Raw genomic sequence first — 115343 nt, 5'->3', positions numbered from 1 at the left:
GCTGCAAGTGCTCGGCCGTGAGGGAAGAAAAGCGGCGGGCCTGCACAATACGCTCGGCCGAGCGCGCCCCTACGCCCGGAATCCGCAGAATCAGGGCCCGGTCGGCCACGTTCACGTCAATCGGAAACAGGTGGCGGTTGCGCAGGGCCCAGGCCAGCTTGGGGTCAATTTCGAGGTCGAGGTACGGGTGCGCGGGGTCGAGTATCTCATCGGCCTCAAAGCCGTAGAAGCGCATCAGCCAGTCGGTTTGGTACAGGCGGTGCTCGCGCACCAGCGGCGGCTGAGTTACCTGCGGCAGACGGGCATCATCCGTCACCGGAACATAGCCCGAATAATATACTCGCTTCAGGCCGTAGCCCTGGTAAAGCGAATCGGAAAGCTTGATGATTTGCAGGTCGTTCTCGCTGCTGGCGCCCACAATAAGCTGGGTGCTTTGGCCGGCGGTGGCAAACTGCGGCACTTTCTTGAAAAGCGCCTTCTCTTCTTTATTCTGAATAATGCCATCCCGAATCTGCCCCATTGGGGTCAGAATCTCCTGGTAGTTCTTCTCCGGCGCCAGGGTGGTCAGGGCCAGCTCCGAGGGCAGCTCGATGTTTACGCTCAGGCGGTCGGCATAGAGGCCGGCTTCCTGAATCAGCTCGGGCGAGGCGCCCGGAATGGTTTTGACGTGGATGTAGCCGTTGAAATTGTGCTCGGTGCGCAGCTTTTTTACAATGCGCACCAGCCGCTCCATGGTGTAGTCGGGTGAGGAGAAAATACCACTGCTTAAAAACAGGCCCTCGATGTAGTTGCGCCGGTAAAAATTGATGGTCAAATCCACCACTTCCTCCACCGTGAAGGCGGCGCGCTTCACGTCGTTCGAGCGGCGCGACACGCAGTACGCGCAGTCGAAAATGCAGTGGTTGGTAAGCAGGATTTTCAGCAGGCTCACGCAGCGGCCATCCTCTGTAAAGCTGTGGCAGATGCCCATACCTTCGGCAGTGCCCAGGCCTTTCTGCTCATTTTTGCGCTTGCCGCCGCTGCTGCTGCACGACACATCGTACTTGGCGGCGTCGGCTAAGATACTTAGCTTTTCCTGAATGCGCTCGTTCATCGTGGCGGCGTGGTTTAGCGAGGGTAAAAGTAGCGCCAGCCACTGATACAGGCAAGCTTTTGATAAGCTAATTTTTTTAGAAAAAGTTTCGATTCAGGCTGATACTACCCGAACCCTACCGAGCAGCTCCGTGCGGGCTATTCCCCACCAAGCGTAAAGACGTCGGCACCGGGTAGGGCAGCAGCTGCACACGCCACCGCTTACGGGCGTAACTTGCGCGTAGTGCCCCTGTGCCCCATGTCCTGCCTTTCAACCCGTCGTTTTTATGTGCTTCTCAGCTGGCTCGTGCTGGCCGGGCTGGCGCGTGCCCATGGGCAGGGCTTTACGCCGCGCATGGCCGTGCCGCCCGACTCGCTGCACGCCTCCGACAAAGCGGCTTCACTGCCCGCCGACTCGCTCGGCCGGCGCTTCGATGAGGAAAGGCTGCGCCTGAGCCTGGAGCGCTACACCCGGCGCAAAACCATTATGGGGCGCGGGCTGGCCGCTTTTTTTCGACTTACCCGCCCCCGGGAAGAAGACCACGGCCTCGACGCGGTGCTGCTAAACCGGCAATTCGACCAGCACAACTTCAAGATTGTGCGCCACGTCATCATTACCCCACTCGATGCCTTTGGCTACAGCCTGAACGACTCGCTGCGGCAGCCGCGCACGTTTTTGGAGAAGTCGGGCAACGCCCTGCACATCCGCACGGCCCGCTCGCGCATCCGGCAGGTGCTGCTGTTCAGGCCCGGCCAGCCGCTGCTGCCCCAGGCCCTGGCCGAAAGTGAGCGCCTGCTGCGCCAGACCGACGAAATTCTGGATGCCCGCGTGCTGGTAAACGAAAAAACTGCCACCCGCGACAGCGTAGACATTATGGTCTATACCACCGATGTATTCAGCTTTACGGGCGGCTACGAGCTGCGTGGCGGGCCTGGGCAGGCCATTGTGATGGCCGGCGACCAGAATTTTCTGGGTCTGGGCCACCAGCTCAGCAATCGCTACCAGTACGGCCGCGACCTGCCCCAAACCTGGGGCTACGAGGCCAACTACCAGGTACCATTCCGCAACTTCGTGTACGCCGAAGGACACTATTATAATGAGTTTGAGTCGCACTCGGGCGGGGTGTCGGTGCGGCGCGACTTTTACTCGCCGAGTACCCGCTGGGCCGGCGCGCTCAATCTCGACGCTTTCAACCTGCACATCGTGCTGCCCCGCGATGCGCCCCCCCTGCCGGGGCAGCTGCCCGACTACCGGGTGCGCTCTTATACCAGCCAGAATCTGTGGGTGGGCCGGGCCTTTCGCCTGCGCTCCTACGACCTGGGCTATGAAAACCCCGGCCGGCTCATTCTGGCGGGCAGCCTGCTCCACGAAAACCACACAACCAACCCGACCGCCACGCCCGAGACTCCGGCGGGCAGCCCCGACGACCGCACCCGCACCCTGGTGCTGGGCTCGGTAGGCTACTCGGTACGCCGCTATTATAAGGACAAGTATCTCTTTGGCTTTGGCCGCACCGAAGATGTGCCGGCCGGCACGCTGCTCAGCTTTACCACCGGCTACGAGATGAACCCCGTAGGCCCGCGCCGCTACTTCGATGCCCGCATTGCGGCGGCCGGCTACTCGGTGCGCCAGGGCTACCTCTACGGCAGCCTCGATTTCGGCACGTTTCAGCGCATCAACGATGGTGGCTGGGAACAGGGCCTGCTCAGTGGCCAGTTTATGTACTTTACGCGCCGCTACCGGGTTGGCAACTACCAAAGCCGGCACTTGCTCAATACCCGCGTTACGGCGGGCTTCAACCGCTACCCGGCCGAGGTACTACTGAGCGGTATCAGCAGCAACCCCGATGGGGTACGGGGCTTTCGGCCCGATGGCCAGATTCTGGCTACCAGCCGCCTGCTGGCCAACTACGAGGGCACGGTTTATACCCCGCTCTCGCTGCTGGGCTTTCGCATGGCGGTGCTGGCTTTTGCCGACATGGCCCTGGTTAATGAGCGCATCGGCGGCGGCTCCCCGTTCGGCGGAGGCAGCCCGCCTTATACCGGCTTTGGCCTGGGCCTGCGCTTTCGCAATGAGCTGACGGTACTGCGCACCTTCCAGTTTTTGCTGGGCTACTATCCACGGGGGCAGCTCACTGCTAATGGCTTACGGATTTTTGAATCAAACCGCGACGCGTATCAGTTTTCGGATTTCAGCTTTGGTCAGCCCAGCGTGGTGCAGTACAGCGCCCAGTAGTGTGGGCCCGGCTACTGAAACGTAATCGGGATGGTGCATGCTACGCGCACCGGGTGGCCGTCCTGCTGGCCGGGCTGCCAGGCCGGCATCAGCCACACCAGGCGCAGGGCTTCCTCATTGAGGCCGTGCCCGGGCCCGCTCACGGTTGAGGCATCGGTGATGCGGCCCTCGGCACTCACTACGAAGCGGATGTAGACTTTTCCGCCAATACTCTGCCGCAGTGCCTCCGACGGATAGCGCAGGTTTTTAGCGAGATACGCCCGAAACGCCGCATCGCCCCCGCTAAACTGGGGTCGCACCTGCGGGTTCACATAAATAGAGTCCGGATTAAAGGCCGGGACGCTGACGGCTGGCACCACTTTCCTGTCGGCACTCACGCTGCTACCTGCCGGTGAGGGCGTAGTCAGGCTCCGCAGGGCGGGAGCCTGGGCCGCAGCCCAGCCCGCCGGAAATACAACTGCTATTGCCAAATAGTACAAAAATCGGGTAATCATTATTGCCAAATAGTTAAGGATTGAGTAAAAAATAATTTCTGAGTACAAATTTACAGCATAGTTCAGCAGGTTGTATGTTATCAATTTGGTCAAAGCAGTTGATGCCTTAATATAATAAATATATTATATTAAAATAATAAACTACTCCGAAACGGGTAAAACTGTTGTATCAACGCTTATCGGTGAGCCGGTGGCCGGCAGGTTGTAATCCGGTTTGGTACCCGCCACGGGGCAGTAGCGCCGGGCACTGGGTTTTTACGCGCAACTTTGTTTTTTATTTCCCTTCCTCCCATGCGTCTCGGTGATTTTAACGACCTCGAAATAGCCCGCGAAGTCAGCATCGGCTTCTACCTGACCAGCGATGATGGCGACCTGCTGCTGCCCGAGAAGTACCGGCCGGTGGGCGCGCACGTCGGCGATGTTATCCGCGTGTTTGTGTACCGCGACTCCGAAGACCGCCTCATTGCCACTACCCTGGAGCCGCTGGCAGTGGTCGATAGCTTTGCCGCGCTTACCGTGCGCGATGTGAGCGCGGCCGGCGCGTTCCTTGATTGGGGCCTCGAAAAAGATTTGCTGCTGCCCCACGCCAACCAGCGCCAGGCCGTGCGCGTGGGCGACCGCGTGCTCGTGTACGTGTACCTCGACGAAGCTACCGACCGCCTCGTGGCCTCGGCAAAATGGCAGCAGTTTCTGAGCCCTGAGCCGTTTGAGGGCGAAGAGAATTCGGCCGTGCAGATACTCATCGCCGAACAAACCCCGCTGGGCTACTCGGTTATCGTAAACGGCACGCACGCTGGTTTACTCTATCAAAATGAGGTATTCAGGCCGCTGCGCGTGGGGGAACTGCTGCCGGGCCACTTGCGGCAGATTCGTCCCGATGGCAAGCTCGACGTGCGCCTCGGCCAGCCCGGCTACGACGAGGTGGGTACTGCCGCCGCCACGGTACTGGCGGCCGTCAGAGCCCGCTCCGACGGCCGCCTGCCGCTCGGCGACAAAAGCCTGGCCGATGATGTGTACCGCCGCCTGGGCATGAGTAAAAAGGTATTCAAGAAGGCGCTGGGCTCACTTTATAAGCAAGGTCTGGTAGAGCTTGGCCCGGAGGAAACCCGCTTAGCATCTGTCGATTAGCTTAGGCGCTTGCAGCACTTAGCTCGCAGGGCCGGCAGACTGCCCGGCTGAGCAACAAGCAAAATTTTTAGCTAAAGAATTTGCTTTTTCAAAAAAGCGTCGTTCCTTTGCCCCCGCAAACCGACTATACCTCATGTCTTTCTTCGCAACCGTTTCGCAAAGCTGGTGGCACTCAACCTTCCCAAGAGGCTGAGCATTAGGCATATATAGTTGGTTGAACCCCCAGAGATTCTCCAAGCCCGCTGCTCACCGCAGCGGGCTTTTTTGTTGTTTCAGTATTTCTACCCGTCCCTTCGCCATGTTGGCCGCTACCGCAACTTCTACCTCCACCATCGTTCACAGCCGGCACCGCCGTCTGCTGGCCGATACCCTCACGCCGGTGAGCCTGTATCTGCGGCTGCGCGACCAGTTTGTGGGCACGTTATTGCTTGAAAGCTCTGATTATCATGGAAATAACAACAGCTTTTCGTACCTCTGCTTTAGCCCGGTGGCGCGCTTTGAGCTGGATAAAAACCAGCTGACCACCCAGCGCCCCGGCCAGCCGGCCAGCACTGCCACGCTGCCCGACCCCCGCCTGGCGCTAACCAAGCTGCGCGAGTTCCGGAGTAGCTTCCGGCCAGCCGAGCCGTCGGGCCTGCCGTTTATTACCAATGGGCTGTTTGGGCACATGGCCTATGAGGCGGTGCAGTATTTTGAGGACGTGGCGCTGCGCGACAAGCCCGCCGCCAGCACGGTGCCGGCTATCGTGTACCAGGCATTTCGCTACGTTATCGCCATCAACCACTTCAAGGACGAGCTGTATTTATTTGAGCATCAATACCTCACTGAAGGCGAGGAGCCGACTGCCGATACGCTCGACCACATCGAGACGCTCATCCAGAACCGCAATTTCGCGACTCACGGCTTCCACCTCACGGGCCAGGAAAGCTCCAATGCGACCGATGCCGAGTACCTGGAGCTGATACGCCTGGGCCAGCACCACTGCCAGCGCGGCGACGTATTTCAGATTGTGCTCTCGCGGCGCTTTCAGCAAGGATTTCAGGGCGATGAGTTTAATGTGTACCGGGCCTTGCGCTCGCTCAATCCCTCGCCCTACCTGTTTTATTTCGACTATGGCAGCTATAAGCTATTCGGCTCCTCGCCCGAGTCGCAGATAGTTATCACTAAAGGGCAGGCTGTGCTTTACCCTATCGCCGGTACTTTTCGCCGCACCGGCGACGACGCGGCTGATGCCCACCTGGCCCAGCAGCTGCTCGACGACCCCAAGGAAACTGCCGAGCACGTGATGCTCGTGGACCTGGCCCGCAACGACCTCAGCCGCCGCTGCGACGTGGTAGCCGTGGAGCGCTTCAAGGAAATTCAGTACTATTCGCACGTTATTCACCTGGTTTCTAAGGTAGTAGGTCAGCTCGGGGCCGATACCGAGCCGCTCGATGTAGTGGGCGAAACCTTTCCGGCCGGCACGCTTTCGGGCGCGCCCAAGTACCGCGCCATCCAGCTCATTGATGAATATGAGAGCACGCAGCGCGGCTTTTATGGCGGCTGCATTGGCGCGCTCGACTTCGGCGGCGACTTCAACCACGCCATCATGATTCGCACGTTCCTCAGCAAAGACAATACGCTGTACTACCAGGCCGGCGCGGGCGTAGTAGCCAAGTCGGTGCCCGAAAGCGAGCTGCAGGAAGTTCACAACAAGCTGGGCGCCCTGCGCGCGGCCTTGCGGCAGGCCGAAAAGGTGTAATTCAAACCGAAAAGAACGTCATGCGGAGCTTGCCGAAGCATCTCGCATGGGGTAGTAATAAAACCGTTCAACGATACGAGCGAGATGCTTCGGCAAGCTCAGCATAACGTTCTAAAAGATAATAGCTTACGGCAATGCCCATTCTTGTTCTCGACAACTACGACTCCTTTACCTACAACCTCGTGTACATGCTGCGCGAGCTGGGTCAGGAAGTGGACGTGTTTCGCAATGATAAAATCAGCCTCGATGAGGTCGATAAGTACTCGCACATCCTGCTCTCGCCGGGCCCTGGCATTCCGAGCGAAGCCGGTATTATGCCCGAGCTGATAAAGCGCTACGCGCCGACCAAGCACATTCTGGGGGTGTGCCTGGGCCACCAGGCCATTGGCGAAGCTTTTGGCGGCCAGCTCACTAACCTGGGCGAAGTGCACCACGGCGTGGCCCACACGCTGCACCAAACGCCGGCTGCGGCGGCCAACCGGCTTTTTAACGACGTGCCCGACAACGTACGCGTGGGCCGCTACCATTCCTGGACTATCGCGCCCGAGGCCATGCCGGCCGAGCTGCGCATCACGGCGCTCGACGAAAACGGCCAGGTGCTGGCCCTCGCTCATCGCGACTATGACGTGCTGGGCGTGCAATTTCACCCCGAGTCGGTGCTGACGGAGCATGGCAAAACCATGCTGGCCAACTGGATAAATGGCTAATATGAAAATGTGCTGATGTGAAAATGTGAAAATTATTTTCGCTAACGCCACGCATTTTCCGCAGCCGGTCATTCGCCTTACGTTTCCACATTTTACATATCTCCCACATTTATAGACTTGTGAAAGACACCCTCAACCACCTCTTTGCCTATCGCACGCTGCCCCAGGAAGAGGCGCACCGCGTGGTACTAGGCATAGCGCAAGGGCTATATAACCCCGCGCAGATTGCCGCCTTCCTCACCGTGTACCTCATGCGCAGCGTGACGGTGGAGGAGCTGGCCGGCTTTCGCAACGCGCTGCTGGAGCTGTGCCGCCCCGTCGACTTGGGCGGCATCGACGCGATGGATGTGTGCGGCACCGGCGGCGATGGCCGCAACACCTTCAATATCTCTACTTTATCGGCGTTTGTGGTGGCCGGCGCAGGCCAGCCGGTGGCCAAGCACGGCAACCACGGCGTGTCAAGTATCAGCGGCAGCAGCACGGTGCTGGAGCACATGGGCGTAAAGTTTACGGCCGATAACGATGCGCTCCGGCGCCAGCTCGACGAGGCCAATATCTGCTTTTTGCACGCGCCGCTGTTTCACCCGGCCTTGAAAAACGTGGCGTCGCTGCGCAAAGAGCTGGGCGTTAAGACCTTTTTTAATATGTTGGGGCCGCTCGTGAACCCGGCCCGGCCGCGCTTGCAGCTGGTGGGCGTGTTCAGCCTGGAGCTGGCGCGGCTCTACGCTTACCTGCATCAGCAGGAAGCGGGGCGCGAATTTCTCATCGTACACAGTCTCGATGGGTATGATGAGGTGTCGCTGACGGGGCCCGTGAAGCTCATCAGCCGGCAGGGTGAGGAGCTGCTTTCGCCCGCCGACCTGGGTTTGCCCGCCACTACGCCCGCGGCGCTGTTTGGTGGCGATACAGTGGCCGAGGCAGCGCATATTTTTCAGCGCGTACTCCGCAACGAAGCACCGGCCGCCCACCGCAACGCCGTGCTTGCCAACGCCGCGCTGGCCCTGCGCACGGCCGGCCGCGCCGCCAATGCCGCCGAGGGCCTGGCACTGGCCGCCGAGTCGCTGGACAGTGGCCGGGCCCGGCAGGCTTTTGAGAAGTTGTTGGCACTTAGCTAATTACTGGATAATTCGAAAAATACGCATGACTATCCTCGATAAAATAGTTGCCGAAAAGCGCCAGGAAGTAGCCCAGCGGGAAGCAGAAGCTCCGACCGCGCAGCTGGAACAGCTGCCGCTGTTCACGCGTCCGGTCCTGTCGGCGCGGGCAGCACTTACCGCGGCGGGCTCTACTGGCATCATTGCCGAGTTTAAGCGCCGCTCGCCCTCCAAGGGCGTGATTAATGACACGGCCGAGGCAGGTGCTACCACGGCCGGCTACGCAGCGGCAGGCGCGGCGGTGCTGTCGGTACTCACCGATGAGCCGTTTTTTGGCGGCACGCCCGCCGACCTGCAAGCGGCACGAACCGCCTGCCCCGGTACGCCAATTCTGCGCAAAGATTTCATTATCAGCGAGTATCAGATAACCGAGGCGCGGGCGCTGGGAGCCGATTTGGTGCTGCTCATTGCCTCCTGCCTCACGCCGGCCGAGGTTGTTCAATTCAGCCGGTTTGCCCACGCGCTGGGGCTGGAGGTGCTACTCGAAGTACATGACGAAAACGAGCTGCGCAGCCACCTCACCAACTCGGTCGATTTGGTAGGCGTGAATAACCGCAACCTGGCCACCTTTGCCACCGATGTGGATACGTCGGCGCGGCTGGCGGCCCTCATTCCCAATCACTTCGTGCGGGTAGCCGAAAGCGGCTTGCAGCACGCCAGCACCATTCTAGCATTACGCCAGGCCGGCTACCAGGGCTTTCTTATCGGCGAAACATTTATGAAGACTGCCGACCCGGCGGCGGCGCTGACTGGCTTGGTGGCCGAACTATCTGCTCCCGTTTCAGTTTCTTAGGCTGTGATGCAAGTCAAAATCTGCGGTATGCGCGAGGCGGCCAACCTATGGGCCATAGCCACTTTAAGCCCTGATTTTCTGGGATTTATCTTCTATCCTAAATCAGTCCGCTACGTGGGCGATAGCCTCACCCCCGCCGAGATGCGCGGCCTGCCCGCAACCGTACGCAAGGTGGGCGTATTCGTCGATGCGCCGCTTTCGGAGCTGCTGATTACGGCCACCCGCTACGGCCTCGACTACGTGCAGCTGCACGGTCACGAAGCACCGGCTTATTGCCGCGCGGTGAAGCAGAACTCCTTACCTATCATCAAGGCTTTTTCGATAGATGAAACCTTTGATTTCAGCACTTTAGCTGAATATGCTCCCTTCTGCGACTACTTTTTGTTTGACACCAAGGGCGCGCATCCCGGCGGCAACGGCGTAGCATTTGATTGGCGGGTGCTGGCCAACTACCACGGCGCTACCCACTTCCTGCTGAGTGGCGGCCTGGGGCCCGACAATGCTGCCGACTTACTGAATTTCCATCATCCGCAGCTGGCTGGCTATGACTTTAACAGCAAGCTGGAAAGTGCCCCTGGTCTGAAGGACATCGAGGCCACCCGCACGCTGCTGGCCCGCCTGCACGAGTCGCCGGCTACTTATTAACTGCTAATTGCTCACTATCAACTGCTACCTGATTTATGACACTCACCGCTCCCTCCCCCTACCGCGTCGATGCGGCCGGCTACTACGGCACCTTTGGCGGGGCCTACGTGCCCGAAATGCTATACCCGAACGTGGAAGAGCTGCGCGATAACTACCTGCGCATCATCGAAGACCCGGGGTTTCAGCGCGAGTTTACGCAGCTGCTGACCGACTACGTGGGCCGGCCCACCCCGCTGTTTCTGGCAGAGCGGCTGTCGGAACACATAGGGACTACAATATACTTAAAGCGCGAGGACCTGTGCCACACCGGCGCGCATAAAATCAACAATACCATCGGGCAGATTCTGGTGGCCAAGCGCCTGGGCAAGCGCCGCATCGTGGCCGAAACCGGCGCTGGTCAGCACGGCGTAGCCACGGCCACTGTGTGCGCCCTCATGGGCCTGGAGTGCATCGTGTACATGGGCGCCGTGGATATCGAGCGCCAGCGCCCCAACGTGGACCGGATGCGCATGCTCGGGGCCCAGGTAGTGCCCGCCCGTAGCGGCAGCCAAACCCTGAAAGACGCTACCAATGAGGCTATGCGCCACTGGATTAGCAATCCTACCGATACGCACTACATCATCGGCTCGGTAGTGGGGCCGCACCCCTACCCTGATATGGTTTCGCGGTTTCAGTCGGTGATTTCGGCCGAGATTATTCGCCAGCTGCTGCACCAGACCGGCCGCGCCACCCCCGATTTTGTGCTGGCCTGCGTGGGCGGCGGCTCCAACGCGGCGGGCGCGTTTTACCACTACCTCGACGAGCCCAGCGTGCGCCTGATTGCGGCCGAAGCCGCTGGCCAGGGCATCGATACCGGCCACTCGGCCGCCACTACGGCACTGGGCAAACCCGGTATCCTGCACGGGGCCAGCACTATTCTGATGCAAACCGAGGACGGGCAGGTGACGGAGCCTTATTCCATCTCGGCGGGCCTCGACTACCCCGGTATCGGGCCGCAGCACGCGCAGCTGTTTGCCACGGGCCGCGCCGAGTTTCTGTCAATTACCGACAAGGCGGCGCTCGATGCCGCGTTCCAGCTCAGCCGGCTCGAAGGCATTATTCCGGCCCTGGAAACGGCGCACGCCCTGGCTTGCCTGCCGCTCATCGGCGCTAAAAAGGACGACGTAGTGGTGGTGTGCCTCTCGGGCCGCGGCGATAAAGACCTGGCTACCTACACCAAGCACCTGGAGGAATATTCTTAACGTTTTTCAGCGCGAAGCTTCGCGCTACTCAGCCATGAACCGCCTTACCAAGCTCTTTCAGCACAAAACCGCCGACGTACTCAACGTTTATTTCACCGCCGGCTTTCCGCAGCTCAACGATACGGTGCCCGTGCTGCGGGCTCTGCAGGAGGCCGGGGCCGACCTTGTGGAAATCGGTATGCCGTACTCCGACCCGGTGGCCGACGGCGAAACCATTCAGCGCAGCAACCAGCAGGCCCTCGAAAACGGCATGACCGTCGGCAAGCTTTTTGAGCAGTTACAAGATATTCGCCAGCAAGGCATTACGGTTCCTATCCTGCTCATGGGCTACCTCAACCCGGTAGTGCAGTTTGGCGTGGAGAAATTCTGCCAGCATTGCCAGGTCGTGGGCATTGATGGGGTGATTCTGCCCGACCTCCCGCTCGAAGTGTACGAGCGGGAATACCGGCCCTTGTTTGCCGAATACGGCCTGAAGGCAGTTTTCCTCGTGACGCCGCAAACCAGCGCCGCCCGCGTGCGCCAGCTCGACGCCCTGGCCGATGGCTTCATCTACCTCGTGGCCGCCGCCGGTACTACCGGTGCCCAAACCGATATGAACGCCGACGTGGATGCCTACCTGAGCCGCACCAAGGCACTGGGTTTGCGCAACCCCACGCTAGTGGGCTTCGGCATCAGCGACGCGGCCAGCTTTGCGGCAGCCAGCCGGCACACCACGGGCGCCATCATCGGCAGCGCGTTTATCCGGCTCTTGCAACAAACTCCGGCCGGTGAGCGCACCGCCGCCATCCACGACTTTGTGGCCGGCATCCGGCCGGTGCCGGCGTAGTTGTTACAATTGCTCATTCGCCAAAGCCCGTCACTGCGTGCCGCACGACGGGCTTTTTGCGCTACGCTCACCGCAACGGATAACGCGCAAACGTGACGTTGCCCATCACTTCCTTCTCGTACTTCGCCAGGCAGTAGCGGTCGAATTCGGCATCGAAATTTACGCTGCCGGGCCGCACGGATTTCGGCGCCGGCTGCCCTTGCCGAAAGAAATACACCTTGGTATTACCATATTTTGTGTAGGGCATAAAATCGCCATACTGTCGCATCTCGCGCCACAGCGTGTCGGCCACCGTTACGGCATACACGCGCACGATGGGACCCGTATTATTCTCGTTGCGGTAAAGAGCAGCTTCCTGAAAATTACCCTTCAGGTCTCCCACGCCCGGCTGGCTGAAGGAGTCGTAAACAAACCAGCCAAGTAGCAGGGCCAGCGCCGCGAGGGCAAGGTATTTAGGCTTCATATTCGGCGAGCTGCCTACGACAGCGGATTAACTTTCTCCGCCAGAAACCGCGCCGTATGGTTGGTATCCTTAAGCTTCACCAGCTGCTCGGGCGTGCCTTCGAAGAGCAGGTGCCCGCCGTTAATGCCACCTTCGGGGCCGAGGTCGATGAGCCAGTCGGCACACTTGATAATGTCCATGTTGTGCTCGATAATGAGTACCGAGTTGCCCTGCTCCACCAGCGCGTTCAGGGCACCTAGCAGTTTGGCTATATCGTGAAAATGCAATCCAGTGCTCGGCTCATCGAAGATAAACAGAATTTTATCCTGCTGCAGCGTAGCACCTTTGGTAAGGAAGCTGGCCAGCTTCACGCGCTGGGCTTCGCCACCCGAAAGCGTATTGGCCGACTGCCCGAGGCGGATGTAGCCCAGCCCCACGTTGAGCAGCGGCTGCAGGCGCTCGGCCACCTTGGGCTGGCTTTTGAAGAACTCGACGGCGTCTTCGACCGTCAGGTCCAGCACTTCGTAGATATTCTTTTCCTGGAATTTAATTTCCAGAATATCCTGCTTGAATTTGTGGCCGCCGCAGCTTTCGCAGGTCAGGTAAATGTCGGCCATGAACTGCATCTCGATTTTGACCTGGCCCTCGCCCTGGCACACCTCGCAGCGCCCGCCTTCCACGTTGAACGAGAAATGCGAGGGCTTGTAGCCCCGCGCCTTGGCCAGCGGCTGCTCCGAAAACAGCGTCCGGATGGTGTCGTAAGCCTTTACATAAGTCACCGGGTTTGAGCGCGACGACTTGCCAATGGGATTCTGGTCCACAAACTCGACGTGCGTTACCTGGCCATTCACGCCCAGCAGCTTATCAAACTTGCCCGTAGTTTCGCCCGCGCCGCCACCCAGCTGCTTCATCAGCGCCGGGGCCAGAATGCGCCGGATGAGCGTCGATTTGCCCGAGCCCGATACACCGGTCACCACCGTCATCACACCCAGCGGAATCTTGACACTCACATTTTTAAGGTTGTTTTCGCGGGCGCCGGTCAGCTCCAGGGCGTTGCGCCAGGGCCGGCGCACGGCCGGCACCGCTACTTCGAGCTGGCCGCTGAGGTATTTGCCGGTATAGGTTTCGGTGTCTTGCAGCAGCTCGGCGTAGGTGCCCTGAAACATGAGGTTGCCCCCGCCGCTACCGGCTTCGGGGCCGATATCAATAATCTGGTCGGCAGCCTCCATCATTTTCTCTTCGTGCTCCACTACCACCACCGTGTTGCCCAGCTCTTGCAGGGAGCGCAACACGCCAATAAGCTGCTCGGCATCTTTGGGGTGCAACCCAATACTAGGCTCATCGAGCACGTACATCGAGCCCACCAGCGCCGAGCCCAGCGAAGTAGCTAGCGAAATGCGTTGGCTTTCGCCCCCACTCAGCGTGTTGCTCAGGCGGTTGAGGGTAAGGTAGCCCAAGCCCACCCGGTCGAGGTAGCCGAGGCGGTTGGTAATTTCGGCCAGCAGGCGGTCGGCCACCTTCTGCTCGTGCTCGGGCAGACTTAAGTTCCGGAAAAAATCCAAAGCCTGGGTAATGGGCAGCAATACCAAATCGGTGATGCTACGGCCGTCAATTGTCACGTACTGGGCATCCTTGCGCAGGCGCGTGCCGCGGCAGTCGGGGCATACCGTGCGGCCCCGGTAGCGGCTTTGCAGCACCCGGTACTGAATCTTATGCGTTTGCTCTGCTACCCATTTAAAGTACGCGTCCAGTCCTTCAAAGTACTTATTGCCAGTCCATAGCAGGCGCTGCTCGGCGGCACTCAGGTCGTTGTAGGGGCGATGAATAGGAAAGTCGAACCGAATACCATTCTTGAGCAGCGGCTTCAGCCACTCGCCCTGCTTTTCGGTGCGCCAGGGTGCGATGGCACCTTCATACACCGTCATGCTTTTGTCGGGAATTACCAAATCTTCGTCGATGCCCAGCACGGAGCCAAAGCCTTCGCAGGTATGGCAGGCACCGTACGAGTTGTTGAAGGAGAAGAAGTTAACACTCGGCTCCTCAAACACCATTCCATCCAGCTCAAACTTATCGGAGAAAGTGCGCGTCTCATTGTCGAGCTTTACAAGGCAGGTACCGTGACCTTCGAAGAAGGCCGTCTGCACCGAGTCCGACAGCCGAAAGTACAAGTCTTCGTCGCCGTGCTGCACGGCCGAGCGGTCAATCAGGATATAGATGTCGCCTTCTACCTCCGGCTTACCCTCACCGATAAGGTCCTCAATAAAAGCATTTTCACCATTGGCCAGCACTACGCGGCCGTAGCCTTTCTGCAAGAGCAAATCCAGCTCCTTGCTCATGGGCCGGCCGGGCTCGGTGCGCAGCAGCGGGGCCAGAATGGTCACGCGCGTATCGGCCGGCAGGCTGAACAGATAATCGACTACATCCGTCACGCTATCCTTGCGCACCTGCTCCCCACTCACGGGCGAATAGGTGCGGCCCACGCGGGCAAACAGCAGCTTCAAATAATCATAAATCTCCGTACTGGTGCCGACCGTCGAGCGGTTGTTCTTGATGCTGACTTTCTGCTCGATGGCGATGGCCGGCGAGATGCCCCGAATGTAATCCACATCGGGCTTGTCCATGCGGCCCAGAAACTGCCGGGCGTAGCTGCTCAGGCTTTCTACGTACATACGCTGGCCTTCAGCGTAAAGCGTATCAAAAGCCAGGCTCGATTTGCCTGAGCCCGAAAGGCCCGTGACGACGATAAACTTGTTGCGCGGCAGGGCTACGCTCAGGTTTTTGAGGTTATGGACGCGCGCATTTTTGATAACAATAAACTGGCGCGGGTCGAGGTGGTCGATAGCATCGGAGGCCGGAGCGGCTACTTGCAGAGCGGAATTGTCGGACATGACTAGACTAACCGTACGAACGGGGCGGAAGGTTTCGGACGCGGAGCACAAAGGTCGGGATGAATGCGGCCCTAGTCCATAAGGCTTGTATACTTATACTTGTGCCTAAATGCCTTTTCCTGATGCCCATTCGTAGTCCTCTTGCCACGCTGGCAGCCACACTGGCCCATGTCTGTCAACAAGCTCGGCAACACCAGCCACTACTGAGCAAAAACGAAGCTGCTACCCGTGCGGCTCTCATCGACCCCATCTTGCTGGCCCTGGGCTGGGATACGGCTGATGTAACGATGGTAGAGCCGGAGCACACAGTACAAAATAAGCAGTCGCTCGACTACGTACTAAAAACCTGTGATGGCGCTGTTCTGGCTGTAATTGAAGCTAAGAGGCTGGGTGAGCCGCTTGACCGGCTTGGGCATGTGGGTGCCTTGATTGGATACGCCTTTTCACTGAAACCCACCGTCTTTTTCATCACTGATGGGCTGCACTGGCACTGCTATTCTCCTACCCATTCGCACTACGAGCCAGTTGCTACACTGCATCTCACCGAAGCCACGCTGCTGCCGACTGCACTTCAACTGCTTCAGTTGCTGGATGCGGCGCACGGCGACCACGGCCTTGTCACGATGCCGGCCGTTGCGTCCGAAGCAATTCCCGATTTTATCCTGCCCGTACCTAAGTCGCAACCCAAGCCAGCCAGCAAGAAAGCTTTGGCAATAGTTTCATCCAAAAACTACTTCCCACTAACTACTGACTTGGCCGACCCTGATAAAAAACTGGGCAAACCCCATTGGCTGCGCTTGCCTGATGGGGAGGAGCACCCCCTGAAAACTTGGAAGGATATTCTGATAAAGACTGCTGAATTGGTTTTACAAAGTCAAGATAAGCTGTCAATTCCGTTACTTGACAAAGCTGGCAAAAAAACGGTGCTATTGGACTGGCATCATTCAGGCAAAGAGCGCAGCTCACAGAAAATAGTTTATCGAGGGAAGACAGTTTTCCTTGACACTCATTATAGTGCCAGAGACTGCATAGCCAACGCATTATATCTATTGAAATTATTACCTTCTAAAGGTTATTCAACTGGTACTGCTATTGCATTTCAGTAACAGCTAAATCGTCTCCAACTGCCTTTCGCTGTCGTTCGTAAGGTTACGCTGTGTTTCATTCAATTTATGGCCGAGCTTCGTATTCAACCAAAAAAACCCTCGCCCAGCCCCTGGCTGCTGGTAGCCCTGGCCCTGCTGCTGCTGGCAGCAGCGGCGTACTTTTTTCTGCGCCCCGACCCTGCCGATGAGCGGGCGCCGAGCAGCTCCGTCGCCACTGCACCGCCCTTGGTAAGTTCGCCGCCCGATACCGCTGTAACGCCTGCCCTGGCGCCCGCCGATACCGCGGCCGCCAGCCCCACTCCGGCCAACCAGGCCGATGGCGCCAGCGCTACGCTAGTGCAGCTGCGCCCGGCCCTGATGCAGCTAGCCGACCGGGCCGACCTGCGCGACGATGCCACCGTGCGCGAGCAGCGCGACAATTTCAGCAGCGCCACCGACCGCCTCGCCAGCGGCGACCCGCAGGCCGGCCTGCGCCCCGGCCTGGTAGCAGCGGCCAACCTGCTGCTGGCGGTGCAGCAAAAAGCATATCCCAACCTCGAAACGCCAGCCAACGACCTCGTGCGGCAGGCCGGTCGGCTTTCGGGCCGCGATGCCACCCCCGCCGAGCAAACCCAAAACCGCGCTTACCTCGCTCAGCTAGCCAGCCTGCTGCAAGCCGTGAGCGAGCCGGCCGGCAATCAGCTTTGAAACCTAAGTATATGCAAGCTCCTATTTTACGTCGCCTGCGCGACCTGCCCAACTTCGAAATGGCTACCGGCGACCCCGACCCCCGCGGCTGGCCCGTGCGTGGCCGCGACGGCCACGCCTTTGGCACTGTGCAGGAGCTGCTAGTAGACCCCGTTTCGCAACGGGTACTTTATCTGAATGTGCAGCTGGCAGAGGGACTGCCCGGCGTGCCACCGCCCGGCCCCCACGCCGACCGACGCATTTTGCTGCCCCTTTCCGCCGTGAACCTCGACACCGAAGGCAGCAACGTATTCGTCACGGCACTTAGCCGGGATACCGTGCATAGCTACCCACCTTTCGTCGATTTTATGCTGCCGCCCGACCTCGAAGACGCCATGCTGCGGGCGCTGGCCGTTTAAGGCCTGACCTCTTTTAAAGAGCGTCGTACTGCGTGTTAGCAGCGCGACGCTCTTTTTGCTATATAAGCGGTTAACTATTTCGTACCATGTCGGCCACGGCCTTCACCCAATACGGCTCCGAGTTGAGCGAAGGCACCAGCTGCCAGTGCTCACCGCCGTTTTCTTCGAACAGCTCGCGAAACTCTATGCCTACTTCAATGGTCGTTTCGAGGCAGTCGGCCACAAAGGCCGGCGAAAAAGCCAGCACGCTCTTGATGCCTTTGGCCGGAAACTCCTTGAGTACCTCGTCGGTGTAGGGCTTCAGCCAGGGGTCGCGCAGGCGGCTTTGCAGGCGGCTCTGGAAAGTCACGGTGTACTGGTCATCGCGCAGGCCCAGGCCCGCCGCCACCAGCCGCGAGGTGGCAAAGCACTGCGCCCGGTAGCAATACTGATTGGCTGGCGTCAGCGAGTTGCAGCACGCTCCAAATTGGCAGTAGTTGGTTGGGTCGCCCTTCTTCACGTGCCGCTCGGGTATGCCGTGGTAGCTTAATACTACGTGGTCGAACGAGCGCTCGGCCATGGCGGCCCGGCCCCGCGCCACAATGCTGGCAATAAAGCCCGGCTCAGTGGCAAACTGGCTGATGAAGTTGATGCTAGGCACTACCCACCAGTCCTTGACAATATCCATCACTTTTTCCTGCACCGAGCCCGTGCTGGCCGATGCGTACTGCGGAAACAGCGGCAGCACAATAATGCGGTCGACGGCCGCCTGCCGCAGCTCTTCGAGCGCCTGCTCAATGCCGGGCTTCTGGTAGCGCATGCCAAACGCCACTACGTAGCCATCGCCTAGCTCGCGCTGCACCGCCGCCTTCAGGTCGAGGCCGTGAAAGAGCAGTGGCGAGCCCCGGTCGGCATCCCACAGCTGCTGATAAATCTTGGCCGACTTGGGGGCGCGCAGCGGCACTACCAAGCCCTGAAAAAGCGGGTAGCGCACGGCCGCCGGCATGTCCACCACGCGGGCATCGGTCAGAAATTCATTGAGATAGCGGCGCACGTCGCCGGTCTGGGGCGAGTCGGGCGTGCCAAGGTTTACCAGCAAAAGGCCAATGCGGCGGGTAGGGGTAGACATTTAAATAGTGACTAATGCTCAGTGGCTACTGACCAGGGCTTTAGCAGCTCCAGCTCAGCTGTAGGCAGGCAGTTTAGGTTAACTTGAAGCTTAAACCAAATTCCATGCGTTTAGGCTACAATATGCCTGTAAAAATCGCTAGTATTTAGTCACTGGCCGCTAGTCGCGGCTTGGCGTCGTACCTTTGCGGCCTCAAAATCAACTCTATCCATCGTGAATCCTGAAACTCAGCCTCACCGTGCCGGCTTCGTCAGCATCATCGGCAAGCCCAACGTGGGCAAGTCCACGCTGATGAATGCCCTGGTAGGCGAGCGCCTGAGCATCGTCACGAGCAAGGCCCAAACGACGCGCCACCGCATCCTGGGCATTCTCAACGGTGCTGATTTTCAGCTTATCTACTCCGACACGCCCGGCATTATTCAGCCCAAGTACGAGCTGCACAACGCCATGATGGCCTTCGTGTACTCGTCGCTGGAAGATGCCGACGTCATACTCTTCGTAACTGATATATACGAAAAACACGATGAAGAGCCCGTTATCGAGCGCCTGCGCAAAACGGAGGACACGCCCATCATCGTGCTGGTCAATAAGATAGACCAGGCCGACCAGGCCGATGTGGAAGCCAAGCTAGCCTTCTGGCAGGAAGAGCTGCCCAATGCTACGCACATTCTGCCCATCTCGGCCCTCAATGCCTTTGGTACCGAGCACGTGCTGGAACTGGTGCTCGAAAAGCTGCCCCTGCACCCACCCTATTACCCCAAAGATGAGCTGACCGATAAGCCTGAGCGCTTTTTTGCTGCCGAGATGGTGCGCGAAAAAATCTTCAAGCTTTATAAAAAGGAAGTTCCTTACAGCTGCGAGGTTACCATTGAGGAGTTTAAGGAAGATGATGATATCATTCGTATTCGCGGCGTTATCTACGTAGAGCGCAATAGCCAGAAAGGTATTATCATCGGGGCCAAAGGGGAGGCGCTGAAGAAAGTCGGCACCTGGGCCCGCGAGGAAATGGAGAAATTCTTTCAGAAGAAAGTGTTCCTGGAATTGTTCGTGAAAGTGAACGAGAACTGGCGCACCGATGCCAAAGCGCTGAGCCGCTTCGGCTACCAGTAAGGTAGCGTGGACTCTGCGAGTCCGTGCGTAGTACGACAACAAAACCCACGCGCGGACTCGCAGAGTCCACGCTACAGCGACCATTTTAACCCTAATTACTCCGGGTACTGCCGCGCCAAGGTCGGGCCGGTGGCTGGAGGCAACTACATGAATACCATTGCAATAGTGGGCCGCCCCAATGTGGGCAAATCCACCCTGTTCAACCGGCTGGTGGGTCGCCGCCAGGCCATTATGGACAACCAGAGCGGGGTAACCCGCGACCGCCACTACGGCTACGGCGACTGGACCGGCCACAACTTTACCGTCATTGATACCGGCGGCTACGTGCATAACTCGGACGATATTTTCGAGAGCGAAATTAACCGCCAGGTAAAGCTGGCCATCGACGAGGCCGACGTTATCCTCTTCATGGTGGATGCCGATGCTGGCCTGCACGGGCTGGATGAGGAATTTGCCGGCGTGCTGCGCCGCTACCAGAGCAAGAAGCCGATTTATCTGGTTGCCAATAAGGCCGATACCAACCTGCGGGCGCAGGGCTCGGGCGAGTTCTACGCCCTGGGTCTCGGCGATACCGAAGTATTTGCCATCAGCTCGCAGAACGGCTCGGGCACCGGCGAGCTGCTCGACGCCGTGGTGAGTCACTTCGACGAAGCAGGCGAGGAAGAGCCTAATGCCGGCCTGCCGCGCATCGCTATTCTGGGCCGCCCCAACGTCGGTAAGTCATCGTTTGTCAACCTGTTGCTGGGCGAAGAGCGCAGCATTGTAACCGACGTAGCCGGCACTACCCGCGACTCAATCGAAGCCAAGTACAGCGCCTTCGGCCACGAGTTTATGCTCGTCGATACGGCGGGCCTGCGCCGTAAGGCGCGCGTCAACGAAGACGTGGAGTTTTACTCCAACATGCGCACGCTGCGCGCCATGGAGGCATCCGACGTGTGCGTTATCCTGCTCGATGCCAGCCGCAGCATTGAGGCCCAGGACGTAAGCATCATCGCGCTGGCCGACCGCAACCGCAAGGGTATCGTTATCCTGGTGAATAAGTGGGACTTAATCGAGGGCAAGGAAACGAATACCGCCCGCGACTTTGAGGCCAAGATTATGGAGAAAATTGCGCCCATTGCCTACCCACCGGTGCTGTTTATTTCGGTGCTCAACAAGCAGCGCGTGCACAAGGCCCTGGAGGTTATCATGGAAGTATATAGCAACAAGCGGAAGAAAATCCCGACTTCGCAGCTCAACGACGTGATGCTGAAGGAAATCGAGAAATACCCGCCACCCATTCAAAAGGGTAAAATGGTGCGCATCAAGTATGCTACCCAGCTGCCTACGCACAACCCGGTGTTTGCCTTTTTCTGCAACCTGCCGCAGTATATCCCCGATTCGTACGCCCGCTACCTCGAAAACCGCCTGCGCGAGCACTTCGATTTCAAGGGTGTGCCCATCGGCCTGGCATTCCGCAAAAAATAGGGCTCACCTTATTTTTATCAGCGTTGGGTTACCTCAACCATTGAGGGGTATTAAAGCCGGAAAATCATCATTAACTTCCCCCGACCATGAAAAAAGTACTGTTTCTTGCCGTAGCCGCCGCTTCGCTTTCGTTCACTTCGTGCAGCAGCAAAAAAGAAGAGGCTGCCGATAAGCAAGGCGATGCCGTGCAGGCTGCCGCCAATGCCGATGCTGCTAAAATGGAAGCTTCGGCCGACTCGACCAAGAAAGCCGGTTCGGATGCTGCCGATGCTATCAAATCGCAGGCTGATACGACCAAGAAAAAATAAATAGTACCCGGCCTGGCCCGGTTTACTAAAAAAGCTCTGCTTTCAAGCAGAGCTTTTTTTACGAGTCGTGTTTGCGAAGAAAGCCTTACTTTCGCTATACTTGACGCTTGTTCTCGAAAAAATAATAGTCGCTAAAATGACCACATCAGCGCTGCGGGCGTATAATGCAAAAAAAAGTACGCATAATAAAATTCTGGCGGCTGCGATTTTTGTATAAGGTCTGAAATTTGCTACTTATCTTTCCGCATCCATCTACTACATCATGAAATACATTCTTTTTGCAGCCTTGCTAACTGGCGCTACTGCCGCCTACGCTACTGCTACAGTGGCTACTCAAACTGCTCCGGGTCAAACCCCTATGAGCAAACAGGAGATGAAAAAGCAGCGCAAGCTGCGTAAGCAGACCGGCCCGGAGGTGTACAAGGGTACGGTAGCTGAGCAGCGCCGCATCGTGACCGATGCCCCCGGTGCTGAAAAGGAAGACAAGGACACTGACACAAAGCGCGAGCGCAAATCCAAGAAAAACTAATTTTGGAACGGCCTTTTGCTAAAAAGGGAAGCTGGCAACTGCCGGCTTCCCTTTTTTACTGGCTACCTGGTTAGCCAGCACCTGCCTCAGCCCAGACGGTGGCGCAGAATGCCTTCCACTTCCTCAACCAGCCGGCGCGGCTCATAGGTACGCCACGGCAGGTCGTCGAGCGTGCCCCCAAAGTTGATGTACTGGTCGAGGCTATACTGCGCCATCTCGCGCCGCACGTGGTCCTGAAAGTTGATGCCGGCAATCCAGCCATCTTCCACATCCTCAAACCATTCCTCGTAATAGCTATCGTCAGAACCGTGAAAATTAAACACGTTTTCGCCGATGAGCACAAAGCGCCGAACGCCCTCATGCACCAGCACATCAAGGATGTTGCGCTTGAGGCTCATAATATCGTTTTCAATGGCGTCATTCCATTCGCCGATAAACTCCAGAATGGCGGTCCCATCGTCGTAGTCGGCCCACAGAATCTTAAAGAACAAGGTGTCCGATTCCAGGCTATCCCATTGTGGATGAATGTAATAGCCGTAAATAGTATTACTAAACGTATCGAGGCTGTATTCCGCGCCAAACAAGGGCGAGCGGGCGTCTTCGGCAGCCGAGTACTGCTCAATCCAGTTGTAGTGCGGTTCGATGGTGTGCATAGTCAGGGAGGCCGATTGAGGCTGCCATCCGGCAAAACGCGGCGCGCGGCGAATCGTTCGGGCCCGGCCGGCAGAGTCGGTCTTTCTGCCTGATTTTCAAGCTCAATTATTACGAGCCCATTAGCTACTGCCGGGCGTCGAGTGCGGCCCGTACCGAGCCATGTGCCCGCAGCAGGGCCGCGGCTTCGGCCGCCGGAATGGCCAGCTCGTCCATGAGCATCCGCTGGCCTCGCTCCACCAGCTTGTCGTTGCTGAGCTGCATATCGACCATCTTATTGCCTTTTACCCGGCCCAGACGAATAAAGGTGGCAGTAGTCAGCATATTGAGTACCAGCTTCTGAGCCGTGCCGGCTTTGAGGCGTGTGCTGCCGGTTATGAACTCGGGGCCGGTAACAACCTCTACCGGAAACTCGCTGGCACCGGCTACCGCCGAGCCCGCGTTACAGACCACGCACCCGGTAGCCAGGCCTGCCTGCCGGGCAGCCTGCAAGCCCCCTATCACGTAGGGCGTGCGCCCCGAGGCCGCGATGCCGACCAGCACATCCTTTTCGCTGATGTCAAACTGCTGTAAATCAAGCCAGGCCTGGGTGGCATTATCTTCCGCGCCCTCCACGGCCTGCCGGATAGCGCCATCGCCGCCGGCAATGATGCCCACGACCAGCCCGGCGGGCACCCCAAACGTGGGGGGGCACTCGGAAGCATCTACTACGCCCAGCCGGCCGCTGGTGCCGGCCCCGATGTAAAAGAGACGCCCGCCGGCTCGCAGCCGGCCTACGATAGCTTCAACGAGCTGCTCTATCTGCGGCAGCGCTTTTTGCACGGCCAGCGGCACCGTCTGGTCGAGCTGATTCATCCCGGCGAGCAGCGTCGCGGTAGACAAGGTTTCGAGGTCGTTGTACTCGGATGAGGTCTCGGTTGTCACCTGATTATTTATATTAAATAAAATATATATTATCTCAGCAAGCCTACTACACTGAATTTATCAAACACCGTGGCCAGGTGCGGCGCATCTTTGTCAAGCTCCTGCGTAAGGTCCTGGCCGGCCCAGTGCTCGTAGTGATTGCCGCGCTGCCAGAGCCGCGAGCGGGTAACATCGTAAATCCGCCCCTGGTACGCCACCCATATCTCGGCGCGGTCCTGGCCGTTGCGCAAAGCCAGCTGGCTTCTGGTGTACGTTGCCGGCGGTTCGTGGTCAGCTGTCAGGCTCATTCGGTTTTTTGTTGGCAGGCTTATCTTCTTTGCGCTAACTGGCTCGGCTGACTACCCTAAGAGCGCCTGGGTCCGAATCCAGCGCTGCGGCAGGTCGCCCTGGGCCGCGTGCAGGTAGTCCTGATGGGTACAGGGCACAATGCGCTTCACGGTCTGGTCGCCCATGCTTTCAACCTGCATCCACCACTTATCGGCCCGGCGCGACTTATAAAACACCAGCTCGGCGGGCGTGCCGGGCAGCACCAGGGTATAGGTAAGAAAGCGGTAGGTGCCAAAGCCGGTTTCGGGCTTGCGGTGGTAAAAGCCTTCGATAAAGTACCAGAGCATGGTAGCCAGCGTGGCGGCGGCCAGGCCGTGCGGGTCGTGGTCGGGCCGGTAGCCATAAAGCCCCAGCGAGGACAACTGCGCGTTGTGGCCGGCGTACCAGCACAGCTGGGTAGCATCCTCATTACTAAGGCCAAACGGACTGGCCGGGTAGTAGCCCGGCGCATCCTGCCAGCGAATAGCTGCAATATCGATGCTCACAAAATTGGCCTGGCGCAAGACCGGCTCGGCCAGGCGGCGGTCGGTGCGCAGCTCGCCCACGCTCATCGTTTCGAAGTGCAGCTTCTCGAAAGCCGTCAGCACTTCGGTTGGGGTAAGGTATTGCTGATGAGCGAGGTGCGCGCAGCTAAACACAAAGTTGGGCTCGTGCATGAGCAGGCGGCGCAAGTGGCTTTCTTCGGCTGGGGTGCCCACGCTGGGCCGGGCCATATCGGGCCGCGAATCGACCACGGCGAAGTTAATCGACTGGCCCATTGCCTCATAAGCCAGAAATTGCCCACAGTCGAGGTCATGCCCGCCGCCGAGCAGCAGCGGCACCGTATCGGCTTCGAGCAGGGCCGCCACCACTTCGCGCAGGCGCTGGTAGGTGTCTTCCAGGCTAAGGCCGGGGCGCAGGTTGCCCAGGTCCACGAGGCGGAGCGGCCCGGTGCCTTTCTGCAGCTGATACAAGCGCTCCCGCACGCAGTTGGCGCCGTGCCGGCCGGCCGGCGGCGGGCCGGCCGCCGTACCACGCCACTCATCGAGACCAATCAGGGCCAGGTCGGCGTGGCGCCAGTCCGGAAAGTTTTCGGCGAAGCGCGCAGCGTAGGCAGCCACACTGGTTGGTACCGTTGCGGGCGCGGTCAGCTCATCGGGCAGCGGGTCGAAAAAGAGAGCCAGGTTCATCAGTAAGCGCTTCCGCCGATGGCGAGCCACGGCAGGTGCGGGCCAAATTTACGCCCGTTACTTCTCAAAATCGGCAGCTTTATTTCATAATCCGCAACGCATACCGGGCTCTTTTCACTTAAAACCTTGTTTCTTTAGCCGCTGAATTCCCAACCTATTGCTTCGCTACGCTTCTATGGATGCTCGTCGCTCCTTCGATATCCTCGCTGTTCAACTCGAGAAATCTCCAAAACCTGATGCGCTGGCGGCCAAGACAGATGGTCAGTACGTACCGCTCAGCTCACAGCAGGTGCAGCAGCAGGCCAACCTGGTAAGCCTGGGCCTGCTAAGCCTGGGCCTGAAAAAGGACGACAAGGTGGCCATCATCAGCATGAACCGGCCCGAGTGGCTGCTGGCCGACTTCGGCATCGCCCAAATCGGGGCTACCAGCGTGCCGATGTACCCGAGTATTACAGTAGAGGACTATAAATATATTTTTACCGATGCGGGCGTAAAAGCCGTTTTCGTGGCCGATAAGCACCTGTACGACAAAGTAACGGAAGCTACTGCGGGCCTGCATATTCCGGCGGCCAACGTCTTTACGTTTGACAAAGTAGCCGGGGCCCGGCATTTCGGCGAGCTGCTGGAGCTGGGTAGCCAGGGCAACCCCGCCGACCTGGAGCCCTTGAAAGCGGCCGTGCAGCCCAACGATTTGCTCACGCTTATTTATACCAGCGGCACCACCGGCAACCCGAAAGGCGTGATGCTCAGCCACGATAACCTGCTAAGCAACTGCCGCAGCTCGCAGCGCTTCGTGCCGGTGAGCCGTGATGATAAGGCCCTGAGCTTCCTGCCGCTGTGCCATATTTTTGAGCGCATGGTTACCTATTTGTATATGCTTAATGGCGTAAGCATCTACTACGCCGAGAGCATGGAAACCATTGCCGACAACCTGCGCGAGGTGCACCCCAGCATTTTTACCACCGTGCCGCGCCTGCTCGAAAAAGTGTATGACCGAATTGTGGCGCGCGGCCACGAGCAAACCGGCATCAAGCACAAGCTCTTTTTCTGGGCGTTGGATTTGGGCCTGAAATACGACACCCAGAAAGACCTGGGCTTCGTGTACAACACCGAGCTGGCGCTGGCCAACAAGCTCATTTTCAACAAGTGGCGCGAGGCGCTGGGCGGCAATCTGCGCTGCATCGTGAGCGGTGGCGGGGCCTTACAGCCGCGCCTGGCGCGGGTATTCTGGGCGGCCGGCATCCGGGTGATGGAGGGCTACGGCCTCACCGAAACCTCGCCCGTGATTGCGGTAAACGGCTACGAGCGCCAGGATAACATGATTGGGGCCGTCGGGCCGCTCATCGACAATATGGAGGTAAAAATTGCCGCCGATGGCGAGATTCTGACCAAGTCGGCCTCCGTGATGAAGGGCTACTACAACAAGCCCGAGCTAACGGCCGAAGCCATTGATAGCGAAGGCTGGTTTCATACCGGCGACATCGGGGAGTTCGTCAACGGCCGCTTTCTAAAAATCACCGACCGCAAGAAGGAGATGTTCAAGACCAGCGGCGGCAAGTACATCGCGCCGCAAGTCATTGAGAACAAGATGAAAGAAGACCCCTTCATTGAGCAGATGATGGTGGTCGGGGCCGACCAGAAATTCCCGGGCGCGCTTATCGTTCCGGCCCTGGATGAGCTGAAAAAGTGGGCCGGCCAGAACGGAGTGGCCGCCAAGTCGAACGCCGACCTGGTGAAGGAAGAGAAAGTGGTGAAACTCTACCACGACCTGGTGCAGAAGTACAACCAAGGCTTCGCGCAGTGGGAACAGGTGAAAAAAGTGGTACTCCTGCCCGAGCAGTGGACGGTGGAAAGCGGCGAGATGACGCCCACCATGAAGGTGAAGCGCAAGGTGATTACCGAGAATAACAAGGCCGCGATTGAGGGCCTGTATAAGTAGAAAAGTAGCATGGACGCTGCGAGTCCGTGCGTGGGATAAAGTAAAATGATACCACACGCGGACTCGCAGCGTCCACGCTACTTTTTCCGTCACTTGTTATGCAAGCCTAACAAAATTCTTCGTATGTTTACCGCACTTTCGCTGCGATATGAAACCCGAAGAAACCGTCGATTACAACATTAAGGTAGCCTGGCACGCGATTTCGCGCATGTACAACACGCAGGCCGCCCGCTACGACATCACCACGAGTATCGGCTTCGTGCTGCTCAACATCGACCAGGAGCTGGGCACGCCGGCCACCAAGATTGCGCCCCTGCTGGGGCTCGAAACCCGCTCGCTGACGCGCATCTTGCGCAGCATGGAGGAAAAAGGCCTGATTTACAAGCAGGCCGATACGCAGGACAAGCGCTCGGTGCGCATTTTCCTGACCGAGCTGGGCCTGGAAAAAAAGGAGGTTTCGCGCCAGACGGTGCGGCACTTTAATCTGAAGGTGCGCGATAAAATTCCGCAGAGCCAACTCGATACTTTTTTCAAGGTCGCCAGCCAGATTACGAGCATGATTGAGGGCAAAATTCTCTTCGACGACTTTGAGCTGAAGCCCCTGCGCAAGGAGGCTTCGGCGTGATGTAGCGCGGACTTTCAGTCTGCGCTGCGCTTGCTTAGAACTATACTACCCCACCCAACGCGGACTGAAAGTCCGCGCTACTTTTATATGAAACGTATCATCAAGAAAGTTGCCGTGCTGGGCTCGGGCGTGATGGGCTCGCGCATTGCCTGCCACTTTGCCAACATCGGCGTGCCGGTGCTGCTGCTCGACATCGCGCCGAAAGAGCTGACGGCCGACGAAGAGAAGAAAGGCCTGAAGCTGGAGGCGCCGGCCGTGCGCAACCGTATCGTCAACAGCGCGTTGCAAGCGGCGGTGGCGGCCAATCCGTCGCCGCTCTACCGCAAGAGCGAGGTAAGCCGCATCAAGACCGGCAACTTCGACGACAATCTGAAAGACATCGCTTCCTGCGACTGGGTAATTGAGGTGGTAGTAGAGCGGCTGGATATTAAGAAAAGCCTATATGAGCGCATCGAGCAGTTTCGCAAGAAAGGCACGCTGATAACGAGCAACACCAGCGGCATTCCGATTCACTTGCTGGCCGAGGGTCGCTCGGAGGACTTCAAGCAAAACTTCGCGGGCACCCACTTCTTCAACCCGCCGCGGTATTTGAAATTGCTGGAAATTATTCCGACGCCCGAAACCAAGCCGGAAGTGGTTGATTTTCTGTTACACTACGGCGACCTGTACCTGGGCAAGACGGTAGTACTGGCCAAGGACACGCCTGGCTTCATCGCCAACCGCGTGGGGGTATTTGCCCTGCTCGACGCCATGCAAACCATGCAGAAGCTGGGCCTGACGGTGGAGGAAACCGACAAGCTGACCGGTCCGGTTATCGGCCACGCCAAGTCGGCCACGCTGCGCACGTCGGATGTGGTGGGCCTGGATACGACCATTAACGTAGCCAATGGGTTAGCCCAGGGCCTGCCCGATGACGAGGCCAAAGACGTGTTTACGCTGCCCGATTTTGTCAAGAAAATGGGCGAGAGCAAATGGCTGGGCGATAAAACCGGCCAGGGCTTCTACAAGAAAGTGAAAGGCGAGGGCGGCAAGTCGGAGATTCACGCCCTGGACCTCAACACCCTGGAATACAAGCCTTCGCAGAAGGTGAAGTTTGCCACGCTGGAAGCTACCAAAGCCATCGACAAGCTGGCCGACCGCTTCAAGTTGCTGGTGGCAGGCAAGGACAAGGCGGGCGAGTTTTACCGCCTGAGCTTCGGCAGCCTGTTTGCCTACGTGAGCAACCGCGTGCCCGAAATCGCCGACCAGCTCTATAAGATTGACGACGCGCTGCGCGCCGGCTTCGGTTGGGAGCTGGGGCCGTTTGAAACCTGGGACGCGCTGGGCGTGCCGGCGGGCATCGAGCTGGCTAAGGCGGCCGGGCGCACGGTGGCGCCGTGGGTAGAAGAGATGCTGGCGGCTGGCAACCCGACCTTTTACAAGGTGGAAAACGGCACGCGGAAGTTTTACGACAAGGAAAGCAAGCAGTACCAGCCGGTGGCAGGCGTGGAGAACTTCATCATTCTCGACAACCTGCGCGCCAGCGGCAAGGTACTGTGGAAGAACGCCGGCGCGTCGGTTATCGACCTGGGCGACGGCATTTTGAACGTCGAGTTTCACTCCAAGATGAACTCGCTGGGCACCGACGTTATCCAAGGCTTGCTCAAAGGTGTGGAAATGGCCGAAGCCGGCTACCGCGGCCTCGTAGTGGGCAACGATGCGCCCAATTTCTCGGCCGGCGCCAACCTGGGCCTGGTGTACATGCAGGCGCTGGAGCAGGAGTTTGACGAGCTGAATATGATGATTCAGCAGTTTCAGCAGGCCATGATGCGGATGCGCTACAGCAGCATTCCGGTGGTGGGCACCCCGCACGGCCTCACGCTGGGCGGCGGCTGCGAGTTGAACCTGCACTGCGACCGCGTGGTAGCTTCGGCCGAGTCGTACATCGGCCTCGTCGAGTTTGGCGTGGGCCTGATACCCGGCGGCGGCGGCACCAAGGAAATGACCCTGCGCACGGCGGCCAAGTATGAAGAAGGGGAGCCGGAGTTTAACCTGCTGCGCAACACCTACATGACCATCAGCACGGCCAAGGTGTCGACCTCGGCCGCCGAGGCGTTCGACCTGGGCTTCCTGCGCCGGGGCGACGAGATTGTGGTGAACCCCAACCGCGTGATTGCCCAGGCCAAGGCCGCCGCCCTGGAGCTGGCCGACGCGGGCTACTCGCAGCCCAGCCAGAAAACCAATATCAAGGTGCATGGCAAGGGCGCGCTGGCCATGTTCAAAACCGGCGTGTATGCCATGAAAGAGGGCAAGTACATCTCGGAGCACGACCAGAAAATTGCCGACAAGCTCGCCTACGTGATGTGCGGCGGCGACCTCTCCTCCCCCACCGAAGTGAGCGAGCAATACCTGCTGGACCTGGAGCGCGAGGCGTTTCTGAGCCTGTGCGGCGAGCGCAAGACGCTGGAACGGATTCAATCTATCTTGACTACTGGCAAGCCGCTACGTAACTAAAGCGCAAGGTTTCGGGAGGATAAAAGAGGTTTCGCAAAGTGTGTGCAGGCCTTTTTTAACCTTGCGAAACCTCGCCCAACCGAGCGAAACCTTGCGCTCAAAACTCAGAAAATATCATGGCTAATACCGCATATATCGTGGCCGGCTTTCGCACGGCCGTTGGCAAAGCGCCCCGGGGCGTCTTCCGTTTTACCCGCCCCGATGACCTGGCGGCCGAGGTTATCAAGCACCTCGTAAAGTCGGTGCCCGCCCTGGACCCCAGCCGCGTTGACGACGTAATAGTGGGCAACGCCGTGCCCGAGGCCGAGCAGGGCCTGCAAATGGGCCGCCTCATCTCGCTGCTGGCGCTGCCCATCAACGTGCCGGGCCTTATCGTGAACCGCTACTGCGGCTCGGGCGTGGAAACCATCGCGATGGCGGTGGGCAAAATCACGGCCGGCATGGCTGAGTGCATCATTGCGGGCGGCACCGAGAGCATGAGCATGGTGCCCACCGTGGGCTGGAAAACCGTGCCCAACTATAAGCTCGCCAACGAGCATCCCGACTACTACATGGGGATGGGCCTGACTGCGGAAGCCGTGGCTAACGACTATAAAATCTCGCGCCAGGACCAGGACGAGTTTGCCTACCACTCGCACCAGAAGGCCATCAGGGCCATTGCCGACGGCAAGTTCAGGAAGAGCATCGTGCCCATCACGGTGGAGGAAACCTACCTCGACCAAGCCACCGGCAAGAAGAAAAACCGCTCCTATGTGGTCGATACCGACGAAGGCCCCCGCGCCGACACCTCGCTGGAAGCCCTGGCCAAGCTGCGCCCCGTATTCGCCGCCAACGGCAGCGTGACGGCCGGCAACTCGTCGCAGACCTCCGACGGCGCGGCCTTCGTGCTGGTAATGAGCGAGAAAATGGTGAAGGAGCTGAACCTGGAGCCCATCGCCCGCATGGTGACCTACGCCACCGAGGGCGTCGACCCGCGCATCATGGGCATGGGCCCGATTGCGGCCGTGCCGAAAGCCTTGCGCCAGGCCGGCATGAAGCTCGACGACATCGACTTGCTTGAGCTGAACGAGGCCTTCGCCTCGCAGTCGCTGGCCGTGGTGCGCGAGCTAGGCATCAATACCGAGAAGCTGAACGTGAACGGCGGTGCCATCGCGCTGGGCCACCCGCTGGGCTGCTCGGGCGCCAAGCTCTCCATCCAGCTCTTCGACGAGCTGCGCGACCGTGGCCAGAAGTATGGCATCGTCACTGCCTGCGTAGGCGGCGGCCAGGGAGTGGCGGGGATTTATGAATTGCTGAAGTAACCCGTTATTTATCGTCGTTGTCATGCTGAGCTTGCCGAAGCATCTCTACCGCACCGTTGAAAAAAGCAAATTGGTGCAGTCAGTGCGCCTTGGTAGGCTCTGTATGGCTGTTTTTTAGCATTTGTTAGCCAGTCTACTCAGGCCCAGCAGCCTGCTCCTCACGTTTACACTTATGTGGAGCAGATGCCGCAGTTGCCGGGCGGCGGTGGCACGGGGGCAATAGTAGCGGCGTTCTTCAATCACCTGCGGATTCCCGCTTCTTCAATTAAAGGGAATTATACTGGAAGCGCACAAGTGTATTTTGAGGTCAACTCACATGGTGCGGTGCAGCATATCAGGCTGACAAAAAGTACTCATTCACCACAGGTGGACAGTGCGATAACAAAAGCAATTCGGTCATTGCCAACATTCACGCCTGGTCGTCAGGCTGGCCAACCTGTTACGGTGAGCTTGACGTTACCAATTTCCTGTATTAAACCACAGTAACTGCGATTAGTACCTGATAAGTTGAAAAACACTTGCCCCAAACGTTTTGGGGTTTTCTTTCGATTAAATAGTCGGCACGCCTAACATTTTTTACTTATCTTGCAACACCAAAACGGCAGGCGCTTTGTTGGCTAATTACGCGGCAAGCCTAACAGTTTACACTCCCACCTTACTCAACAAACCATCATGGAAGTATCGAACAAAACCGCTCCGAAAGGTGGCGAATTCATCATCAAGCCTACTGAGGCGCAGGACGTTTTCACGCCCGCCGACTTTACGGAGGAGCAGAACATGATGTACCAGACCTGCCTGGACTTCGTGGCCACGGAGGTAACGCCGCTGCTCGAGCGCCTCGACAACCACGAGGAGGGCCTAATGCGGGGCCTGATGGAGAAGGCCGGCCAGCTCGGCCTGTTTGGGGTAAGCGTGCCGGAGCAGTTCGGCGGCCTCGACATGGACTTCCCGACCGCGCTACGCGTGACGGAAGGCGTGGGCGGCGGGCACTCGTTCCCGGTGGCTTTTGCGGCGCACACCGGCATCGCGCTGCTGCCGATTCTGTATTTCGGCACCGACGCGCAGAAGCAGAAGTACATCCCCGGCCTCACCGACGGCACGCTGATGGGCGCCTACTGCCTCACCGAGCCCGGCTCGGGCTCCGACGCGCTGGGCGCCAAGACCAAGGCCGTGCTCAATGCCGAAGGCACGCACTACGTGCTGAACGGCCAGAAAATGTGGATTACCAACGCCGGCTTCGCCGACGTGTTCATCGTGTTTGCCAAGATTGACGGCGAGCAGTTTACGGGCTTTATCGTAGAGAAAAATACGCCCGGCCTGAGCCTCGGCAACGAGGAGCACAAGATGGGTATCCGGGGCTCTTCGACCCGCCAGGTATTCTTCTCCGATGCGCTGGTGCCCAAGGAAAACGTGCTGGGGGAGATTGGCAAAGGCCACCTCATTGCATTCAACGTATTGAATATTGGCCGCATCAAGCTGGCGGCGGCCTGCCTGGGCGGGGCGAAAGCAGCTGCTACGCAAAGCGTAAAATATGCCAACGAGCGCGTGCAGTTCAAGCTGCCCATCTCGAAGTTTGGCGCCATTCGCTATAAGCTGGCGCAGCAGGCCATCCGGATGTACGCCGTGGAATCGGCCATTTACCGGGCCGGCGACGATATCTACCGCAAGGAGCAGGAGCTATTGGCCAGCGGCCTCGGCACCAACGAGGCGCTGCTGGGCGCGGCCCGCGAGTTTGCCGTGGAGTGCGCCATTCTGAAAGTAGAAGGCTCAGAAGTGCTTGACTACGTAGTAGATGAGGGCGTGCAGGTGTACGGCGGCTACGGCTTCTCGGCCGACTACCCCATGGACCGCGCCTACCGCGACTCGCGCATCAACCGGATTTTCGAGGGCACCAACGAAATCAACCGGATGCTGGCGGTTGACATGATTCTGAAAAAGGGGCTGAAAGGCGAAATCGACCTGATGGGTCCGGCTCAGGCCGTGCAGCAGGAGCTGCTGAGCATCCCGAGCATGGGTGAGAGCGACGAATCGGCTTTCGCCAGCGAGAAAAAAGCCATCGCCAACCTCAAGAAAGCGGTGCTGATGGTGGCCGGTACGGCCGTGCAGAAGTACATGAACTCGCTCGCCAAGGAGCAGGAAGTGCTGATGAACATCGCCGACATGTCCATCAAGACCTACACCGCCGAGAGCGTGCTGCTGCGGGTAGAGAAAGAGATTGCCAGCAAGGGCGAAGAAGCCCTGAGCCGCCAGCTCGACATGGCCCGCGTGTACCTCTCCGACGCCATCGACCTGGTGGAGAAGTCGGGCCGCGAAGCCATCGCTAGCATGAGCGAAGGTGACGAGCAGCGCCTGCTCAGCATGGGCCTGAAGCGCTTTACCAAGCCTGATTTGTTTAACGTGAAAGAGGCGCGCCGCCGCGTGGCCGCCGGACTGATTGAGGCCAACGAGTACTGCTACTAAGACCACTGATTAGCACGGATTTTAGCGAATTTCACGGATTTTGTGAGCGATTAGGGTTCGTGAAAAACCAAAAAAGGCTGCCTCTTGCGAGGCAGCCTTTTTTAGTTTTTGCCGGGTTTATTCGCGCAGCAGCTTTACCTGTTGGGAGTGGCCATCCAGCATTAGCTGGAGGATATAGAGGCCGGCGGGCAAGCCAGTGAGGCCATCCAGGGTGAGTTGGGCGGCACCGGCGGGCACGGCGAGCGACTGGGTGCGTACGGTGCGGCCCAGCACATCGGTTAGGCGCAGGCTGGCAACCGTGGCCGTGGCTGCCTGTGTGGTAAGAAGCAGCGCATCGCCCCGGAACGGGTTAGGAGCTACTTGCAGCGCGGTAGCCCCGCTCGTCTCAAACTGCACTACCTGCACCTCAGAATACGTTGCCGTACCATCCTGGTTGAGCAGTTTCAGCCGGTAATAGCGCGGGCCCTGCTTACCGGCTTCGACATCGAGATACTGGTAATGATGGCTTACCGGGCTGCTGCCGGCACCCGCCACAAAGCCCAGACGCTGGAAACCGGGCGCGGCCGTGGTTGCCACCTGCACCTCGAAGCCCTGGTTGCTTTGTTCGGAAGCGGTGGCCCAGGTTAGCAAGGCATTAGCGCCCTGGCTGCCGGCCACGAAGCTGGTGAGCGTAACGGGCAAGGGGTTGGCGGCATTGCCCAGGGTCCAGTCAGACAGGTGCGTAAGGCCGTTTTTGGTAACACTGGCAGCTCCCTGGTTATTGGCCCCCTGCTCATTAACCCACATACCGCCCGCGATGGGCCGGCTGAAGAGCTGAAGATTACCCACCGGAATACCGTTGAGCTCGGCAGCCTGGGGCGAGTATCCAAAGGTCATATCCACGTTCAGGCCGGTGTCGGTGGCGGGCACAATGCGGTATTGCCGGCGAATACTGGTGCTGGTACCCACTCCGTACACGGGCAGGCCGGTAGTACGCAGCACGTAGGTATTGCCCGGCAAGCTGCTTGCGCTGGCCATATGGGCCACCAGCCGCAAGCCGATACCGCCGAAGGCGCTGTTACTGCCATCGGTGCCAAAGTAGAGCGTAGCCGACTTCACCTGCCCCAGCACAAAGCTGGTACTTGTTTCGCTGAGTGTAGTAGCGCCGCTGGCCAGGGTAATGAGCTGGCTGCTGGCCAGCCGGGGAGTATAGGTTTTTAACAATCCGGTGGCGAGCGCCAGGTTGGCCGTAACGACGACATCGCTGGTTAGCTGCAACGTATCGGCCGGCGCGGCCAGCGCAAGGTTTAGCGTACGGACCGTAGCCGGCAAGCCGGTACCCGACTGCGGGTTGGTGCCATTTGTAGTGGTACTGGTGTAGGTATAAATGGCATCGGTGGAGAAGGAGCGGGTGCCCGTTACCTGCACGGCACCGGTGCTGCCATTGGCGCTGATGCCGGCCGGGTCGCAGATTTGCAGCTCGCCGCCGGCCGCCAGCGTAAAGCTGCTACCCGCCACGGTCTGGCAGGCCGTGTTCAGCACCCCACCGCTTTGTACGGTGGTAGCGCCTTGCGCCACGAGCGGCCCGCTGAGCGTGGCTATGCCGCCGCTTACCACCGTTACATTGCCATAGGTAGTACCGGCGGGCACGGTTGTGGCGTCGCCGACAACGAGGTTGGGCAGCCCGTTTACGAAGCCCTCGCCGGCTACATACACATTCTGCAGCAACGCATAGCGGCCCGTGCTCGAAGTGCCCGCCGCATAGTAGAAGCGGAAACTAAGCACCTGGCCGCTGGTGGCCGCCAGGCCGGCGCCGCCGTTCAAGGCTATCCGATAGGTGCCGAAGCCCGAGTTGCTGTAGTTGGGAAGTGACACCGGCGCTCCGAGGCTACCCAGCAGAAAGGTGCTGGTGGCGAAGCCATCGGTAGAGCAGGCTACCGCCAGCTTGCCGTTGCTGGTATTGTAGAGTGCCGTAGAAAACACCAGTGAATCGGCCCGCAGGTTGTTACCCGCCGACGCTGACAGGTCAAACTGCTCGTACACCGAGGCACTGACAGTGCTGCTCCAGCCACCACCATTGCCATTGGTATTGGGCGAAAATGCCTGGCCATAAGCCGGCGAATAAGGCAGGATAACCGGCGAGCCATTGCCAGCCGAAACCGTGAGGCCGGCCAGCACCGGTGTGCTGGCTGCCACGGCATAGGAGCGCACACTGGCATTGTCGGTATTGTCAGCTGTCAGAGGCCATTGCTCAATAGCCGTCGAGTTGGCCGCCGGCGTAGTAAAGCTGATGCTTTGCACATAGCCGGCGGTGCCACCACAGCTGGCTTGCAGCGTCACCGCATAAGTAGTAACAGGGCTGAGGCCCGTCAGGCTTACCGGCGAAGCCGCGGGTGCCGGGCTGATGGTGAGGGGGCTGCCACCCTGCGGGGTTACCGTCACGGTGTAGGCCGTATTACCACTGCCGGGTGTGAAGCTTAGCAGCTCTTTAGTAGGCGTGACAGCACTAACGCTCAGGTTGGTAGCTCCAGGACAGGTAGGCGTAGCTACCCCGGTTACATACAGATTTTTTGTCAGCACGTGGCGCTGGCTGCTGGTGCCAATGGTATAATAAAGCCTGAATGCTATATTGCTCCCCGCGCTAAGCGTAACCCCGGCCGCACCAGTAAGCGGAAGCCGTAGCACTGAATAGCCGGCGCTGCTCACTTTACCTACCGCTACCGGCGCGGCCAGCGAGCCGAGAATAAATGTGCTGCTGGCAAAGGCATCGGTTGAGTATGCTACTGCCAGCAACGCTCCCGAGCCATAGCCGCCCGAGCTAAACACCAACGAATCGACGCGCACGCTACCGCCCACAGCGGCCGTTACTACAAACTCCTCGTAGCGGGTGGCCGAGGCCACGCTGCTGCTCCAGCCACTGCCGTTGCCGTTCGGGGCCAGGCCCTGGCCCAGCGAGGAATAAGCCGGCAACGGCCCCGCCGACTCTCCATCGGCCGAGGTGCCGTCGGCCAATACCAGCGGGGTACTAACGGAAGGGGTAAGCGTTGCCGAGCTGGCCGTTACGCCCGCCGACCGCACCGATGCATCGTCGCTGGCAGTAGCCGTGAGGGGCCACTGCTGCAGAAGCGGCGAGCTGGTGAGGCGAGTGGAGAAGGTCTTCGCCAACACGTCGCCGAGCGCGCCATTGGCGCAGGTGCTTTGCAGAGTTACCGTATAAGCAGTGCCCGACGCAAGGCCGCTCAGGGCTACCGGCGAGGCCGTGGCGGCCAGGCTTATTGCCGCGCCGGGCGCGCCAGTCGGATAATACATGATGCTGTAGCTGGTATTGCCTGTGCCCGGCACAAAGCTCAGGCTGGCCGAGCTAGCCGTTATAGCGCTCACCACCAAGCTGGTAGGATTAGCGCAGCTAAGCGTTGTGAAGCTGGCCGTCTGTAAAGTACCCGTGCCGGAGGCGCATAGGCTTTGCAGCGTTACGGTATAGCTTGTGCCGCCGGCCAGGCCGCTCAGGCTGGCTCCCGTGGCCGCAGCATCAAGGGTTTGGGTTACTACGGGCGTGCCGCTTAGCGTCGGGTAGTACTTCAGGGTGTAGCCCGTATTGGTATTGCCGGTGGTGGGCTGCACAAAGCTGGCTTGCGCCGAGGTCTGCGTAATGCTGCTGACCGCCAGCCCCGTAGGGCCGGCGCAGGTACCGGCATTGGTAGTAAACGACGGACTGGTAATAGTAGTAGCTGCTGTGCCGTTGGTGCCGCTTACCGTGGCCGTGTAGGTGGCGCCCGGCGTCAGTCCGCTAAGCGTATAGGTAGCTACGTACCCATTAGCACCCGAGGGGGCCGTAGCCAAGCTGGCCGTGCCACCGGCCGGACTGGTACTGATAGTATAAGTATAGCCGCCGGCTGCCGGGGTAGTAAAAGCTACCTGGGCCGTGGTGGTGCCAAGGGCCCCGACGGTAGCCGTCTGGCCTACTGCTGCCAGGTTTTTGAGCAGCACGTACTTACCATTGCTGCTGCTACCACAGCTGTTATACAGCCGGAAGCTCAGCGTCTGGCCACCAGCCAGCGTTACCCCGGCTGCGCCATTTATTGCCAGGCGATACGTATTGAGGGGGTTGGCGGGGCCGCTGTTATTTTGCAGCACGGCAATTCCCTTAGTTAAGTTCCCACTGGCAGCCACGGTCAGGGCACCCTTGTTGAGCGTGCCAGTACCGCTTATCTCCGTAGAGTCGTTCGTAGTAAAGCCGGTTTTGGAGTAAACTATGGCCAGCTTGGTATTGCTGGCCGTGGCATAAAAGGCCTCCGACAGCACCAGTGAGTCGAGGCGCAGCGTGGTGCCCGTAGTAGCTGTTACCGTAAACTGCTGGTAGTACTTTCGATTGAGCGTACCGCCAATAGCAGTCCACAAGCCATCGGCGGTAGGCGCGGTGGCCTGCCCGTAGGTTGCTGAGTTGGCCGTTACGGTAGCATTGGTTGAGAAAGCCATTCGCTTTAGAGTCGGCGTTCCGGCCGATACTCCCGCGGCAACAGCAGTCGGGGCATTGCTACTCGTCAGCGACCATTGGGCTATGGGCACCGATTGGCCCCAGCTGCGCGTTGCGGTTAGCCCCAGGCCAGCGCATAAAAGCAGCCAGCTGGTGCGTAAAAAGCTTGACCCGACGGAGCCAATACGTATAGTTTTTACCATAAAAGGAGGGGTGGGAACAAAGAATGCAGCGTAAAGCCCAGCACCAGGTTGCTGGCAGTAAGAGTACCTGCGCAACTGATAATGCAAGCAGTTGCATTGCGCAATTTCCTGCATTTGTGGATATTAGCACTACCCTCCCCCGTGTTTATTTGCGCAAACGTTGCCGGCAACGTTGCCAAGCAAAAAGGCTCGTCTGATACCGTTTGGTATCAGACGAGCCTTTTTAACATAAATATACTTGACTATTTAAATTTTACTTCATTCAGCTGCAAAGCAGCCGACTTCTTACTGGGGCGGCTTACCCCGATAATTGTCTTGGGGCCGAGCCAGGCGGTAAAGTCTTTCACGTAGGCCAGCTGCTGGTCGTTGGCAACGTTGAGCTTGAGGCGCTGCGGCGCACTAAGCACGCCCGTAGGAGCCTGCACCCGGCGCAGATATAAATCTGACTTACCGCCTATCGTTTCCAGCGTCAGCAGCTGTACTTCTTCGCCAAAAGCGGCCGCCCGGTACCCAATTCCGGTGTAGCTGTCGATGGCGGGCGCTACCTGGTCTTTAGCGACTATAGTGTGCCAGGTGGGCGTCAGAAACGGACTATAGCCAAACAGATATATCTCCCGGGCGTGTACCGGCAGCTCAGGGCCACCTTCCTCAAAATGCCGCTCTGCCACCACTACCAGGTTTTTGCTGTCGGTCAGCAGCATGTCGGCCAGGTAGATGTCGGCCATATTTTTCACCGGCGCGCCGGTGGCCTTGCTCACCTCCGTTAAAAAAGCCGGGGCAAAGGGCAGCTCCTCGGCCAGCTTGAGGCGGCTCTCGGCAAAGTCGAACCGCACTACTTTCAGCCCACTCAGGTCGCCGGTACGGTCGTTGGCGCACAGCGCCACGGCGTACAGCTGGCCATCCGGCTCTAGGCTGAAGCGGGCATCCCGAATAGTAATCGGCTGGCCCCCAAATGTGCCGCCCACGGGCACCCCCATCACCGGGATGGCCGTAGCAATGCCTACGCGGTCGGGCGTAGGCGGGTAGCGCCGGGCACTCAGCTTTTTCATGGCATCGCCAAGCAGCGTCACGTACTGCGTACCGTCGTTGGCCAGCAGCACGTTAGGCGAAAAAAAATCGCCCTGGTCGCGAAAATCGTAGGTCCGGTCCAGTAGCTTATTCAGCTTTTGGTCATAGAGCGTGCCCTCCAGCGCTTTCACCTGCTCCTCACGAGCCAGGTAGCGAAAAGCCAGCAGCCGGGTGCCATCGGGCGAGAGGCGCACGCCGGGCCGGCGGTCGCGGGCCGGGGCCGTTACGACTACCACAGGAGCCCCTTTCTGGCCGCCGCTGAGCGCAAAAGGCTGCACAGTCAGGTTCTGGGTGCTTTCATCGGCGTGGTGAATAACTACCCAGGCCTGCTCGGGGCCGCGGCCAAATGCCTCCACGGTTTCGCCGGGAGCTACCGGCAGGGTGGTGCTCCACTGCTTTTTGAGGTCGGCATCGTAGCGCTCCACAGCGTAGGCACTACCGCTTTGGTGGGCCAGGATAATAAAGCCGCTGCCATCGGGCAGGGCCAGGGTTTTGCGCGGCACGCGCTGGTTGTAGCGGTCTTCGCCCTGCTCGGGCAGGTAGCTGAAAGGGACAGACCTGGTTTTCTGGGCCTGAGCTGGGTGAGCTGCGCCGAGCAGGCCAGTAAAGGCCAGGGCAGCTAAACCAAAGAAAAAGCGCATGGGTAATTAGCGTTAAGAATGGACTTCGGGTGGGGCCTCCTACGCCAAAAGTACCGTGCGCAGCCCAAGTGGCCTGCCGCTCGCTAAGCGGTTGCTGCCATTCGCTAACGCTGGCGCGCTGCCGGGCATGTGTATCTTTGTAGACCAAAGCAGTTCCCCGAACTTTACCACTGGCAGTGTAACCCTGGCGGCTCCCAGCCGTTTAACTGGCGCGTTCGGAGAGCATTGCTGGTATTGCGAACTCTCTTTCACTCCCACCCAGCGTCCTAATCTTCTGTAAATTAACTAAAAAACTACTAACTGGCACCCGTTTTGAAGGTGGTTCGTGCCGCTACCTACACCCTATGAAATCATTTCTTAAGCTCGGTTCTTTATTCGCCCTCATTATTGCTGGCCGTTATATGCAACTGACTACGCCAGCTGCGACAGCCGGCCTGGCCAAGCCTCCGGTGGAGCTTTTTGCCCCCAGCAACCTGGCCAACAGCATGACGCTGACGCGCTACACTGAGGAAGAGGCGCCCTCCATTACGCCTATCAACCAGCGAAAGCCGGATAAGCAGTCCGTTACTTGGTTTTAAAGGCTAAGCGGTTTCTTAAAGAAACCGCTTTTTTTATGCCTGTTGCGGCCCGACCTCAGCTTATCCGGCTCCAGTTAACGGCCGTAGCAGGCAGGCTTTCAATGTGCCGCCTGATGTTGCCGTGCTCGGGCCGCGCCAGTTCCGGGTCGTCGTTGAGGATGGCCTGGGCGGCGGCCCGGCTTTCGGTAAGAATACGCCCGTCCTTAGCTAGGTCAGCAATTAACAGGTCTAATACGCCGCTCTGCTGGGTGCCCATGAGGTCGCCGGGGCCGCGCAGCTTTAAGTCGATATCGGCAATCTCGAAACCGTTGTTGGTGCGTACCATGGTTTCCAGTCGGGTGCGGCTGTCTTTGCTCAGCTTATAGCCCGTCATCAGGATGCAATAGCTCTGGTCGGCACCCCGGCCCACGCGCCCGCGCAACTGGTGCAGCTGCGAAAGGCCAAAGCGCTCGGCGCTCTCAATCACCATTACCGAAGCGTTGGGCACGTTCACGCCGACTTCGATAACGGTGGTCGCCACCATTATCTGGGTTTCTTTTTTGACGAAGCGGGCCATCTCAAAGTCCTTTTCTTCGGCCTTCATGCGCCCGTGCACAATGCTTATCTGCAAATCGGGGAAAGCTCGCTGCACGCTCTCGTAGCCGTCGGTAAGGTCTTTATAGTCGAGCGTTTCGCTTTCCTCAATCAATGGATATACGATATATACCTGCCGTCCCAGCGCCACTTGGTCGCGGATAAACTGAAACACTTTCAGGCGGTTAGCATCGTAGCGGTGCACCGTTACGATGGGCTTGCGGCCGGCGGGCAGCTCGTCAATCACGCTCACGTCGAGGTCACCGTACAGGGTCATGGCCAGCGTGCGCGGAATGGGCGTAGCCGTCATGACGAGGACGTGCGGAATGACATACGGGTTTTTTTGCCACAGCTTGGAACGCTGCGCCACTCCAAAGCGGTGCTGCTCGTCCATGATAGTAAGGCCCAGGTTGCGAAACTGCACCACGTCTTCAAGCAAAGCGTGGGTACCCACCAGCATCTGCATAGTGCCTTCGCGCAGCTGCTCGTGCAAAATGCGCCGCTGTGCGGTGCGGGTGCTGCCCGTGAGCTTGCCCAGGTTGATGCCCAGTTGGTCGGCATACACTTTCAGGCCCTGGTAATGCTGGTCGGCCAGTATTTCGGTGGGGGCCATCAGGCAGCTCTGGGCGCCGTTGTCGGCGGCCATCAGCATCGCAATGAAGGCCACGATGGTTTTACCCGAGCCTACGTCGCCTTGCAGCAGCCGGTTCATCTGCTTGCCGGCGCAGAAGTCCTTGTAAATCTCATGGATAACCCGCTTCTGCGCGCCCGTCAGGTCGAAGGGCATGATATTTTTATAAAAATGCACCAGGGTGGGCACCTCACTAAAAATTTGCCCCGACAGGGTCACCTTGCGCTGGTCTTTCTGGCGCAACAGCTTTAGCTGCACGTAAAAAAGCTCCTCAAACTTGAGCCGGAACCGTGCCTTTTCCAGCATATCCGGCGTTTGTGGAAAATGAATCTGCTGCAGCGCCGAAGCCTTATCCAGCAGCCCGTATTGCTGAATAAGCGCCGGCGACAGCGTTTCGGTGACCTGCGGCAGCGCGATTTTCAGCAAATCGCCTACCATGCGCATAATAGCCTTGCTATCAATGCGATGATAGTTTTTTAACTTTTCACTCGTGTTATACACTGGTTGCAGAAAGCTTTGGCCGGGCTTCTGCTCGCTTACTTCCTCCAGGTCGGGATGGGCCATCTGGGGCCGGCCATTAAACATCGTCGGCTTGCCGAAAACAATGTATTCCTGGTGGTTCTTGATAACTTTTTCCAGGTAGTTTACGCCCTTAAACCAGACTACCTCCAGCTCGCCGCTGGCATCGCCCACCTTGGCTACCATGCGCTTTTTGGGCCCCTCCCCCACTATTTCGCGGCCGCGCAAAATGCCCTTTACCTGCACAAAAGGCAGGTCATCATGCAAATCTACTATATTGTAAAACTGCGTACGGTCGAGGTAGCGAAACGGGTAGCGCTGAATAAGGTCGCCGTAGGTAAACAGTCCCAGCTCCTTACCCAGCAGCTGCGCCCGCTGCAAGCCCACGCCCCGCAGATATTCAAGCTTGGTATTGAAGAAGTTACTCATTACTGAGAGGTAAGAAAAACAATAATCAGCGGCTAAGTCCGCCTGCCAGGCTTAGGAAAGCAGGCGGCCTTACCAGCTGACTACCTGTAGCGCAACGAGTTAAGCATTTTTATCATATCGTATTTTACATATTCAATCACGGGTGCCAGCGAGTCGTTGGCCGTGGCCGTGCGGAAATACAAGGCGGCCCGGAAAAAATGCTTGGTGCTGTCGGTTGTATAAAATTGAAACTGGCTTGGTACCTCCCCTTCCAGCTCAAAAACGGAGGCGCGCATCCCGTTGGGGGTACGCAAAATCTTTTCCTCAATGGAGGTGGCCTTAATCTGGTGCTTGCCCGTGAGCTTGCGCGCGTCCTCCATCATCTTGTTGTAGAGTTGGCGGTTGCGTACCACGTTGGTATAGGTTATCTGAATATTGGCGTGCAGCTTGGGATAATACACATTCAGCCAATCGGGCTGCGCCAGATACGAAGAATCGCGCAACACCTTGGCATACTGCGAGTAATCGAAGGTGTACGGGTGCCCGGCGGGCAGCAACCGGTAGCGATGCGGCGGCAGGTCGATGCGGTTGTAGCCCTTAGGCTTGGGCGTATAGTCGGGGGCCGAGGCGCAGCCCGCCAGCAGCCCGGCCGCGCCCATAGCTACCAACGCCATATTCCAGAATCGTGCAACGCTCATAGTAAGGGAAAGCCAGGCAAAGCCCAAAGTTAGCAGGCAGCGCCCCCGCCCAACGCCAAAAAGCCCCGGCTTGGTGCCGAGGCTTTTGTTGAAATAGTAGTTACTACTAACAGCGACCCGCCCTTAAAAAGGCAATTGGTCAAGCTCGGGCTCCTGCCGCAGGCTTACGCTCTCCTCAGCGCCGGCGCTGGGCGGGTTGCTGGCAGTACCCGAGCGAGCACCCAGCAAGGAGATTTCTTCGGCTATAATCTCCGTGATGTAGCGCGTCTGCTGGTCCTTATCCTGGTACTGGCGGGTGCGCAGCTTTCCTTCTACATACACCTGGCTTCCTTTTTTGAGGTACTTCTCAGCCAGCTCGGCCAGGCCGCGCCAGGCCGATATGTTGTGCCACTCGGTGCGCTCCACGCGGGCACCCTGCTTGTCTTTGTAATACTCATTGGTAGCCAGCGTGAAATGAGCTACGCTGTTACCGCCTTCGAGATGCCGTACTTCCGGGTCTTTACCCAGGTTACCAACCAAAATTACCTTATTTACCCCAGCCATAACGCACTATTTTATGACGTATGCGACAGCCAACCACAGCTGCCATTGACGAGCTAAAGGTACGACGAATTTTGCGAATTTGCAAATTATATTAGCAATTCAATCTAACTAAACTGGCACTGCCTCATCAGTACGGTTAGCGCATTTGCAGGTTGATTTCCAGCTTGGCCGGTGCGGGCTGCCGGCTTTTGGCCGGCTTTCCGCTCATTATTAAACTCGTCGCGAAGTAAAAAGCGAAAGCCGTTGATTAAACTTGCGGCATGCAGGTTTCCCTCACCGACCCGGAGCGCCAACGGTTGCGTGCGTTGCAAAAGCAACGGCGCGATGACGAGGGCTACGTAAAAGTGACGGTGGTGCTGTTGCTGGACAAGGGGCGCTCGGCGGGAAGCATTGCCGACGATTTGGGGCTGGATGATGGCACGGTGTACCGCTACGCCGAGGCCTTTGCCCGGTTGGGCTTGGAGAAGTACCTGGCCCACGAGCAGCGCGGCTACTGGGGGCTGCTGACCAGCACCCAACTCGCCGGCTTGTGCCAGGAGCTGCGCCGGACCCTGTACACCGACTGCCGCCCGTTGCAGGCCTGGCTGACACAGGCCACCGGCGTGCGCTACTCGGTTTCGGGCCTGACGGACCTGCTACACCGGTTGGGCTTTGTGTACAAGCTCACCACGCCCATGCCTTGCGAAGCGGACGCCGACGCGCAGGCCGCTTTTCTGGCCAACCGGTTGCAGCCCCTGCTGGAACGGGCTGCGGCCGGCGACGCCGTGGTGTATTTTGCCGACGCGGCCCACCCCACCCACAACACCCGCTGCACCCGGGCCTGGACCGAAAAAGGCGCACAGCGGCCCCTGCCTACGGTCAGCGGACGCGAACGGGTGAATCTGAACGCGGCCCTCAACGCGCACTGCCCTACGCAGGTGTACGTGCACGAAACGGCCTGCGTCAACGCCCAGAGCACAAAAGCCTTATACGAACAGCTGCTGGCCGCCCATCCCAGCCAACCGATTTACGTGGTCTGCGACAACGCCCGCTACTACAAAAACCAGGAACTGACCCAGTGGCTGGCCGATAAGCCCCTGGTGCAGGTCTTTCTGCCGCCCTATTCGCCCAACCTGAACCTGATTGAGCGCCTGTGGAAGTTCCTGCGCCAGAAAATCATCAACGCCACCTTTTACCGCACCAAGGGCCACTTCCGACAAGCCGTGCTCGGCTTCTTCTCCCGACTCAACGAGTTCGGCCAAGAACTCGCGTCCTTACTTACCCTCAACTTTCACCTCCTGGATTCGCAACCCACTTCGTGACGGGTATAAGAACAAGCGGCGCGCACGACGAGCGGACAGCCGGCAGCCCGCCCCATACACGAAGCGGTAAACCGCTCTAGATTATTTTAACTAAGATTTAGCGAACTGCTAAGCAATCTAAATTAATGATTAGGTGCGAGTTAAAACAAGCTGAAAAGCAACTAACCATCAGCTTGCTTTAGCTAAATAGTTGCTGATTAACACGGGTTTCGGCAGGTTTTCAATTTCGGCGGCCGAGTAAGCCCGCAGCCCGGTATCCTGCAGGGTACTGGCTGGCAGGGCCGCGCCAAGGCGCACGGTATGGAAGCGTGCTTCGAGCTTTTGGTGGCTCAATACGTGGCGCAGAGCAGGCGCGGGGCGGTCTTCGGCCACACGACTGGTATCGGGCACGCCGCCGAGCGCCGCTACGTGGCGCAGCACCTCCGCAGCGGGCATGTCGGCCGAATCGGTTTCGACCAGCCCGAAGTCATATAGCCCCTGCCATATATCGCCGGCCGGTCGCTCTTTCAGGTACAGCTGCTCGCCATGACGCAGCACCAGGTAGTGGAAGTAGCGCGTGCGGGACGCCTTGGCTTTGCTTTTAACCGGCAGCAGGGCTACCTGCCCGTGTTGAAAGGCCCAGCAATGGCTTTGCAAGGGACAAAACAGGCAGTCGGGCCGGGCCGGCGTACACTGCAACGCCCCAAATTCCATGATAGCCTGGTTGAACTCGGCCGCGTGAGCCGGCGGCAGATGCTGGTCGGCCACCGCCTGGAATTCTTTGCGCGAAGACGGGGCCGCGATGTCGGCATGAAGGCCAAAAACTCGGGCCAGCACCCGAAACACGTTGCCATCGAGCACGGCCACCGCCTCATGAAAAGAAAATGAAGCAATGGCAGCAGCCGTGTACGGGCCTACTCCTTTGAGCTGGCGCAGACCGGCAAAAGTGGTTGGAAACTGCCCCCCGAATTCAGTTACTACCTGCTGCGCAGTGTGGTGCATATTGCGGGCCCGGGAGTAGTAGCCCAAGCCTTGCCAATGCCGTAGCACCTCCTGCTCGGGGGCTGCGGCCAGGTCGTGCACAGTAGGGTAAGAGGCCAGAAAGTCAAGGTAGTAAGGCAAACCTTGCGCCACCCGGGTTTGCTGCAGAATAACTTCCGAAAGCCAGATAGCGTAGGGGTCGCGGGTATGCCGCCAGGGCAGGTCGCGGCGGTGGCGCGGGTACCAGCCCAGCAGGGCCTGCGCCAAAAAAGAATTGGAAGGAACCGGGTCGATAACAGATGGAGTTTTAAGCAAAATAATGAGGCATAATATTTTGACCAAAAGAGAAACTTGGAAGTTTCCATTGGCCGAACAAACTTTAAGGAGTACCTTTGCGCTCCGTTTCCAATGACAAACCTCCTACCGGGCAAGGAATTACGTCGAAAACGGTTAATTATTCGCCCGATTTTTTTTCACTTCTAGTACCCCCCCTTACCAACGTGACCAAAGCTGAGGTAATTTCCGAAATCTCGCAAAAAACCGGCATTGAGAAAGCCGATGTGCTGACGACCGTCGAAGCATTCTTCAAAGTGGTGAAGGATTCGATGACCGAAGGCCACAACATTTACGTGCGTGGCTTCGGCTCGTTCGTAAACAAAAAGCGTGCTCGCAAAGTAGCTCGTAACATCTCGAAGAACACCTCGCTCATCATCGACGAGCACTTTATCCCCAGCTTCAAGCCGAGCAAAACCTTCGTTGCCAAAATCAAAGGCAGCAAGAAAATCACTGGTGAAGTTTCGGCCAAAGCCCCCAAGGCTGCCAAAGGCCCCAAAAAGGCAAAAGCTTAGTTTATAACAAGTTTTCGGTAGTGAAGTGATGAGGTGATAAGGGCGGACGGGCCAGCTGCAAGGCTAGTCACGGGTTCCCTCCTTATCACCTCATCGTTTACCGGGTCTGCCACTTTTTCTAATGGCCTCCATTTCCTCAACCCGTACGCACCAACTGCTGCTGCTGGCCGGTGCCCTGGCGCTGGCTGGCGGGCTGTATGCCCTTCCCAAGGGCATTGTAAAGCCCAAGGAAGGTAAATCTGCGCTAAATCGGGATGCGGCCCGCACCGCCAACCGTGACGGGGGTGGCATGGCTACCAGCGGCTCGAAAGCTGATGCGTCGTCGGGCCCGCGCCCGGCCGAAACCGGCAGCGTTGCGGGCGAAGCTGCCCCCGCGGCCAATGCGCCACATACGCAGGCAACTGCCGCCCAGCGGCAGGAGCTGAACACGCTGCTGGCGCAGTACCGAGCTGCTTCAGCTGGTAGCCGCCAGCAGGTGGCTGCTACTTTGGCGGCCCGCTACTCGGCCGTAGAGCGGTTTGATAGTGCCGGCTATTACCTGGCGGCGGTGGCGGCAACCCAGCCCAGCGAGAAAGCCTGGCAGCAGGCGGCCGACGCCTACTTTCAGGCATATAGCTTCGCGGCATCGGCCGAGCGCAAGAAGATGCTGGGCGACAAGGCGCGGGAGCTGTACGATAAGGTATTGGCGGCCAACCCGGACAACCTGGATGCCAAAACCAACCTGGGCATGGCCTACATGAGTAGCGACAACCCCGTAAAGGGGATTGGACTGCTGCGGGAGGTGCTCGAACAGGACCCCAGAAACGAAAAAGTACTGTATAATCTGGGTATCCTGGCTATTCAGAGTAATCAGCTCGATAAGGCCGTAGAACGCTTTTCGCAGCTGGTGCAAGTAAATCCCAAAAATGTAAATGGCCAGTTTTACCTGGGTGTAGTGCTGGCCCGTACCAATCGGGGCACCGAAGCCCGGGCTGCCTTCCAAAAAGCCAAGAGCCTCAGCGCTGACCCGGCCCTGGCCGCTTCGGTTGATGAGGAGCTGGCCAAACTAAGAAACTAACCCTGTTTTCGGGTAACTCGGTGCGGATGCGTTACTTTTACGCCCCCAAACCAGGAACAGAAAATCAGCAACTACTCATATCTACCCTTTAACTCATCACGACAATGCCCTGCGGTAAGAAACGTAAACGCCATAAGATTGCCACCCACAAGCGTAAGAAGCGCCTGCGCAAGAACCGCCACAAGAAGAAGTAATCTTCTGACTTAGTGCGGAGTAAGAGGCAGGCGGTGCGTTGCGTAAGCAGCCATTGCCTGCCTATCTCTCACGTAGCCTCCGCCACGCGGACGACTACCGTGGTGTGCCGGACTGCCTACTTTGGGCAGTAGCCGTGGCTCGCGAGGGAAGCTGGGACACTACTGGTCCTGGCTTCCCTTTTGCCAGTTTCGGGGCAATCCACTCCAGCCTTCGGGGCCGGGCAGGCTACTTTAACCAACTTACTACGTTGAGCAATGAATTAATTATCAACTCTACTCCCGAGGGGGAGCGCATTGCCTTGCTCCAGGATAAGCGGCTGATTGAGTATCACTTCGACCGCAACGACACTAACTATGCGGTAGGTGACATCTTCCTGGGGACCGTGCGCAAGGTAATGCCCGGCCTGAACGCGGCTTTTGTGGATATTGGCTCCGAAAAAGATGCCTTTCTGCACTACGGCGACTTAGGCGAGCAATTTCCTTCCCTTACTAAATGGGTAGGTAGCGTGCTGAAGCACCAGACCCAGACTTCGGGCCTGGAAAATTTTAAGCTCGAAGCTCCGCTGGAAAAAGTGGGCAAGGCCGACAGCGTGTTCAAAAAAGGCCAGAACCTGCTCGTGCAGGTAGTCAAAGAGCCGATTTCGACGAAAGGGCCACGCGTGAGCACCGATATTTCGATGGCCGGCCGCTACCTCGTGCTGATGCCGTTTACGAACAGCATCTCGGTGTCGAAGAAAATAGTGAGCAAGGCTGAGCGCGACCGGCTTAAGCGCCTCATTGCCAGCATTAAGCCCGAGGGATTTGGGGTAATCATTCGTACCGTGGCCGAAGGGCACGAGGTGGCCGAGCTCGACCGCGACATGCAAAGCATGGTCGAAAACTGGGAAACGCTCTATACCAACCTGCGCAAAGGCCAGCCCCGCGATAAAATGCTGGGGGAGCTGGGTCGCACTTCCTCTATGCTGCGCGACATGCTCAATGAGTCGTTCGACTCGATTGTGGTGGATACGCCGGCCCGCTTTGAGGAGATGAAGGAGTATGTGCATAAAATAGCGCCCGACCGCGTGGGGCTGGTAAAGCTGCACAACACCAAAGTTAAAGTATTTGAGCACCTGGGCATTGAGAAACAGCTTAAGACGCTGTTTGGTAAAACGGTGAGTGTGCCCGGCGGCGGCTACCTCGTGATAGAGCACACCGAGGCGCTCCACGTGGTAGACGTAAACTCGGGCTCGAAGAGCAACCAGGAGAACGACCAGGAGGCCACTGCGCTCATGATTAACCTGCTGGCCGCTAAAGAAGTGGCCCGGCAGCTGCGCCTGCGCGACATGGGGGGCATCATCGTGGTAGACTTTATCGACATGCGGGCCGCTGAGAGCCGCAAAAAGGTGGAGGACGCGGTGTACAACATCATGAAGCAGGATAAAGCCAAGTTCACCATCCTGCCCATTACCAAGTTTGGCCTGATGCAGATAACCCGGCAGCGGGTGCGGCCGGCCGAAACCATCATCACCGGCGAGGTGTGCCCAACCTGCGGCGGCACCGGCAAGATTTCGGCCTCCATTCAGGTAACCGACGAGATTGACAATAGCATCGACGACCTGCTGGTGAATCAAAACCAGGCGGGCATTACGCTGTATGTGCACCCTTTCCTGCATGCTTACTATACCAAAGGCCTGGTAAGCCGCCAGATGAAGTGGTATTTGAAATACTACAAGTGGGTGAAGGTAATGAAAGATACTGCTTTGGGGCTCACCGACTTCCGTATCGAGGACGAGCACGGCGAGCAGATTGAGCTGCACTCGGCGGCCGGCGCCATGGCCAGGGCGCAGGACCGGGAAGTAGTAGTGGAGGATGTCTGAACTGCGGATTGAGCGGATTAGTCGGATTAAGCGGATTTTGTAGCCGATTGCCACAGTCTTAGCGAAAATAAAGCGGGCCACCCGATGGGCGGCCCGCTTTATTTTCGCTATACCGGAGGTAGTCAGGAAGCTGCGCGAAACAGCTTCGCCAACAAAATCCGCTCAATCTGACTAATCCGCGTTTTAGAATTTCAACCCCAGGTCCAGGGCAAAAACGCTGTTTTTAATAGTAACATCGCTAAAGCCCCGGGTGCGCTCAAAGTAGTGGTCGAGGTTGACCAAGCCGTGGTGGTAGCTGAGGCCGGTGAGCACTTTGGTGCTTTTGCCCAGTTGATACTCAAGCCCGAGGCCACCAATCAGCCCGGCATCGACCGGGAAAACGTGGGCCGAAGCATCAGTTTGGGCATTGCCATTATAGGGGTCGGTATAGAATTTATCCCCATTGACGCGCGTTGAAACCGGAAAGCCCACCGAGCCGCCTACCTGGAAAAACACTCTGGTAGCCGGGGCCACTTCGTTGGTAAACAGCTTAAGCGTCAGGGGTATCTCCAGGTATTGAATAGCAATTTTTTGGCTGACCCGTGCGGCAGGAGTTGGTGGCACGGCCAGACCATTTTCCAGATAAGAGAACGTACCCCCTTTACCGGTCAGAAACAAACCGGTATTAAAGGCATAGTTTTCGCCGAAGAAGTAATCCAGAAATACCCCGCCCCCAAAGCTAAACTTGCTGCTCTCGCTTTGGAAAGAGGTGCTGGATGGGGAGCTGGTTCGGAAGTAGGAGATAGAAGGCGATACTTTCAGGCCAATTTCGACCTGAGCGAAGGCAGTAGAAGTGAGCGCCATCGCCGCCGCAGTGAGCAGAATTTTCTTCATGAATAAGAATAGTAAAGGTTGGTGGTCCTAAACGCAGACGGGCACTAGAAGGGTGTATTTTTACGCAAAAATAGCTACAGCTTGAAAGTATCTGCTTTTATCATGAGCCTGGCGCTGGTGGCCGGGGCAATGCTGGCCGGTTGCCAGCGCGACCCGGAAGGTGGCTGCCGCCCCGACCCGGCCAGCAATGCCCCGGCCGCCCCGGTGGTCCTGCGCCACCTCGAACGGCCTTTCTTCCAGATTAAAAATCCGGCCGAAGGGTTGCAGTTTATCCGGGCTAATCCCGTTTTTGCTCGCTATTATCTGCAGGCCGGGCAGGCCCCGATCGATACGCTGGCCAAGGCTTTGGCGCAGCTGGCTACCAACCCGGCTTTGCAGAAGCTGAGCCAGCAAACCGCGGCCGCGTTTGCCGATTCGGCCGGGCTGCACCGTGAGTTGGGGGCGCTTTTTGGGCGGGTGAAGTATTATTTTCCCGATTTTAAAGCGCCGGCCGTAGCCGCTACGTACGTAAGCGGGCTAATGGGCAAGGACATCTATGTAAACGACAGTCTGCTGGTAATCAGCCTCGACTGGTTTGCCGGCCCCCAGGCCAGCTACCGGCCCGACCTGCCCGGCTATATGCTGCGGCGCTACCGGCCGGCCTACGTGCTGCCCACGCTGGCGCTGGCCGTATCGAGCAAGTACAACCGCCATCAGCTCACGGCTACGTCGATGCTCGACCAGATGGTAGACCAGGGCAAGCGCCTCTATTTTGCCGGCCAGATGCTGCCCTGCACCCCCGACTCGCTGCTCATCGGCTTTACGGGCAAAGAGCTGAAAAATGTTAAGTTTAACGAAGCCCGCATCTGGGGGCATTTTCTGGAGAATAACCTGCTGTACACGACTACGCCGTTCGTGATTCAGAAGTACGTAGGGGAGCGGCCTAATGTGCCCGAGATAGACCGCACCTGCCCCGGCCGCGTGGGCCAGTGGGTGGGCTTGCAGATAATACGCAAGTACATGAGTGAGCACTCCGATGTGACGCTGCCCCAGCTTATGGCGCAAAAAGATGCGCAGCGTCTGCTCAACGACTCGCATTACCGGCCCAAAAAGTAAGGAGGCACAAGAACGGGTAGCCGGTACTATAGGCTTACCGGCTATCCGTTCTTGTTCTTCCTGCTTAATCAGGTACCATGCACATCGCTGTTTTCAGCCAGTACCATACCAGCCCCGACTGCCCGGCCACCAGTCGGCACTACACGCTGCTGGCTGAGCTGGCCAAGCATCATCGGCTGACGCTGCTGACTACGCCGGCCTGGCGAAGCCAGCAGCTGACGCAGGAGTTCGCCTGGGTACCGCCGGGGATAGAGTTACGCGAAGCGGCGATTCCGTATGAAAACAAGATGGGGCCGGCTCGCCGGGCGCTGGCTTTTGCGCAATATGCAGCCTGGGCGGTGCGGGCCGGGCGGCGCATCGACCGGCCCGACGTAGTTTGGGGCATCAGCACTCCGCTGACGGCGGCCTGGGCGGCCGCCCGCGTGGCTCGCCGCTGGCAGGTGCCGTGGGTGTTTGAGGTGCAGGACCTGTGGCCCTCTTTTCCGATTGCCATGGGGGCCGTGCCAACTGCCCTGGCCCGGCGCCAACTATTTGCGCTGGAAAAGCGGCTCTACGAAAGCGCGGCGCATATTGTGCCGCTCTCGCCCGATATGAGTGCTTATGTCGCCGGCTTAGGCATTGCGGAAAGCAAAATCACTACCTTACTCAATGGCACCGACCTCGACCTGGCTGCCCGGGCCACCCCGGCAGCGGTAGCTGCCCTGCGCCGGGCCCAGGGCCTGCAAGGCCAAAACGTAGTGCTTTATGCCGGCACCTTCGGCCGGGCCAACGATATGCCGACGGTAATTGCCGCTGCCGAGCAGCTGGTGGCTGCCGACCCGGCAGCCACATTCCTGTTTTTGGGCCACGGCTACTATGCGCCCCTGGTGGCCGCCGCTGCCGCCCGCTGGCCGGGGCGGATTCGGCTGGTGGGCGCGCAGCCACGGCACGCTATATTCAGCTGGTTTGCGCTGGCTGAGGTAGCGGTGGTATCGTTTCTGGATATGCCCGTGCTCGATACCAATTCACCGGCTAAGCTCTACGACGCCCTGGCCGTAGGTACGCCGATAATTGTCACGAATAACGGGTGGACTAAAACCCTGGTGGCCGAGCACGGCTGCGGCTGGTATTCGCCGGCCGGCGATGCGACGGCACTAGCGGCGCGGCTGGCAGCGGTGCTGGCAGCTACCGAAAGCCGCCGGGAAGCCGGCCAGCGCGGGCGGAAGCTGGCAATAACTCAATTTGACCGCTTGGTACTGGCCGAGCAAATGCGGCATATTCTGGAACGGGCCGCCCGGCCGGTGTAAGCGGACGCTGCGCTAAGGAATACAACGAAAAAGCCCGGCTGCAATTAGTTGCAGCCGGGCTTTCAGCAAAAGGAGTCTGTAGTTTTTATGACTACTTGATTTTTACCTTACGGCCGTTGCTTTTTACGCGGGCACCGGGCACTACTACCGTGTTAGGAGCTACCGTAGTCGTGTTAGGGTTTACGGTGGTTGTGGTCGACTCCACGGTATTGCTTGATGGCGTGGCCGGCATCACTTGCATCGGCGTCGCGACAGTAGTTGGGGTAGTCGTGGTCTGGCGGGTAGTAGTCGTGGTAGTGCTTTGCGCGCTGGCCGAATAGGCACCCGTTGTAAGCAAGGCAGCAAGAACAAGGAGCTTTTTCATGGTAAAAGAGTTTTCGGTGGAAAAGAGGCAAAGCTGGCTTCGATAGAAACCAACTTTAGTTTCACCGTTAACGCAACACGTCGTGCAAAGGTTGAGATTAGCGCAGCTCTCCGGTTCGTGTAGGCGGTGCAGCCGGACAACCTCAACCCCGGCTCCTCTTCAAAAGCGAGGAGAGCCAGCCGAGCAGTACCCTCACTGTGACTTGCGCCAGACTCAACACGCGGCGTTCACTGAAATAGCAAATACAACAAATTATAATATATAAAATATTAAATCAATAGAACAATTCGTCGGGCCTCTGGCAAGGCATATGAGTGCTGCTTCATCTTTTATATTGCAGGTTTCGCTACAGTGCCCTCCTTTTTACGCCATCATGACCAGCGCTCCATGCTCTATTATCTACCTGGCTTACGGCTCCGAAGAGCTTCAGGCAGAGGCATTATATAGCATTCTTTCATATTATAAGGTAGCGCAGCAGCCCGCGCAGCTACTGATTTATACCGACTCGCCAGCTTCATTTAACCAGGTATTTGGCGACCATGCCGGTATTATCTACCCCAACGTGACCCCGGCCGAATGGCAAAGCTGGCGGGGCAGCAGCAACAAGGTCTATTTGCTGAAAGCGGGCGTGTTGAGTCATGCCGGCCGGCACTACCCCGGCAACCTGCTCTTCGTCGATACCGATACTATCTGGCTTGCCGACCCGGCTCCACTCTTCACCCATATAGAGAATGGCCAGTGCATCATGCACGTTAGCGAAGGGCGGCTGGCCACTGGCAACCAGCTGAGCCGAAAAGTATACCGGCACCTGAAAAACCACACGTTTGTGGTGGGCGAAACCCAGTATACCGTTACGAAAAACACTGTCTTATATAACTCAGGGGTAATTGGCTTGCTGTCGGCGGCTACGCGCGCAGACGAAGTAATACTACTGGCCGACCAGCTATATGCTACTTATAACAAGCATATGATGGAGCAGCTGGCATTCGGCATGTGGCTCGCAACGACCGGGCCTATCCGCGAGGCGGCGCCTTATGTGCTCCACTATTGGAATTTGAAAGCCGCCCGCCCGCAGCTGGCGCAGCTGCTCCGCGCCTACGCCGGCAAGTCGCTGGATGAGTTTTATGCACGAGCTACGGCCCTGAACCTTGCGCAGCTGCACCGGGCTGAGATGGCGTACCGCGAATGCCCGTCGTGGCAGCGCACGCTGCTGAAGCTGCTGGGCCGCCACTGGCAAATGCCGACTGCCAGCCATTAGCAGACTCGCAAGCAGCGAATTACGAAATCGGCACCTTCCGCAGAATTGCCTCAATCAGGTCGTGCGTGCGGATGCCATCGGCCTCCGCTTCATAGGTCATTAATATGCGGTGATTCAGCACGTCTTCGGCTACATCTTTAATGTCTTCGGGCAGCACGTAGTCGCGGCCGTCGAGGTAGGCTACGGCGCGGGCAGCGCGGTGCAGGGCAATGCTGGCGCGGGGGCTGGCCCCAAACTGCACCGCCTGCGCAAACTCGGGCAGGTCGTAGTCGGCCGGCCGGCGGGTGGCGAATACGAGCTCAATGAGATACTTTTCGAGTGTATCCGAAATCTGCACCTGATTTATCTGGTCGCGGATGCCAAAGATATCCTCCCTGGTAAGCACGGGCTGCACATTGCCCTGAAAGCCCATATTGGCCATGCGCCGCATTACCTCCAGCTCGTCGGCTTTTTTGAGATAATCGACGTGCACTTTCAGCATGAAGCGGTCGACCTGGGCTTCGGGCAAGGGGTAGGTCCCCTCCTGCTCCACGGGGTTCTGGGTAGCCAGCACCAAAAAAGGCCGGTCGAGCGTGTAGGTCTGGTCGCCAATCGTGACCTGGTTTTCCTGCATGGCTTCGAGCAGGGCGCTCTGCACCTTGGCCGGCGAGCGGTTTATCTCGTCGGCCAGCACGAGGTTAGCGAAGATGGGCCCCTTCTTGACTTCAAAAACCGATTGGTTCTGGTTGTAAATCATGGTGCCGATAAGGTCGGAGGGCAGCAGGTCGGGCGTAAACTGCACGCGCTGAAAATGCAGGTGCAGCACCTGAGCCAGGGTCGAAACGGTGAGGGTTTTGGCCAGGCCCGGCACACCTTCGAGCAGAATATGCCCCCGGTAAACACCCCAATCAGTAAGCGACTCACCAGGGCGTGCTGCCCCACCACCACTTTTTCCATCTCAGCAAAAGCCTGGCGAATAAGCGGACGGTAATCGGTGGCGGAAATAGGCTGCATAAAACAAAGTAACGGCCGCAGGGCCATTTGCACGGCTAAAACACTCGTTAGAGCACCCGCTTGAGGAGCGCAAAATCCAACCCCGACCTACAAAATTCCGTTTGGAAAGCTTGCATTCTGTTTGTTTCGGGGGTCGCGTCCGGTTTCACTCACCTTTTCTCTGCCTGTGTCAGTCTATCTACGACGCTTTTTGTACGTAATTTTTGGGTTAATCGCGCTGGTGCTGCTGGCCGTGATTGGGATAGTAGTGTACCTGCAATTTCCATCGGGCCAGGACTTTGTGGCCCGCCGGGCCGAAGGCTACCTCCGCGACAAGCTGCACACCGAAGTGCGCCTCGGCACTTTTCGCACCGATTTTCGCCACGCTATAAACTTCGACAATGTGTATATGGCCGACCAGCAGCGCGACACGCTGCTTTCGGTGGGCCACCTGGGCGTGAGCATCGATATTTTTGCCTTGCTGCACAAGCAGGTGAATATCAAAGATGTGGAGCTGGAAAATGGCCGCGTGCGCCTGACTCGCACCGAGCCGGACAGCGTCAACAACTACGACTTTATTATTAAGGCCTTCAGCAGCCCGGCCACGCCGGCCGATACGGCTAAGTCGACCCTGAAGTACGATATCGGCAAGGTTCATTTGAGCAATATCCTGTTTACGCAGCAAGACCAGGTGGCCGGCTCCGACCTGCGGGCCAAGCTCGGCGACCTGCTCGTGAACATGGACGAGGTAGATGTCAATAACTCGGTTTATAAGGTGGATAACGCGGCCCTGCGGCACTCGTTTATCCGCATGGACCAGACCAAAACTGCCCCGCAGCTGGCCGCCAACCAGCCCACTAAGCCGCTGAGCCTCACATTCGGACTGAATAAGGCCACGCTGGAGGATGTGGGCTTTACGTACAAGAACGACCCGGCGGCGCAGTATATCGACACCCGTATCGGGCTGGCCGACGTGACAACCAGGAACATCGACCTGATTAAGGAGCACATCGACCTGGATAAGCTGACGCTTAAGAACACCACGTTTGCCTATTCCCAGAACAAGAATGTGCCAGTGGCGCAGCGCGTTATCAACCCTGCCGAGGCCGTGCGCAAAGTGGATGCCGCCGTGCAGCAGGCCACCGTCGAGCCCCTGAAATGGCGCGTCACGCTCAATCAGTCGGACATCAGCCAGCTGGCGGTAAATTTTGACAACTTCAACGACCCCAAGCTGAAAAGCCGCTATCCGGCACTCGACTACAGCCACCTGCACTTCACGGATTTGGTGCTGAATACCCGTGACTTAACCTTTACCGGCAACCGCACCACAGTGAAGATTGACGACCTGGCGGGCAAGGACCAGAGCGGCTTCGCCATCAGCTCGGCGCGGGCCAATGTGGAGTACGACTCGGTGCAGATTCGGCTCGACAGCCTCGATTTGATAACGCCCAACTCGCGCATCCGGCGCAGCCTGGGCATGCGCTATAAAAGCCTGGGCGCTATCGCGAAAGACCTGCCCAACCTGGGCCTGAACGGCGATTTGCGCAATACCCGCCTGGGCTTCCGCGACGTGCTGTACCTGGTGCCGAGCCTGGCCGGCACGCCGCCCTTTACCACCGGCCCCAACCAAAGCGTGCTGTTGAGCGGGCTGGTGAGCGGCCGGCTGGGCGACTTAACTATTCAGGACTTTGATTTTGTGGGGCTGCGCAATACGGTGGTGCAGGCGCGGCGGGCGCACATCGTGGGCCTCCCCAACGTGGACGGCCGCCTGTATACCGACCTGGATATTCAGCGCTTCAGCACTACGCGGGCCGACTTGCTGAGCGTGCTGCCCAAGGGCACCGTGCCCGATAATATTAGTATTCCCCCTACCCTTGCGCTGAGCGGCACCTTTAAGGGGCGGCCCACTACGCTGGCCTTCGATACCAACCTGAAGCTGCGCTCGACCTATGGCAACATGGCCTTTTCGGGTAAGCTGGGGGCCAGGCAGGCCAATGGCCAGCAGCCGCTGGTGGGTACCTTTGCGGTGCAAAGCTTTGATGCGGGTAAGCTGCTGAAAAACCCGTCGCTGGGCCCCATTACGGGCACCGGGCGCATTAATGCCACCGGCAACCTGCAAGACCCGAGCACGCTGGTGGGCAAGCTCACGGCAAATATTCAAAGCGCAAGATATAACGGCTATACCTACCACGGCGTAACCACGGCCGTGGATATCGACCGTAGCAAATACACCATCGCCGCCAGCAGCCACTCCGACCCCAACCTCGACCTCGACCTGAAGGCCGTGGTGAACCTGCGCGACGCCAAAAACCCCAGCTACGAAGTAACCTCGCTGAACCTGCGCGGCGTAAACCTCTCGGCGCTGGGCTTTTATACCGGCGGCAGCCTGCAGGTGAAGGGCGACCTGGCGGCCAACCTGCGCGGCTCCAGCCTGAACACGATAAACGGCACGTTCAGCGGCAATCACATTGTGGTTGTAAAAGACAAGCAGCCGTTTGCGCTCGACTCGGTGCGCGGCAGCATTGTGCAAACCGCCAGCCGCACGGCAGTCGATTTCAACTCGAACGTGGCGGCGGCGAAGCTCGATGGCAACGTGCACCTGGGCGACCTGGCCACTGAGTTGGAAAAGCACGTTAACCGCTACTTTCACCTTGATGGCGTGACGCCGTTCCGCGACCCGAGCGCCAACCGGCAGTTTACGTATTCGCTGCGCGTAAAGAAGCCCCGCCTGCTGACCCAGTTCGTGGCGGGCCTGAAGCGGCTGTCGCCCTTCACGCTGGCCGGCGACTACAGTCGCGCCGCCGCCCGCCTCACAGCTCAGACAAATATTAGGTTTATCAGATATAACAACTACCGGCTCGATTCGCTGAAGCTGGACGTGAGTTCGGACCCGCGTAAGCTTGACTACGCGCTGCATCTGGCCCGCGCCCGCCAGGACACCAGCCTGACCCTGCGCCGGCCCAGCGTAGTTGGCTTTCTGGCTGATAATAAGATAAATACCCGCGTGGCCATTCTGGGCGACAGTAGCAACCGCGAGCGGCTGGCGCTGGCCGGCACGGTGGAGGCGCTGGAGCAGCACGGCCACGATGCGTACCAGTTTGTGGCCGGGCCCGACCAGATTATCAACTACGACAAATGGACGGCCGGCGCGGGTAATTACGTGCGCTACAATGCCGACGGCACCATTGTGGCCAATGCCCTGCGCCTGAGCAACGGCAGCTCGGCACTGGTAGTGCAAAGCCAGGACCCGGCCGTAAACACCTCGCCGCTGGCCGTGCGCTTCGAGCAGTTCAATCTGGGCATCGTGAGCCGCGCCCTCGGACGGGCCGACTCCACGCTGGGCGGCACGCTGAACGGCGAAGCCGTAGCGCGGGGCCTGGGCACCAAAAAGCAAGCCTTCACAGCCAACCTCACCATTAAGGATTTACTATATAATAAAATTGTCCTGGGCGACCTGGCTTTGCAGGCCAGCAACCCCGTGGCCGACCGCTACGACGTAAATGCCCGCCTCACCGGGGGCGGCGGCAACGACGTAACGGTGCACGGCGCGTACCAGACCACCGGCAACACACCGCTCAACTTCGTGGCTGACGTGGCGCGGCTGAACGTGAAAACGGCCGAGCCGTTCTCGGCCGGGCAGCTAAGTCAGGGCACCGGCTTTGTGAGCGGGCGGCTGACGATAGCCGGCACCACCAGCGCGCCGCAGGTACGCGGCCAGCTCACGACCTCGCCCGATGCGGGCTTCGTAGTGCCGCAGCTCGGCTCGCCGTTCCGGCTAGTGAGCCAGCCCGTAACCTTCGACGATAAAGGCATTGCCTTCAACAACTTTACGGTGCTCGACTCGGCCGGCAACAAGGCGGTGGCCAATGGCTACCTGCTTACCAAAAACCTGCTTGACTACGCGTTTGACCTGCACGTAACAACTACTAAGTTTCTGGCGGTGAAGAGCAAGCGCAGCAAGGCCAATACGCTCTACTATGGCCGCCTGGTAGCCGATTCGGATACGCGCCTGACGGGGCCGCTGTCGCTGATTAAGATTGACACCCGCGCTACGGTGGACGAAGGCTCGGACCTGACGGTGGAAAACCCCGCCGCCGACCCCAGCGTGGTGGCCCGCGAAGGCATCGTGCAGTTTGTGGACCTCAAGCCCAAACCCAAGCCCCACCTGGTTGCCGAAGCTGAGCCCGACTCGGCCAATACCAGCTCGTTTGGCTATGACCTGACGGCCACGATTACGATAACCGATAAAACCCCTTTCACCATTATCGTAGACCCGGTGAGTGGCGACAACTTGCGCGTGCGGGCCGCCGGCACGCTCACTACCACCCTCGACCCCAGCGGCAACCTGACGCTGACCGGCCGCCTCGACGTGCGCCGGGGCAAGTACAAGCTCTCGCTCTATGGCCTGGCTACCAGGGAATTTACCATTACCAACGGCTCGTACCTGGTGTGGACCGGCGACCCCTACAACGCCGACCTCAACCTGACGGCCGCTTACCGCGTGAAGGCTGCCCCCGCCGACCTGCTGGCCGCGCAGGGCACCCTCGACCCCACGGCCAGCACGGTATCGCGCAATCTGATGCCGTTCAACGTACTGATTAAGGTAACTGACCAGCTTAGCAAGCCTACTATCGGGTTCGATATCACGCAGCCGGCCAGCTCGACCAGCAGCCCCGTGGGAGCCGAGGTGGAGGCCGTGCTCGGCAACCTGCGCCAGCCCAGCCAGACCTCGGAGCTGAGCAAGCAGGTATTTTCGCTGCTGGTGCTGGGGCGCTTTATTCAGCAGAATCCGTTTGAAACCACGGCTGGCGAAGGCATTGTGGCCAGCCAGCTGCGCGGCTCGGTCAGCCAGGTGCTCACCGACCAGCTCCAGAACCTGACCGGCAAATACCTGGCCGGACTGGGAATTGATTTGGGCGTGACCAACCAGGCCGACTACAGCAGCGGCTCGGCCCAGGGCCGCACCGACCTCAACGTGGCCGTGCGCCGGCAGCTGCTCAACAACCGCCTCACCGTGCGCCTGGGCACCGACGTGCCGCTGAGCGGCAACACCGGCACGCAGGCCACCCAGGGCAGCAGCGCCGCCAGCAACTTCGCCGGCGATATCAGCCTCGAATACACGCTGCTGGCCGACGGCCGCCTGCGGCTGCGCGCCTACCGCCAGAACAGCTACGAAGATATCGACGGAGCCATTGTGCTCACGGGCGCGTCGCTGGTTTTTCAGCGCGACTACAACAATTTCAAGGATTTGTTTGAGAAAGTGAGCCGCGAGGTGAAGCAGGAGCGCCGCCAGAACAGCAAGCAGGAGAAGAAGGATAAAGACGAGCAGAAGCGCCACGAGCAGCACCTCAACGACTCGACGGCCGCTGCGAACGGGGCCATACGCCGCGATACTACCAAGAAGAATTAGAAATTGGGAATGAGGAACTTAGAATACACTGAAAGTACTATATACATTAGCCCCCGCACCTCTAAAAAGAACGTCATGCTGAGCTTGCGAAGCATCTTGTCGAGAGTCGTTAGGTTGAGAAATCAACGAAGCGGGCAGGATGCTTCGCCGGCTCCATTTGGCGTTCTTTTGAGAAGAAGCGCGGGTTATCGTCTCGGCCTTTCCTCCTCTCTCTTCCTGCTGATTTTGGCTACCTCCTGCTCGGGGCTGCGCTACATACCCGAAGGCCAGAAGCTCTATACCGGCAGCAAGGTTCTTATCGACTCGCCTACCAAGCTCAAAAACCAGAAGGCGCTGCAAGCCGAGCTGACCACGCTGGAGCGGCCCAAGCCCAACTTTTCGTTTTTAGGCCAGCGGCCCAAGCTGTTTTTCTGGCACCTGGGCGTGGGGAAGTCAAAGGGAATCGGGCATTTTCTGGCCAATAAGTTTGGTGAGGCACCCGTGCTCTTAAGCCAGGCGCAGCCCCAGAATACCCGCAACCTGATGGTAAACCGCCTCCAGAACCGGGGCTACTTTCACGGCGCCGTAACGAGCGAAGTAGTTACGAAAGCTAACACTGCCCAGCTAAACTATACCGCCCGCCCCGGCCAGCAGTATATCATTCAGGATATTCATTTTCCTGACCGTGATACGCTGATTGACAAGGCTATCCGGGGCACGCAGGCGGGCACGCTGCTGAAAACGGGTGACCCCTACGACCTCGACGTGCTGACCAATGAGCGGGTGCGAATTGACCTGGCCCTTAAGAACGAGGGCTACTATTACTTCAATCCCAACTACCTGCTGTTCCAGGTCGATAGCACGCTGCGGGGCAAGGTAAACGTTTATTATAAGGTAAAGCCCGAAGCGCCGGCCAAGGCTACCCGGCCGTACTGGCTGCACACCATCAGCCTGAATACGAACTACATGCTGACTGACACCATTCACCGTGAGCCGGTGCGGTTTCAGAAGTATCTGTATTACCCGGATGAGAGTGTGTTTCGGGCGCGGGCCATTACGCGGGCCGTGTTTTTGTACCCGGACAGCCTGTTTCGGCAGAAGCGTCGCGACCAGACGCTGTCGCGCCTCATGAGCCTGGGCACTTTTCGGTTTGTCGAAATCAAGTTCCGGCCCTCAACGGCCGGTGATTCGGCTGGCCGCGCCCGCCTCGACTCGGACGTGCTCATGACCCAGCTGCGCAAGAAAAGCGTGCGGGCCGAATTGCAGCTGGTGAGCAAAAGCAACGGCTTTACCGGCCCCGGCCTCATCGTGAGCTACCGCAACCGCTCGGCCCTGCGCGGGGCCGAGCAGCTCATTATCAATGGCGTAGCCTCGACCGAAACCTCGACGCGCGCGCCGGCCGGGGCCGAAAGCCGCAGCAATACCGGCCTTATCTCCAACGAGTTTGGTATTAATGCTCAGCTTATTGTGCCGCGCCTTATTGCACCACACCTCCCTTTTCTCGACCCCCGCCTGGTTAGCTCCGATTTTCAGCCGCGCACCAACTTTGGGGCGGGCGTGCGCTACGTATCGCGCTCGGGCTATTTTAGCACCACCAGCTACAACTTCAACTACGGCTACAGCTGGAAAACCAAGATTACCAACGAGCAGGAGCTGAAGCTGGTCGATGTGGAGTACAACGCCTTCACGAGCAGCGCGGCCTTCGACTCGGTGCTCAAGGCCAAGCCCTTTCTGCGCCAGGCCTACCAGTCGCAGTTTATCCTGGCCTCGTCGTACCGCTACACCTACAACCAGCAGGTGCTGGAGCAGCGTCGCCAGCAGATTTTCTTTCAGGGCCAGGCCGAGGTGAGTGGCAACCTGGCCAACGCCATCAGCCGCGCTACGGTGGGTACCAAGTCGCCAACCGAACATTATACGATTGCCAACCAGCCATTTGCCCAATATGCTAAGTTCGATTTGGAGCTGCGCGAATACTACCGCATCAGCCCCAACCCTACTTCGGGCAACCGCATTGTGGGCCGCCTGCAAATTGGGCTGGGCCTGCCATATGGCAACTCATCGGGCGGCTCGCTGCCCTACCTGCGCCAGTACGGCATTGGCGGCCCCAACTCCATCCGGGCCTTTGCGGCGCGGCAGATTGGCCCCGGCTCGTACAAGCCCAGCGGCACCGATATCGTGAACAGCTACTACGACCAGGTAGGCGACCTGCGCCTGGAAGGCAACATTGAGTATCGCCAGGACCTCTTCCCTTATGTGAAAGGCGCTATATTCATGGACGCCGGCAATATCTGGCTGGTAAATAACGACCCACAGCGGCCGGGCGGGCAGTTTGTGGCCAGCCAGTTTCTAAACCAGCTGGCTGTGGGTACGGGCGCCGGCCTACGCATCGACGTGCAGTTTTTTGTCATTCGCTTCGACTATGCCATCCCGCTGCGGGCTAATTACGGCACACCGGATAGCAAGACCGGCCGCCTGAATCTGGCTATCGGATATCCCTTCTAAAGCGGCCAGGAGGTAGCCAACTGTAGCAAGCTATAGTGCCCGCTGGCACCCAAACTTCCTGCTCTGCGCCGGACGCTTAACTTGCCAAACGTTTACCCACGTTTTTGCTCTGTTATGCCGCTTCCTGCTTCCCGCCCGTGGCTGGCCGCCAGCCTGCTTACGCTAGCTGCCTGTGCCACCAGCCACCCCGCCGCACCACCCACGGCGGCCACTACACCCACTGCCGCGCCGGCCGCCGCGCCCGACCCCAAGGGCGTAGGACTTGACATGGCCGACCTCGACCGCTCGGTATCGCCGTGCGATGATTTCTTTGAGTTTTCGGGTGGCAACTGGCTCAAGGCCAACCCAGTGCCCAGCTACGCCACCAGCTGGGGACCGCGCAACCTGCTGGGCCTACGCACCCAGGCCACGCTTAAGCAGATACTCGAAGAGGCAGCGGCCAACCGCAGCGCCGCACCTGGCTCCAACGCGCAGAAGGTAGGCGACTTTTACGCCGCTGCCATGGACACGGTAGCCATCGAAAAAGCCGGCATCACGCCGCTTAAGCCCGAGCTGGCCCGCATTGCGGCCCTCAAAACCCGCGCCGAGTTGCCCGCTCTCGTGGCCCACGAGCAGGAATTGGGTACGGGCGCCTTCTTCCGGAGCGGGGTGCAGGTAGATGAAAAGAATACGACGCGCTACGTCATTGGCCTCGACCAGGGCGGCCTGACAATGGGCGACCGCGACTACTACCTGAAAGACGACGCCCGGACGCAGAAAATCCGCGCGGCTTACCAGACCTACATGCAGCAGGTATTTGGCCTGCTGGGCGACAACGCGGCCACGGCGCAGCGCAACGCGGCCACCGTCGAGCGCATCGAGAAGCGACTGGCGCAGGCCTCGCGCAGCCGCGTAGAGCTGCGCGACCCGCAGGCCAACTACAACCAGATGACCCTGCCAGCCGCCGCGCAGCGCTACCCCGCCGTGCAGCTGCCCAGGCTGCTGGCCGATATGCAATTGGGCAAGGCGCAGGAAGTGATTGTGGGACAGCCGGCGTTTTTTGACGAAGTAAATGCCCTGCTCAAAACAGAGCCGCTGGCCGACTTACAGACCTATATGCGCTGGCACCTGGTGAGTTCGGTAGCCGCCACGCTGCCGGCCGCTTACGTCGAAGCCAGCTTCCGCTACAACCAAGTGCTGACCGGCGCTAAGCAGCAAACCACTCGTTGGAAGCGCGTGCAGGCCGCTACCGATGCCACCATTGGCGAGGCATTTGGCCAGCTTTACGTGGACAAGGCCTTCTCGCCCGAAGCGAAAAAGAAGGCGCTGGAGATGGTTGGCAACGTAAAGGCCAGCCTGGCCGAGCACATTCAGACCAATACCTGGATGAGCGCCGCTACCAAGGCCGAAGCATTAAAAAAGCTGAATGCTCTGCGCGTAAAAATCGGCTATCCCGATAAGTGGAAGGATTATTCGGCTCTGAATATCAGCCGCGAATCGTACACCAGGAATATCCTGGCCGCCCGCCTCTGGGAAAGCCGCCGCGAGGCCGCCCGCTTTGGTGGCCCCGTCGACCATACCGAGTGGGGCATGACGCCGCCCACCATCAATGCCTATTACAACCCCCCGCTGAACGAGATTGTGTTTCCGGCCGGCTACTTGCAGCCGCCCTTCTTTGACCCCAAGGCCGATGATGCCGTAAACTACGGCGCTATCGGCGGCGTGATGGGCCACGAGATGACCCACGGCTTCGACGACCAGGGCCGGCAGTACGATGCCGCCGGCAATCTGCGCGACTGGTGGACGCCCCAGGACGCGGCCGAGTTTACCAAGCGCGCCGCCGTGGTGGGCCGCCAGTACGACGCCTTCTCGCCCCTCGATTCGGTGCACGTAAATGGCAAGCTGACGATGGGTGAAAACCTGGCCGACTTTGCCGGCCTCACCATCGTGTACGGGGCGCTCGAAAAACAGCTCCAGCAGCGCTACGGTAACGGCCCGCGCCCCCGCTACGACGGCTTCACGCCCGAGCAGCGCTTCTTTATGAGCTGGGCGCAGCTGCGCCGCACCAACATCCGGCCCGAAGCCCTGCGCCAGCAGATTCAGACCGACCCGCACTCGCCGGGCCAGTACCGCACCATCGGGCCGATTATGAACATGCCGCAGTTTCAGGCGGCCTTTGGCTGCAAGGAAGGCGATAAGATGACGCGCACGGCGACCGACCGGGCAGTTATCTGGTAGTATATATAATATTCATAATATTACTAACTTCGTGAGGGTGCCGGCGTTTGCCGGCACCCTTTTTCGTGGCCAACAGATAGCACCCAACCTGTCATATAACCAGCTGACAATAAAATTCTGGCATCGACACCTATCACAAACGTTTGCCTTTGCTATCACAAACGTTTGCAGCATTTTATTAACTATTTAGCTAATAAACAGGGTTTTATTCTAACGAGCGCCGCTCTAACTTTAGCTATTGGCCGGGCCGCCAGCAGGCTATCGGTTCGCCTTGCGCCTTCCTTTTCCCACCCCCAAACCTCTTCGCTATGAAGAAACCTCAACGCATACTACTTGCGCTGGTGGCTGCGCTCGGCAGTCACTTTACCGTCCTGGCCCAGGCTGCCCCCGTGGTAGTGGAGGCCGAAAGCGGCACCTCCACCAACCCGGCCACCCCCGTGGCCGGCGCAAGTACCGGCGACTGGGCCTTTCGCACCATTGCGGCCTCGGGCACCACGCCGACCATCAGCTACGCCACTACCCTAACCGATGTAGCGGCCTACACCGCCCCCACCGCGCCGGGTGGCGGCGTAGGTGGGTCGGCGCCCGCCACGGCGGCACGCGTGCTGAGCTACACGGTTACTTTTCCGGAGGCCGGTACTTATGACCTGTACGCCCGCATTCGGGTAGGCCCCAACGGGGCCAACGACGACAGCTTTTACTACGCCAATAGCTTCGGCACGAAGAGCCCGGTTACGGGCAGCGATTGGGTAAACTGCAACAACCTGTTTAACATTGGGTACACCAGCGCTACGGCCGTGGTTGATGGCGCCGGCGGTGCCGCCACGGGCGTATGGAAGTGGGTAGACTTGTCGCAGTACAGCTTTGGGGGCGCGGCGCTGGTGAGCTTCACGGTGACGGCCGGCAACCTGACGCAGACGTTTCAGGTTGGCGCGCGGGAAGACGGCTTGGACTTGGATAAGTTCGTATTTGGCAAGAAGGGACTATACTTTACCGTGGCCAACCTTGATGCCGGTACGCCGGGCTCGGCCACTCCGCCCGTAGTGTTCGTGCCCACTGGCCCGGCGCTGGCTACGGGCAAGCCCAAGTACCTCGGCTGCGCTTACAGCACCGCGCAGTCGCCTTATTTTACAAAGTACTGGAACTCGGTAACGCCCGAAAACGGCGGCAAGTGGGGCAGCGTGGAAGCAACGCGCGGCACCTTCAACTGGGCCGACCTGGACAGTGCCTACAACCGCTGCGCTAAAATCGGGGGTGTATTCCGCCTGCACAATCTGGTGTGGGGCGCTCAGCAGCCAACCTGGCTCAAGGGTTTGTCGGACGCCGACCAGCTGACCGAAATTAACAACTGGTATAAGGCGGTGGCCGACCACTTTGCCGGTAAAAAAATTGATTTTATTGACGTAGTCAACGAGCCGATTCACACGCCGCCCACGGGCAAGGTAACGGTGGGCTCAACGGCCGGCACCGATGACCCGGCCGGCGGCGCCTACCTCAATGCGCTGGGCGGCACCACTAGCCTGCCCGACGGCACTACCCAGTACAACTGGATTATCAAGTCGTTCCAGCTCGCCCGGCAGTACTTCCCCAGCGCGAAGCTGATGCTCAACGAGTACAGCGTCGAAAACGACGGCAACACTGCCCAGACGTACGTGCGCATCATCACCCAGCTAAAGGCGCTCAGCCTTATCGATGGGGTTGGGATTCAGGGCCACGCGTTTTCTACGAAATCGACTTCCGCAACGACGCTCAAAGCCAATCTCGACCTGCTGGCCGCGCCCGGCGTGCCGCTCTACATCACGGAATACGACTCGGATGCCCTCGATGCCAATGGCAACAACAGTGATGCCGTGCAGCTGGCTGAGTATCAGCGCGTATTTCCCATCTTCTGGGAACATCCGGCCGTGAAGGGCGTGACGCTATGGGGCTACCGCGTGGGCCATTGGCGCACGGCGCAGGGCGCTTACCTGGCCAACTCCGACAACACCGAGCGCCCGGCGCTGACATGGCTGCGCGACTATATTAAGAACACCACGCTGGGCACCAAGGCGGCCAGCGCCGCTACGGCGGCTATCTTCTTCTATCCCAATCCGGCCACCGGTGGCCGGGTATCGCTGAGCCTGCCGGCTACCTTCGGCCAGCAAGCCGTGGAAGTATCGCTACTGAACGCGCTGGGCCAGACTATACTGCGCCAAACCCTGCCGGCCAGCGCCGAAACGGTACGCTCGCTGCGCCTGCCCGGCGTAGCCCAGGGCCTCTACACCGTGCGGCTGCAAACCAACGCCGGCTTGTTTAGCCAGCGCCTGACGGTGGAATAAACTCTTTTAAGCCTAGCCAGTTATCCAGCCACTGTAGCTGGACTGCTTTTCCCCACGCAGCCCCCCGGCCCACCAGGCCGGGGGGCTGCTGTGTTTAGGACGGGCTACGCTAGCTACATTCGCTTTTCTTCAACCTTTCGTATGCTCCACAAGCTTCTACCCTTCTTGGCGGCGCTGCTGCTGGGCCAGCTGGCCGCCGCGCAATCCATCTACTCGGCCACCGACCCGCTGGCCCACACCTTCAGCATCGTGGCCCGCGACCCCAAAACCGGCGAAATGGCCGTGGCCGTGCAAAGCCACTGGTTTTCGGTGGGCACTTCGGTAAGCTGGGGCGAAGCGGGCGTGGGCGTAGTGGCCACGCAATCGTTTACCAATAAGTCGTTTGGCCTGCGCGGCCTGGCGCTGCTGAAAAGCGGCAAGTCGGCCCAGCAGGCGCTCGACGAGCTGCTAGCCGCCGACGAAGGCCGCGACGTGCGCCAGGTCGCTATTCTCGACAACCAGGGCCGCGTGGCTACCCACACCGGCAAAAAATGCGTGGATATGGCCGGCCACCAGCAGGGCGCGCAGTTCTCCGTCCAGGCCAACATGATGCTGAACAACACGGTATGGGGCGCGATGGCCAAAGCCTACGAAGCCAATGCCACCCTGCCCCTGGCCGAGCGCGTGCTGGCCGCCCTCGACGCGGCCCAGGCCGCCGGCGGCGATATCCGGGGCCGGCAGTCGGCCGCGCTGCTTGTGGTGCGCGGCACCACCACCGAAGGCCCCTGGGCCGACCGCCTCGTGGACCTGCGCGTGGACGATGCCGACAAGCCGCTCGTAGAGCTGCGCCGCCTGCTGAGCCTGCACCGCGCCTACGACCACATGAACGCCGGCGACCTGGCAGTAGAAAAGAATGACATGCCCAAAGCCATTCAGGAGTATCAGGCCGCCGAAAATATGTTTCCTAAAAACCTGGAAATGAAGTACTGGCACGCCATCACGCTGGCCAATAAGCAGCAGGTACCCGCCGCGCTGGCATTATTGAAGCCCATTTTCCAGCAGGAGCCCAACTGGCGCATTCTCACCGAGCGCCTGCCCAAAGTGGGGCTGCTGACGGTTAGCCCAGCCGAGCTGAAGCAGATTCTGGCGCTGAAGTAAGCTAACCTACTACTAAGATTAAAGAACGTCATGCTGCGGGCAGCATGACGTTCTTGCTTTAAATTTTTACCTTCTCTCCCTATGCGCCATCTCCTACTTCTCTTCCTCGCCGTAGCCAGTCTCTCCGCCGCAGCCCAAACCAAGCCGGCGGCCGACCGCGTGCCGCACCATTTTTTTACGCTCGCTAATTTTAAAACCGAGAGCGGCACGGTGCTACCCAAAGCCCTGGTCGGCTACGGCACCTACGGCCACCTCAATGCCAAGCGCGACAATGCCGTGCTGCTGCCCTCGCACTACATGGCCGGGCACCGCGGCTACGAGTGGCTGATTGGTCCCGGCAAATGCCTGGATACCACGAAGCTGTTCCTGGTCACGACCGAGCTGTTTGGCAACGGGCACTCTTCCTCGCCCAGCAATACGCCCGAGCCTTTTCACGGGCCGCGCTTCCCGGTGATGACTATTCGCGACAACGTGCAGGCAGTGCATGAGCTGCTTACCAAAGAACTGAAGATAACGCACCTGCGCGCCCTTATCGGCTTTTCGATGGGTGCCGAGCAGGCGTTTCAGTGGGCGGTGAGCTACCCGACTTTTGCCGACCGCATCGTAGCGACTTCGGGTACGGCCAAGAACTACCCGCACGGCGTGGTGCGCCTGGAGGGCCAGATTGCGGCCCTCACCGCCGATGAGGCGTTTAAAAATGGCGACTATACCGCCCCGCCCACCAAGGGCCTGGAGGCGTTTGCCACCGTCTGGACGGGCTGGCTCTTTTCGCAGGAGTGGTGGCGCCGGGAGTTGTGGCGCACTGATGAGAAGCCCGGCACCACCTTCGAGCAGGTACTCAATAATTTCCGGACCCACTTTATTCCAGGGGCCGATGCCAACGACCTCATCGCCCAGATGCGCACCTGGGAATACCACAACGTAGGCACCACGCCCGGCTTCGGCGGAGATGTAGAAAAGGCGCTGCGTAGTATCAAAGTGCCGCTCCTCTACATGCCTTCCGAAACCGACTTGTACTTTCCGGTGGGCGATGCGCGCTACGAAGCGGCGTTTATTCCGGGCGTGCAGCTGCTGCCCATTCCGTCGTTGTGGGGCCACACGGCCGGCGCAGCCAGCAACCCGGCCGACGCTAAGTTTTTGAACGAGAATATCGGGAAGTTCCTGGCAGGCAAATAGGGTGGAAGTAGCGTGGACTCTGTGACTCCGCGGGTTGCTTCGTTGAACAACGTTCTCACGCGCGGACTCGCAGAGTCCACGCTACTTCCACTCTACTTCTTCTTGTCGAAAATGCTTTTCGACAGCAGCATATGCGCGCCGCGCGTGCCGTCGACCACCTGCGTCACGTTGAGGTCGCCGGCCACGCTGCACAGCATGTAGGCGTCATCTTTCGTCAGGCCCTTGGTTTTCATCAGGAAATCAATCATTTCGCGCACTGCCTGCTTGGCCGCCAGCGTCAGGTCTTCGTTGAGGCCCATGCTGATGTACTGGGTCGGCGTTTCGGCACGGGGCATGGCCAGGTGCATGTCTTTGTGCACAATAAACTCCAGGTTGCCAACCAGTGAGGTTTCCAGCGCCGTAATATCGACCTCGCCGTTGCCCTGGCCGGCATGGCCGTCGCCCACGAAAAATAAGGCTCCCGGCGCGCTCACCGGCAGGTAAAGCGTGGTACCGGCAACTAGGTCTTTGTTATCGAGATTGCCGCCAAACATCCCGGGCGGCGCACTATTCACGCGCCCCGCGGCCGGCGGCGGCGCCACGCCCATACTGCCAAAAAACGGGTGCAGCGGCACTTCAATCCCCGGCGCAAAATCGGCTACCATCCGCTTCTTATCGAGCGGAATAATCTTCATTTTGGCGTAGCCGAAGTCTTCCGGAATAAAGCCGCTTTTCGGCCCGAACCCATTGTACGCATAAGGAATAGCTAATTCTATGGCTTTGATGCGTACCTCAAGCACATCGCCGGGCTCGGCTCCTTCTACAAAAATCGGCCCGGTGAGGATGTGCCCGCCCGGCCCCTTATTAGTTACTTTATCATATATATCGCGCAGCGATTGCTCGACCTGCGCCGGGGCCACGCCCGCGCCTTCGAGGCGCGTGGGGCTCGACGTGAGCAGGGTGTGCACCTGCACCGTTTCGCCCGACTTAATGCGCAGCACCGGCTGGGCCGCCGCGTCGTAGTAGCCCCAGGCCACCGTAGCAGGCGTAGCCAGCAGCTCGTGCTGCGCCTTGGGCAGGTGCTGCGCCTGGGCACTGGCAGCGAGTAACAGGCCAAAAGCCAGGGTAATAAAGCGGATAGTTAGTTTCATGGCTGAAAAATACGCTACGAATGTCAGCTTACCCGTTCATTACCTTCTCCTGGCGCATAACCGACTCGAGGTGAACGGCTTCCATGTAGCGCTCCACAAACTCGGCCGTCAGGCCCACTTGCGCGCCCTGGCGCTTGCTGCGCTCCAGAATCTCATTCAGACGGCCGGTTTGCAGGATGGTGATGTCGTTTTCCTTTTTGTACTGCCCGATTTTTTCAGCCACGGCCATGCGCCGGCCCAGCAGCTGAATAACCTCCGCATCGAGGTTATTGATTTGCTCGCGCAAGCCGGCGAGTGCGCTCAGAAACTCTTGCTTGTCAGTGGTTTCGTGGCGCCACACCAAGTCGTGAATGAGCTGACCCAGCACTTCAGGCGTGATTTGCTGCTTGGCATCGCTCCAGGCGTTGTCGGGGTCGATATGGCTCTCAATCATCGTCCCGTCGAAGTCCAAATCGAGCGCCTGCTGGGCCACGGCAAACAGCGTATCGCGCCGCCCGCAGATGTGGCTGGGGTCGTTGAGAATGGGTAGCTCGGGCAGCCGGCGCTTCATCTCGATGGGCAGGTGCCACATGGGCGCGTTGCGGAAGTCGGTGTTGCCGTAGCTCGAAAAGCCCCGATGAATCATTCCAACCTGTTTCAAGCCAGCCTTTTGCAGACGCTCGATGGCTCCAATCCACAGCTCCAGCTCGGGGTGAATGGGGTTTTTGACCAGCACCGGAATATCCACGCCGCGCAGGGCATTGGCAATTTCCTGCACCGAAAACGGGTTGCCGGTGGTGCGTGCGCCCACCCACACCAGGTCGACACCGAAGGCCAGACAGTCTTCGACGTGCTTGGCCGTGGCTACTTCCACGGCTACCGGCAGGCCGGTTAGCTCGCTGGCTTTCTTAAGCCAGGGCAGGCCTTTGGCGCCTACGCCTTCGAAGCCGCCGGGCTTGGTGCGGGGCTTCCAGATGCCGGCGCGCAAGGCCTGCACCTTGCCGGTGGCGGCCAGGCGCTGGCAGGTTTCGAGTACCTGGGCTTCGGTTTCGGCCGAGCACGGGCCGGAGATGAGGAAGGGCTTATCCTCGGGCTTGCGGTTGAACAGGTCGTTGAACATAAAGGAAGAAAATGTAGCGTGGACTCTGCGAGTCCGCGACGAGCGCAGCGAGTATCGTCGGCCGCACCGGTGAATGATAATTGAATGGCGTTAAGTAGCAGGCAGGCGACGATACTCGCTGCGCTCGTCGCGGACTCGCAGAGTCCACGCTACATTTTCACGGAATTATTTTTTTTATTTCGTTGGCGTGCTCCAGCTGCCTGGTAAGGCCGGGGTAGTCTTCCCCAGCCAGCAGCTCGCGCAGCTTATTCAATTGCAAAAGGTGCTCATCGAGCACGTCGAGCACGTTTTCGCGGTTTTGGCGGAAGATGGGCACCCAGGTAGCCGGCGCGCTCTTGGCCAGGCGCACCGTGGAGGCAAAGCCGCCACCCGCCAGGTCGAAGATGCGCTGCTCGCCGCGCCGCTCCTTCTCCAACACCGTGAGGGCCAGCGCAAAAGACGTCAGGTGCGAGATGTGCGACACATAGGCCGTGTGCAGGTCGTGGTCGGCCGCGCCGAGGTGCAGCACCCGCATGGGCAGCGCCCGAAATAGTGTTTCAACCACTTGCACGGCATCGGGGTCACTGGCCTCGGCATCGCAGACCACCAGGGTTTTACCCTCGAATAAGCCGCGCACAGCCGCATCGGGGCCCGAATACTCGGTACCGGCCATCGGGTGCACAGCCACAAAGCGGCCCCGGCGCGGGTGGCTCGCCACGGCCGCCAGCAGGCTGCCTTTCGTTGAGCCAACATCAATAACTACCTGATTATCAAAAATAATGTCGAGCACCTGGGGCAACACCGTGAGCATGGCATCCATGGGCACGGCCACGATGACGAGGCTGGCGGCCACCACGGCCGCCGCCAGGCCGGAGTCGATTTCGTCAACCAGGCCCAGCTCCAGCGCCCGACGCGCCGAGGCCGGATTTGCCTCTACCCCAATGAGCCGGTCGGCCAGGCCATGCTGCCGCAGGCTGAGGGCCAGCGAGCCGCCGATAAGTCCTAAGCCGATGATAGTGATAGCTGTCATTCTTCTAGTGATTTTTAACTCGTTCGAGCGCCTCGCGCAGCACGCTGTCGGGTTGGCAGAGGCTGGCCCGTACGTAGCCGTTGCCATTGCTGCCGAAGATGCCGCCGGGCGTCAGAAACACCCGCGCTTCGGCCAGCACGGCGTCGCTCAGGGCGTAGCCATCGGTATAGTGCGGCGGCACGGCGGCCCAGACGAACAGGCCCGTCTGGCCCGGTGCGGCTTCGCAGCCCAGCGCCGCCAGCAGCTCGCGCACCAGCTCGCGGCGGCCCCGGTACGTGGCGTTCAGCTCCGCAAACCAATCATCACCGAGCGCCAGCGCGGCCACGGCCGCCTGCTGAATCCCCAGAAACATCCCCGAATCCATATTGCTTTTGAAGCGCAGCACCTGCGTTAGCCAGTCGGCGCGGCCCACCAGCATGCCCACGCGCCAGCCAGCCAGGTTGTGCGACTTGCTCAAAGAATTCAGTTCTAGCGCTACTTCGCGGGCGCCAGGCACGGCCAGCAGGCTCATGGGCGGCGTCTCATTCAGCACAAAGCCGTACGGGTTATCATGCACCAGCATCATATTGTGCATTTTGGCAAACGCCACCAGCCGGGCCAGAAACGCCGGGCTGGCCGGCGTACCGGTAGGCATGTGGGGGTAGTTCACCAGCATCATCTTCACCCGGCTCAAGTCGCTTTGGGCCAGCTCTTCCAAATCGGGCAGCCAGCCGGTGGCGGCCGTCAGGTCGTATTCCCGCACCTCGGCCCCGCATATTTCGGCCACGGCCCGGTAGGTTGGATAGCCGGGGTTGGGAATGAGCACCGTATCGCTGGCTTCCAGAAAGGTCATGCCGATGTGCATTAGGCCTTCTTTTGAGCCCAGCAACGGCAGTACTTCGGTAGCGGGGTCGAGCGCCACACCATAATGTGTCTGGTAAAAGCCCGCCATTGCCTGGCGCAGGGCCGGCGTGCCCTGGTAGCTCTGGTAGCCGTGGGACGTAGGCTGGCTGGCGGTGGCCGCCAAGGCCGCCACCACGCTCGGGTGCGGGGGCAAATCGGGGCTGCCGATGCCCAGGCTGATAATATTGGCCCCGGCGGCGTTGAGGGCAGCCAGCTCGCGCAGCTTGCGCGAGAAGTAGTATTCGCCGGTGTGGGCCAGGCGGCTGGCGGTGGTGATAGTCATCGGATTTATATACTAAAAAAGAAAGTCATGCAGACCAGAGCGTTAGAGCTGCAAGCGAGATGCTTCCTTTCGGTCTGCCTGGCGCTCATTTGCGAGCTCCTCTCCAAACACCATGCTGCCGCGCTGGTAGGCACCCAGCACCCGCAGCTCCTCCGTCACGGCCGGCAGCTCAGCCAGCAGTGCTGCCAGCTGGGCCGGAGCTTCGAATTCCACGTCGGCGTGAAACCCGTAGTGCCAGGGCTGGCTGGGGCGCGGGCACGACTGCAGCTTGCTCAGATTCAGGCTATGGCTGGCTACCAGCGTGAGTACCCGCGCCAACTGGCCCGGCGCATGTGAGGTATAGAAATACAACGACGCCTTGTCGGGCCGGGCCACCGGTTGAGCCGCGGCGGCGCGCTCTACTACCAAGAAACGGGTATAGTTATTCGGGTCGTCGTTGATGGACCGGGCCAGGATGTGTAAACCAAAAGCTTCGGCAGCCTGCGCCCCGGCCACCACGGCCACGCCGGGCGGGCGGCGCTCGGCCAGCAGCCGGGCGCTGAGGCCGGTATCTTCGGTTTCGACAAGCTGCCACTGCGGAAACCGGCTCAGGTAATCGCCGCACTGCCGCAAGGCCATCGGGTGCGAATGCACGGCCCGCACCTCGGGTAGCGCAGTGCCGGGCAGCGCCAGCAGGTGCTGCTGAATAGGCAGGTACACCTCGCCCGTTATAATTAGGTCGGACCGCTCCAGCAGCAGATAATTAGGTAAAATACTGCCTGCCAGTGAGTTTTCTATGGCCATGAGGCCGGCATCGGCGCGGCCGTCAGCCACCTGGGCCACCAGCTCGCCGAAGGTGGCGCAGGCATTTAGCGCCGGCGTACTGCCGAAATACTGGCGGGCCGCCACTTCGTGAAAACTCCCCCTAAACCCCTGAATAGCAACGCGCATTTTAGCTATGAGTGAGACGTAATGAATGATAAGCTGCTGGCTGACCTTGAAATGGGCCGGGCGGAAAAAACATAAAAAAAGCGCCACTCGCGGAACGAGTGGCGCTGCTAACTTTCACTGGTTTAGCTACATGGCGACTCGTTCTACGCGGGCGGCGTAAAATAGAAGTAACCAAAATAATAGCGGGCAGCGAACATGATACTGGTCGAATTGGGCAGCAAGGTAGGCAGAAATTCCAATTCAGCAAATGAAGCTGGTCGGGTGCAAATACTTTACCCTTTCCAGCTACCAAACTTTCCTTGCTGATAATCGGCATAGGCCTGCCGGATTTCGCTCTCCGTGTTCATCACAAATGGCCCCGCTGAAACTACGGGCTCGCCAAACGGCTGGGCATGGCCTAGCAGCAACACGCTGTCGGTCAGGGCTTCAATAGCCAGCTCCTCGCCATCGTAGCTGAACTCGACCAGCTCGCGGGCAAAGGCTTCGGTGCCATTAACGCGCACGCTGCCGCGCACCACGTAAAAAAAGATGCTGCGGCTGGCCGCAATAGGCAGCGTAATAACCGCTCCGGCGCTAAAATCGGCCCAGGCCAGGGCTATGTCAGCCAGCGGGTGCACGGACCCGGCCGTGCCGCCCCAGCTACCCGACACAACGTGCAGCGTTACGCCGGCCGCCGGCGTGGCAACTGGTATCTCATTCTGCTGCAAGCCGATGTAGCGTGGCTCGGTCATCTTGTACCTGGCCGGCAGGTTTACCCAAAGTTGCAAAATTTCCAGCGACCCGCCCGTTTGCTTGAACTGGTTGGACGAAACTTCGGCGTGAATCAGGCCCGAGCCGGCCGTCATCCACTGAATGCCGCCGGCCTCAATCACGCTCTCGTGGCCGCTGCTATCTTTATGCAGAATATCGCCTTCCAGAATAAACGTAACTGTTTCGAAGCCCCGGTGCGGGTGCGGGCCAAAGGGCAGGCCGTTGTTTCGGGGCTGGTAAACCTGCGGGCCGTGGTGATTCAAAAACAGGAACGGGTCGATATACTCGACTGATTGCGTGGGCATTGCCCGGTAAGTGACCAGGTCGGCGATGGGGGCGTTTACGGCCCGGTGCTTTTTAACGACGGTGCGCATTGGCTTCTGACAAGAGCGGCTGGTTAATGGGTAATACAAAGTCGGTAGCACGCCCTATCGCCTTATAACCGCTGGCCGACCGGAACGTTGGCTGCTTGGCCACAGCTTACGCAGGAATCAACTATATACTAGTTTGGTAGCTAACTTGGCTGCCCAAAGAAGCCGGACAATTTGCAGCAACGGCCGCCGGTAGTGACGCATTTTCACCTGGCTATCTCCCTCAGAGCTAGCGCTCTGATTTTACCTATATACCTACTTGATACGTCAAACAATACTCCTGATTAGCTGCCTGTTACTGGCTGGCTCAGCGCGGGCGCAGTCCTTCGAGCCCGGTTATTTAATAGTAAGCAACGGCGATACTCTACGGGGCGAAATTGAGAATCGATTCTGGGAAATCAGCCCGAAGGAGGTGCATTTCCGGCCAACTACAACGGGCGCTATCGTCGGCTACAAGCCAGAGCAGCTACAAAAGCTCTGCCTGGCCAGCGGCCGGCAATTTCTCTACGATATCTTTCTGTTTGATGTGTATGCCGAAACGCGCACCAATCAGCTCACACGGGGCATGCGCATTTCCCAGAAATACACCCCGCTTTTTGCCGAGGTATTGGTAGAAGGGCCGGCTTCGCTATTGCGCGTGGAGCGAATGGGCGCCACCCATTATTTCGTGCGGCGGGAAACCGCCAGCTACCTGGAGCTGACCGAACGCCTCTACCTGGGTAAAAACGGCGTCAGCGTTATGAATGGCAATAATTATGTGGGTCAGCTTCAACTGTACTTCGGCGATTGCGCCGCCGCTGTACAAGCAGCTGAGCACGCCCCCTTTACGGCTGAAGGTCTGGTGAGGGTGGTACAGGCCTACAACCAGCAGTGCTCGGCCAGTCATAGCCTGGGCAGCACTCCGTATTCGCTCACCAAACCTGGAACCAAGATGGCCTGGAACGTTGGCGTATTGGGCGGAATACAATTCAATAGTTTTGCCCTGAGTAACTATGACATCACTAGTATAGCTTCGAGTCTGAATGGTCTTAACCTTGACCACCGCCTACACCCAGTGGGTGGTCTGTATGTCGATGCGCTACATGCCGGGCGCGTACTGGCGCTGCACAGCGAGGCAACGCTCAACCGATTTGGGAGTCAGCAGGAATTTGCGGCCAGCCCTACTACCTCAGCGGGAAGCTACGAGTGGCTGGGTACACAAGCTCAGCTACGCGTAGGACTGCGCTTTTTCTCGGCACTAAGCCAGCGAAAGCGCCAGTTTTTTGGGGGTATCGGCGCGGGCCACAGCTTTACACTCAGCTATAAGTCTTCGCTGAAATATGGCACCGCAAGCGATTCTTTTTTAAACGGCAACGACGGTTTTCTCTGCTATCTGGAGGCTGGTGTCCGTCAGCAACGACTTACCCTGACGCTGACCGGTCAGGCTGCAGGAACAGGTTATTATGAGGACACGCTGGGCTGGCAGGTACGCGGCAATACTCATTTACTTCAGTACGCCGGGGCGATGTGGAGCGTAAGCGCCACGCTTGGCTATCGCCTTAATACAAATACAGACGCCAGGGATAGCAAATAACTATTATCAATTATTTACTATCTCTGGCGCCTGGAAGCCGGGTTAATCCTGTACGGCTTCAGACCTGGCTTTCGCTTGGTATGGGCCGCTGCTAGCTGGCTTCTTCGCTAGGCGGCGTGCCGCGGAAGGCATCCGTTTTACCCACGCCAATGGTCAGCTTTACGGGCCGGTTTTCTTTGGCCGACTGATAGATAGCTTCCATAATGCGCTGGTCTTGCAGGCCTTCTTCGCCGGGGGTGTAAGGCGTTTTATTCTGGCGCACGCACTCGGCCATGTGGTCCATTTCGAGGGCAAACTGGTCTTTGCCGGGATTGCTGGGCTTTTCGGTGGTTTGCTTGCCGCCGGGGGCATGCTCGCGCTCCTGGGCCAGGCCATTATAAGAGAAAGCCGGGTCCATTTTAATGGTGCCCGTTTCGGCGTGCACGGCATAGCTTTTCGCATTAAATGTGCCGTAGCCGCTTATGCACTGCGAGATAACACCGCTGGGAAAGCGCAGGGTAAAGCTCACATTCTCTTCGATTTCCTTGAATCGGTCGTCGCCGGGCGTGCTATAAATCTGGGCCGAAACTTCGGTGGGCTCTTCGCCCAGCAGAAAGCGCGTGGTGTTGAGGCAGTACAGACCCACGTCGGGCAGCGAGCCGCCGCCGGCCAGCGCCTTTTTGTGGCGCCACTGCTGGTCGTGGGCCTCATTCTGGCAGTTCATCATCTGGATGAGCTTGGTAGTACCGTAGGTTTTTTCGCGCACCGCCTTCTGCGCCATGCGGTTGAGCGGCTCGTACTGGATACGATAGGCAATCATGAGCTTTTTGCCGGCTTTCTGGCAGGCCGCAATCATCTCCTCGCACTCTTTGACCGACGTCGCCATTGGCTTTTCACAAAGAATATGCTTGCCGGCCCTGGCGCCGCGTAGCGTGTATTCGTGGTGCAGCGCATTGGGCAGCACAATGTAGATAACCTCGACTTCAGGATTGTTTTTGAGATTGTCGTAGGTCTGGTACGAGTAGCAGCTGCTTGCCTTAATACCGTATTGCTGCGCCACTTTGCTCATCTTATCGGCGTCGCCGCTCACCAGCGCCACGGGCCGGGCATGCTTGCTTTTGCCAAAGGCGGGCAAAATCTCGGTGAGCGCGAGCCGCCCCAGGCCCACAATGGCAAAGCCCACCCGCCGGTCGGGCGCATCGGGGTTGAACGGGTCTTCCGACTTGGGGTCGGTGGGGGCCGAAAGCGATGGCAGCTTCACATCGAGCGGACCAGTGGCGGCCGGCAGGCCGAGGCCGCCAAGGTCGCCGGCCTCGGCCGAGGCCAGCGGCAAGGCCGTGGCCACGCCTACCGCCAGCAGGCCGCGCCCGGCATGGTTGATAAACTGGCGGCGCGAGGTATCGCAGCTGGTGGCCGCCTGGGTTTGGGCGGCCATCTGGTCGAGGGCCGCCGCGGTGGAATTTTCCTGAAACATAGTGAATTTACTGTATTTGAGCTGTTAGCGTGGCCTGTCTGTACGTACCCGAAGGCGTAAAGTGTTGCCGAACGGCGAGTAAGCCCAACCGTGGCAACCGGGGGCAACAGTTTGCGGTTAGGGAAGAATAGTCAGGGGCTTTTAGTAACTTCAGCAGTTTGTTTTTCGCCTATCAATCACTGACTAATCATCAATTTACCAGTATTTTATGCCTGCATTGTTCGAGCCGCTTAGTCTGCGCGGCCTCACGCTTAAGAATAGAATTGTGGTATCGCCCATGTGCCAGTACAGCGCCGTAGATGGCTTTGCCAACGACTGGCACTTCGTGCACCTGGGCAGCCGGGCCGTGGGCGGGGCCAGCCTTATCATTGTGGAGGCCACGGCCGTCTCGCCCGAGGGCCGTATCACGCCCGACGACCTGGGTATCTGGCAAGATGAGCACATAGGGTTTTTAAAGCATATCAACTCCTTTATAGAAGCCCAGGGCTGCGTGCCGGGCGTGCAGCTGGCCCATGCCGGGCGCAAAGCCAGCACCTACGCGCCCTGGAAAGGCAGCGGTGCCGTGGCCGAAGGCGGCTGGCCGGTGGTAGCACCCAGCGCGGTAGCCTTTACCGATAACTACCCGCAGCCGATGGCGCTCACGCAAGCCGGCATTCAAAAAGTCGTTGCCGACTTCCGCAGCGCTACCGAGCGGGCGCTGGCGGCGGGCTTTAAAGTGATTGAATTGCACGCCGCGCACGGCTATTTACTGCACCAGTTTTTGTCGCCGCTCAGCAATCAGCGCACCGATGTCTACGGCGGCTCGTTTGAAAACCGCATTCGCCTGCTGCTCGAAGTGGTGGCTGCCGTGCGCCAGGTGCTGCCCGAGAGCCTGCCGCTGCTGGTGCGCATCTCGGCTACCGACTGGGCCGAAGGCGGCTGGTCGGCCGACGAGTCGGTGCAGCTGGCTGCTCTTCTCAAAAACCAAGGGGTAGATTTGATTGACTGCTCAACGGGCGGCAACGTAGCCACGGCCAAGATTCCGGTCGGGCCCGGCTACCAGGTTGAGTTTGCCGCGCGTATCCGGCGCGAAGCCGGCGTACCGACCGGCGCCGTCGGCCTCATCACCACGCCCGCCGAGGCGGAGGCTATTGTAGCCAACGGCCAGGCCGACCTCGTGCTGCTGGCCCGCGAGGAGCTGCGTGACCCCTACTTCCCGCTGCGCGCGGCGCACGAGCTGGGCGCCGAAGCAGCCTGGCCCGTACAGTACGAGCGCGCCAAGCCGAGAACGAAGTAAGCAGTTGGCAAAAGCCGCTACCCGTGAACAGCGGGTAGCGGCTGGCTCGGCTTTAGCTGGTTACCACCCGCGCCGTCACCAGCAGCTGCCCCACGTGGCGCGTGGTGTGCTCGGCGGCATGCACCAATAAGCCCATAACGGTGCTCGGCAGCTGCGCCCGACCCACGCCGCGCCACTCGGGCAGTGTGCCTTCGGCAGTAGCCACGAGTTGGGCAAGTGCCTTGTCTACCTGCCTATCAAATGCCTGCGTCAGCTCCAGGGCGGCACCCAAGTGCGTGGGTGGCTGGCCCTCGGCAGCCAGGTAGGCTAGCTGACTTTCAGTTAGCGCCTCACCCCGGGCGTACGTGAAGGTGCGGTCGAGCACGCCCGCCAGGTGCCGCAGGTGAAAGCCCACTGAAGCCAGCCCCAGCGGCCGTTCGGCCAGCTTCCCGGCCGGAAAGCCGGCCATTATTTCGGCTATTTCCTCGCGGGCCTGCAGCAGCGCGTGGGCTACCGGCTGGAGCAGCGGCGGCACGCCAGGCAGAGGGCCGCGCAGCCATACTTCGGGCAGGGGTTGAGGCTTGGATGAAGGCATAGGCTTGACTTTTTTCGGAAATAACAATCGGCAGGGTATTTGGTCCGGGGCCTGGCCATTAAACAGGCCGCCTTCGGTCGTATTTTTGCCCGTACTTATGTCTGCACTTCCTGCCTCTACCCTACTGGCTGCCGCCGCGCAGTTTGGCACTCCGCTTTATGTGTACCAGGCCGATACTATTCGGGCTCAGTATCAAAAGCTTACTACTGCTTTCAGCGCTCACCCCACGCGGTTTTTTTACGCTTGCAAAGCGCTCACCAACGTAGCCATCCTGAAAGTGCTGCTGGAAGAAGGCGCGGGCCTCGACTGCGTGAGTATCAATGAGGTAAAGCTGGGGCTGCACGTAGGCTTCGCGCCTGAGAATATTCTGTTTACGCCCAACAGCGTGGCCTTTGAGGAACTGGTAGAAGCGAAAGACCTGGGCGTTAACCTCAATATTGATAACCTGTCGCTGCTTGAGCGCTTCGGGGCTACGTTTGGCGGCTCATACCCGGTTTGTGTGCGCCTCAACCCGCACATTGAGGCGGGCGGCAACTATAAAATATCGACCGGCCACATCGACAGCAAGTTTGGCATCAGCATTCACCAGCTGCGCCACCTCGAGCGCGTGGTGAAAGGCACCGGCCTGCACGTGCGCGGCCTGCACATGCACACGGGCTCCGAAATCAAAGACCTGAGCGTGTTTTTGCGGGTGCTCGACGTCATTTTCGAGGCGGCCCGTCGCTTTCCGAATCTCGATTTCCTGGACCTAGGCTCCGGCTTTAAAGTGCCTTACAAGCCCGGCGACCCCGAAACCGACGTAAACGGCCTGGGCCAGCAAGTGGCGGCCGCTTTCAAAGAGTTTGAGCACGAGTACGGCCGGCCGCTCGAAGCCTGGTTTGAGCCCGGCAAGTACCTGGTGAGCGAAAGCGGCTACTTGCTGGTCGAAGTTTCGACGGTAAAGCACACCACGGCTACGGTATTTGCGGGCGTCAATTCGGGTTTTAACCACCTCATCCGGCCCATGATGTACGATGCCTATCACTATATCAGCAACCTCTCGCACCCCAACGGACCGGAGCGCCTGTACACGGTAGTAGGCAATATCTGCGAAACCGACACCTTTGCCTGGGACCGCCTGCTGCCCGAGGTGCGCGAGGGTGACATATTAGCTTTTCACAATGCCGGAGCCTACGGCTTCGAGATGAGCAGCTCGTTCAACTCGCGCCTGCGCCCCGCCGAAGTGCTGCTTGATGGTGAAAAAGCCCCGCGCCTGATTCGCCGACGCCAGACGTTTGAGGATTTGCTGGCCGGGCAGGTATAACTTGAAGCTGGTTAGGAAGTGGATGAAAGCGAAAGAGCGTCATGCCTCGACAAGCTCAGCATAACGTTCGAGATAAAAGGGATAGACTTTCCAAACACCTTCCTTTATAACCTGATGTTACCTCACCGCGTTGCTCTCCGCGCAAACCACACCCCCTAGCCCCCTCTCCTTAAGAGAGAGGGCTAGGGGGTGTGAACAATTGAGGTAGCTTTGGTAATGCAAAAAGACTGGCACTGGCGCCTGCGGTGCGGGGTGCCGTAGCGGGGCTTGCCCGAGCGGTTCGGGGCCTGGGCTACCGTATCAGGGCGCCCGAGCCGCTGGAAACGCAAAACATTGTGAGTCAATATGCTGGCCGAACCACAGGATGATGCCGGACTCGACGAACTGATGGCCGATTCCACGATTATTTGCCCCACCAGCACGCGGCTGGGGTGCGAAAAAACGGTGCGCTGGCCTTGGGCCGCAACCGGGGCGGCTTTTCGACGAAGCTGCACCTGAGTTGTGACACGCAAGGGCGGCCTGGCCCCGGCGCTTACTGCCGGCCAGCGGATACCAGCCGACAAAGCCTACGAGGCAGACTATGTGCGCGACCAAGTACGCCCAGCCGGGACCGAGGCTGTCAGCGGTGGAATTCTTAGCCGATGGCGTGCCCGGCCTGCGGTCGCTGACCCGCTGTCTGAGTCTGAGTGCGGAAGCCAGTCATATCCTGGACTTGGCTCAAGTTGATGCGACCGGTGGCCGGGCCTTGCAGTACGGCTTGACCAGCATCAAATGGTATCTCTCGTCACTTTCACGTAGCCCTTGTCATCGCGCTGCTGCTTTTGCAGCTGTCTAAGAAGCTGTTTAAGTTAAGCGAGCGAGCCGGCGAATTTTAGCCACGTAGAGCCAGGCGTTAGCATGAGTCGTTTTGCGTTCGTAGTCCTTGGCTAGGCGCCGATTGTTGCCGGCCCAGGCAATACTGCGCTCGACTATCCAGCGTTTGGCGTGGATGAAAAAGCGGCCTTTTTGCGCCAGCACGCCCCTTGGCACTTGGACTTCGATGCCGCGCCGGGCTAGCTGCTGCCGGAAGCGCTGGCCGAAGCCCCCATCGACAAATACGGTTCGCACTTGGTCGAGCAATTCGTTGCTCAGCGCTAGAACATCCCAGACCTTGGCGGCGGTAGCACCGTCATGACAACTGGCGGCCACTACGCAGCTGCTCAATAAATTGCCTAGGGTGTCCACCAGAAAGAAGCGTTTGCGCCCCTTGACACGTTTGCCCGCATCGTAGCCCACGCGGGCCGTGCTGGTGGCCGTATTCTTCACGCTTTGACTGTCGAGGATAACGGCGGTTGGCTGGGCTTTTTTTTGCCCGTTCGCGGGCCCCAATGCTTATGCAGCCACTCACGCGCTCCCACGTGCCATCGGCGCTCCACTTGGCAAAGTAGCAGTACACCGTCACCCACGGCGGCAGGTCAGCGGGGACATCCCGCCAGACACAGCCGTTTTTAAGCACGTAGAAAAGGCCGTTCCCAATCGCTCGAAGTGGCCATTTGCTGGTGCGCTGCACAACAAAAAGTGGGGCAATGCGCTCCCATTGACGCTCAGTTAAGTCCGAGCTATAACGCTTTTGCTGCATGCAGCAAACTTACTAACTTAAATAGCTTCTAAGCACCCTCGCTGGCGGCAAGGGCGGTGCCCAGCAGGATGAGCTGGTGGCCGACTCGTGCGGCTTCAACTCCTGCAACAATAACACCAAGCAGCAAACGCTCTAGGCAGACGCCGTTAGGTGTTCTATTTCAGCAAAGAATCTTTCCCCGCGTCAAATCTGTCAACAAGCTCAGCAAGCCGTTCTCGCTCGAAAAAGCCACCGTCCTGGGCTGAGCGATGCGCGGTTGAGCACGTTGGCCGGGCGATGAGGATGGGTTTGGCTGAATAGGGTAATTACCCAGAGTTACCAGGTATACTTTTACAACCAGCCCTGCTGCTGAGATAGAGACACCCGCCTGGCGGCAAACAAAACGGTTCGTTGGCCAATTGGCCAACGAACCGTTTTGTTTGCCGCCAGGCGGGTACGCTTGCCAATGTATACCATTCGTTTATAATGATTTGCCTCATCGGGAATTCAGCACTGCCAGGTTAGGAATATGCTACCCCTGGCAAGACTAATGCGTGGCGCGGGCGGCTACTCACCAGCTCCCAGGTGCCATTGGCACTCTAGCCGGCAAATAGCCGTAGACCGTTGCCCACGGGGCAAGTCGGCGGGCACATCCCGCCAGACGCGGCCGTTCCTAAGCACATAGCAGATGCCTTAACGATAGCCGGGAGCGGCCACTTGCTCATACGCTGCACTACAAAAAGAGGCACTCTGCGCTGCCGTTGACGAGCGGTTAAGTCTACGCTATAACGCTTTTGCGGCATGCCACAAACTTGCTAACTTAACCCGTTTCTTAGCTGGCTGTGCATGGCCTGTCCCCGCCAGGGTGCCGCCCGGCTAGTGGCCGGCCCGGCCTTCTTCGTCGCTACTGCCGCTAGCATGGCTGGCGTGGGTTTTGCCACTGCTCAGCTTCATGGTGAGCGTCAGCGACACCCGGCGGCTCTCCCACTGGTTATTCCATACCATATTGATGTTGTTGTAGGTGACGACGCTGCGGTAGCGGTTGGTACGCAGCAGGTCGCTGGCGCGCAGGCTGAGCGTAGCGCGGCCGTTCCAGAGCTGCTTTTTGAGGCCCAGGTTCAGGTAGCCGCTCGACCGCAGGTAGTATAGCCCTTGCACACTGGGCGAGCTGTAACTGCCGCTAACCAGCAGTTGGTACTGCCTGGGCAGGCGCAAGGTGTGGTCGGTGTTGAAGGTGGCCGAAACGCGGCGCAGTTCCACCTGCTGTCCCTCTACCTGCGATTGCACCTCGCCGTAGCTCGCCACGAGCTGGTTGTCCATGCCCCACCACTTGGTCAGCTCCATATGCCCACCCGAGGTCAGACTCACCGTAAGCGCCTGGTCAAGGTTTTCGGGTCGGGTGGTGGTCACTTTGGTCTGGTCGTTCTGGTAAGTCACTAAATTCACCACGTTGGTTTCGCGCAGGTAGCTCAAGCTCAGCACCTGAAAATCACGATGAACATAGTTAATTACAAATGAGTTGGCTAGCGACGGCAATAAAAACGGGTTACCCTGGATAGCCGTGTAAGCATCCGTGTAGCTGACAAAGGGGTTCAGATTCTGGTAAGTGGGCCGCGTAATGCGACGGCCTGCCGCCACGCTCACCTGGTCGTGCTCCCCCACTTGGCGGCTGACGAAGGCCGATGGGAAAAGCTGAAAATAGTTGCGCTCTACCCGCTGGCTGGTGCCGGGCGACTGGCCCAACGAGTAGGTATGCTCCCCGCGCAGGCCGGCCTTTAGCTCCCATTGGTGCAGGGTAGTGCTCAGCGAAGCGTAGCCCGCCTCAATTACTTCGTCGTACTGAAACTGGTTGCTGCGGCTAGCGTCTGGCTGCCACTCGTCCTGCTGCAGCTGGTCGAAGGTAATGGCGCTATGGGTGGTCACCCAGCTGGCTTTCGCCCCAGCCTCGGCGCGCCAGGGGGTGCCGGCTAGCGGGTGAACGTAGTCGGCCTTCAAGGCCCGAATCAATACATCCGCGCTTTGGTCGCTGCGCTGCTGCCCACTCAAGGCACCAGTGGCACCAGGCGGGGGGGGGTGAGCACGTTGAACTGCTGGTGCAGGGCGCTGGTGTAGTGCACCAGGTCGGCGTCGGCCGTCAGCTCACGGCCGGTACTGTCTAAGGCCAGCCGGTAATTCAGATTGGTGCCCAAGTCGGTAGTGCGGGTGGTTTGCGGGTTGCTCATCGTGAGCTGGCCCGCCAGCTGCCCGTCGGCCGCGGTGGCCACCGACTGGCTGCTGAACTGCGCATCGGTGTGGTCGAGGGCGCCGCGCACCTGCACCCCCAGCGTCTGGCGGGCCGAGAGCGGAGCATCGGCCCCGGCCGCGTAGCTGAACGAGTTGTCATTGGAGTGCAGGTAATTTTCCTGCGCAAACGTAGTATCTCGAATTACTCTGCTGATATTAAGTAGGTTATACGAGCTGTAGTGCCCTACATCGAAGCGGCCGAAGGTGCGTAGCTTGCCCACGTTGTAGGCGAGGTTGGTGCTGGCCCAGCCTTTTTCGTAGCGGCCGTAGCCTGCCCCTACCGTGGCGGTGCCGGTAAGGCCGGCTAGCGTACTGTGCCGGGTACGCAGGTTAATAACCCCAGCTGTACCCGCCGCGTCCATGGAAGCCGGAGGCGTGGGCAGTAGCTCTATCTGGCTCAGGGCCGAGGCAGGCAGCGACTTCAGGTAGTTGCTCAGCGCGTCCCCGTTCAGGTAAGTCTGCTTGCCGTCGAGCAGCACCAGCATGCTGCTGCTACCCCGGTACACGATGTGGTCGTCCTTATCGAGGGTAACGCCGGGAGCCTTCTTAAGTACCTCCAGCGCGTTGTCGCCGGCCGTATTTAGCCGGTCAACGTTCACCACCGTGCGGTCGGCGCGCTGCTCCAGCATGGGAAGGCGGCCCTGCACCAGCACCTCCTTCAGGGCGGTAGGAGCAGCTTGCGGGCGCAGGGGCGGCACTACCACCAAGCCGGGGCCCACTACGGCCAGCGCGTAGCGAGCCGGCCCATAGCCCAGCGGTAGGGCACGGATAACGTAGCGGCCGGAGGCTACCTGCTCGAATTGATAGGCCCCCTGGATGCTGGTAGCTTTAGTGCCCACTAATACCGAGTCGGGTAGCCGCAGCAGCAGCACCGGCGCATAGGGCAGCGCCTGGCCGCTTCCGTCGGCCACAGTGCCTTGGACCGATGCTTGGCCTACGCTCAACCGCGGATACATTAATGCTAGCAAAAACACCCCCATGAAATAAAGTACCAGCCTGTTCATGCGTAATTGGAAAATGAATTTCCCAAAGGTTTCGCGTGGCTCGCCTCGATTCAAATAATATTATCTAACTTACCCTAAACAAGGGACGAAACAGTCTGGCAACAATTTTATCTTGCCCAGCTGACCAGCATTATAGTGGCTGGCAGTAGTTTTAAGTCATGCATGATACAGCTACTTTTGAACGTGATAGCCCTACGGCCAGCCAGTATTTCTATCATATTGCCTGGTATTGGCACATCCTCACCTGGTTGGCTGTGGCTGGTTACTTAGTATTAGGCGACTATCTATTTAACCGGTCCGGCTATCAGGGGCTGTGGTTCCGCGCTTCGTTTCTACTAGCCAGCATCAGCGAGTTCTATTTGTGCTACCTGCTGCTGTATCCCCATCTGCTGCGGTCGGAACGCCTGCGGTGGTTATTGCCTGGGCTACTGGGGGCCGTGCTGGTGTTCACCGGGTTGCGCTATGGCCTAGACGAAACGCTATACCCAGCCTTACTGGGCTTCCGCAACTACACTTCCGACACGACGCTTGTCTACTACCTGCGTGACAATCTCTACTATTCTATTCCCATGCTGGTGCTGAGCGCGGCTGTGTGGGCCGGGCAAGTGGTGCTGCGCCGCGAGTACGAGAACAAGCTGCTAAATACCGAGCGGCGGGTGGCAGAGTTGGCCTTTCTTAAAACCCAAATAAATCCTCATTTTCTATATAACACCCTCAATATGCTCTACGGTCTGGCCTACGAGGACAACGGTCCGCTAGCCAGTGGCCTGCTCCAGCTAGCCGAGCTGATGCGATATATGCTGCGCGACACCCCTGACGGGCTAGTAGCACTCAGCCAGGAAATCGACTACCTGGAACACTATCTGGCGCTTTATCGCCTGCGCTATACCCAGCAGTTTTGCGCTGACATGTTTGTAGAAGGCGATTCAGGTGGTCATCGTGTGGCACCGCTCTTGCTCGTACCCTTTGTCGAGAATGCGCTCAAGCACGGCGTACTTGATGACCCTGCCACCCCCGTGCGGCTACGGCTGCGGATGCAGCCCGGCGAGGTAGAATTTACCGTCGAGAATCACTGCCACGATTGTCAGACTGATACTACCAGCGGTATTGGGCTAGCCAACTTGCGGCGGCGACTAATGCTACTCTATAAAAATCGTCACACATTGCGCGTGGGTTTCACCGGGCGTGTGCATGTAGCTTACTTGCGGCTATTGTACGAAACCCCACCGGCATTTCCGGGCCAGCCTTAACGTATAATTTTTCGGTCATCCTTATGATCCGCTGCTTAGTAATTGACGACGAGCCGCCTGCGCTGGCCATCTTGGCTAACTACATCCGGCAGGTACCCTTTTTGGAACTAGTGGCTACCCTGACCGACCCCGTAGCAGGCCTGGCTCGGTTGCAGCAGGGCCACGTCGATTTATTGTTTCTCGACATCCAGATGCCTCGCCTCACAGGCTTGCAGCTGCTGCGCCTCTGTGGACCGTGTAAGGTAGTGCTCACTACGGCCTATGCTGAGTATGCACTCGATGGCTTCGAACATGACGTAGTAGACTACCTACTTAAGCCTATTTCATTCGAACGCTTTCTCCGGGCAGTCAGCAAGGTGCGGGCGCCTTTATCTATCCCGGCTAGTCCTCCTTCCTTCGTCCCCCCCCCGGTCTACTTCTTCGTGAAAGGCGAAACAAAAACCAAATATCTTCGCGTGAAGTATTCTGATATTATTTATGTAGAAAGCCTGCATAATTACGTAATACTGCATCTCCCGGCTGGGCAACGCATTATTACCTATCACACCTTAAAGGAGATGGTGGAGTTGCTGCCGCGCCCCCCTTTTCTGCGCGTTCACAAGTCCTATATCGTGTCGCTCGACCATGTGCGCATTCTTGATGGTAACACCATTCACGTGCACGACAAGGAACTACCCGTGGGAGAGACATATCGCGAGCAACTATACCAACTGGTGCGGGCCAGCAGGCCTTAGGTGCTGAGTCGTAAGAGGTAGTGGTGCCACTTGGGATAGTCTAAGAAGGCTGAGGTGGGCGGGTAAATCTGGCTAGAACAGGGTCTAAGCTTTCCATCGTCATGAAAGACAATGCTCTTCCCGCCAAACTTCGGCACTATGACGCCGCCTGCCGGGCCAAAGCTTTGCGCCTGGCCAGTGAAAGTCGCTCGACCCAGGCTGCGGCGTGCGCTCCATATCGGCCTCAAACGGATTTATGGGTATTGTAATGGACTACCACCATCTGCCTGGCACGGGCTGCAGTTCGGCGAAGGCGACCCCTTACTGGTGCAGTTAATGGCTACAACGAGGTACGGACGTTCTTCTTTGATGCGGACTTCAGCAAAATCGACAGGCATACCGCCAAACGGATAATCCTTAAATGTAGCTGCTCCAGAGTGTGCTGGTGGAGCTTCACAGCTATAGCCATAAACTATACGAGCAGCTAAAGCCGGAGCGCCTCGCTTTCGCTGCCTACCCCTGGCTTGCCAGCCAATTGATTGCTTCCGTATCGTGCTCGAAGCTGCGGTAAGTATGGCCGAGCTTGCGACTGGTCATTACCATGCTCGTCATGGCCAGGCGGGCAAATACGTCGTGCGCCACTACCACCGCTCCGTAGCGGTAACCATTTTCGAGCACGGCGCGGGGCAGCCACTCGGTAGTCATCCAGGCTTCTTCGCCGCTGGTAAACGGACTCATCTGCTGCTGGTCGATGAGGAGCTTGCTCCAGCCCCGGCGCTGCAGGGCTTGCCGGGTGTGGGTGAGAAGCGCCCGAAACTGACTTTCTTCGCGGGAGCCGGCGTAGTACTCGAGCCGCAGATAGGCCAGCGGCTCTTCCCAGAGGCAGCCAACATCGTTTTTAAAGTATATAGTACGGGCGGCAATAGTCATTAGCACAGGGAAAGGATGGGCTTTGGCCGGGCCATAACCGGCCGGCAAAAGCGGCCGGAGCCTCAACAACCCGCTTTAAACCGCCAAGCCTGCCAGAGGTTACCCGTTAGCAGCTTTACTTTTAGCGCATGAAATCCCGCCGCAAAGTCGCTACCCTTCGCAAGCCCGCTAACTTTCCGGCCGAAAACGTGCTTACGGGCCTTACCATACCGGGGCTGCTGGCGCTGGGCCGCGACGTCGAGCAGTGTCACTTCGTGAATTGCGACTTCGGCGAAGCCGACCTGAGCGGGCTGCGGCTCGAAGACTGCCTGTTTGAGCGCTGCAACCTGACCACCGTCAAGCTCAGCGGCACCGCTCTGCAAAACGTGGCGTTTGCCGACTGCAAGCTGCTGGGCGTGGCGTTTGGTGCCTGCCAGGACATGCTGTTTGGAGTGCATTTCGACGTTTGTCAGCTCCGCTACGCCTCGTTTGGGGGCAAGCGCCTGGCCGGCACACGCTTCGTGAAATGCAAGCTGGACGAAGTCGATTTTACCAATGCCGACCTGAGTGCAGCCGTGTTTCAGGACTGCGACCTGGCGGGCACCATTTTTCACGATACTCAGCTGGGCGGGGCCGATTTTACGACGGCCACCGGCTTTAGCATCGACCCCGAAGCCAATTATCTGGCAGGGGCGCGCTTTACGCTGGCCGGCCTGCCGGGCCTGCTCACCAAGTACGGCCTGGCGATAGAATAAGGCCCGCGGCCCGCGGGCTAGTGGTGCCGACCCCGTATCTTGGTCATCCATATCAACTCCATTCGTATGTCTGACACTCCCATCCGCCCAGCCACGCACTACCGCTGGGACGACATGCCCAAAGACGAGCTTTCTAACACCATTTCGCGCCGCCTCATCACCGGCGACCAGATGATGCTCGCTCACGTGTACCTCAAAAAAGGTGCGATTGTCCCCAAGCACTCGCATCATAATGAGCAGATTACCTATATTCTGGAAGGGGCGCTGCGCTTTCACCTGGGCGAGGATGAAAGCCAGGAAGTCATCGTGCGGGCCGGCGAGGTGCTCACTATTCCCTCGCACCTGCCCCATAAGGCCGAAGCGCTGGAAGACACTCTCGACGTAGACGTTTTCAGCCCCCGCGCCAGGACTGGCTCGACGGCAGCGACAGCTATTTGCGCAAGTAGCTGTTTGACAACGAAGCGGTTTAGGAAGTCGGGGCCGAAGCGGGCTGCCGGCTGCCTAAACCGCTTCCATCTGTCATTGCGCGCCTCGCCAAGCAAGGATGATTTTTATTTTCTACTCTACTAATGGACTTAGGACTAAAAGGAAAAGTTGCCCTCGTGGCGGCGGCCAGCAAAGGGCTGGGCCGCGCTGTGGCCGAAGAGCTGGCCGCCGAAGGCGCAACGCTGGTGCTCTGCGCTCGCACCGACGAAACGCTGCAGCAAACCTGCGCCGCCATCCGCCGCGCTACCGGGGCGCAGGTACTGGGCGTGGCGGCCGATGTAGCCAACCCCGCTGATGTGGCACGGGTAGTGCAGGCCGCAATGGCGCAGTTTGGCCAAATTGATATTCTGGTAACCAATGCCGGCGGGCCGCCGGCCGGCACCTTCGAGCAGCACGACGCGGCGGCCTGGGACGCCGCCACGCGCCTGCTGCTCACCAGCGTAGTGGAGCTGACGCGCGCCGTGCTGCCGGGTATGAAAGCCCGCGGCTGGGGCCGTATTCTCAACGTAACCTCTATCTCGGTGAAGCAGCCCATCGGCAACCTGCTGCTTTCCAATAGCCTGCGCGCGGCCGTTACGGGCATGGCCCGCACCCTGGCCAATGAAGTAGCGGCCGATGGCATCACGGTCAATAATATTTTGCCCGGCTACACCCGCACCGAGCGCGTGGAACACCTGGCCGGCGCCGCCGCTGCTCGCGAAGGCATCACCAGCGAGCAGGCTACCGAGCGCTGGACCAAGGAGATACCTATGGGCCGCCTCGGCGAGCCCCGCGAGTTTGCGGCGCTGGCTGCCTTCCTGTGCTCCGAGCGGGCCAGCTACATTACGGGCACCTCCACGGCGGTGGATGGCGGCTGGCTGCGCGGGCTTTATTAGGAATTCAGACGGTGTGAGTACTGGGTATTTTCAGCGACTTTCGGCCCTATTGAAAACATCGGCCGTGGTTAACCATTACTCACTATCCATTAACCGTTAGTACCCTTGCTTACTCTGCTTATCGGCACCAACCGCCCTCAGTCGCGCGCCCGGCGCGTGGCCGATTTTTACGCTACCATTCTGGATGAGCTGGGCGCAGCCTACCAGTTTCTGGACTTGCTGGAGCTGCCGGCTGATTTTCTCAATACCACGCTCTACCACAACGCCGGCCGGCACGATGGCTTCAATGAGTTTATCGCGCCGCTCGACCGCTCCGATAAGCTCATTATTATTGCGCCCGAGTACAACTGCTCGATTCCGGGGGCCCTCAAGTCGTTTATCGATGCCCTGCCCTACCCCGGCGGTATTCGGGGCAAAAAAGCGGCCCTCGTGAGCCTGAGCAGCGGCAGCATGGGTGGGGCGCTGGCCCTGAGCCACCTCACCGATATTCTGTTTTACCTGGGCACCACGGTGTTGCCGCAGCGCGTGCGCCTGCCCCATATCAGCCAGCACCTCTCGCCCGAAGGCGAGGTTAACAGCCCGCTCTTCCGGCAGCTGCTGCGCGAGCAGGCCGAAGCTTTGCTAAACAGCTAGCGCCGGGTGCGTAGCAGCAGCCCCAGGCCATACAGCGTTACGCAGAGCACGCCCAGCGCCGAAAGCATGGCTACCGCGTCGCGGATATTTTTGCCTGCCCAGTCCATCAGGAAAAACTTGTGGAGCACGGCAAACGACAAGCCCTCGCGCCGGTCGCCATCGGTGACGAGCGCCGCCAGGCGGCCGCTGGCCGGCTCTACGTACAAGGCAGTGTGCCCAGGCGTGGCAAAGGCCAGCTTCACTACCGGCAGCCGTTTATTCACAAATCCATATTCTTCAGTGAATTTGGTTACCAGCTCGGGGCTGAGCAGGTTGGCCTGAGCGGGAGCCGGGCCGGCAGCCGGCGTGCCGATAGCCGTGGTGGTTTCGGCGGTGAGGGCGGGGGCAGTGCAGCAATCGGGCAAAGCGCCATCTTCAGCGGCCCCGGTAGCGCTGAGGGCCGCCGGCTGGCCATTCAGCCGGGTCATAAACTCCTGGCCCAGCTCGCGGGCGTAGGTCAGCTCGCCGTTGGGCAGCAGCTGGCCGTCGCGGGTGCTGCGGTACTGCACCTGCTGCTTGCCGGCAGCGTCTTTGCTCACGAGCCGATAGTAGGGCTGGCCGCCCACCCGCACCAGCGACACCTGCTGCACCGGCACCGCGCCGCCCAGCGCCTCCTTTAAAGGCCAGGTCAACTCGCTGGTGGCGAAGGCACTAACCCGCGCAACTTCCTCGCGGCGGTCGGGCGTAAATTTTTGAATGAGATGGTAGCTGGCGCTCAGGGCGAAGGTAAACGTGACAAAAGCCACCCACAGGCCCAGCGTACGGTGCCGGCGGCGCAGCCAGCCTACCTGGTCCTGGGCCGAGCGGGGCTGCCGCAGCTTTTTGCGCACGAAGCCATAGATAAGCAGCCCGCTCAGCGCCGACAGCCAGATAATGGTGGTGAATACCAACATAATACCCAGATGCAGCGGCCGGGGCAGCGCATCGAGAAAATCCCAGTTGTGCAGCATGCCAAACGTCCATAGAAACCGGGCGCGGGCGTGGTTATTAAAGGTGCCCATCCGGCTCTGCCCGGTTTCGACGAAGATGGCCATGCCATCGGGCCGGGCAAACGTAATTTTCCAGACCGGCAGCAGCCGGTTGATAAACTTGTAGTCGGCCGTGTAGTGCGTCAGGCGCTCGGCACCGGCAATGGCCGAGGTCGAATCGGCCAGCAGGTAGCGGGCCACGTCTTCGGCATAGGCCCGGTCGCCGCCGGGTAGCTCGTGGCCGGTAGTGGCCGCAAAGTAGCGTAGCCGCCCCCGAAAATCGGTGACCTGGTATATAGCCTCGCGGCGATAGTGTACCACGCGCACGTTTTGCACGGCCGCCAGGTGGTTTTGAGTCAATACCTGAGCCACGGGCAGCGCCAGCTTGGCGGCCGAAAGCGGCGGCGCCGGCACCGTTTCGTGGGCGATAAACGGCCGCAGTAGGTTGGACATCAACGGGTGCGAAAGGCCGCTGAGCGTCCACATCAGCACCGGCACTACTGTTACCAGGCCCAGCATGCGGTGCCAGCGGTAGAGATAGCGGCCCACAAAGCGCCGAATGGGCGAGGCAGCCGGAACCGCTACGCGGGAAGTCGAGGTTGTTTGCATAAAAGTCGTAAGCAGGGTAGCGTGGACTCTGCAGGTCCGCGCGTAAGTAATACTATACCGGTCATCCTACGCGCAGACGCGCAGAGTCCACGCTACTTGGCTTTGGCGGCGAAGGTGTAGCCCAGGCCCAGCGTGTAGGTGCGCGGCGCGGCGGCCTGGTAGGTAGTGCCGTACTGATTGGCCGTTACTACGCTGGCATACAGCTCATTGGTAAGGTTTATTACGTTGGTCCACACTTCAAGACCGCGCAGGCTGGCTTGCGGCAGGCGGTAGCCCAGGCGCAGGTTCAGCAGGTTGTAGCCGGCGTAGGTCTTGGTATTATCGGTGCTGGTATAGTAGGAGCCAATGCGCTGGTATTCCAGCCCCAGCCGGGCGCCGGGCACAAAGCGCGGCTTATAAAACACTTCGGCATTGACAATCCAACCGGGAGCGCCCGCCATGCGGTTACCGGCATAGTCGAAGTTCTTGCCATTTACTACTTCACTGTAATCCAGGTAAGTATGGCGGGCATTGGTACCGCTGAGCCGAAAATTCACCTCCGATACCGGCGCGTACGTCAGCGAATATTCAACGCCCTGGTGGCGCGTAGCCCCCGCGTTGGCGCTCTGCGTGGTATTGTCGGCCTGCAGCACGCTGATAATCTCGTGGCGGCCTTCCATCTGGTACACGCTCAGGTCGAGGTACACCTTGCGCTCGAACAGCGCCACCCAGCCGCCCGCCTCGTAGTTCGTAAAATTGGCCTGCTGCAGCTCAATCTGCTGGCGCGAGCTGTAAAGGCTGCTGGTTTCGGGCGGCTGAAAGCCCGTGCTGAAATTGGCATACACGCCCCGGTTCTCGCCCAGCGCGTAGGTCAGGCCCAGCTTAGGCGCCACGATGTTGTAGATATTATCCTGGGCCGCTTTCTTCGTAGTCTGGCTGCCGCTCAGGTTATTGCTGAATTTATACTGCACCCGGTCGTAGCGCAGGCCGCCCACGAGGCGCAGGGCCTCCGTGGCCTGCACTTCGTACTGCGCATAGGCGGCGGTATTAACCAAGTCTATTTTATAGTCGTCGAGGTAACGACCGGTATCGGTATAGCCCGTGTAAAAATTATTGGCAACATCCTTCTGAATGGCCAGGTAGCGGGCAAAGTACGTGCTGGGGCTGTAGTCAAAATATCCGCCCACAATCAGCCGCGAATTGAGAAAGCCCAGGTCGGCCCGGTGCTGCACCAGCGCCCCGTAGCTCCTGAATGACTGGTTATTAACCTGTCCGTTGGAGCTTTGATACACGCCATTCACGCGCACATCGGCAATGTAGTAGCTCGGCAGCTGCCCGGTTGAGTTGTAGCGATAAAACCCCGTAAGCGCCGTTTGCTGGCTCGGGCTCCAGTCGTGCTCCAGGCGCAGGCTGCTGCGCACGGCCGTCACCACGCGGTTGGTGAAGCGGTTGTTGCTCTGGTAGCGGCGGCTGTAAAAGTGCGCGCTGTCGAGCGTGCCCGGCGTTTGGGTATTCAGATAGTTATACGTACCCATGCCGATAAGCCGGGTTTTCGGACTAAAAGTATAGTCGGCCCGCGCTGTCCACGACTGCTTATCGAAGTCGGTGTAGTCCTGCCAGCTGTTGCGCTGCCGGGCCATGTAGCCGCCCGCGTACAGCCCCAGCCTGCCCACCGTGCCGCTGGCGCTGGCGTCGGCCCGGCGGTAGCCAAAGCCATCGCCCTGCACCGACACGCCCGCCGTGGGCAGCGGCGCAGGCTTCTGGGTCAGGAAGTTAACTGCCCCCCCAATGGCATTGGAGCCGTAGAGCGACGAGGCCGGGCCTTTCACCACCTCTATGCTGCGCACACCGGCCTGGTTTATCTCATACAGCGCATTGTGGTTGAAGATGCCGATGGGCCGGATGGGCAGGCCATCTTCCAGGTAGAGATACACCGCGTTGGTGCTAATAGGCTGCCGGATAGCCATCATGTGCTGTTCATTGCCCAGGTCTACCATATATACACCGGCCACTTTATTGAGCAGCTGGTAGGGCGCTGTGGCCTTGGTATCGGCAATGAGCTGCGGCGACACCTGGCTGATGGCAACGGGGGCTTCCGTACGCTTTTCCTGCTCGCGGCTCGCCGATACCACTACGCCCTGCAGGCTTACCGGCGCGGCTTCGAGGCGCACCGTCAGGGGCCGGCCATTGGCCGGCACGTGTACCCGCTGCGCGTTATACCCAACAAATGAGATGGTTACCTCACTAGTCGGGGTAGCTCCGGCCAGGGCAAAGTGCCCGTTGGGGTCGGTAGTCGTGCCAATGCTTCCGCCGGGCACGCTGATGCTGACGCCGGGCAGCGGCTGCTGCGTCTGGGCATCGAGAATAGTGCCGCGCAGCGCGGCAGCCTGCTGGGCCTGGGAGCTGCTGGCGCAGACCGCCAGCCCGGCAGCAATAAAAATAGATTTCATCCTTGCTAGTCAAGCTATTAACAAACAATAAGGGGCTAGGCTCAACTGGCTGAACTACGCGCAGGCGCACTTCCTGCCAATTGGCGGGCAACTCCCAGACGAGGATTGTTAGCAGCCTAGCGGCGGACGGAATACCGCGCCCAGGGGAGCGGCGTAGTGGCCCGGCACCAGCGGCGCGTGGCGGACGGCGGGCGCGCAGGCCACTGTTGGCTGCACAGCCAACTCTACCCCTGCCGCAAAGGCGGCGGGCAGCATTTCCAGGCGCTCTTTGAGCGGGTTGGGGGCTTTGTTTTCGCGGTCTTGCTGCTGCTTGAGCTGCTTGGCAAAGTAGCACTGGCCGTCGCAGTGCAGCTCAGGCCGGGCCTTATTCACGCAAAAGCGCGCCGTGATGGTAGCCCGGTTCAGCGCAAAATCTACCACCAACACCTCCCGGCTGAAGGTTTGCAGCAGCACTAAGGCAACGAGCAGGTAGGCAAAAACAGACTTCACGCGCGGGAAAGAGGCAAGCGACAACAAAAGTACGGCACTCAGCGATTGTTGGATGCTGAGCCAGCGCAATGCCCGGTTTCTTCACGCTATTTATAAGCGGCAGTGCTAGCTTAGCAACTGTAAATCTGTTATTCCGGCGCGTTGCCGGGTAGCTTAAAGCACCGTTGGGCAAGCTGAACTTTCCGCCCCGGCCCCTTGTGTAGCTAAATCATGGCCGCCATGCTTACCAACCCGGCACCGGGCGCTCTGTTTATCAGACAAGCTCAGTTACTCAGCCCCTACTAACTGTCCTACTCATCTCGCAGCCCTTATTCCGATGAAAACCTCTAAGCATTTCCTCTTTTTCGGTCTGCTGCTTGTCGCTTCGATGGCCGGTATGCAGGGCTGCAAGAAAGACAGTGACCTCCAGACGCCCGGCGAGGTCGACCTGCAGATTAGCAACGTAGTCGGCGCCAAGCCTCTGGCGCTGGATGGAACCACGTACAGCACTCCGGCGGGCGAAACGTTCAGCGTCAGCACGTTCGAATACTATATATCGAATATCAAGCTTACTAAAAGCGACGGCACCGTGTATGCCGCGCCTAACACCTATTTTTTGGTCGACCAGGCTAAGCCCGCCACGCAGCACCTGGCCATCACGGGCGTACCGGCCGGCACGTATACTGGCGTGAGCTTTATCATCGGCGTGGACGCGGCCACCACCCAGGCCGACCCGCTCGCGCTGACGGGCGTGCTTAACCCGGCCAACAGCATGTACTGGACCTGGAACACGGGCCACATCTTTCTAAAAATGGAAGGTACCGTGACCTCGGCCGGGCGGCCCATCGTGTGCCACATCGGCGGCTACACCGACCCGTACAATGCCATCGTCACGGCTACCCCATCGCTTACTGGCAAAACCTTGTCGGTCAACGGCACCCATACTTCCACCATCAGCCTTTCGGCCGATGTGCTGAAACTCTTTGATGGCGTCAGTCACATCACGCTCAGCACTTTTTCGAATACCATGATGCCCGGTGCTGAGGCTGTGCAGGTAGCCAAAAACTATGGCGCGGGCATGTTTAGCGTCACCCAAACCCAGGATAACTAACCTACTAGCGCCGTGCTGCCCTTTCGTCCCCAACGGCCGCGCATTGGTTGGCTGGCCGGCCTGGGCCTGGCCAGCGGCACGCTTTGGGTCTTGCTGAGCGGCACCCGGCCCGAGGCGATTCCGGGCACAGTGCAGCCGGCCAATTTTCCGGCCATGCGCTATGGCCTGGTCAGAAATGAGCCCGACCAGGCCGCCTTCGAGTTGGGGCGCACGCTGTTTTATGACCCGCGCCTGTCGAGCGACGGCAGCATTTCGTGCGGCTCGTGCCACCAGCAAAGCCGGGCCTTTACCGATGGCCGCGCCGTGCCGGTGGGCGTGGCCGGCCGCCACAGCCGGCGTAATGCCCCGGCCCTGCAAAACCTGCGCTGGCGGCGCGGCTTCATGGCCGATGGCGGCGTGCTGGGCCTCGAGGCGCAGGCGCTGGCACCGCTCACCAGCCCCCAGGAAATGAACGAGCCCCTGGCCGACGCCCTGGCCCGGCTCAACGCCGACCCTGAGTATCGCCGGCGCTTTGCAGCCATCTACGGGCCGGGTAAAATTGATACGCCGCAGTTTTTGCGGGCGCTGGCACAGTTTACGGCGGCGCTCACCAGCGCCAACTCGCGCTACGATAAATTTGTGCGCCATGAGCCGGGCGGCACCCTTACGGCCCCGGAGCTGCGCGGCCGGGCCTTGTTTCAAGGCAAGTGCAGCAGCTGCCACGCCACCGATTTATTTACCGATGAGTCGTTTCGCAACAACGGCCTCGATGCCACTTTCCCGGTCGATTCGGGCCGGGCGCACATTACGCTGCAGCCCGCCGATGCGGGCCGCTTTAAGGTGCCGAGCCTGCGCAACGTAGCCCGCACTGCGCCCTACATGCACGATGGCCGCTTTGCCACGCTGCCGCAGGTGCTGGCGCACTACGCCCGCGGCGTGCGCCCCTCGCGCACGCTCGACCCGCTGCTGCGCCAGCCCGACGGCCGCCTGGGCATTGCGCTTTCCGCCAGTCAGCAGCGTGAAATAATTGCTTTCCTGGCAACGTTGACCGACCAGCAATTTCTGACCGACCCCCGCCTGGCCGCCCCGGTGCGGGAAACCAGGGCGACCCCACCCCGCGTTATCGACGCAAAAGTCGTGGCATTTCAGCATCGATAATTTTTTATTATATAGGATAATGACTATTATTAACCTTCGGGTGCTGGCCTTCCTGCTCGGCGGCATGCTGCTGGGCGGCTGCGGTGGCAAGGGCAGCATCGACCCCGTCACGCCTACGCCGGTGGTACCCACTCCCACGGCCTATGCCCTTACGCTACCGGCCGGCTTTCCTACCCCGGTAATTCCGGCCGATAACCCGCTCACCAACGAAGGGGTGGCGCTGGGGCGCATGCTGTTTTACGAAAAAGCGCTTTCGAGCACCGGCATCATGAGCTGCAGCTCGTGCCACCAGCAAAGCAAGTCCTTTACCGATGGCCTGCCGCTGGCCGTAGGCGTCGATGGCGTAGCTAATCCGCGCGGCACCATGTCGCTGGTAAACGTGCTCTGGAGCACCCAGCTCACCTGGGACGGGGCCTTTACCACCCTCGAAACCCAGGCCCAGAAGCCGCTTGAAAATACCATTGAGCTGCATCAGCCGCTGGCGGCGAGCGTAGCCAAGCTCCAGGCTACCACCTTGTACCCACCCTTATTTGAGGCCGCCTTTGGCACCAAAACCATTACGCCCGCGCTCACGCTCAAGGCGCTGGCGCAGTTTGAGCGCACTATTATTTCCAGCAATTCGCGCTACGATAAATACGTGGCTACCCGCGCCGGCTTCAGTGCCGACGAGGTAGCGGGCTTGCAGCTCTACACAACGCACATTGCGCCGGGCGTGGTGCGCGGGGCCGAGTGCTTCCACTGCCATACCCAGCCGCTGATGTCGTCGGGCTACGCAGGTAAGTTTTTCAATAACGGCCTCGACGTTACGTTTGCTGACCCCGGCCGGGGTGGCATCACGCTCCTGGCTGTCGACCAGGGTAAGTTTATCGCGCCCACGCTGCGCAATATTGCCCTGACGGCCCCCTACATGCACGATGGCCGCTTCAAAACCCTGGAAGAAGTGCTCGACCACTACTCCGACCACGTGCAGATGGCCAGCCCCAACCTCGACCCCAACCTTATCCAGGGTATCAACGACCCGCCCTTTGGCACGCATATGGACCTTACGCCCACCGAAAAGCGGCAGGTGCTGGCCTTTCTGAAAACTCTGACCGACTCCACCATTATTACCGACAAGCGCTTTTCCAGCCCGTTTTAGGCTTTCTGCTGTTTAGGGCCTGCCTATGAAATGGCTGGCACCGAAAATGTCTGTTAGTGTCAGCCTAGTAGCTCCTCAGCTGCTGCTGCTACCCGAGCGGGCGTAATCAGCCGGATATCCGGGTCGTGTGCGGGGCGGCTAAAGTCACCCTGCGCAAACCGCGCTTCCTGGCTGGGCGGAAACAGACAGCGGCACGGCGCCCGCAGCAGCGCCGGTGGATACGGGAAGAATTTGCCATAATTTTCCCCCATCAGCAGCACCAGGCAGGGGGTACCGGCCTGCGCGGCCAAATGAGCAGCCACGGTATCGTTGCTAATAAGCAGGCGTGCGCCCGCTAGCAGGGCAGCCAGGCCGGGCAGGTCGGTTTGGCCGCACTGGTTTTCCAGTGGCACCGTGGGGCCGGCAGCCTGGGCTATCTCCTGCGCCAGCCGGGCATCGGCAGGACTGCCGGCCAGCACCAGCCGATACCGGCTGCCATAGCGCTGGTGCAGGCCCTGCGCCAGCCGGGCAAAGTGCCGGGGGGGCCAGCGCTTGCGCCGGGCACTGGCTCCCGGAAAAAGTACTATATAAGGAGTACCTGCTGCTACCTGTACTGCATGCTGCACGCTGGTGGGCAGCTGCAAAGGCGCGGGCTGGGGCAGTTCGGTAGCCAGCCCGGTAGCGCGCCGCCAGTTTTCAAAAAACTCCCGGTTGCGGTCGTACTCAAACAGCACTGCCGGCGTGCTGGGCAGCAGCAGCGTGAAGCCTGCGTCGAGCAACTGGTACTCGGGGCCGGGCCGGAGCGAACCCTCGCTGGCAATGCACACGGGAGCTTTTAAGAACTGCACAAAGGTTTCGACCGCCGGCTCCCGCACGTGCAGCGGATAGATTATCTCGCCAAAACCCTTACTCCCAATTTGGTGAAGCACTTCGTGGCGATAGGCCAGGTCGGTCATAAAGCGCCCAGTATCCAGCACCAGCAGCTCATCAAAACAGTCGGCATCCCAGGCACGAGCCAACGGGGCCCATACGGCATTAGCCAGCAGCGTCAGGTGCTGCCCTCTCTTGCGCACTTCCTCACTCAGGCGGCGAAGCCAGGGGCGATAAAGCAGGTAGTCGCCGATAGAGTCGTGGCGCAGCACCAGCACCCGCCCGGCATCGGGCCGCGCCTGGTTTTCCAGCGCAGCGGCATCGGCGCTACGAAGGGTTTCCAGCTTACGCCGACGGCGAAACGCCCGATAATGCTCACCCAACGTACGAAACATGGGCGTAAAGTTACTGGCCGGCCTCCAATCCAATATAGTAAACCCGGTAGGCTGCCCGGCACGCTTTATCAACGGGCGCTAAACAGCCCGGCCCCGTCTGACAAGTCAGGCGGGGCCGGGTGAGCATTGCGTTTAGCGAAGGCAAGCCTTAGTCCACGTTATCGTGCAAAAAGCGGTTATCCCCCAGCAGCTCGTTGTCATCGCTTAGGTTAAAGCGCGAGATATTTTGCGCGCTGCTCGGCGTTACGGGCTCCAGCTTCTGGCCGCGGCGCAGGTAAGCCGGCGTATCGAGGTGCGTGGTGGCATCGGGCGAGAGGCCCTGGCTCTGGCTCAGTTGCTGCAAGCGACGGCGCCGCTCTTCGGCCTGAGCCTCCAGCATGGCCGGCCGGGGGCGGGCTGCCGCCGGCTGCTGAGCGGCTTGCTGGCCCGATAGCAGCACCGGGTCGCCGGGTGCGGTAATGGGCACCCCGGCCAGGCCAGTCTGGGCGTTGGGCGTGTTCGGGCCGTTCAGCTCGTAGGTTACCCGCGCGGGCTCGGGCGTGGTAAAGGTGGGTACTACCGGGGCCGGCCCCGCTTGAGCTACCGGCGCGGGCTGGGCCGGCCGGTCCTTATCAAGGTTACCCGATACTTCGGCCACTGGCGTGGCGGCTACGGGCTCGGGCGTGCCCTCGGCACGGCCGTTGGTAGCGATGGTGTGCGCCTCGCGGGCAAAGCCCGTGGCGATTACCGTCACGCGAATGCTCTGGCCCAGCGTTTCGTCGGTGCCGTGGCCAAAAATCATTTCCGCATCTGCGCCGGCCTTGCCCTGGATGTATTCCGTGATTTCCGACAGCTCATCCATTTCCAGCTCGGCCTGGTCGCCCGACATAATGCTGAGCAGAATGCGCTGCGCCCCCTGAATATCGGTGTTGTTGAGCAGCGGCGAGTTCAGAGCTTCCTCGGCGGCGCGGCGGGCGCGGTTTTCCCCCTCCGTCACGGAGCTGCCCATTACGGCCGCGCCCGAGTCCTTCATCACCGTTTTCACGTCCTCAAAGTCCACGTTCACGTCGGCCGTCACCGTAATGATTTCGGCAATCGACTTGGCGGCCGTGGTCAGCACCGTATCGGCCTTGGCGAAGGCCTGGCCCATTGTCAGGTTGCCGTAGAGCTGGCGCAGCTTATCGTTGAGAATCACCAGCACCGTATCGCAGTGCTCGCTCAGCTCCTTGATACCCTGCTCGGCCTGGTCGCGCTTCTTCTTGCCCTCAAACAGGAAAGGAGCCGTGACGATACCCACGGTTAGAATATTCAATTCCTGCGCTACCTGCGCGATAACCGGCGCGGCGCCGGTGCCGGTGCCGCCACCCATGCCCGCTGTGATAAACAGCATCTTAGTGCCGTTGCTCAGCAGCTCCCGGATTTGCTCGCGGCTTTCGAGGGCAGCTTGCCGGCCGCGCTCGGGCTTGGCCCCGGCCCCGAGGCCTTCGGTCAGGTCCACGCCTATCTGGAGCTTATTGGGCACCGTGGAGCTTTCGAGCGCCTGGCGGTCGGTGTTGCAGATAATAAACTCCACGTCCTTGATGCCCTGCTTATGCATGTGCTTCACGGCGTTGGAGCCCCCGCCCCCTACCCCAATCACCTTGATGATGGAGCGGCTCTGGGCCGGAATGTCGAAGGTGAAATTCATAAAGATTCATTTAACATCCAACATTCAACATATAACAACCTGCTAGACAGACTGCTAAGGCTCAAAGCCCAACTGTTAAATGTTAAATGATAATTGTTAAATGAGATTAATATTGCTTGTCGTCAAAATCGTCAATCAGAATACCCTTGAGCTTGCGCGTAATGTCGCCCAGGAACTTGAGTCCCTTCTGCTCTTTGGGTGGCTTGGGGGCCTCGGGCGCCGTAGCCGCCGGCGCTACGGGCGCGGCCGGAGCGGGCGTAAAGCTCGGCACTACCGGGGCCGCCACGGGAGCCACCGGCTGGTAGCTGTAAGGCGGTATTTCTTCCTCGCCGTAGCCGGGGCGCGCCACGCGCTCGTCCTGCGCCTGGTAGCCGGCCAGCACCAGGCCCACGCCGGTAGCGTGCATGGGCGACTTCACATCCTCAATCTTACCCTTACCCAGGTGCTGATTGGGGTAGCCGATGCGCGTATCGAGGCCGGTGAGGTACTCGGTCAGCTGCTCCAGGTTCTGGAGCTGCGAGCCGCCGCCGGTCAGCACTACGCCGGCCGAGAGCTGGTCCTGCAGGCCCATCCGGTAAATTTCGGCATATACCAGCTCGATAATCTCCGACATGCGGGCCTCAATGATATACGCCAGATTCTTGAGCGATACTTCTTTGGGCGGGCGGTTGGGCAAGCCCGGAATGCTCACGATTTCGTAGTCGCTGGCTTCCTCGGCAATGGCTTTGCCAAACTTCACCTTCAGCTGCTCGGCCTGGTTGGGCGTCACGTTGCAGCCCTGCTTGATATCCTGGGTAATGATATTGCCGCCGAAGGGCAGCACCGCCGCGTGGCGAATAATACCATCTTTGAAAACGGCCAGGTCGGTAGTACCGCCGCCGATGTCAATCAGCGCCACGCCCGCCTCTTTCTCTTCGTCGCTAAGCACCGATACACTCGAGGCCAGCGGCTCCAGAATGAGGTCGGCAATAGCCAGCCCGGCCTTGGTCACGCATTTATTAATGTTGTTGATAGCTGCGCTCTGAGCCGTGATAATGTGAAAGTTACCTTCCAGGCGCACGCCAGCCATGCCGATGGGGTCGGTGACGCCGCCTTCAAAGTCAACCTTATAATCCTGCGGCATTACGTGGATAATCTGCGAGCCCGGCGGGGTCACCAGCCGGTACATATCGGCGGTGAGGCGGTTCACGTCGTCCTGCGTAATCTCATTGTCGCCGCTGGGCCGGGTAATGGAGCCATTGTGCTGCAGCGACTTGATGTGCTGCCCCGCAATGCCCACATTTACCACCCCAATGTCGATGCCCGACTGCTCTTCCGCTTGCCGGATGGCCCGCTTAATTGCATCTACGGTTTTATCGATATTCAACACAAGGCCGCGCTGTACCCCTTCCGACACGGCCTTGCCCATGCCCAGAATCTCGAGCTTACCGTACTCGTTTTTGCGGCCCACTAAGGCGCAGATTTTCGTGGTGCCGATGTCGAGGCCGACGACTATTTTATCTTGTTGCATAGGGGCAGAGTGGGCAGTGAAAGAGCAGTAGCTAATTTGGTTAGCAGAATGTATAAAAAATATATTTTTGGTTACCAGGCAGTTACTACTCGCAAATTATTTGATTTTGGTATTCTACGTTTATGCGATGGTACGTATCCCAGCCTAGCACTGAGGGAATTTGACGGTAAAATACCATCAATTTGGCGAATTTTTCCGAAATATCTTCGGGGACTCCAAACTCGATACGCTGGTCGCCCACCTGCTGCGTAAAGCTGAGCTTGCCGCCCGGCTCCACAAAAACTTCGGCCACCTGAGCCCGCCAGAAGGGATGCTCATCGACAAAGCGTAAAAAATCGAGGTAGCCCCGGCTGGTACTATCCTGAAAAAAATTGCTGGGCAGCGTGCCGCCGCCGGCCCGGCTCACGGTGGCCACCCGCGCCGTGTAGAGCGGCGACAGCGGCAGCCGCCGGCCATTGGCATCGACGTAGGTATCGAGGCGGTCATCGGGGTGTACCAAACGGGCGATGGGCCGGTTTTGGTGCACGTCGGCGTGCAGATTGCCGGCGAGGTCGCGGTACACCTGCGCATCGCGCACGAAAGGGTGCGCCTTTAACCGGTTTTCCAGCTCGCGCAGTCGCGGGCCTTCGGGCACCGTGCCCAGCACCGGCTCTTTACCGCCATTGGTAAGGAGCGCTGTTACGCCGCGCTCGCTGATAAAATAATTATTGAACTCGTTGGCTACGTTTACCACTACATTTTGCACCGGGCGGTGCGCCTGCCGAAAGGCCGCAAACGCCGCCATGCTACCCAACCCCAGCAGGCAGGCAAGCGCGACAAGCAGATTGCGAACGGTCATATCCATAAAATTGCATATTAGCCCTTATCTGGTTTATTTTGCAGCCTCACCCGCGCTATAATTAGCGCAAGCTTCAGCTAAACAAAGGAAGATAAAACGAGCAGATTATATTTTTTAGTTTTGCGGAATTTCTGTGGAATCCAGTAGCTTTTTAAGCTGCGGTACCAGGGTATCAATGTCGCCGGCTCCTACGGTTGCCAGCACGTCAAATGTAGAATTATTTCGGGTATTTTCCAATACTTGCTGCTTGGTTTGCAGCGATTTAGCTGGCGAAGTAATTGCCGTGAGCAACATTTCCGCAGTTACGCCCGCTATGGGCAGCTCACGCGCCGGATAAATATCCAGCAGCACTACTTCGTCGGCCAGACTCAGGCTTTTTGAAAACCCTTCGGCAAAGTCGCGGGTGCGGGTAAATAAATGCGGCTGAAAAATAACCCGTATTTTTTTACCGGGATATAAGGCGCGCAACGAGCGCAGAAAAGCTTCAATTTCGCGCGGGTGATGGGCGTAGTCGTCTACGTATACTTTATCAGCCCTGGTTACAATAAATTCGAAGCGCCTTTTAACGCCCCGATACGTAGCCACGGCCTCAGGGAGTTGCATTTCACGCACTCCAAATAATTGTGCGGCCGCGGCGGCGGCCAGCATATTTTCAATATTGTGAAAGCCGGGCACGGCTAACTTCAACCCCGCCACGACGCCCTGTGGGCTGTGCAGGTCGAAGTGAAACTGATGTCCTTCGGTGGTAATATTTCCAGCAAATAAGTCGAGGTGCGGCGCAGCCGCCAGGCCGTAGCGCAGCACCCGCGTGCCGGGCGGCACGGCCGCCGCCACCCGCTCGTCGGCAGTGTGGTTGAGCAGCAGCGTTCCGCCGGGCTTCAACTGGCCAACGAATTGACAGAAAGAATCGATAAGCGCGCTTTGCTCCCCGTAGATATCCAGGTGGTCGGCATCGGTACTGGTCACGATAGCTACATCGGGGTGCAAGGTCAGAAAGCTGCGGTCGTATTCGTCGGCTTCCACCACTACCGGGGCCGTGGCGCTTTTGGGCAGCAACAGATTGGAGCCCAGATTTACGGAGATACCGCCCAAAAAAGCCCCGGCGTCGAGGCCGGCCTGACGCAGCAAGTGCGCTACCATGCTACTGGTAGTGGTTTTGCCGTGCGTGCCGGCCACCGCAATCGTAGGCCGGCCCTGGGTGAGCACGCCCAGCACCTGGCTGCGCTTGCGGATATCGTAGCCCTGCCCGCGCAGCCAGGCCCATTCCAGGCTGGTGGCCGGAATAGCCGGCGTAAGCACCACCAGCGTACGGGCCTTGTTTTCCCGAATTTCCGACGGAATATTTTCGACTGCATCGGCATAATGCACGGCAATTCCTTCGGCCTGCAAGGCCTGGGTCAGGGGGGTTTCAGTTTTGTCGTAGCCGCTCACCTGGTGGCCATTGGCTTTAAACCAACGGGCCAGCGCCGACATGCCGATGCCGCCGATGCCGAGGAAAAATACGTAGGGAAACTGCTGCATTATGAGGTTTGAACGCCCGGCCAAGCCGGACGCTCTGCTTTAGTCGGTATTGATTTTTACCAGTTTAAATAGCTCGTCTACAATAGCAGTGGTGGCGCTGGGCCGGGCCATTTCCAGCACGCGCTGGCTAAGCTGCTGCTGGCGCACCGGGTCGGCGAGCAGGCGTAACGTCTCGTCGTAGAGGCGCCCGGCGGCGTGCGCATCGGTGATGAGTACGGCCGCGCCCTTGCTCACCAGCGCCAGCGCATTTTTGGTCTGGTGGTCTTCGGCTACGTTGGGCGATGGCACCAGCACACTGGCCTTTCCCGTGAGGCAAAGCTCTGATACTGAAAGGGCGCCGGCCCGGCTAATAACCACATCGGCGGCCGCGTAGGCCAGGTCCATACGCTGGATAAATTCCAGCGCCTGCAGCCGGTCGGCGGCAAAGGGCGCCGCTTGCTGCTGCGCTTCGAGAAAATAGAGCTTACCAGTTTGCCAGAGTACCTGCACGCCGGCTTCGCGCAGGCGGGGCAGCGCCGCCGCCGTGGCCAGGTTGAGGGTGCGGGCCCCCAGGCTACCGCCCACTACCAGCAGCGTTTTTTTGGCGGGGTCAAGGTTAAAGAAACGTAGTGCTTCCTCGCGGCTACCCTGGGCAATCTCCGTGCGTACGGGGTTGCCGGTAAGCACCAGCTTTTCAGAGGGAAAGAATTTTTCCATACCCTCGTAGGCCACGCATATCTTGCCAACGCGGCGCGCCAGCAATTTATTAACCAGGCCGGCATACGAGTTCTGCTCCTGAATAAGAGTTGGGATACCGCGCGAGGTAGCAGCCAGCAGCACCGGGGCCGAGGCATAGCCCCCCACTCCCACCACGGCATCGGGCCGAAATTCCTGAATTAGTTTTCCGGCTTTGCGCACCGAGCGAAACACCCGCACCGGGAACATAATATTCTGCGGCGTGAGGCGGCGCTGCAGGCCGGTGATATCAAGGCCTATTATTTTATAGCCGGCTTCGGGCACGCGCGTCATCTCCATGCGGCCGTTGGCCCCCACGAACAGAATCTCGGCGTTGGGCTGCCGCCGCCGAATTTCATTCGCGATTGCTACCGCCGGGAAAATATGCCCGCCTGTACCGCCGCCGGAGATGATAAATTTCATATTAGTAAGCTGTGAGCTACTGGAGGGAAATTTTATAATCAATATGTACTATAAATGCAATATTTTGCAATTACTTATCAACACCTAACGATTACGCATACTGCGCGCGTTTACTCGTAATCCGGGTCGTATCGGCGGGCTCGCCGGCCATGGGGCGGGTTTCGCGCTCGCCCCGGCTCACGGCCAGGATAATACCGACGCTTAAGCCCGTGAAAATAAGGGAGGTACCGCCCATGCTCAGCATAGGCAGCGGCAGGCCCGTAACGGGGCCCAGGCCCACGGCCACGCCCATATTTACCATTGCCTGCAATACCAGGCTAAAGCTCAGGCCGGCCGAGAGCAGGCCGCCAAATGCGCCCTGACTGTTCATCACGGTTTTTAATCCGCGATATAAAAAAGCCAGGTAGAGAAACAGCACGAACAAGCCGCCAATCATACCATATTCTTCAATAATAATGGCGTAGATAAAGTCGGAATACGGGTGCGGCATAATATTGCGCTCGGTGCTTTTGCCGGGGCCTTTGCCGGTGAGGCCACCCGTGGCAATGGCAATAAACGAGTGCTCAAGCTGAAATTGAGGCTTTTTAGTTTTATCGGTAAAATTGGTGACCCGCGACATTACTGTTCCGAGACGCTGGCCGGCCGCCAGCCCGGCACCGCCCAGCACTACGCCGATAACGACCATCACCAGCATCTGCTTCATGGGTACGCGGCCAATGAACATGAGCAGCAGGCAGGTAAGAAACAGCAGCAGCGCCGTGGAAGCATTGGACAGAACAATTAAGCCGCAGATAACGCCTACCCACAGCATTACCGGAAAAAGCGTACTCCAAAAATCGTGCAAGTGCTGCTGCCGGCGGCTCAGCATACTGGCCAGGTGCGAGATAAGCGCCAGCTTGGCCAGGTCGGAGGGCTGAAAGGTCTGGTTGATAACCGGGATGGTGAGCCAGCGCGAAGCTCCGTTGGTTTCGCCCCCCATAAAATAAGTAAACAGCAGCAGCGGCACCGAAATAAGCAGCGCGTAGAGCGACAGTCGCGAGTAGTGCCGGTAGTCGATGCGATGAGCCAGCCACATTAAGGCCAGCCCAATGATAATCAAGCTACTATGCTTCAACACAATCATCTCCACCGAGCCCGTGCGGCCGTGCAGCTCGTTGCGATACGCCAGTGTGCCGGTGGCCGAATACACCACCGCGATGCTGATAAGCGAAAACAGGATAACGATGGCCCACAAAATAGGGTCGCCCTTAAGGTTGCGCTGAAGCCAGGTAAGACGGGTCGTTTCCATAAGTCCTGATTTAATTATAATGCCTGCACGGCGGCGGCAAATTGCCGGCCCCGGTCTTCGTAGTTTTTAAATAAATCGAAGCTGGCGCAGCAGGGCGACAGCAGTACGACATCGCCGGGTGCCGCCAGCGCCGCGGCGCGGCGCACAGCATCGGTCATGCTTTGGGTTTCTTCGAAGTGCGGCACATGGCTTTCGAAGGCGGCGCGCAGCTTGGTATTGTCTACGCCCAGGCAGATTAGCGCCTTCACTTTTTGCTCGGCCAGCGGCTGCAAGGTGGCGTAGTCGTTGCCTTTATCGGTACCGCCGGCTATCCACACAATAGGCCGCTTAATACCGTCGAGGGCATACCAGGCGGCTTCTACATTGGTGGCTTTGCTGTCGTTTATATACTGAATATCAGCTATTTCACGCACCAGCTGCAAGCGGTGGTCGGCATTTTTGAACGAGCGCAGGGCGGCCTCAATCTGCCGGGGCGACACGCCGGCCACCCGCGCCGCCAATATAGCCGCCGCCATATTCTGGTGGTTATGCTGGCCAATAAGCGGCGAGTTCTTCACGCTTACCTTTTCGGGATGCTGGTCGTCGGTGGGCAGGTGCAGGCACAGAGTATAGTCGTCTTCGTAGTAAGCTGCCAGGTGATAATCGGGACGGTGGTGCAGGCTGAAAGGCAGCAGGAAAGCCGTCATAAACGCGGTTTTCAGAAAGCGCTCGATAGTCTCGTCGTCGGCGTTGTAAATCAGGTAATCGTCGGAAACCAGGTTTTCGGCAATGCGCAGCTTCGCCTCAGCGTACTTAGCCAGCGAGTAGTCGTAGCGGTCGAGGTGGTCGGGGGTAATATTGAGCAGCAGCGAAATCCAGGGGTGAAAATCCTTGGTATCGTCCAGCTGGAAGCTGCTGAGCTCGAGCACGTAGTAGGCAAACTTATCGGTAATTACCTGCTCGGCGAGCGAGTAGCCGATGTTGCCGGCCAGCCCCACGCTCAGGCCAGCTTCCTTCAGCAAATGATAGGTAAGCAGCGTGGTGGTGGTTTTGCCGTTGGTACCGGTAATGGCAATAAACCGCGCCTTGGTATAGCGGCTGGCAAACTCTATCTCGGAAATAACAGCAATATTTTTCTCACGCAGGGCCTTAATAACGGCTGCTTTTTCCGGAATGCCGGGGCTTTTAATTACTTCATCGGCTAGCAGAATCCGCGCCAGTGAGTGCTGGTTTTCCTCAAACTCGATACCGGCCTGGGTGAGCTTTTCCTTATACTGGGGCTGAATGGGTCCCCGGTCGGATACGAACGTGGTATGGCCTTTTGCCTGCGCCAGCAAAGCGGCGCCCACGCCGCTTTCGGCGGCTCCGAGAATAACAATATTTTTGCTGACAGCAGTCATAGCGGCGAATAAGTATTAGCGTAGTTTCAGCGTAACCAGGGTAATTACCGCCAGCATAATGCCCACAATCCAGAACCGTGATACAATCTTGGATTCGTGGTAGCCAAGCTTTTGATAATGGTGGTGCAGCGGCGACATGCGCAGCAGCCGGCGGCCTTCACCGTACTTGCGCCGGGTGTACTTAAACCAGCTCACCTGCACGATAACCGACAGATTCTCAATTAGAAACACACCGCACAAAATCGGAATCAGCAGCTCTTTGCGCACAATGAGGGCCAGCACCGCGATAATGCCGCCCAGGGCCAGCGAGCCCGTATCGCCCATAAAAACCTGGGCCGGGTACGAGTTATACCATAAAAACCCTATACAGGCCCCTACAAAGGCCGTGCAGAAGATAACCAGCTCGCCGGAGTCGGGGATGAACATGACATCCAGATAATCTGCGAGCAGCGCGTTGCCGCTGACGAAGGCAAAGATTGCCAGTGTGATACCAATAATTGCCGACGTGCCCGCGGCCAGCCCGTCGAGGCCGTCGGTAATATTAGCACCATTGCTGACGGCCGTAATAATGACGATTACGATTGGAATATACAATATACCGTATAGACCCTTGAAGGCGCTGCCCGCCGTGGCAAACAAGTCGCCGTAGTTCAGCTCGTTATTTTTCATAAACGGCACCGTCGTTATCATCAGGTGCACATCGTTGAAAACCTTGCTGGCATCAACGGCCGACAGCTGGCCGTTGGGCAGCAGGTATTCGCGCACCGTTACCTCGTTGCTGTAGTAGAGCACCCAGCCTACAGTCAGGCCTAAGCCAATCTGACCCAGCACCTTGAACCGCCCACTCAGCCCTTCTTTGTTTTTGCGAAAAACCTTGATGTAGTCGTCGAGAAAGCCAATAAGCCCGAGCCATACGGTGCTGAGCAGCATCAGGATAATGTAGATATTGCGCAGGCGGGCAAAAAGCAGCACCGGCACCAGAATAGCCAGCAGAATAATCAGACCGCCCATGGTAGGCGTACCCTTTTTCTCATTTTGCCCTTGCAGGCCGAGGTCACGAATCGTTTCGCCCACCTGCTTGCGCTGCAACACGTTAATAAGCTTTCCGCCAAACAGCTGGGCAATGAGCAGCGACGTTACCACGGCCAGCCCGGCGCGGAAGGTCGTGTACTGAAACACGCCGGTTCCGGTGAGGTGATAATGTTCGTGCAGATAGCGGAAGAGGTAGTAGAGCATGTTAATCGTGAATGAGAAGTTTGGAATGAGTAGCCTGAGGCAGCACTACCGCTGCCGCGCTTCATTCCTTATTCTTACTGCTAAGTAGGGCGTTACGCAATTCTTCGCGGTCGTCGAAGTGCGTTTTCACCCCTTTTATTTCCTGGTAAGTTTCGTGGCCTTTGCCGGCTACCAGCACCAGGTCGGCGGGCCGGGCCAGGGCCACGGCCGCCCGGATGGCCGCGCGGCGGTCGGCAATAACCTGCACGCGGGCATCGGTTGGCGGGGTAAGGCCGGCCTGCATCTGGCGCAGAATAGCGAGCGGGTCTTCGTCGCGCGGGTTGTCGGACGTCAGGATAACCTCATCCGAAAGCTGGGCGGCCAGCCGCGCCATAATGGGCCGCTTGGTGGCGTCGCGGTTGCCGCCGCAGCCCACCACCGTGATAATGCGCTGCTCGGGCCGGCGCGTCTGGTGCAGGGTCTGGAGCACGTTCTCCAGCGCATCGGGCGTGTGCGCATAATCGACGAGGCCGCTGATAGCCTGGCCTGGCACGGTAACCGGCTCAAAGCGCCCGGGCGCAGTAGTGAGGCCCGAGAGAATGGTAAGCACTTCGGTGGGGTCTTCGCCAAGCAGCACGGCCGCACCGTACACGGCCAGCAGATTGTAGGCATTAAACACCCCAATGAGGCGGAACTGCACCTCGCGGCCATCCAGCTCCAGGTGCAGGCCGGCCATGTCGTTATCAACCAGCCGGGCGCGGAAGGTTGCCGCCGAGCGCAGCGAGTAGGTAGCGCGGCGGGCGGCGGTATTTTGCAGCATCACCGGCCCGCGCTTGTCGTCGGCATTGGTGAGGGCGAAAGCCGTTTTGGGCAGCCCATCGAAAAAGCCTTTTTTGGCCTTCAGGTAGTTATCGAACGTGCCGTGGTAGTCGAGGTGGTCGTGGGTAAGGTTGGTGAAGATGCCGCCCGCAAAGCGCAGCCCGCCTATGCGGTGCTGCGCCACGGCGTGGCTGCTTACCTCCATGCAGGCGTGGGTGCAGCCCGCCGCCACCATACGCGCCAGCAGCTCATTGAGCCGGATGGCATCGGGCGTGGTGTGCGTGCTGGCCACCACGGTTTCGTCAATCTGATTCTGCACCGTGCCCAGCAGGCCGGCATGATAGCCCAGCTCGCGCAGCAGCTTGTGCAGCAGCGTGGCGCAGGTGGTTTTGCCGTTGGTACCGGTTACGCCCACCAGCGTAAGCTGGCGCGACGGGTGGCCGTAGAAGGCGCTGGCAATGGGCCCGAGCGCGGCGGCGCTGTCGGCTACCTGCACATAGGTAGTGGCAGCATGCAGCTGCGCGGGCAGCGCTTCGCATACCACCACCGCTGCCCCCTGGGCCACCGCCTGGTCGATAAACATATGCCCATCGGTGGCGG

90 protein-coding genes and 2 pseudogenes (2 of these 92 cut by a window edge) are annotated in these 115343 nt (G+C 59.2%); 48 read left to right on the top strand and 44 right to left on the bottom strand.

The window, feature by feature from the left end:
- On the bottom strand, nucleotides 1–1093 hold the 5' portion of the coding sequence (locus F6X24_RS08280) for a putative DNA modification/repair radical SAM protein (protein WP_151087555.1). The gene continues 176 nt to the left of window position 1, outside the view; the window shows 1093 of its 1269 coding nt (coding positions 1–1093); it begins with the start codon at nucleotides 1091–1093; its stop codon lies beyond the left edge, outside the window.
- Nucleotides 1094–1360: 267 nt separating this feature from the next.
- On the opposite strand from F6X24_RS08280, the gene F6X24_RS08275 reads away from it, so the two are divergent.
- Nucleotides 1361–3307, top strand: a complete 1947-nt coding sequence (locus tag F6X24_RS08275) for a BamA/TamA family outer membrane protein (protein WP_151087554.1) — start codon at nucleotides 1361–1363, stop codon at nucleotides 3305–3307.
- Nucleotides 3308–3318: 11 nt separating this feature from the next.
- On the opposite strand, the gene F6X24_RS08270 is transcribed toward F6X24_RS08275, so the two are convergent.
- Nucleotides 3319–3801 carry an energy transducer TonB gene (locus F6X24_RS08270; RefSeq protein WP_151087553.1) on the bottom strand — a complete coding sequence of 161 codons (483 nt, stop codon included), beginning with the start codon at nucleotides 3799–3801 and terminating at the stop codon, nucleotides 3319–3321.
- Nucleotides 3802–4092: 291 nt separating this feature from the next.
- On the opposite strand from F6X24_RS08270, the gene F6X24_RS08265 reads away from it, so the two are divergent.
- The 8 genes from F6X24_RS08265 to trpA all read left to right on the top strand — a co-directional run bounded on the left by F6X24_RS08265 (nucleotide 4093) and on the right by trpA (nucleotide 12036).
- Nucleotides 4093–4929 (top strand): CvfB family protein, encoded by an 837-nt coding sequence (locus F6X24_RS08265; protein ID WP_151087552.1) that lies wholly within the window; start codon nucleotides 4093–4095, stop codon nucleotides 4927–4929.
- A 298-nt stretch (nucleotides 4930–5227) separates the two neighbouring features.
- Nucleotides 5228–6670, top strand: coding sequence for an anthranilate synthase component I family protein (locus tag F6X24_RS08260; protein WP_151087551.1), 1443 nt, complete (start codon nucleotides 5228–5230; stop codon nucleotides 6668–6670).
- A gap of 134 nt (nucleotides 6671–6804) precedes the next feature.
- Complete coding sequence (locus F6X24_RS08255; protein ID WP_151087550.1) at nucleotides 6805–7377, top strand: anthranilate synthase component II; 573 nt, start codon at nucleotides 6805–6807, stop codon at nucleotides 7375–7377.
- Nucleotides 7378–7496: 119 nt separating this feature from the next.
- Nucleotides 7497–8492, top strand: a complete 996-nt coding sequence (gene trpD, locus F6X24_RS08250) for an anthranilate phosphoribosyltransferase (RefSeq protein ID WP_151087549.1) — start codon at nucleotides 7497–7499, stop codon at nucleotides 8490–8492.
- Between the two features lie 25 nt (nucleotides 8493–8517).
- Nucleotides 8518–9324, top strand: a complete 807-nt coding sequence (trpC, locus tag F6X24_RS08245; protein WP_151087548.1) for an indole-3-glycerol phosphate synthase TrpC — start codon at nucleotides 8518–8520, stop codon at nucleotides 9322–9324.
- Nucleotides 9325–9330: 6 nt separating this feature from the next.
- Nucleotides 9331–9969 carry a phosphoribosylanthranilate isomerase gene (locus F6X24_RS08240; protein ID WP_151089555.1) on the top strand — a complete coding sequence of 213 codons (639 nt, stop codon included), beginning with the start codon at nucleotides 9331–9333 and terminating at the stop codon, nucleotides 9967–9969.
- 35 nt (nucleotides 9970–10004) lie between these two features.
- Nucleotides 10005–11210 (top strand): tryptophan synthase subunit beta, encoded by a 1206-nt coding sequence (trpB, locus tag F6X24_RS08235; protein WP_151087547.1) that lies wholly within the window; start codon nucleotides 10005–10007, stop codon nucleotides 11208–11210.
- 34 nt (nucleotides 11211–11244) lie between these two features.
- Nucleotides 11245–12036, top strand: a complete 792-nt coding sequence (gene trpA, locus F6X24_RS08230; protein WP_151087546.1) for a tryptophan synthase subunit alpha — start codon at nucleotides 11245–11247, stop codon at nucleotides 12034–12036.
- Between the two features lie 67 nt (nucleotides 12037–12103).
- Here trpA and F6X24_RS08225 read toward each other — a convergent pair whose 3' ends face one another.
- Entirely contained in the window at nucleotides 12104–12499 is a 396-nt protein-coding gene (locus F6X24_RS08225; RefSeq protein ID WP_151087545.1) for a hypothetical protein, read from the bottom strand.
- A 14-nt stretch (nucleotides 12500–12513) separates the two neighbouring features.
- Nucleotides 12514–15366, bottom strand: coding sequence for an excinuclease ABC subunit UvrA (gene uvrA, locus F6X24_RS08220; protein ID WP_151087544.1), 2853 nt, complete (start codon nucleotides 15364–15366; stop codon nucleotides 12514–12516).
- A 122-nt stretch (nucleotides 15367–15488) separates the two neighbouring features.
- On the opposite strand from uvrA, the gene F6X24_RS08215 reads away from it, so the two are divergent.
- From F6X24_RS08215 to F6X24_RS08205, 3 genes are all read left to right on the top strand, one after another.
- Nucleotides 15489–16472: a hypothetical protein gene (locus F6X24_RS08215; protein WP_151087543.1), complete on the top strand. Its 984-nt coding sequence runs from the start codon at nucleotides 15489–15491 to the stop codon at nucleotides 16470–16472.
- Between the two features lie 66 nt (nucleotides 16473–16538).
- Nucleotides 16539–17159 carry a hypothetical protein gene (locus F6X24_RS08210; RefSeq protein WP_151087542.1) on the top strand — a complete coding sequence of 207 codons (621 nt, stop codon included), beginning with the start codon at nucleotides 16539–16541 and terminating at the stop codon, nucleotides 17157–17159.
- An 11-nt stretch (nucleotides 17160–17170) separates the two neighbouring features.
- Nucleotides 17171–17557, top strand: coding sequence for a PRC-barrel domain-containing protein (locus F6X24_RS08205; RefSeq protein WP_151087541.1), 387 nt, complete (start codon nucleotides 17171–17173; stop codon nucleotides 17555–17557).
- Between the two features lie 70 nt (nucleotides 17558–17627).
- Here the strand turns inward: F6X24_RS08205 and hemH are convergent, their stop codons facing one another.
- Complete coding sequence (hemH, locus tag F6X24_RS08200) at nucleotides 17628–18665, bottom strand: ferrochelatase (RefSeq protein WP_151087540.1); 1038 nt, start codon at nucleotides 18663–18665, stop codon at nucleotides 17628–17630.
- A 213-nt stretch (nucleotides 18666–18878) separates the two neighbouring features.
- On the opposite strand from hemH, the gene era reads away from it, so the two are divergent.
- The 4 genes from era to F6X24_RS08180 all read left to right on the top strand — a co-directional run bounded on the left by era (nucleotide 18879) and on the right by F6X24_RS08180 (nucleotide 22079).
- Nucleotides 18879–19775, top strand: a complete 897-nt coding sequence (era, locus tag F6X24_RS08195) for a GTPase Era (RefSeq protein WP_151087539.1) — start codon at nucleotides 18879–18881, stop codon at nucleotides 19773–19775.
- Nucleotides 19776–19922: 147 nt separating this feature from the next.
- Nucleotides 19923–21242 carry a ribosome biogenesis GTPase Der gene (der, locus tag F6X24_RS08190; RefSeq protein WP_151087538.1) on the top strand — a complete coding sequence of 440 codons (1320 nt, stop codon included), beginning with the start codon at nucleotides 19923–19925 and terminating at the stop codon, nucleotides 21240–21242.
- A gap of 86 nt (nucleotides 21243–21328) precedes the next feature.
- The gene (locus tag F6X24_RS08185; RefSeq protein WP_151087537.1) at nucleotides 21329–21550 is read left to right on the top strand and encodes a hypothetical protein; all 222 of its coding nucleotides are present in this window, start codon (nucleotides 21329–21331) and stop codon (nucleotides 21548–21550) included.
- A 262-nt stretch (nucleotides 21551–21812) separates the two neighbouring features.
- On the top strand, nucleotides 21813–22079 hold the full coding sequence (locus F6X24_RS08180) for a hypothetical protein (protein ID WP_151087536.1): 267 nt from the start codon (nucleotides 21813–21815) through the stop codon (nucleotides 22077–22079).
- A gap of 86 nt (nucleotides 22080–22165) precedes the next feature.
- On the opposite strand, the gene F6X24_RS08175 is transcribed toward F6X24_RS08180, so the two are convergent.
- From F6X24_RS08175 to F6X24_RS08160, 4 genes are all read right to left on the bottom strand, one after another.
- Nucleotides 22166–22732, bottom strand: a complete 567-nt coding sequence (locus tag F6X24_RS08175) for a hypothetical protein (protein WP_151087535.1) — start codon at nucleotides 22730–22732, stop codon at nucleotides 22166–22168.
- 124 nt (nucleotides 22733–22856) lie between these two features.
- Nucleotides 22857–23654 carry an N-acetylmuramic acid 6-phosphate etherase gene (murQ, locus tag F6X24_RS08170; protein WP_229725429.1) on the bottom strand — a complete coding sequence of 266 codons (798 nt, stop codon included), beginning with the start codon at nucleotides 23652–23654 and terminating at the stop codon, nucleotides 22857–22859.
- A 29-nt stretch (nucleotides 23655–23683) separates the two neighbouring features.
- Nucleotides 23684–23941: a cytochrome b5 domain-containing protein gene (locus tag F6X24_RS08165; protein WP_151087533.1), complete on the bottom strand. Its 258-nt coding sequence runs from the start codon at nucleotides 23939–23941 to the stop codon at nucleotides 23684–23686.
- Between the two features lie 51 nt (nucleotides 23942–23992).
- On the bottom strand, nucleotides 23993–25150 hold the full coding sequence (locus F6X24_RS08160) for a formimidoylglutamase (RefSeq protein WP_151087532.1): 1158 nt from the start codon (nucleotides 25148–25150) through the stop codon (nucleotides 23993–23995).
- Nucleotides 25151–25325: 175 nt separating this feature from the next.
- On the opposite strand from F6X24_RS08160, the gene F6X24_RS08155 reads away from it, so the two are divergent.
- The 6 genes from F6X24_RS08155 to F6X24_RS08130 all read left to right on the top strand — a co-directional run bounded on the left by F6X24_RS08155 (nucleotide 25326) and on the right by F6X24_RS08130 (nucleotide 33968).
- A complete protein-coding gene (locus F6X24_RS08155) occupies nucleotides 25326–27089 on the top strand; it encodes an AMP-dependent synthetase/ligase (RefSeq protein WP_151087531.1) in 1764 nt (587 codons plus the stop codon).
- A gap of 148 nt (nucleotides 27090–27237) precedes the next feature.
- Nucleotides 27238–27714: a MarR family winged helix-turn-helix transcriptional regulator gene (locus F6X24_RS08150; protein WP_151087530.1), complete on the top strand. Its 477-nt coding sequence runs from the start codon at nucleotides 27238–27240 to the stop codon at nucleotides 27712–27714.
- A gap of 87 nt (nucleotides 27715–27801) precedes the next feature.
- Nucleotides 27802–30207 (top strand): 3-hydroxyacyl-CoA dehydrogenase/enoyl-CoA hydratase family protein, encoded by a 2406-nt coding sequence (locus F6X24_RS08145; protein ID WP_151087529.1) that lies wholly within the window; start codon nucleotides 27802–27804, stop codon nucleotides 30205–30207.
- Between the two features lie 116 nt (nucleotides 30208–30323).
- On the top strand, nucleotides 30324–31508 hold the full coding sequence (locus tag F6X24_RS08140; protein ID WP_151087528.1) for an acetyl-CoA C-acyltransferase: 1185 nt from the start codon (nucleotides 30324–30326) through the stop codon (nucleotides 31506–31508).
- Nucleotides 31509–31691: 183 nt separating this feature from the next.
- Nucleotides 31692–31994 (top strand): energy transducer TonB, encoded by a 303-nt coding sequence (locus F6X24_RS19420; RefSeq protein WP_191906514.1) that lies wholly within the window; start codon nucleotides 31692–31694, stop codon nucleotides 31992–31994.
- A gap of 186 nt (nucleotides 31995–32180) precedes the next feature.
- Entirely contained in the window at nucleotides 32181–33968 is a 1788-nt protein-coding gene (locus F6X24_RS08130) for an acyl-CoA dehydrogenase family protein (protein ID WP_151087526.1), read from the top strand.
- 117 nt (nucleotides 33969–34085) lie between these two features.
- Here the strand turns inward: F6X24_RS08130 and F6X24_RS08125 are convergent, their stop codons facing one another.
- Both F6X24_RS08125 and F6X24_RS08120 read right to left on the bottom strand, forming a co-directional pair.
- Nucleotides 34086–38423, bottom strand: coding sequence for a fibronectin type III domain-containing protein (locus F6X24_RS08125; RefSeq protein WP_191906513.1), 4338 nt, complete (start codon nucleotides 38421–38423; stop codon nucleotides 34086–34088).
- A 443-nt stretch (nucleotides 38424–38866) separates the two neighbouring features.
- Nucleotides 38867–40333 carry a hypothetical protein gene (locus F6X24_RS08120; protein ID WP_151087524.1) on the bottom strand — a complete coding sequence of 489 codons (1467 nt, stop codon included), beginning with the start codon at nucleotides 40331–40333 and terminating at the stop codon, nucleotides 38867–38869.
- Nucleotides 40334–40677: 344 nt separating this feature from the next.
- Between F6X24_RS08120 and F6X24_RS08115 the strand changes: the two genes are divergently transcribed.
- A complete protein-coding gene (locus tag F6X24_RS08115) occupies nucleotides 40678–40911 on the top strand; it encodes a hypothetical protein (protein WP_151087523.1) in 234 nt (77 codons plus the stop codon).
- Nucleotides 40912–40966: 55 nt separating this feature from the next.
- On the opposite strand, the gene recG is transcribed toward F6X24_RS08115, so the two are convergent.
- From recG to F6X24_RS08100, 3 genes are all read right to left on the bottom strand, one after another.
- Nucleotides 40967–43063 (bottom strand): ATP-dependent DNA helicase RecG, encoded by a 2097-nt coding sequence (gene recG, locus F6X24_RS08110; protein ID WP_151087522.1) that lies wholly within the window; start codon nucleotides 43061–43063, stop codon nucleotides 40967–40969.
- An 80-nt stretch (nucleotides 43064–43143) separates the two neighbouring features.
- A complete protein-coding gene (gene gldD / locus F6X24_RS08105; RefSeq protein WP_151087521.1) occupies nucleotides 43144–43740 on the bottom strand; it encodes a gliding motility lipoprotein GldD in 597 nt (198 codons plus the stop codon).
- A 123-nt stretch (nucleotides 43741–43863) separates the two neighbouring features.
- Nucleotides 43864–44283, bottom strand: coding sequence for a single-stranded DNA-binding protein (locus tag F6X24_RS08100; protein ID WP_151087520.1), 420 nt, complete (start codon nucleotides 44281–44283; stop codon nucleotides 43864–43866).
- Nucleotides 44284–44543: 260 nt separating this feature from the next.
- Here F6X24_RS08100 and F6X24_RS08095 point away from each other — a divergent pair, with 260 nt between their 5' ends.
- Complete coding sequence (locus F6X24_RS08095; protein ID WP_151086484.1) at nucleotides 44544–45584, top strand: IS630 family transposase; 1041 nt, start codon at nucleotides 44544–44546, stop codon at nucleotides 45582–45584.
- Between the two features lie 168 nt (nucleotides 45585–45752).
- Here the strand turns inward: F6X24_RS08095 and mutY are convergent, their stop codons facing one another.
- Entirely contained in the window at nucleotides 45753–46859 is a 1107-nt protein-coding gene (mutY, locus tag F6X24_RS08090; RefSeq protein WP_229725428.1) for an A/G-specific adenine glycosylase, read from the bottom strand.
- Between the two features lie 185 nt (nucleotides 46860–47044).
- Between mutY and F6X24_RS08085 the strand changes: the two genes are divergently transcribed.
- From F6X24_RS08085 to F6X24_RS08075, 3 genes are all read left to right on the top strand, one after another.
- Complete coding sequence (locus F6X24_RS08085; protein WP_151089553.1) at nucleotides 47045–47392, top strand: HU family DNA-binding protein; 348 nt, start codon at nucleotides 47045–47047, stop codon at nucleotides 47390–47392.
- A 121-nt stretch (nucleotides 47393–47513) separates the two neighbouring features.
- Nucleotides 47514–48449: a tetratricopeptide repeat protein gene (locus tag F6X24_RS08080; RefSeq protein WP_151087519.1), complete on the top strand. Its 936-nt coding sequence runs from the start codon at nucleotides 47514–47516 to the stop codon at nucleotides 48447–48449.
- Nucleotides 48450–48891: 442 nt separating this feature from the next.
- A complete protein-coding gene (locus F6X24_RS08075) occupies nucleotides 48892–50502 on the top strand; it encodes an Rne/Rng family ribonuclease (RefSeq protein ID WP_151087518.1) in 1611 nt (536 codons plus the stop codon).
- Between the two features lie 183 nt (nucleotides 50503–50685).
- Here the strand turns inward: F6X24_RS08075 and F6X24_RS08070 are convergent, their stop codons facing one another.
- Nucleotides 50686–51375: a porin family protein gene (locus F6X24_RS08070; protein WP_151087517.1), complete on the bottom strand. Its 690-nt coding sequence runs from the start codon at nucleotides 51373–51375 to the stop codon at nucleotides 50686–50688.
- A 102-nt stretch (nucleotides 51376–51477) separates the two neighbouring features.
- Here F6X24_RS08070 and F6X24_RS08065 point away from each other — a divergent pair, with 102 nt between their 5' ends.
- On the top strand, nucleotides 51478–52470 hold the full coding sequence (locus F6X24_RS08065) for a gliding motility protein GldB-related protein (protein WP_449405071.1): 993 nt from the start codon (nucleotides 51478–51480) through the stop codon (nucleotides 52468–52470).
- Between the two features lie 77 nt (nucleotides 52471–52547).
- The gene (locus F6X24_RS08060; protein WP_151087515.1) at nucleotides 52548–53756 is read left to right on the top strand and encodes a glycosyltransferase family 4 protein; all 1209 of its coding nucleotides are present in this window, start codon (nucleotides 52548–52550) and stop codon (nucleotides 53754–53756) included.
- 91 nt (nucleotides 53757–53847) lie between these two features.
- Here F6X24_RS08060 and F6X24_RS08055 read toward each other — a convergent pair whose 3' ends face one another.
- Nucleotides 53848–54120 (bottom strand): hypothetical protein, encoded by a 273-nt coding sequence (locus F6X24_RS08055; protein ID WP_151087514.1) that lies wholly within the window; start codon nucleotides 54118–54120, stop codon nucleotides 53848–53850.
- A gap of 373 nt (nucleotides 54121–54493) precedes the next feature.
- Between F6X24_RS08055 and F6X24_RS08050 the strand changes: the two genes are divergently transcribed.
- Entirely contained in the window at nucleotides 54494–55378 is an 885-nt protein-coding gene (locus F6X24_RS08050) for an HAD family hydrolase (protein ID WP_151087513.1), read from the top strand.
- A 19-nt stretch (nucleotides 55379–55397) separates the two neighbouring features.
- Here F6X24_RS08050 and F6X24_RS08045 read toward each other — a convergent pair.
- Nucleotides 55398–56371, bottom strand: a pseudogene (locus tag F6X24_RS08045) (AAA family ATPase).
- 166 nt (nucleotides 56372–56537) lie between these two features.
- On the opposite strand from F6X24_RS08045, the gene F6X24_RS08040 reads away from it, so the two are divergent.
- The 6 genes from F6X24_RS08040 (at nucleotide 56538) to F6X24_RS08015 (ending at nucleotide 71089) form a co-directional block, all read left to right on the top strand.
- The gene (locus F6X24_RS08040) at nucleotides 56538–61760 is read left to right on the top strand and encodes a translocation/assembly module TamB domain-containing protein (RefSeq protein ID WP_151087512.1); all 5223 of its coding nucleotides are present in this window, start codon (nucleotides 56538–56540) and stop codon (nucleotides 61758–61760) included.
- Nucleotides 61761–61985: 225 nt separating this feature from the next.
- Entirely contained in the window at nucleotides 61986–64241 is a 2256-nt protein-coding gene (tamL, locus tag F6X24_RS08035; protein WP_191906512.1) for a translocation and assembly module lipoprotein TamL, read from the top strand.
- Between the two features lie 114 nt (nucleotides 64242–64355).
- Nucleotides 64356–66458: a M13 family metallopeptidase gene (locus F6X24_RS08030; RefSeq protein WP_151087510.1), complete on the top strand. Its 2103-nt coding sequence runs from the start codon at nucleotides 64356–64358 to the stop codon at nucleotides 66456–66458.
- Between the two features lie 308 nt (nucleotides 66459–66766).
- The gene (locus F6X24_RS08025; RefSeq protein WP_151087509.1) at nucleotides 66767–68776 is read left to right on the top strand and encodes an endo-1,4-beta-xylanase; all 2010 of its coding nucleotides are present in this window, start codon (nucleotides 66767–66769) and stop codon (nucleotides 68774–68776) included.
- 141 nt (nucleotides 68777–68917) lie between these two features.
- A complete protein-coding gene (locus tag F6X24_RS08020; protein WP_151087508.1) occupies nucleotides 68918–69913 on the top strand; it encodes a DUF1028 domain-containing protein in 996 nt (331 codons plus the stop codon).
- Between the two features lie 81 nt (nucleotides 69914–69994).
- The gene (locus F6X24_RS08015) at nucleotides 69995–71089 is read left to right on the top strand and encodes an alpha/beta fold hydrolase (RefSeq protein WP_151087507.1); all 1095 of its coding nucleotides are present in this window, start codon (nucleotides 69995–69997) and stop codon (nucleotides 71087–71089) included.
- A 92-nt stretch (nucleotides 71090–71181) separates the two neighbouring features.
- Here the strand turns inward: F6X24_RS08015 and F6X24_RS08010 are convergent, their stop codons facing one another.
- From F6X24_RS08010 to F6X24_RS07985, 6 genes are all read right to left on the bottom strand, one after another.
- Nucleotides 71182–72219 carry an acetamidase/formamidase family protein gene (locus F6X24_RS08010; RefSeq protein ID WP_151087506.1) on the bottom strand — a complete coding sequence of 346 codons (1038 nt, stop codon included), beginning with the start codon at nucleotides 72217–72219 and terminating at the stop codon, nucleotides 71182–71184.
- A gap of 28 nt (nucleotides 72220–72247) precedes the next feature.
- Nucleotides 72248–73318 (bottom strand): chorismate mutase, encoded by a 1071-nt coding sequence (locus tag F6X24_RS08005; protein WP_151087505.1) that lies wholly within the window; start codon nucleotides 73316–73318, stop codon nucleotides 72248–72250.
- 157 nt (nucleotides 73319–73475) lie between these two features.
- Entirely contained in the window at nucleotides 73476–74327 is an 852-nt protein-coding gene (locus F6X24_RS08000) for a prephenate dehydrogenase (protein ID WP_151087504.1), read from the bottom strand.
- Between the two features lie 4 nt (nucleotides 74328–74331).
- Nucleotides 74332–75492 carry a pyridoxal phosphate-dependent aminotransferase gene (locus F6X24_RS07995; RefSeq protein ID WP_151087503.1) on the bottom strand — a complete coding sequence of 387 codons (1161 nt, stop codon included), beginning with the start codon at nucleotides 75490–75492 and terminating at the stop codon, nucleotides 74332–74334.
- Between the two features lie 42 nt (nucleotides 75493–75534).
- Nucleotides 75535–76422 (bottom strand): prephenate dehydratase, encoded by an 888-nt coding sequence (locus tag F6X24_RS07990; RefSeq protein WP_151087502.1) that lies wholly within the window; start codon nucleotides 76420–76422, stop codon nucleotides 75535–75537.
- Nucleotides 76423–76694: 272 nt separating this feature from the next.
- A complete protein-coding gene (locus tag F6X24_RS07985) occupies nucleotides 76695–77546 on the bottom strand; it encodes a pirin family protein (protein ID WP_151087501.1) in 852 nt (283 codons plus the stop codon).
- 523 nt (nucleotides 77547–78069) lie between these two features.
- On the opposite strand from F6X24_RS07985, the gene F6X24_RS07980 reads away from it, so the two are divergent.
- On the top strand, nucleotides 78070–79116 hold the full coding sequence (locus F6X24_RS07980) for a hypothetical protein (RefSeq protein ID WP_151087500.1): 1047 nt from the start codon (nucleotides 78070–78072) through the stop codon (nucleotides 79114–79116).
- A 91-nt stretch (nucleotides 79117–79207) separates the two neighbouring features.
- Here F6X24_RS07980 and F6X24_RS07975 read toward each other — a convergent pair whose 3' ends face one another.
- On the bottom strand, nucleotides 79208–80569 hold the full coding sequence (locus tag F6X24_RS07975) for a Gfo/Idh/MocA family protein (protein WP_229725427.1): 1362 nt from the start codon (nucleotides 80567–80569) through the stop codon (nucleotides 79208–79210).
- A 208-nt stretch (nucleotides 80570–80777) separates the two neighbouring features.
- Here F6X24_RS07975 and F6X24_RS07970 point away from each other — a divergent pair, with 208 nt between their 5' ends.
- Nucleotides 80778–81845 carry an NADH:flavin oxidoreductase/NADH oxidase gene (locus F6X24_RS07970; protein WP_151087499.1) on the top strand — a complete coding sequence of 356 codons (1068 nt, stop codon included), beginning with the start codon at nucleotides 80778–80780 and terminating at the stop codon, nucleotides 81843–81845.
- Between the two features lie 52 nt (nucleotides 81846–81897).
- On the opposite strand, the gene F6X24_RS07965 is transcribed toward F6X24_RS07970, so the two are convergent.
- Nucleotides 81898–82419, bottom strand: a complete 522-nt coding sequence (locus F6X24_RS07965; RefSeq protein ID WP_151087498.1) for a DinB family protein — start codon at nucleotides 82417–82419, stop codon at nucleotides 81898–81900.
- 97 nt (nucleotides 82420–82516) lie between these two features.
- On the opposite strand from F6X24_RS07965, the gene lysA reads away from it, so the two are divergent.
- Nucleotides 82517–83722, top strand: coding sequence for a diaminopimelate decarboxylase (gene lysA / locus F6X24_RS07960; RefSeq protein ID WP_151087497.1), 1206 nt, complete (start codon nucleotides 82517–82519; stop codon nucleotides 83720–83722).
- 843 nt (nucleotides 83723–84565) lie between these two features.
- Here lysA and F6X24_RS07955 read toward each other — a convergent pair.
- The 4 genes and pseudogenes from F6X24_RS07955 to F6X24_RS07940 all read right to left on the bottom strand — a co-directional run bounded on the left by F6X24_RS07955 (nucleotide 84566) and on the right by F6X24_RS07940 (nucleotide 88513).
- The gene (locus tag F6X24_RS07955; protein ID WP_191906511.1) at nucleotides 84566–85027 is read right to left on the bottom strand and encodes a transposase; all 462 of its coding nucleotides are present in this window, start codon (nucleotides 85025–85027) and stop codon (nucleotides 84566–84568) included.
- Nucleotides 85028–85166: 139 nt separating this feature from the next.
- A pseudogene (locus F6X24_RS19415) lies at nucleotides 85167–85340 on the bottom strand (transposase); the annotation flags it as partial.
- A gap of 855 nt (nucleotides 85341–86195) precedes the next feature.
- Nucleotides 86196–87314, bottom strand: coding sequence for an outer membrane beta-barrel family protein (locus tag F6X24_RS07945; protein ID WP_229725425.1), 1119 nt, complete (start codon nucleotides 87312–87314; stop codon nucleotides 86196–86198).
- A gap of 47 nt (nucleotides 87315–87361) precedes the next feature.
- Entirely contained in the window at nucleotides 87362–88513 is a 1152-nt protein-coding gene (locus F6X24_RS07940) for a TonB-dependent receptor (protein WP_191906509.1), read from the bottom strand.
- Between the two features lie 251 nt (nucleotides 88514–88764).
- On the opposite strand from F6X24_RS07940, the gene F6X24_RS07935 reads away from it, so the two are divergent.
- Together F6X24_RS07935 and F6X24_RS07930 are read left to right on the top strand one after the other, a co-directional pair.
- Nucleotides 88765–89856, top strand: coding sequence for a sensor histidine kinase (locus F6X24_RS07935; protein WP_151087492.1), 1092 nt, complete (start codon nucleotides 88765–88767; stop codon nucleotides 89854–89856).
- 23 nt (nucleotides 89857–89879) lie between these two features.
- Nucleotides 89880–90590 carry a LytR/AlgR family response regulator transcription factor gene (locus tag F6X24_RS07930; RefSeq protein WP_151087491.1) on the top strand — a complete coding sequence of 237 codons (711 nt, stop codon included), beginning with the start codon at nucleotides 89880–89882 and terminating at the stop codon, nucleotides 90588–90590.
- A gap of 492 nt (nucleotides 90591–91082) precedes the next feature.
- Here the strand turns inward: F6X24_RS07930 and F6X24_RS07925 are convergent, their stop codons facing one another.
- Nucleotides 91083–91499 carry a hypothetical protein gene (locus tag F6X24_RS07925; RefSeq protein WP_151087490.1) on the bottom strand — a complete coding sequence of 139 codons (417 nt, stop codon included), beginning with the start codon at nucleotides 91497–91499 and terminating at the stop codon, nucleotides 91083–91085.
- Between the two features lie 128 nt (nucleotides 91500–91627).
- Between F6X24_RS07925 and F6X24_RS07920 the strand changes: the two genes are divergently transcribed.
- The 4 genes from F6X24_RS07920 to F6X24_RS07905 all read left to right on the top strand — a co-directional run bounded on the left by F6X24_RS07920 (nucleotide 91628) and on the right by F6X24_RS07905 (nucleotide 94227).
- Nucleotides 91628–92233: a pentapeptide repeat-containing protein gene (locus tag F6X24_RS07920; protein ID WP_151087489.1), complete on the top strand. Its 606-nt coding sequence runs from the start codon at nucleotides 91628–91630 to the stop codon at nucleotides 92231–92233.
- Nucleotides 92234–92299: 66 nt separating this feature from the next.
- Nucleotides 92300–92803, top strand: a complete 504-nt coding sequence (locus tag F6X24_RS07915; protein ID WP_229725423.1) for a cupin domain-containing protein — start codon at nucleotides 92300–92302, stop codon at nucleotides 92801–92803.
- Complete coding sequence (locus tag F6X24_RS07910) at nucleotides 92803–93594, top strand: SDR family oxidoreductase (RefSeq protein ID WP_151087488.1); 792 nt, start codon at nucleotides 92803–92805, stop codon at nucleotides 93592–93594. The genes F6X24_RS07915 and F6X24_RS07910 overlap by 1 nt, the downstream gene beginning before the upstream one ends.
- Nucleotides 93595–93699: 105 nt before the next feature.
- A complete protein-coding gene (locus tag F6X24_RS07905; protein WP_151087487.1) occupies nucleotides 93700–94227 on the top strand; it encodes an NADPH-dependent FMN reductase in 528 nt (175 codons plus the stop codon).
- On the opposite strand, the gene F6X24_RS07900 is transcribed toward F6X24_RS07905, so the two are convergent.
- The 3 genes from F6X24_RS07900 to F6X24_RS07890 form a co-directional block, all read right to left on the bottom strand.
- A complete protein-coding gene (locus F6X24_RS07900) occupies nucleotides 94224–95843 on the bottom strand; it encodes a PepSY domain-containing protein (protein ID WP_151087486.1) in 1620 nt (539 codons plus the stop codon). The two genes, F6X24_RS07905 and F6X24_RS07900, sit on opposite strands and share 4 nt — an antisense overlap.
- 92 nt (nucleotides 95844–95935) lie before the next feature.
- A complete protein-coding gene (locus tag F6X24_RS07895; protein ID WP_151087485.1) occupies nucleotides 95936–98272 on the bottom strand; it encodes a TonB-dependent receptor in 2337 nt (778 codons plus the stop codon).
- Between the two features lie 108 nt (nucleotides 98273–98380).
- Entirely contained in the window at nucleotides 98381–98761 is a 381-nt protein-coding gene (locus F6X24_RS07890; RefSeq protein ID WP_151087484.1) for a hypothetical protein, read from the bottom strand.
- Nucleotides 98762–99077: 316 nt separating this feature from the next.
- Between F6X24_RS07890 and F6X24_RS07885 the strand changes: the two genes are divergently transcribed.
- Genes F6X24_RS07885 through F6X24_RS07875 form a run of 3 tightly spaced genes read left to right on the top strand, consistent with a single transcriptional unit; the run spans nucleotide 99078 to nucleotide 102126 of the window.
- A complete protein-coding gene (locus F6X24_RS07885) occupies nucleotides 99078–99851 on the top strand; it encodes an MbnP family protein (protein ID WP_151087483.1) in 774 nt (257 codons plus the stop codon).
- A gap of 12 nt (nucleotides 99852–99863) precedes the next feature.
- Nucleotides 99864–100988 carry a cytochrome-c peroxidase gene (locus F6X24_RS07880; protein ID WP_229725422.1) on the top strand — a complete coding sequence of 375 codons (1125 nt, stop codon included), beginning with the start codon at nucleotides 99864–99866 and terminating at the stop codon, nucleotides 100986–100988.
- A gap of 19 nt (nucleotides 100989–101007) precedes the next feature.
- The gene (locus tag F6X24_RS07875; protein ID WP_151087482.1) at nucleotides 101008–102126 is read left to right on the top strand and encodes a cytochrome-c peroxidase; all 1119 of its coding nucleotides are present in this window, start codon (nucleotides 101008–101010) and stop codon (nucleotides 102124–102126) included.
- A gap of 59 nt (nucleotides 102127–102185) precedes the next feature.
- On the opposite strand, the gene F6X24_RS07870 is transcribed toward F6X24_RS07875, so the two are convergent.
- The 10 genes from F6X24_RS07870 to F6X24_RS07825 all read right to left on the bottom strand — a co-directional run.
- Nucleotides 102186–103370, bottom strand: a complete 1185-nt coding sequence (locus F6X24_RS07870) for a glycosyltransferase family 9 protein (RefSeq protein ID WP_151087481.1) — start codon at nucleotides 103368–103370, stop codon at nucleotides 102186–102188.
- A 148-nt stretch (nucleotides 103371–103518) separates the two neighbouring features.
- A complete protein-coding gene (gene ftsZ / locus F6X24_RS07865) occupies nucleotides 103519–105036 on the bottom strand; it encodes a cell division protein FtsZ (protein WP_151087480.1) in 1518 nt (505 codons plus the stop codon).
- 106 nt (nucleotides 105037–105142) lie between these two features.
- Nucleotides 105143–106546 carry a cell division protein FtsA gene (ftsA, locus tag F6X24_RS07860; protein ID WP_151087479.1) on the bottom strand — a complete coding sequence of 468 codons (1404 nt, stop codon included), beginning with the start codon at nucleotides 106544–106546 and terminating at the stop codon, nucleotides 105143–105145.
- Nucleotides 106547–106631: 85 nt separating this feature from the next.
- Entirely contained in the window at nucleotides 106632–107384 is a 753-nt protein-coding gene (locus F6X24_RS07855; protein WP_229725420.1) for a cell division protein FtsQ/DivIB, read from the bottom strand.
- A gap of 114 nt (nucleotides 107385–107498) precedes the next feature.
- Nucleotides 107499–108905: a UDP-N-acetylmuramate--L-alanine ligase gene (murC, locus tag F6X24_RS07850; RefSeq protein WP_151087477.1), complete on the bottom strand. Its 1407-nt coding sequence runs from the start codon at nucleotides 108903–108905 to the stop codon at nucleotides 107499–107501.
- Between the two features lie 39 nt (nucleotides 108906–108944).
- Entirely contained in the window at nucleotides 108945–110042 is a 1098-nt protein-coding gene (gene murG, locus F6X24_RS07845) for an undecaprenyldiphospho-muramoylpentapeptide beta-N-acetylglucosaminyltransferase (protein WP_151087476.1), read from the bottom strand.
- Nucleotides 110043–110133: 91 nt separating this feature from the next.
- Entirely contained in the window at nucleotides 110134–111330 is a 1197-nt protein-coding gene (locus tag F6X24_RS07840) for an FtsW/RodA/SpoVE family cell cycle protein (protein ID WP_151087475.1), read from the bottom strand.
- Nucleotides 111331–111344: 14 nt separating this feature from the next.
- Entirely contained in the window at nucleotides 111345–112709 is a 1365-nt protein-coding gene (gene murD / locus F6X24_RS07835) for a UDP-N-acetylmuramoyl-L-alanine--D-glutamate ligase (RefSeq protein ID WP_151087474.1), read from the bottom strand.
- A 15-nt stretch (nucleotides 112710–112724) separates the two neighbouring features.
- Nucleotides 112725–113945 (bottom strand): phospho-N-acetylmuramoyl-pentapeptide-transferase, encoded by a 1221-nt coding sequence (gene mraY, locus F6X24_RS07830; RefSeq protein WP_151087473.1) that lies wholly within the window; start codon nucleotides 113943–113945, stop codon nucleotides 112725–112727.
- 61 nt (nucleotides 113946–114006) lie between these two features.
- A protein-coding gene (locus F6X24_RS07825) for a UDP-N-acetylmuramoyl-L-alanyl-D-glutamate--2,6-diaminopimelate ligase (protein ID WP_191906508.1) crosses the window boundary here: on the bottom strand, nucleotides 114007–115343 show its 3' portion. Its footprint extends 142 nt past the window's final position; only the last 1337 of its 1479 coding nucleotides appear in the window; its start codon lies beyond the right edge, outside the window — the gene reads right to left on this strand; the stop codon is at nucleotides 114007–114009.

It is taken from the genome of Hymenobacter baengnokdamensis (assembly GCF_008728635.1).
Classification (GTDB): domain Bacteria; phylum Bacteroidota; class Bacteroidia; order Cytophagales; family Hymenobacteraceae; genus Hymenobacter; species Hymenobacter baengnokdamensis.
This window is presented reverse-complemented; position numbering and strand designations above follow the sequence as displayed.

What these genes read in the sequence shown, in the direction of transcription:
- F6X24_RS08270 (WP_151087553.1), bottom strand. Translation starts at nt 3,801, where the DNA reads ATGATTACCCGATTTTTGTACTATTTGGCAATAGCAGTTGTATTTCCG.
- F6X24_RS08265 (WP_151087552.1), top strand. Translation starts at nt 4,093, where the DNA reads ATGCGTCTCGGTGATTTTAACGACCTCGAAATAGCCCGCGAAGTCAGC.
- F6X24_RS08260 (WP_151087551.1), top strand. Translation starts at nt 5,228, where the DNA reads ATGTTGGCCGCTACCGCAACTTCTACCTCCACCATCGTTCACAGCCGG.
- F6X24_RS08255 (WP_151087550.1), top strand. Translation starts at nt 6,805, where the DNA reads ATGCCCATTCTTGTTCTCGACAACTACGACTCCTTTACCTACAACCTC.
- trpC (WP_151087548.1), top strand. Translation starts at nt 8,518, where the DNA reads ATGACTATCCTCGATAAAATAGTTGCCGAAAAGCGCCAGGAAGTAGCC.
- F6X24_RS08240 (WP_151089555.1), top strand. Translation starts at nt 9,331, where the DNA reads ATGCAAGTCAAAATCTGCGGTATGCGCGAGGCGGCCAACCTATGGGCC.
- trpB (WP_151087547.1), top strand. Translation starts at nt 10,005, where the DNA reads ATGACACTCACCGCTCCCTCCCCCTACCGCGTCGATGCGGCCGGCTAC.
- trpA (WP_151087546.1), top strand. Translation starts at nt 11,245, where the DNA reads ATGAACCGCCTTACCAAGCTCTTTCAGCACAAAACCGCCGACGTACTC.
- F6X24_RS08225 (WP_151087545.1), bottom strand. Translation starts at nt 12,499, where the DNA reads ATGAAGCCTAAATACCTTGCCCTCGCGGCGCTGGCCCTGCTACTTGGC.
- uvrA (WP_151087544.1), bottom strand. Translation starts at nt 15,366, where the DNA reads ATGTCCGACAATTCCGCTCTGCAAGTAGCCGCTCCGGCCTCCGATGCT.
- F6X24_RS08215 (WP_151087543.1), top strand. Translation starts at nt 15,489, where the DNA reads ATGCCCATTCGTAGTCCTCTTGCCACGCTGGCAGCCACACTGGCCCAT.
- F6X24_RS08210 (WP_151087542.1), top strand. Translation starts at nt 16,539, where the DNA reads ATGGCCGAGCTTCGTATTCAACCAAAAAAACCCTCGCCCAGCCCCTGG.
- F6X24_RS08205 (WP_151087541.1), top strand. Translation starts at nt 17,171, where the DNA reads ATGCAAGCTCCTATTTTACGTCGCCTGCGCGACCTGCCCAACTTCGAA.
- hemH (WP_151087540.1), bottom strand. Translation starts at nt 18,665, where the DNA reads ATGTCTACCCCTACCCGCCGCATTGGCCTTTTGCTGGTAAACCTTGGC.
- der (WP_151087538.1), top strand. Translation starts at nt 19,923, where the DNA reads ATGAATACCATTGCAATAGTGGGCCGCCCCAATGTGGGCAAATCCACC.
- F6X24_RS08185 (WP_151087537.1), top strand. Translation starts at nt 21,329, where the DNA reads ATGAAAAAAGTACTGTTTCTTGCCGTAGCCGCCGCTTCGCTTTCGTTC.
- F6X24_RS08180 (WP_151087536.1), top strand. Translation starts at nt 21,813, where the DNA reads ATGAAATACATTCTTTTTGCAGCCTTGCTAACTGGCGCTACTGCCGCC.
- F6X24_RS08175 (WP_151087535.1), bottom strand. Translation starts at nt 22,732, where the DNA reads ATGCACACCATCGAACCGCACTACAACTGGATTGAGCAGTACTCGGCT.
- F6X24_RS08165 (WP_151087533.1), bottom strand. Translation starts at nt 23,941, where the DNA reads ATGAGCCTGACAGCTGACCACGAACCGCCGGCAACGTACACCAGAAGC.
- F6X24_RS08160 (WP_151087532.1), bottom strand. Translation starts at nt 25,150, where the DNA reads ATGAACCTGGCTCTCTTTTTCGACCCGCTGCCCGATGAGCTGACCGCG.
- F6X24_RS08155 (WP_151087531.1), top strand. Translation starts at nt 25,326, where the DNA reads ATGGATGCTCGTCGCTCCTTCGATATCCTCGCTGTTCAACTCGAGAAA.
- F6X24_RS08150 (WP_151087530.1), top strand. Translation starts at nt 27,238, where the DNA reads ATGAAACCCGAAGAAACCGTCGATTACAACATTAAGGTAGCCTGGCAC.
- F6X24_RS08145 (WP_151087529.1), top strand. Translation starts at nt 27,802, where the DNA reads ATGAAACGTATCATCAAGAAAGTTGCCGTGCTGGGCTCGGGCGTGATG.
- F6X24_RS08140 (WP_151087528.1), top strand. Translation starts at nt 30,324, where the DNA reads ATGGCTAATACCGCATATATCGTGGCCGGCTTTCGCACGGCCGTTGGC.
- F6X24_RS19420 (WP_191906514.1), top strand. Translation starts at nt 31,692, where the DNA reads ATGCCGCAGTTGCCGGGCGGCGGTGGCACGGGGGCAATAGTAGCGGCG.
- F6X24_RS08130 (WP_151087526.1), top strand. Translation starts at nt 32,181, where the DNA reads ATGGAAGTATCGAACAAAACCGCTCCGAAAGGTGGCGAATTCATCATC.
- F6X24_RS08125 (WP_191906513.1), bottom strand. Translation starts at nt 38,423, where the DNA reads ATGGCTTTCTCAACCAATGCTACCGTAACGGCCAACTCAGCAACCTAC.
- F6X24_RS08120 (WP_151087524.1), bottom strand. Translation starts at nt 40,333, where the DNA reads ATGCGCTTTTTCTTTGGTTTAGCTGCCCTGGCCTTTACTGGCCTGCTC.
- F6X24_RS08115 (WP_151087523.1), top strand. Translation starts at nt 40,678, where the DNA reads ATGAAATCATTTCTTAAGCTCGGTTCTTTATTCGCCCTCATTATTGCT.
- recG (WP_151087522.1), bottom strand. Translation starts at nt 43,063, where the DNA reads ATGAGTAACTTCTTCAATACCAAGCTTGAATATCTGCGGGGCGTGGGC.
- gldD (WP_151087521.1), bottom strand. Translation starts at nt 43,740, where the DNA reads ATGAGCGTTGCACGATTCTGGAATATGGCGTTGGTAGCTATGGGCGCG.
- F6X24_RS08100 (WP_151087520.1), bottom strand. Translation starts at nt 44,283, where the DNA reads ATGGCTGGGGTAAATAAGGTAATTTTGGTTGGTAACCTGGGTAAAGAC.
- F6X24_RS08095 (WP_151086484.1), top strand. Translation starts at nt 44,544, where the DNA reads ATGCAGGTTTCCCTCACCGACCCGGAGCGCCAACGGTTGCGTGCGTTG.
- F6X24_RS08080 (WP_151087519.1), top strand. Translation starts at nt 47,514, where the DNA reads ATGGCCTCCATTTCCTCAACCCGTACGCACCAACTGCTGCTGCTGGCC.
- F6X24_RS08070 (WP_151087517.1), bottom strand. Translation starts at nt 51,375, where the DNA reads ATGAAGAAAATTCTGCTCACTGCGGCGGCGATGGCGCTCACTTCTACT.
- F6X24_RS08065 (WP_449405071.1), top strand. Translation starts at nt 51,478, where the DNA reads ATGAGCCTGGCGCTGGTGGCCGGGGCAATGCTGGCCGGTTGCCAGCGC.
- F6X24_RS08060 (WP_151087515.1), top strand. Translation starts at nt 52,548, where the DNA reads ATGCACATCGCTGTTTTCAGCCAGTACCATACCAGCCCCGACTGCCCG.
- F6X24_RS08055 (WP_151087514.1), bottom strand. Translation starts at nt 54,120, where the DNA reads ATGAAAAAGCTCCTTGTTCTTGCTGCCTTGCTTACAACGGGTGCCTAT.
- F6X24_RS08050 (WP_151087513.1), top strand. Translation starts at nt 54,494, where the DNA reads ATGACCAGCGCTCCATGCTCTATTATCTACCTGGCTTACGGCTCCGAA.
- F6X24_RS08030 (WP_151087510.1), top strand. Translation starts at nt 64,356, where the DNA reads ATGCCGCTTCCTGCTTCCCGCCCGTGGCTGGCCGCCAGCCTGCTTACG.
- F6X24_RS08025 (WP_151087509.1), top strand. Translation starts at nt 66,767, where the DNA reads ATGAAGAAACCTCAACGCATACTACTTGCGCTGGTGGCTGCGCTCGGC.
- F6X24_RS08020 (WP_151087508.1), top strand. Translation starts at nt 68,918, where the DNA reads ATGCTCCACAAGCTTCTACCCTTCTTGGCGGCGCTGCTGCTGGGCCAG.
- F6X24_RS08015 (WP_151087507.1), top strand. Translation starts at nt 69,995, where the DNA reads ATGCGCCATCTCCTACTTCTCTTCCTCGCCGTAGCCAGTCTCTCCGCC.
- F6X24_RS08010 (WP_151087506.1), bottom strand. Translation starts at nt 72,219, where the DNA reads ATGAAACTAACTATCCGCTTTATTACCCTGGCTTTTGGCCTGTTACTC.
- F6X24_RS08005 (WP_151087505.1), bottom strand. Translation starts at nt 73,318, where the DNA reads ATGTTCAACGACCTGTTCAACCGCAAGCCCGAGGATAAGCCCTTCCTC.
- F6X24_RS08000 (WP_151087504.1), bottom strand. Translation starts at nt 74,327, where the DNA reads ATGACAGCTATCACTATCATCGGCTTAGGACTTATCGGCGGCTCGCTG.
- F6X24_RS07995 (WP_151087503.1), bottom strand. Translation starts at nt 75,492, where the DNA reads ATGACTATCACCACCGCCAGCCGCCTGGCCCACACCGGCGAATACTAC.
- F6X24_RS07990 (WP_151087502.1), bottom strand. Translation starts at nt 76,422, where the DNA reads ATGCGCGTTGCTATTCAGGGGTTTAGGGGGAGTTTTCACGAAGTGGCG.
- F6X24_RS07985 (WP_151087501.1), bottom strand. Translation starts at nt 77,546, where the DNA reads ATGCGCACCGTCGTTAAAAAGCACCGGGCCGTAAACGCCCCCATCGCC.
- F6X24_RS07975 (WP_229725427.1), bottom strand. Translation starts at nt 80,569, where the DNA reads ATGTTTCAGGAAAATTCCACCGCGGCGGCCCTCGACCAGATGGCCGCC.
- F6X24_RS07970 (WP_151087499.1), top strand. Translation starts at nt 80,778, where the DNA reads ATGCCTGCATTGTTCGAGCCGCTTAGTCTGCGCGGCCTCACGCTTAAG.
- F6X24_RS07965 (WP_151087498.1), bottom strand. Translation starts at nt 82,419, where the DNA reads ATGCCTTCATCCAAGCCTCAACCCCTGCCCGAAGTATGGCTGCGCGGC.
- lysA (WP_151087497.1), top strand. Translation starts at nt 82,517, where the DNA reads ATGTCTGCACTTCCTGCCTCTACCCTACTGGCTGCCGCCGCGCAGTTT.
- F6X24_RS07935 (WP_151087492.1), top strand. Translation starts at nt 88,765, where the DNA reads ATGCATGATACAGCTACTTTTGAACGTGATAGCCCTACGGCCAGCCAG.
- F6X24_RS07930 (WP_151087491.1), top strand. Translation starts at nt 89,880, where the DNA reads ATGATCCGCTGCTTAGTAATTGACGACGAGCCGCCTGCGCTGGCCATC.
- F6X24_RS07925 (WP_151087490.1), bottom strand. Translation starts at nt 91,499, where the DNA reads ATGACTATTGCCGCCCGTACTATATACTTTAAAAACGATGTTGGCTGC.
- F6X24_RS07920 (WP_151087489.1), top strand. Translation starts at nt 91,628, where the DNA reads ATGAAATCCCGCCGCAAAGTCGCTACCCTTCGCAAGCCCGCTAACTTT.
- F6X24_RS07915 (WP_229725423.1), top strand. Translation starts at nt 92,300, where the DNA reads ATGTCTGACACTCCCATCCGCCCAGCCACGCACTACCGCTGGGACGAC.
- F6X24_RS07910 (WP_151087488.1), top strand. Translation starts at nt 92,803, where the DNA reads ATGGACTTAGGACTAAAAGGAAAAGTTGCCCTCGTGGCGGCGGCCAGC.
- F6X24_RS07900 (WP_151087486.1), bottom strand. Translation starts at nt 95,843, where the DNA reads ATGCAAACAACCTCGACTTCCCGCGTAGCGGTTCCGGCTGCCTCGCCC.
- F6X24_RS07895 (WP_151087485.1), bottom strand. Translation starts at nt 98,272, where the DNA reads ATGAAATCTATTTTTATTGCTGCCGGGCTGGCGGTCTGCGCCAGCAGC.
- F6X24_RS07885 (WP_151087483.1), top strand. Translation starts at nt 99,078, where the DNA reads ATGAAAACCTCTAAGCATTTCCTCTTTTTCGGTCTGCTGCTTGTCGCT.
- F6X24_RS07875 (WP_151087482.1), top strand. Translation starts at nt 101,008, where the DNA reads ATGACTATTATTAACCTTCGGGTGCTGGCCTTCCTGCTCGGCGGCATG.
- F6X24_RS07870 (WP_151087481.1), bottom strand. Translation starts at nt 103,370, where the DNA reads ATGTTTCGTACGTTGGGTGAGCATTATCGGGCGTTTCGCCGTCGGCGT.
- ftsZ (WP_151087480.1), bottom strand. Translation starts at nt 105,036, where the DNA reads ATGAATTTCACCTTCGACATTCCGGCCCAGAGCCGCTCCATCATCAAG.
- ftsA (WP_151087479.1), bottom strand. Translation starts at nt 106,546, where the DNA reads ATGCAACAAGATAAAATAGTCGTCGGCCTCGACATCGGCACCACGAAA.
- F6X24_RS07855 (WP_229725420.1), bottom strand. Translation starts at nt 107,384, where the DNA reads ATGACCGTTCGCAATCTGCTTGTCGCGCTTGCCTGCCTGCTGGGGTTG.
- murC (WP_151087477.1), bottom strand. Translation starts at nt 108,905, where the DNA reads ATGCAGCAGTTTCCCTACGTATTTTTCCTCGGCATCGGCGGCATCGGC.
- murG (WP_151087476.1), bottom strand. Translation starts at nt 110,042, where the DNA reads ATGAAATTTATCATCTCCGGCGGCGGTACAGGCGGGCATATTTTCCCG.
- F6X24_RS07840 (WP_151087475.1), bottom strand. Translation starts at nt 111,330, where the DNA reads ATGGAAACGACCCGTCTTACCTGGCTTCAGCGCAACCTTAAGGGCGAC.
- murD (WP_151087474.1), bottom strand. Translation starts at nt 112,709, where the DNA reads ATGACTGCTGTCAGCAAAAATATTGTTATTCTCGGAGCCGCCGAAAGC.
- mraY (WP_151087473.1), bottom strand. Translation starts at nt 113,945, where the DNA reads ATGCTCTACTACCTCTTCCGCTATCTGCACGAACATTATCACCTCACC.